This window comes from Streptomyces sp. NPDC048612 (genome assembly GCF_043199295.1).
Classification (GTDB): Bacteria; Actinomycetota; Actinomycetes; order Streptomycetales; family Streptomycetaceae; genus Streptomyces.
In genome coordinates, this window is the sequence record NZ_JBICVV010000001.1 from 556,513 (window position 1) to 671,855 (window position 115,343).

Below are 115,343 nucleotides of genomic sequence, written 5' to 3' on the forward strand. Positions count from 1 at the left end.
CGCCGCACGCTCCACGGCCGCGTTCCAGCCGGGCACGTCCTGCGCGAGCCGGCGCACCACCTGGAGGGAACCGTTGTCCAGCCACCGGGGAGCCTCGGGCGGCTCCCCGCTCTCACTCCGGTGACCGAAGACGAACTCGCCGGGCTCGACCAGGGCGGCCCCCGGGCGGTTGTCCCGGAAACCGGGGTTCTCCCGGTCCTCGCGGTGGAAGTCCTTGACCCCCGGCTGCGAAATGGCGTCCTTGTAGCCGAAGTGCTCATGTCCGCGCAGATCGCCGGTCAGGGTGCGGCCGTCGTCCTGGTGGACCAGGGTCACCCCGTGCGCCGAATCCGCGGCGGCGATGTTCCGCAGCTTCTCGTTCAGTGCCTCCTCGGTGTCCGCGGCGACGGTCAGTACGGCATGCACATCGGTCCGGTCCGAGCCGAAGAGCCAGTGCTCGGGCGCGCTCGTTCCGTCGTCGCCGAGGTCCGCCGCCCGTCCGGCCGCGCCCTTCACGAACGACTCGAAGGGGGCAAGGTCCCGCTGCACCTGCTCGGGTTCCCGGGCGACCTTCAGCAGGCCCGGGAACGTCAGGGACACCCCGACCCAGGTCACGGTGAGGGAGGGGTCCTGTCCGTAGGCCCGGCGGGACAGGGAGAACTCCTCATTGAAGTCCTCGACCGTGGCGGTCACGGCGACGGTGTTCAGCATGACGGACAGCCAGCCACGGCCGCTCGCGCCGTCGGGGAAGCGTACGTAGCGGAACGCCGTATAGTCCTTGTTGAAACCGGAAAGAATGTTTCCCTGGATTTCCATGGACCGGCGCAGTGGCGGTTCCGGAAGCTGCTCGATTTCCGGAGCGCCGGTCGGGCGCAACGAGGTAGTGGTCACGTCTCTCCTTAGAGAAGCTGCGCTGTCGCGGGGACACCGGCACCTTCGCGCGCAGGCGAAACCGGCTCCCGGCACGCAGCGGGGAGGTCGATACGGAAGAAGTACAAGGGCACACCAAAACCAGGCCGGTGTACGGCTTGTGCCGCCAGCCCAGCACCGAACCTGCCACCCCGCAGAAGCGCCGACGCCAAACGGAGCACAGGCTCACCCGAACCGGTGAGCCCCGCCCGTTATCCGCTCGGGAGAGAAATTCCCGCCCTGTCGTGCTCCCGGGCCGCACGCGAAATCCGAGTACCTACCCGTTGGAACGGCGCCCTGCACACCCGCAGCGGGTATATACGGAAGCGCCGGTCCGCGGAGGCAGCCGAAGGGGGCCGTATGTGCCCGGACAATGGGACACCGAAAGCCCCGGGAGACCGTGAATGCGCCCCTTGTGCGCCCCCGCATTCACAACATTTGCGCGGTTCGCGACCCGTGCAGCGAGGCAGTACAGCCAGTGGTTCGGGCGCGGGTACGGGCTTTCACACCTTCTGTTGAAGGCCGTTGTGCGCGGCGCGGAAAGGCGGAATTCGGCAGATCCTTCTTCGTGGTCGGGCGCGCTGCGCGCCCACAACGGAAGGACATGGCTATGCGACGCACCCTCGTCGGCCTCTGCGCCGCTCTCGCGGCACTGGGCATCGGACTGGCCGGCCCGGCGACCGCCGCACCGGTTCCGGTGACGGCGCTCAACTGCGATGGCGACACCCATCAGTGCACGGCCAACCTCCGCTTCGGTGACGACAACTGGAAGGCCAGCTGGGGCGCGAACATCTTCCACCAGGGACCGCGGTCCGCCTCCCGCGCGCCGGTTCCGGTGACCGCCCTCAACTGTGACGGCGACACCGGAAAGTGCGTCGCCAATTTGCACTTCGGTGACGGCTACTGGCGGGCGAGCTGGTCCGCCACCATCTTCCACCAGGCATTCCGGTCCGCCGACAACGCACGGCTGGCGGCTCCCGTCCCGGCGCACAGCCTGAACTGTGACGGCAACACCGGCCGGTGTTCCGTCAACCTCCAATTCGGCGACGGAAACTGGAAGGCGAACTGGGCGGCCACCATCTACCACCTGTAACCGGTCGTCCCCCGCCAGCCGGGGGACGAGGAGCGGAACGGGCCCGGGGGCGAGGGATATTCGCCCCCGGGCCCATACACGTCAGCCCTGCGCGCGCGGCGACAGTGGCGCCACTTTCTCCCCGTACGCCCGGAGCCCACTCCCACGGCGCGGAAATCGGGGCCGTGGAATAACGGCGCACGCCGGTCCATGACGCGGGGGTAACGCTCATCTACGTATTGTCATTTTGAGGGCCGAACGCACCATTGCTGTCACGTACAAGCCTTCTTCCGGCCGGTCGGGAACCATACCGTCGCAGGCACCCGACATTCGACGCGGCAACCTCCGTTCCACGAGGGCCCGTTCACGAATGGACTCGTGAACGGGCGGTGGAGCGGCGGCGGCCCAGGGAGAAGTCATGTCCGACGTCATACAGCAGTACGTAAGTCCGCAGGCCCCGGGCGACTGGCCGGGCGGGGACGGAGGCGGTGGAGGCTGGCCCAGATATCCGAGAATCTACGATGCCATTCCGGCCTCGGGTCCGACCACCGGAGGAAACACGGTCCTGCTCACCGGATCGGGACTGCTGGGCACGAACCAGGTCACCTTCGGCGGCGTCCCCGCGACCCTCGTCAGCCAGGACCCCTCCGGCAACTCGGTCACCGTCCTCGCACCGCCGCACGCCGCGGGCACCGTCCAGGTCATCGCCACCACACCGCGGGGCAACAGCAACGCGGTGAGCTACACGTACACCGTGACGACACCGACCGGCCCGACGGTCACCACGCTCGTCCCCAGTAGCGGGCCCACCACCGGCGGCACCGCCTTCGCCATCGTCGGCACCAACCTCACCGGCGGCACGGTCACCTTCAACGGCGCCCCGGCCCTCGGGGTGTCCATCAACGCCTCGGGCACGGTGCTCACCGGCACCACGCCGCCCGGCCCCGCCGGCAACGTCCCGGTCGTGGTCACCACCCCGGCCGGCAGCACCACCGTCGCCGGCGGCTTCACCTACACGGCGCCACCGCCCGTGGTCCTCTCGCTGGTGCCGTCGTCGGGCAGCGCCACGGGTGGTACGGCGTTCGTGCTCATCGGCAGCAGCCTGACCGGGGCGTCGGTGACGTTCAACGGGGTTGCGGCGACCGGGGTTTCGGTCAATGCGTCGGGTACGGCGCTGGTCGGCTTCACCCCGGCCGGACCGGTCGGCACCGTCCCGGTCGTGGTCACCACGCCGACGGGCACCGCCACCGTCGCCGGCGGGTTCACCTACACGGCGCCGCCGCTGCCGGTGGTGTCCTCGCTGGTGCCGTCGTCGGGCGGCACCGCGGGGGGTACGGCGTTCGTGCTCACGGGCAGCAATCTGAGTGGGGCGTCGGTGACGTTCAACGGGGTTGCGGCGACGGGGATTTCGGTCAATGCGTCGGGTACGGCGCTGGTCGGCTTCACCCCGGCCGGACCGCTGGGCAACGTCCCCGTCGTCGTCACCACTCTGGCCGGCAGCGTCACTGTCGCCGGCGGATACACCTACGTGTGAGCGGCCGCTCCGCCGCCGGCGCCCACGGCGCGGCGGCGGCCCGGGGGAGTCCGCTTCCACGGTGACCCGGCGTGCAGTGTCACCGCGCTGTGCCTCGGCAGGGACCGCCCCCTTCCGGTCCCGGCGAACACGGCCCGGGCGTGTCGTTCCGGATGTGGGTGACGGGTGACCCGCCCAGTGGCACTCCGACGAGGTGAGGGCCTTCCGGCCCGGTGGGGATGGTGACATCCGTGCCGGTGCCGGGAGGCTCTTGCGTTTGTTGACGCCATGTCAGTCCGTCGAGGTCCGGCTCCGTGGCTCCTTTTGCTCGCACAGCAGTGTGATCCGCGCCACTATCACCTCGCTCCATTTCTCAACGTCGCAGGTCAGAAGCTCAACGTGAGCACGCGACTGCGGATCGTCATTTTTGGCCCAGGAATCCGATTAACAATCGCGGCCTCCCGAGCGGTCTACGGGCAAGAGAGCGGTCTTCTCCGGCGTCATCCGGACGCTGGGCAGTTCACCGCGGACATCGAGAGGAGAGGCAGTGGATCACCAGTGGCCCTGGGGCACGCCAGCCATGGGCGGCGCGGCCAGGACGACCCCGGCTGTGCACCGCGCCCGTGCGCGCGAGTGCACCCACACCGCCTCGCGGACCTGCGGCCCGTCGGCCCGCAGCACTGTGCACGACCCGGACCGTGGAAAGGGGTGCGGTGCCGGACGGGCGCCTGCCCCGCGGGTCCACCCCGGCGCCGTCCGCCCGCCGGTGGCGGGCCGAGGGACGGCCGCCCGGTGAGCGACTACGGAGACGGACAGCAGTTGCGCCCCGACCCGATGGACGGACTGCGCGGCGACTTCACCCCCTTCTTCAAGGAGGTGCAGTACGGCTACATCGGCTATGCGATGCAGCTGCTGCGCAATCGTCAGGACGCCGAGGACGCGGTCCAGATAGCCGGGATGAAGATCCATGCGAAGTGGGACGAGTTCCAGTCGCACCCCAACCTCCGGGCCCTGTGCCTGCGCGTGCTGCGTGACGCCATCACGGACTACATCCGCTCGCGCAGCCGGGTGACCCGCCACGAACGGCCCGCGGCCACCGAAGCCGGGCTCCACCAGTCCTGCGTCGACCAGATCGCGCACCTGGGCACCTTCGACGCCCTGGACCGCGCCATGGACGAACTGGCCCGCCGGGAGCCGGTACAGGCGGACTGCGTCCGGCTCCGCGTCGCGCAGCTGAGCTACGAGGAGATCGCCGAGACGCTCGGCATCACCCCGGGCACGGCGCGCACCTACTACTCCCGCGGCCGCAAGCTCGCCAAGGAACTCGCGGCCTTCTACCTCCGGAACGATCAGGAAGGAGAACCGTCGTGACCATCGAAGACATTCTGCAGGCCGAAGCCGACGAGGTGGGTGGCGTACTGGCCGACCACGACCCCGAAGCCTTCACCCGCCGGCTGGCGGAGCGGATCGCCGAGGCCGAGCGCGGCGCCGAGGCGGAGCGACCGGCCCCCGCGGCGCGGCCGGCGCCCGACGGCCGGCACGACCGCGGCCCGTCCCCGGCGCGCCCCGGACGCGCCCGGCCGCTGCCCAGACGCCCACGGCCCCGGCGCGTTCCCAGCGCCACGGCGAGCCCGGAGGAACTGCGCCGCCACCTGCACACGCTGTGCGAGTCGGTGCTGCGCGGGGGGCACCGGGGGCGGCTGGAGAAGTTCGCCCGGGACTACGACGCGGCCGGGGCCCGTACGTTCGCGTGCCTGCTCTACTCCATCGACCGGCCCGAGGCGGCGGTCTTCTGGTGGCGGTTCGCGGCCGGCGCGGAGGACCAGCTCTCCGCCCACTGCCTGGCGATCCACCACGCGGCCGCCGACAACCTCATCGACGCGCGGCTGTGGCGCACCGTCGCCGCCGCCCTGGGCTACTCACCGCGCCGGCATCTGCCCAACCCGGCCCCCGGGGCGCCGCTCCCGGACCCCGGGTGGCTGCTGGAGCGTTCCGGGCCCGAGCTGCAGCAGTTCGCCGAACGGCAGGCCCCGTTGCCCGTGGGGTGCGCGGGGCGCTGACGCGGCGGGCCCGTACGCACCACCCACCACCGATCGAGGAGACGCTCCCATGAAGGACCCCGCGGAGGGCCGGCAGCCCCCGCCGCGTGTTCCCGGCACGCCACGGCGCCGGTGGCTCAGGAAGTACGCCCGCTTCACCGCCGCCCATGTCATCGAGGGGATGGCCGGGGCAGCCATCTCCGGTCTGCTGCTGTACCTGACCCAGCGGTAGCCGGGCCCGGCCCGGAAGCCGTGCGCTGCCGTCGGCCCGAGGGGGCCGGCGGCAGCGTCCGTTCCACCCGCCCGCCCGCATCACCGGATCTTTCCAACACGCTTGCCCCGTACGCCATTTCGGCACGGGCGGCGGTTAGCGGCCCCGCAGCCGGGGAGGGTTCCCCCGTACCAGTCGTCCCGGGGCAACGTCGCGATGCACAGGAGGCCGGATGACCACGGAACCGGTGGGGACAGTCGATCTGGCGGCATGGGGGGAGGACTTCGTCCGCGATCCCTACGCGGGCTACGCCCGGCTGCGCGAGCGCGGCCCGGTGCACCGGGTGCGCCTCCCCGAGGGCACCGTCGTCTGGCTGGTCGTCGGCTACGACGAGGTACGCGCGACGCTCAGCGACTCCCGGCTGTCGAAGGAGTGGCGGCACGCCTCGTCCGCACAGCCGATGCAGCCGGTGTCCAGCGGCGTGTCGATGCTCCGCGCCGACGCGCCGCAGCACACCCGGCTGCGTGGCCTGGTGGCCCGCGCCTTCACCGCGCGCCGGGTGGCGTCCCTCGCGCCGCGCGTCCAGGAGCTGACCGAGGGGCTGCTGGACACGATGCTCGCCGCCCCCGACGGGCGCGCGGATCTCGTCGACGCGCTGGCCTTCCCGCTCCCCATCACCGTCATCTGCGAGCTGCTGGGAGTGCCCTTCCTGGAGCGGGACACCTTCCGCACCTGGACCGACATCCTGATGGTGGGCGCCCCCACCCCGCGGACGAGAGCAGCCCTGACGGCCATGACCGGCTATCTCGACGGGCTGGTGGAGACCAAGCGCGCCCGCCCCGGCGACGACCTGCTGAGCGATCTGATCGCGGTGAGCGACGAGGGTGGCGACCGGCTCAGCCACGAGGAACTCCTCGGCATGGCCCAGCTGTTGCTGATCGCCGGCTACGAGACCACCGGCAACCTCATCGCCAACGGCGTCCTGGCGCTGCTCACCCACCCGGACCAGCTCGCCGCACTGCGCGCCGATCTGTCGCTCATCGACGGCGCGGTCGAGGAGATGCTGCGCTACGACGGGCCGCTGGAGACCTCCACCTTCCGCTTCACCCGCGAGCCGACCGACATCGCGGGCACGGTGATCCCCGGCGGGGGCGAGGTCGTGCTCCCCGTGATCGCCGACTCGGGACGCGACCCGCTCCGCTTCGCCGACCCCGACCGCTTCGACATCACCCGTGACGCCCGCGGCCATGTGGCCTTCGGACACGGCATCCACTTCTGCCTCGGTGCCCCGCTCGCCCGCCTGGAGGCACGGATCGCCCTCCGCACCCTCCTGGAGCGCTGCCCGAAGCTGGAGCTGGACGCCCACCCGGCCGACCTGCGCTGGCGGCTGGGCGCCCTGCTCCGCGGCCCGCGGCACCTCCCGGTCCGCTGGTCGTGACCGGCCGGGCCCGGCCCCGTCACCCTCCGGGGCGAGCCTGATCGGCGCCGTACCGGGGGAAACGCACTAGGTGATCGCGGAGAATCCGGTACCGCGCGCTGCCCGCCGCCATCCGATCTTCTCCCCGTTCCGTATCACTCACCCGCGTGCGAGGGAGAAACGTATGACCAAGGCTCAGCCCGCAAGGGACGGGGCGAATCCGGCCGGGCCGGACGATGGCCCGGAACAGCTGCGTGCCTTTCGTCCCGGAGTGGCGGCGGACCTTCGGCGTACGGGCATCAACCCGAATTTCTGGTATCCGGTCGCGGTTTCCACAAGCGTGCCGAAGAGCAAGACCTTCGCCGCCGTGTTCGCGGGGGAGCGGATCGTCCTCTACCGCGGCGCGAGCGGCACGGTCTTCGCGCTGGAGGACCGGTGCGCCCACCGCCAGGTGCCGCTGAGCATGGGGGTCGTGGAGGGCGAGACGCTGCGCTGCTGCTACCACGCCTGGGCCTACCGCGGGAACGGCCGGATCTCGCAGATCCCGTATCTGCCCAAGGGCACCGAGCGGCCGCCGCGCGGGGTGCGCTGCTATCCGGTCCGCGAAATGTACGGCCTGGTGTTCGTCTTTCCGGGTGATCCGGCGAAGGCGGAGAAGACCCCACTGCCCGAGCTGCCGGAATTCTCCTCGGGCAAGCACAAGACCATGATGTTCTCGCGCACGGTGCGCTGCCATTACTCGTTCATGCACGAAAACCTGCTGGACATGAACCACCAGTTCCTGCACCGCGGCGTTCTCGGCAAGATCCACCCCAAGCTGCTCGGATACGAATCCGGTCCGGAATTCGTGGAGGCCCGCTATCTCTTCGTCTCCGGCGGGGGAAAGCGCGACCGCGGCGCCGGCCTGCTGTCCGGTGACGGCTTCGGCGGAGGGGACGCACCCGATGTCATCACGGTCCGCACGGAGTACCCCTACCAGACCCTCCAGGCGGTCCCCGAGAACTCCGAACTCCCGTCCTTCTCCCTCTGGGCCGCGTACGTGCCGGAGGACGCGGAGCAGCGCGTCAACCACGCCTACGGCCTGCTCATGATCGCGAAACCGCCGGTCCCCGGGGCGCTCCATCTCGCCTGGCCGTTCATCCGCCGCTTCACCGAGCGGGTGTTCGCCGAGGACCGGATGGCGGTCGAGGCCGAGCAGCGCGCCTGGGACGAGCAGGGTGAGGACTGGAACCAGGAGGTGTTCCCGCTGATCCTCGACGTCCGTGACGTGCTGCGCACCAACGGCGTCCCGGTCCGCCCGGAATCCGCCCTGTGCGGGGCCGCCGCGCTCTGCGACGGCACACCGCGGACCGGCTCGACGGCGGACACCATCACCTCGAACCGGCCGGTCTGATCCGGCCGCCTCACCCGCACGCGCCGGCTCTCGCGGAAGGCGCCCGGTCTGACATCACCGCAGCTCAGGCGCCTTCCGGTCGCGGCTGCACGGGCCCGGCTGCACGGACAGGGCCGGACGTGGCAGCCATGCGGCAGCCATGCGGAGCCCGCGCCCCGGTGACCTGTAGTGGAGGCGCGGGTGCAGCCGGTGGCGGGCCGACGGTGGGCGGGGGATCGTGGCAAGGTGGTGAGTGAGGTTGCCTCCCTCGCTCACCCCTCGATCCCGATGTGGAGGCTCGCATGGACGACAAGGAGTTCTTCCAGGCGGTGGCGGTTCGCGCGGGGCTCTCACGGCAGGAAGCGGCCGATCTCACCCGCGCCACCCTGGAGACGCTCGCGCACCGTCTGAGCGACGGCGAAGCCCGCGATCTGTCCCTCGAACTTCCCGAGCCGCTGCGTGTCTCGCTCCAGCGGGGGCGGGGTGAGATGGAGATCTTCGGGCCGGCGGAGTCGGTCCGCAGGGTGCGCCGGCGCACCGGCCTGTCCGGGCCGGAGGCCGACCGCGGTGTCCGGGCGGTCCTCGGCACGCTGCAAGAGGCCATCTCCCGCAAGGAGTTCGAGCACGCCATGTCGCAGCTGGGCAAGGAGTACGCGCAGCTGGTGGAGAGCCGGCCCTGACGCGACCGCCTGTGCCCTGGGGCTGCCGGGGTGCTGGCGAGGCTTCCTCCGCCGGTGTGCCGACGGAGGGAACTACCTCTCCTGATGCAGCGTCAACAAGCCTGCCTATCCGGCCAATTGGACTCCGAGTCGGCCGACGGGTGGCCCTGGGCAGGAGCCTGTGCCGGATCAATCACGGCCCCACAGTGCCCGCCCCTCTCGGCCGACGCGATGAGCTGAGGGCGCCGGAGTGCTGGTCGACGGGGTGCCGGCCCGTTCGGACGGGCCGCGCGAAGGTCTTCGGCGCATACACCTTGTGGCCCACGTCACTGTCTGGCTAAGCTCCGGCACGATTCGGGCACATTTCCTCCGCAAGTTGACCTATTGGTGCGGTTGATCTTCACGATCTGCCCACATACGTGAGGTGGCTTCGCATGGAACGGTCAGCGGCATCCCCGGCAGGCGGCGCACCCCACGACTTACCGGAGGGCTCCTCGCGAGCCACGGTGGCCGAACTCCCTCCGCGCTGCGGTGCGTACGGCAGCGCCTCCGGCCGCGCGGACCGCCCGGCACGGGCCGCGCGTGACGGGGCCCGCCGCGGCACCGCGAGACCCGCCCCGGGCCGTCCCTGATGACCGCGTCCGTCCCGGCGGTGGCACCGGCCGTTGCGCTGCCGCAGGCCCGCCGCGACCTCCGGCTGTTCTGGTGGGCGGGCACCTGCGACGCCCTCGGCAGCCAGACGTCCGGGCTGGTCCTGCCGTTGCTGCTGCTGACCCTCGGCCGTTCGCCCGCCGAGGTCGGGGCCCTCGCCGGGCTCTCCGCGGCCGCGACGCTGCTGCTCGGCCCGTTCGCCGCCGTCCCCGCCGACCGCGGTGCGCGCAAGCGGCTGATGGTGGGCTCCGCGCTGGTCTCCGCCGCCGCCATGGGCGGGGTCACCGTCGCCGTCGCGGCGGGCCCGGTCCCGCTGGCCGCGCTCATCGCCGCCGTGCTCGTCGAACGGTGCGCGACCTCCTGCTACGAGGCGGCGGCGCTGGGCACCGTCGCGCTGGTGTGCCCGCCCGCCGAGCACCGGCGGGTGCTGTCCCGATTACAGGCGGGGGAACGGGCGGCCCTCGTGGCCGGGCCGGCGCTGGGCGGGCTGCTCTTCCAGGCCGAACGCTGGCTGCCGTTCCTGGCGGACGCCCTCTCGTACGCCGTCGCGGCGGGATGCATCTGCGCGCTGCGCTCCCCGCTCGCCCCGCGCCGTGAGCAGCGTCCGCCGGCCGGTCGCGAGCACCGCGGGTGGCGGGCCCGGGTCGCCGAAGCCGGGGCCGGCCTGGCGCTGATCCGCCGGGTGCCCTTCCTGCGGCTGGCGCTGCTGTGGATCTCGGGCGTCAACGCCCTGCTCGTCGCGCTGTATTACACAACGGTCTTCGCCCTCCAGGACCACGGCCGGGGCGCCGCGCCGCTGGGCCTGGTCCTCGCCCTCGCCGGGGCGGCCGGACTGGCCGGAGCGCTCGCCGCACCCCGGATCGCCGGCCGCCGCTCCGCCGGCCGGCTGCTGGTGACGGTGTCCTGGCTGATGGTGCCGCCCGCCGCGGCCCTGGCGACGGCCCGGGAGGCCTGGCACTTCGGGCTGCTCTTCGGGCTGCTGTGCCTGCTGACGCCGGTGGCTACCGTGGCGCTGCAGGCCCGGATCATCCAGGTCGTCCCGCTCGGACTCCAGGCCCGTACCGGCACCGTACTGGCCACCGTGTCGGGCGCGGCCGCCGCCGTGGCGCCCGCCCTCGCCGGGCTGTCGGCCGACCGGGCCGGGGCCGCCGCCACCCTCCTGGGCTGCGCCGTCCTGCTGGCCGGGCTCGCGCTCCACACCACCTGCGTGGCACCGTCCCGCACCCGCCGCACCGGTCCGGAGCCGCTATGAACACGACCGCGGCGCACCCCGCCGCCCCGCCGCCCTCCGGCACCGGCTTCCGCGTCTACCAGCCGGCGCTCCCCGAGGTCTGCCCGCGCGACCCGGCACGGATGGCGCTGGCCGCGGACGCCGACGGCCGCTGCGAGATCTTCACCTGGAACGCCGCCACCGGCACCGCACGGCAGGTCACCGACAGCCCGCACGGCACCCTGCACTGCGCCCTCGACGCCGACGCGCGGGTGTGGTGGTTCGCGGAGGACCGCGGCGGCCGCGGGCGCTGGTACTTCCAGGACTTCGAGGGCGGCGCGCGGCGGCCCGGCCTGACCGGACTGCCGCCGGGGCTCCCGCACGGCCTCGCCGTCAGCGACGCCGGGACCGTGGCCCTCGGCCTGGGGGACGGCCGCGGCATGACCGTCCATGTCGGGAGACCCGGGGGGCCGGCCCGGCAGGTGAGCACGGTCGAAGGGCAGGCGCAGCTGGTGGGCATGTCGCCCTCGGGCGGGCTGCTGGCGCTGTCCGGGGCGGCCGGCTCCGACCGGGCGGTCACGCTGCTGACCTGCTCCGGGGCGGTGCTCGACCGGCTCTCCGGACAGCACGGCCGGCTCTGGGCACTCGGCTTCGCGCCGTCCCCGGCCGGCACCGAACTGCTGCTGGTCCAGGAGCACCACGACCGCTACCGGCTCGCGACCTGGCGGCCCGGCAGCGGGCTGCTGCCCCAGGACTGGTGCCGCTTCGACACCGAGATCACCGCGCACTGGTACCCCGGGGGACGCCGTGTCCTCATCCGCCAGGACCGCCACGGCCGTTCCACTCTCACCACGGCCGACCTCGACCGGCGCACCCTGGCCCCGGTGGCGACCCCGCCCGGCACCCTGCTCGACGCCGTCCCGCACCCGGGCGACGACGTGCACTACCTCTGGACCGACACCGCCACCCCGCCCCGGATGCGCTCCACCGCCGGCACCCGGCTCCCGGAAATCGCCACCCTCCCCGCGCCCGCTCCCGGCCGTCACCGCGAACTGTGGACCCCCGGCCCCGACGGGCCCGTGCACACCCTGCTCAGCGAACCGGACCTGGTCACCGGGCGGCGGCCCCCACTGGTGTTCCTGGTGCACGGTGGCCCCGCCGACCACGACCGGGACGCCTACGACCCCGAGGTGCACTCCCTGGTCGCCTCCGGGTTCGCGGTCGCCCGGGTCAACTACCGCGGCTCCACCGGATACGGCCCCCGCTGGCGCGCCGCCTACGGCGCGGGCGTCGGGCTCACCCAGGTCGCCGACCTCGTCGCGGTCCGCACCGACCTGCTCCGCCGCGGCCTGGCCCGCCCGGACGCGACCGGCCTGTGGGGCACCTCCTGGGGCGGCTATCTGACGCTGCTGGCGCTCGGCACCCGACCGGACCTCTGGCGGGCGGGCGTCGCCGTCAAGCCGGTCGCCGACTGCGCGGCCGCGTACCGCACCGGCACCCCGGCCCTGCGGGCCCTGGACGAGCGGCTGTTCGGCGGCACACCCGACACCGTGCCCGAGCGCTACACCCGCAGCTCGCCCCTCCACTACGCCGCCGACGTCCGTGCCCCGCTGCTGGTGATCGCCGCCACCCTCGACGCCAAGTGCCCGCCCGGCCAGGTGCGGAGCTACCTCGGCGCGCTGCGGAGGGCCGGCGCGGCACATGAGTCGATGTGGCTGGAGACCGGCCACGACGGCTACACCGGCGCCCACCACGTGGCCGTACTGCACCGCGCCATGGGCTTTCTGGACCAGCATCTGCGCCGCGCCCCCGCGGCCCACCGAACCCCCCGTCCCCCGGTGGACGGGGTCACCGGAGGCACCGGCCCGTCCGGCGCCCCCGGATCGTGAGAACCGTTCGCAACCGCCAGAAGAGGAGCAACAGCCATGCAGAAGGACATCATCCACAACGACCCGCTCGCGGGTGACGAGGAGAACCGCAGACCGGGCATCGGCATCACGGTGACCGTCCCGTTCCGTAACGCCGAGGACACCGAGGAGGACTGACCCTCCCCGGCCGGCCCGGAGCACTCCCGGGCCGGCCGGACCCGCATACGTCACCGGCCGGCCGTCGGCCGCCTCCCACCCACCGCCGCACGAGGAGCCGCCATGCGCGTCCTGCTGGTCAACATGCCCTGGTCCCCGATCGACCTGCCGTCCCTCGCACTCGGCATCCTGCGACGGAGCGTCGACGAGCGCACCTCCGGCCGGGCCGACGTCCTGCACGCGAACCTGGAGTTCACCGACTGGATCACCCGGCGGACCGGGTTCACCGCGGACGACTACCAGTTCTACGCGCTCTCCTCGTACTTCATGGGCTGTGGCGACTGGGTGTTCTCCTCCGCCCTGTACGACGACCCCGAGTGGCGCGTGAAGGAGTTCAGCGTCTCGATGCGCGGCAAGCTGCGCGACGAACGGCTGCAGATGTCCAAGGAACTGCACCGCGTGGTACCGGAGTTCGTGCAGGAGATCGCCGAGCGGATCGTCGCGGCCGGCCCCGACGTCGTCGGCTTCACCTCCACCTTCCAGCAGAACACCGCCGCGCTCGCCGCCGTCAAACACGTCAAACGCCTCGCCCCGCACATCAGAACCGTCATGGGCGGCGCCAACTGCGACGCCGAACAGGGCCACGCCACCCACCGCAACTTCCCGTTCCTGGACTTCGTGGTCCGCGGCGAGGGCGAGGCCGCCTTCCCCCAGCTGCTCACCGCCCTCGACGAGGGCAGCGACCTGTCCGCCGTCCCCGGGCTGTGCCACCGCGACGCCTCCGGCGCCGCGATCGCGAACCCGATGAGCACCCGTCCGCTGCCGCCCGCGACCATCCTGCCGCCCGACTACGGCGGGTACTTCGAGCGCCTGGCGTCCTCCGTCGCCCGCAACTGGGTGGAGCCCAAGCTCGTCGTCGAGGGCGCCCGCGGCTGCTGGTGGGGGGAGAAGCACCACTGCACCTTCTGCGGACTCAACGGCTCCTTCATGCAGTTCCGCAGCAAGAGCCCCGACACCTTCTACGACGAGATCACGGAACTGGCCCGCCGGCACCGGGTCCTGGACATGTACCTCGTCGACAACATCCTCGACATGGGCTACCTCACCACCGTGCTGCCCCGCATCATCGACAGCGGCCACGACCTGCGGATGCACATCGAGATCAAGGCCAACATGCGCCGCCCGCAGCTGCGGCTGCTCGCCGAGGCCGGCATGATCTACGTCCAGCCGGGCATCGAGAGCCTCAACAGCCGGGTGCTCGACCTGATGGACAAGGGCGTGAGCGGCTGCCAGAACGTCCGGATGCTCCGCGACGGAGCCGAGACCGGCCTCTCCGTCTCCTGGAACTACCTGCACGGCTTCCCCGGCGAGACCGCAGCGGACTACGAACCCGTCATCGCCCAGATACCGGCCCTGGAACACCTCGACCCGCCCGTCGACCTGTCCGCCCGTATCGCCATCGAACGCTTCAGCCCGTACTTCAACCGCCCCGAACTCGGCTTCACCGGGCTGCGCCCCGAGGAGCACTACCGCTTCACCTACGACCTGCCCGAGTCCGAACTCCTCGACATGGCCTACGTCTTCGAGGCACCCGAACGCGGCATCGCCGAGCCCACCGTCACCGCGCTCAACGACGCGCTCGGCGCCTGGAAGAAGCACCACACGGACAGCAGGCTCACCCATGCGGACCTCGGCGACCGCATCGTGCTCGTCAGCCGCCGGCACGCCTTCGACTGGGGCGCCATGGAACTCACCGACCCCACCGAGATCGCCGCCTTCCGGCTCCTCGACCAGCCGCACGCCCCCGCGGCGCTGACCCGCAAGCTCGCCGCCCGCCTGCCCGAGCACACTGTCGACGCCGCCGCCGTCCACACCCTGCTCCAGCACTGGGTGACGCTCGGGCTGGTCTTCACCGACGGCGGCCAGTACGTCCACCTGGCACCGGCCGCCGTCAACGAGGACCTGCTGCGGCTCGACTTCATGCGTCACACCCACGCCGCGAAGGCCCCGCAGGGGCACCCGGACGACGACCCCCGGTCCCTCGTCGCCCACGTCTGACCCCCGACCGGCCCGCCGCAGCACCTCCACGCGCCGCAGGAGAACGCCATGACCAGCACTGCCACCCCCGCCCCCCGAACACTGACCCTCCGCGCCTGGCGGGACTACGACGAGGACGCCTGCGCCCTCCCCGGCATGAGCCTGGGCGCCGTCGACCTCACCGGCCCGCCGGACGAACAGGCCACCATGCTGTGGGAACTCGGGGCCCGCCGGGTGGAGTTCACCGGCACGGTCGACCTGACCGCGGTCGACGACCCCGCCGACGCCGCGCACGCCGTCCGGCGGCTCTGCCTGATCCGCGATCTCACGGCCCGCGCCATCCTGGTGCAGTGGCAGCTGCGGCTCCCCCCGGAACCCGACGACGGCTGGCGCGACCTCAGCCACCTCCAGCCGCCCCGCACCCTCACCGGCCCCGCCGACCCCGTGGCCGCGCTCGCCCAGTGGCGCGACGGGCACTACCTCTGCAAGTGCCTCTGGCGCCAGGGCCCCGGCTTCGTCCAGATCCGCGACCGCCGCTGGGGCGAACTCCGCCGCTTCACCGCCGAGGAACCCGAGTACCGGGAAGCGATCACCCAGCTCTCCTACGGGGCACCCCTGCGGACCGTGCCGAAGGCCATCGCCACCGACTTCCTGACGGAGCGCCTGGTCGGCCGCACCGGCCCCCTGCTGTGGTGGCTGCCGTACCGGGTGAACCGCTGGATTCAGGAAGCGATGGCCGTCTGACGTCCGGAGGGGCGGACGGCGACGGGACTCAGGTCCGGGTGTTCCCGGACGCAGACACCTCGGGCCGTGCCTCCGTCCCGCTCCCGGGCCCGCCCGCCGGGGCCTGGGCCCGTGCCGTCCCCCGCATCCGCGACACCGCCACCCCGGACAGACAGAGCAGGCCCCCCAGGAGCGTCAGCCAGCCGGGCACCTCGCCGAGGAACAGCCACGACATGACGACCACGAGCACCGGCACCGCGTAGGTCGTGGTGCCCATCTTCCCGACGGTCGTACGGGACACCGCATAGGCCCAGGTGGTGAACGCCAGGGCCGTCGGGAACACCCCCAGGTACACCATCTGCAGCGTCGCCGGCAGCGGCGCCCGGCTCACCTGCGACACCAGCTGACCGGCGAACGGCAGGCAGGCGACGGCGCCGGCGAGCGCGCCGAACGTCGTCACCTGCATCGGGGTGGCGTGCTTCAGCGTCGGCTTCTGCAACACCACACCCACCGCGTACGCCAGCGCCGCGAACAGACACAGCACCACGCCGAGCAGCGACGACTGCCCGCCGCCTGACATGGACAGCCCGACCACCACGGCACCCGCGAACGACACCGTCATGCCCGCCATCAGCCGGGGCGGGAAACCCTCCTTCAGCAGCCATCCGCCGAGCAGCGCCATCAGGATCGGCCCGACATTGACGACCAGGGAGGCCGTTCCGGCGTCGACGAGCTGCTCACCCCAGTTCAACGCGACCATGTACGCGCCGAACCACAGGACCCCCGAGGCGATGATGCCGGGCCAGGCCTCCCGGGGCGGAAAACCACCGCGCCGCACCAGCAGGACCGCGCCCAGTACGACGGACGCCACCACCAGGCGGCCCAGGGCGAGGGCACCCGGCCCGAAGTGCGCGGCGGAGCTGCGGATCGCGATGAACGACGAGGCCCACAGCACCACGGTGACGGACGCCGCGGCGAGCGCGCGGCCGTCCGGTGTGCTCGCGGACCCGGTATCGCCCTCTGCCGGTTTACCCATCCGTCGGCTCACTCCGCGTCCCTCCCGGTGCTCTTCGCGCACGTCCGTGCGCACATGAGCTGCCAGCTTGTAAGAGCGGGTGCTGCCATGACAAACGATTAGCGGGGCCGGTCAAACGGTGCGACGAGCCGTGACGGCCGGGAGGGCGGGCGCGCTCGCTCCCCTCCCGGCCGTGACGGGTCAGGAGCCGGACAGCTCCGCGCGCACGGTGCGGGCGGCAGTGACCAGATTCACCAGCGAGGCGCGGGTCTCGGGCCAGCCGCGGGTCTTCAGACCGCAGTCCGGATTGACCCAGAGCCGCTCGGCGGGAAGGGCCGCAAGTCCCTTGCGCAGGAGGGCCGCCGCCTCCTCGGCGTCCGGGACACGAGGGGAGTGGATGTCGTAGACACCGGGCCCGGCCTCGCGCGGATAGCCGTGCTCGGCCAGCTCCCCGGCGACCTGCATATGGGAGCGGGCGGCCTCCAGGCTGATGACGTCCGCGTCCAGGTCGTCGATGGCCTGCACGATGTCGCCGAACTCCGCGTAGCACATGTGCGTGTGGATCTGGGTGCGGTCCTGCACCCCGCCGGTGGAGAGGCGGAACGCCTCGGTGGCCCAGGCCAGGTACGCGGCGTGGCCGGTGGCCCGCAGCGGCAGCGTCTCGCGCAGCGCGGGCTCGTCGACCTGGATGACCGAAGTGCCCGCCGCCTCCAGGGCGTTGACCTCGTCGCGCAGGGCGAGCGCCACCTGGCGGGCGGTGTCCCCGAGCGGCTGGTCGTCGCGGACGAAGGACCAGGCGAGCATGGTGACCGGCCCGGTGAGCATGCCCTTGACGGGGCGCCCGGTCTGCGACTGGGCGAAGGAGGTCCAGCGCACCGTCATCGGCTCGGGCCGGGAGATGTCACCCGCCAGGACCGGCGGGCGGACGTAGCGGGTGCCGTAGGACTGCACCCAGCCGTGCCGGGTGGCGAGGTAGCCGGTGAGCTGCTCGGCGAAGTACTGGACCATGTCGTTGCGCTCGGGCTCACCGTGCACCAGGACGTCCAGACCGGCCTCCTCCTGGAAGGCGAGGACCTCACGGATCTCGGCCTTGATGCGCTCCTCGTAGCCCGCGGTGTCCAGGCGTCCGGCCCGCAGGTCGGCGCGGGCGGCGCGCAGTTCGGCGGTCTGCGGGAAGGAGCCGATGGTGGTGGTCGGCAGCAGCGGCAGGCCGAGGTGCGCACGCTGGGCCGTGGCGCGCTCGGCGTACGGCTGCGCACGGCGGCCGTCGGCGTCGGTGACGGCGGCGGCCCGCGCACGGACGGCCGGGTCATGGGTGAGGGCGGAGCCGGCCCGGGAGGCCAGGTCGGCGCGGTTCGCGGCGAGTTCGGCGGCGATGGCGCCGGTGCCCCGCGTCAGGCCCCGGGCCAGGGTCACCAGCTCCGCGGTCTTCTGCTTGGCGAAGGCCAGCCAGCGCACGATCTGCGGGTCGATGTCGCGCTCGGCGGCGGCGTCCAGCGGCACGTGCAGCAGCGAGCAGGAAGCGGCCACATCGACCCGTTCGGCCAGGCCGAGCAGGGTGCCGAGGGTGGCCAGCGACTTCTCCAGGTCGTTGATCCAGATGTTGCGGCCGTTGACCACGCCCGCCACCAGGCGCTTGCCGGGCAGCCCGCCGACCGCCGCCAGCGCGTCGAGGTTGGCCGCTGCCGCGTCGGTGAAGTCGAGCGCCAGACCCTCCACCGGGGCCTTGGCCAGGACGGGCAGCGCGTCGCCGAGCCGGTCGAAGTACGAGGCGACCAGGAGCTGCGGGCGGTCGGTGAGGGCGCCCAGATCGCGGTAGGCGCGCGCGGCGGCGTTGAGTTCGGCCGGGCTGCGGTCCTGGACGAGGGCGGGCTCGTCGAGCTGCACCCACCCGGCTCCGGCGGCGCGCAGATCGGCGAGCACCTCTGCGTAGACCGGCAGCAGCCGGTCCAGGAGCGTCAGCGGCTCGAAGTCGGCGGCCACGCCGGGGGCGGGCTTCGACAACAGGAGGTAGGTGACCGGTCCGACGAGCACCGGCCGGGCGGTGAGACCGAGGGCGAGGGCCTCCCCGAGCTCGGCGACCTGCTTGCCGGAGTCGGCGGTGAAGACGGTGTCCGGCCCCAGCTCGGGCACCAGGTAGTGGTAGTTGGTGTCGAACCACTTGGTCATCTCCAGCGGCGCCACGTCCTGGGTGCCGCGCGCCATCGCGAAGTAGCCGTCGAGGGCGTCGGCCGCGACGGCGGCGCGGTGGCGGTCCGGGACCGCACCGACCATGACGCTGGTGTCCAGCACATGGTCGTAGTACGAGAAGTCACCGGTGGGCACTTCGTGGAGGCCGGCGCCGGCCAGCTGCTGCCAGTGGGAACGGCGGAGGGTGCGGGCGGTCTCCTGGAGCGCGTCGGCGCCGACCGTGCCCTTCCAGTAGCCCTCGACGGCCTTCTTCAGTTCGCGGTGCTGTCCCTGGCGGGGGTAGCCGTACACGGTGGCCCGTGCTGCCGCGGCTGCGGGCTTCGCTGTCACGGAATTCTCCTTCGCGAATACGTGTCATGGTCCCGGGGACGGAACGAGGTACGCGAAGGGGTGACGGACACCCGGCGGAAGCACGGTGCGTCTGCCACGCACGGGACCGCCTGGTGAGAACGCCGACCTGCCCTCGAGGTCACCGGGATGTCCGTGCACGCGGGGGCGCACACGGGCAACGGGCAGGTCTTCGGACTCGCGGGCGCGCCTGCCGGAGACCTCCGGCGGGCACCTACTGGCCGTCGCTTCCCGGACGCGTGATCCAGTGCGTATGACGGCGTTCGTTCCCACTCACCGCTGCGGGGCAGTCCCGGATTCCCACCGGGTTCCCTCTTACGACGCGGCCCGTCTGGCGGACGGGGCGAACCTGTTGCCCGGCCAGCGTAGAACGCCGCCCCCGTATCGGACACCTCTGACCACATACCGGAATGTGACATGAGACACCGGGGAGTGAAGGCCGGCAACTCCCTCGCCAGGGCGACCCGTTCGGCCCTCACCTGGAAACGGGGCGGCCGGCACCTGCGCGCCGGGCCGCGGGGCAGGCGGGAGTTTGACGACAGGTCCTAGTGGAACTGCTCCTCCTCGGTGGAGCCGGTTCGTGCCGTATCCGGTGGCGGGGCGGGAGGTCTGAGGGCCCGATGCCCGTACGGCGAGGTGAAATACGGCTCCTAATCCGCCACCCCGCCGCCGGACCGGCTGTTCGGATCGGGGGCCCCGAAGTGCCGGAAGCGCCATCGGACTTCGTCCAGTTCGTACCGGGCCGTGCGCAGGGCGAGGATGCCGCGTCCGAACAGATCGACGTCATCCTTCTCCAGCGCCTGGCGGCACTGTGAGCCGCCCTGCACGGCGAGTGTGGCGGCCCTGCGCCAGTGCTTCCGGGCGGTCGGTTCCGGGACGGGCGCGACGGCGAGGGCCCGGCGGCCGTGGGCGATCCAGCGGTCGCACAAGGGGCGGAAGAGCGCCGGGTCGAGCCCTCCCGTTCCCTGACCGGCCTTTGCCAGCGCGGAGCCCGTGGCGTTGACGTCTCCCGCGAAGTCCCGTTGCATGGCCAGGCCTCCGCTCAGCTGCCAGATGACCAGGCGCTGTCGAGTCGTCATGCGGGAACCCTTCTCGCCGGAGGGCGGCCCGGGGTCCGGCTCGTGTGAGCGGGGGAAAGCGGCCGACAGCATCTCGTTCGAGCGCGCCGTCTGCTGCCACCAGCCGGAGCACAGGGTGAGTGCGAACGCACAGGTCAGGGCCAGGTAGGCGCGTCGCCACCAGATGCGGTTCGTCGTCGCAGGCGGCCGGTGGGGCGCGGATGTCCCTGGCTCACCTCCTCGCCTCCAGTGCCAGGCGGCGGCCACCACGGTGAGCGCGCTCACCGCACAGATGCCGAGGGCGATGAGGCTCGGTACGACGAGGACGTGGAGGATCTGCCAGCTCTTCTCGGGCCGCCAGCCGCAGGTTTCGGCCAGGACGCCGAGTGGCGGTACGCAGCCGTCCGCGCCGGTGAGGGCGAACGCTGTCACGAGCCCGGTCAGCGAGGTGACTCCCGCGGCGCTCATGGTGATCAGCGCACGGTTGCGCACGGGGTGCCCGCGCCGCCCCACGATGACGTATGCCACCGCTGCGGCTGTGGCCACGGCGAGGACCAGCGCGCAGGCGATCGAGAGCTGGGAGTCCTGAAACCACTGGAACCACAGCCGGGATGAGGAGTGCCGGTCGGCTGGTTGCCGGGCATGGAGCCATGCCCGTGCGAGCGCCACGGCCAGGACGCCCCATGCCCCGCAGCCCGCCACCAGGGCCAGGACCGGGCCGTTGCGCGTGGGCCGGGATGCGGGTACGTCCGTGTGCGATACCGGCGAGCGGGGCCTGACCGCCTGCTCGCTGCCACGTCCACGGAGCGCTGCCCGGACCACGATCCCGGCCGGGGCGACGATCGTCACCGCAAAGAAGCCCACGGCCAGCGAGAACGACCCCACAAAGCGCATCTGCGCCCACGCCGTGGCGGGCCGCCAGCCACATGCGGACTCCATGACCGACAGCTGCGGGGCGCAGCCCTCGGTGGCGCCCAGGGCGAAGGCACCGACCAGCCCCAGCAGCAGCGCGCCGGCTGCCGCGACGAGGGCCGCCGGCAGCCGGCACCTGGGCGCCTGGACACAGACCACGATGGCGGTCACCGCCGCGCCGGCGCACAACGCCACGGCGAGCCAGAGCCAGACGAACATGTTCCAGGCGGGTGTTGCCCGTTCGTCCCAGGAGACGGGATAAAGATGCAGCCACACCCGAGTCGCCGCCACGATGCAGACCCCCAGCGCACCACCGACCGCGGCGCGCTTCAGCACCCATCCGAGCGGCGGCGGTCCGGACGGCACTGCCGGTGGCCGGACTGCCTCCGGCAGTGCTCGGCGCACCCATGCCGGCGTCTCAGTGACCGGACGGCGCATCCAGGACGCCAGGGGATACAGCCACAACAGCACTCCGCCGACCATGAGGGCCGGCTCCATCATGAGCACGAGTGCGAAGAGCGGGGAGATGCCACGCAAGGCCTGTTGCTGCTCGGGGGTGCCGGAGTACGGGAAGTGGTCCTGAAGGCGGGTGAACAGTCCGGAGAGGTCCACATCCATCAGGTACAGGTAGCCGTGGGTGTCCCACCAGACGAACCAGGCACCGAAGACGGCCAGCGTGCCGGTCAGACCACCGAGCTGTACCCACCGGAGGGACCGGCCGCGGCAGGTCCTGATCCACACCTCGGCGCACTGTGCCGCCCACCAGGTCAGCCCCGCACACGCGGCGATGAGAAGCAGCAGCACATGGGGGTACGGCGGGAGCCAGCTTCTCCCCGAGGAGCGGAAGGTCATCAGCTCTCCCGCAGCGAGCCCGAGGCCCAGCAACGTGCCTGCCCGGAGTCCCGACGGTGTGGGCCGGCCGGCCAGCACGGCGTGGGTGACAGCTCGCCACAGCGCCGTCCCGACGATCCCGGTGACCAGCGCGGCCGCCAGCCAGGCGGCCACGGTAGGGGCGGAGACCAGGTCGGGGAGGTCGCGACCCAGAAGGACGACCTGGCCCGACTCGACGACTGCCGCCGCCGTGAGAAACATGGTGGTCGCCCGGATGCCGAACAGCGCCGCCGGATCGAGCAGCGACTCCTGGCGCTCCTCCCACGCCGGGTGGGTCCGCCACAGTGCGAGGAAACGCCGCCCGGCGTGGCGCACTCCGAAGCCCGTGCTCAACGGGACGGCGGCGCCCACCGCGAGCGCCTTCGGGCTGCCACCCCACCGCACCGCGTCCAGGTCCGCATACAGCTCGCGGGTGCGCAGCACATCGGCGCGCGCCAGCATCACCAGAGCCGCCAGGATGAGCGGGAACGCCAGGCCGCGCAGACCGAACGCCCAACGCTCTCCCCATTGTTCGAGGACTTCCGACGGGCTCGCCCCCGGGGGATAGACGCTCATGACCACGTACGGGAGCAGGGCCACGAGGGCGAAGGCCCGCCAGAGCGCCTCCGTGGCGTAGGCGATGTCCACGTCCCGGTTGCGGATGTGCGCGAGTTCGTGGAGGACGACCGTACGGAAACCGTCGGGGTCAGCCGCGCGCCGCGCGATGAGGCCCCCGTGCAGGCTGACCGTGTGGCTGCGCCACCGCCCGAAGACCACCGCGCTGGGAGTGGCCGCCACCGGGTCCATCACGAACGACGGGGCCCTGCTCAGCCCGGCCTGCCGCGTCAGTGCCGCCAGTTCGTCGAGGAGCGCGGCATCTCGGACCGGCACCAGCCTGCCGCTGCGCACCTTCCAGCGCGGCAGCCAGACATAGACGATCAGCGCGAGGACGAAGACCAGCAGGGTGCCGCCCACGCTCCAGGCCCAGGAGGAAGGGTAGGAGGCCGATTCCAGGCAGGCTTGGTCCACCGACCGGTCAGGGGCGCCACCCTCAGGGGGACAGGCGCTCGGAACCGTGGCGCGTAAGGCCCTGGCCATGATCCACATCAGCTGGAGGCAGCTCGTGGTCACCAGGACGACCAGCAGGACGAAGCGGAGCGTGGTGCCCGCTCCCAGAACCCTGCGGTCGAGTCGGGAAAGATCCGTTGCGGTATCGGTCATCAGCGGCGAGGTCATCGGTCCTGCCCGTGCTGAGGACGGTCTGGGGCCTCCTCCGCTTCCGCGTCTCCACCGGAGTCACCACCCGGCAGCGCGTCGAGGGCCAAGCGGGCCGCGACACCGTCCGCGACGGCGAGCGCCCGCGCTCCTTCGACCCCAGCCGCGGTACACCGCTCCAGCACCGCTTCCCGCACGTGCACGATCTGCTCCTGGGACAGGGGCGGCAAGTGCAGGGGCGTGGTGTCGCGGGTCCGCCGGAACAGACCCCGCACCCGGCCCCGCAGCCGCGGGGCCGCCCCCTCGGAGACCTTGGCGAGCGTCTGTTTCGCCAGTTCGGCCAGCACCGCCCACAGCACGGGCGTGACCAGAGCGACCGTCATCTCCAGCCCGAATCCCAACGCCTCCCGGCTGCGGCCACGCCTCATCAGGGTGTGGTCCACCGCCGCGTCATCCAGGTCCTGCATCCCTTCGATCAGCGGCAGTTCCTCATCTGCCGCTTCGGCGACCACGTCGCACACCACCTGGCGTACTGCCAGCCCCATGGATTGCTCCCTCTGCTCCCGTACCTGACTCCGTAATCTGTTTCCCACCCGCACGGTGAACAACGGAGCGCGGGGCCAGCTTTTCGCATGAGAAGCTCCCCCTCGTGATCAGCCCCTCCGAAAACCCCCAACTTCGCTCATTCCTCGCATCGTTGACGTACGGCGCGGTCCTCTCCGGCACCGTCGCCGCGATCGAGCGGTTCGGTGTCTTCGTGGCGCTCGACGACGGGCCCGCCCATCCGGTCTTTCCCGGCGTCGGGTTCATCACGGTGCCCGAACTGTCGTGGCGGCGCCTCAGCGCGGCATCGGAGGTCGTGCAGGTCGGGCAGCACGTCTCCTGTCAGTTCCTGCAGTTCGACGACTGGAACATGGAGGCCCGGCTGTCCTTGCGGGCGACGCGGCCGGACCCCTTCCAGGCGTTCGCCGACCGCACCGTCGTGGGGCAGCGACTGCGCGGGCGGGTCAGCATGGTGGTCCCGTTCGGGGTCTTGGTGCGCGTCGACCAGGGGATCGAGGGGCTGGTCCACCGTCGTGACCTCACTCAGGCGCCCGTGGGGGAGCTGTCGGAGATCGTCCGGGTCGGTGACGACATGGATGTTGTCGTCACCGGAATCGACCGGGAGCTACGGAGGCTTGGCCTCTCCCTCCGGCACGGTCCGGCCGGACCGCAGTAGGCACCTCGGCGGCCGCACCTGCCGCCGCCGGTTCAGCTGCGCCGCGGCGACACCGTGTTCTCGTCCGGTTCCCATGCGTCGTCGAGGAGTCGGCTGCCGTGGGAGCAGCGGCGGGCGGTGGTGAGCAACGCCTGTAGCTGGACGCCGAATTGGTCGGGTTCATCGAGTGTTTTGTGGAAGGGCAGCCGTACGTCGTGGTGGCCGAACGGGTACTCCAGGCGGAGGTCGATCCCGTAGCGGTCGATGGCCAGCGGCACCACACGTTCCATGAGTTGGAGGTACCGGGGCTCCACCAGGCGCAGCAGGAGGGGGACGCAGTGGCTGTGCTCCTCGACCAGGTGGGTGAGGATGTCGGCTTCGTAGCGGGCCACGGGATCGGCGGGAGCGGCCATCAGGTCGTCAAGGCCGACGCTGACCTCGGATGTGCCCCTCTCCAGCACCGCCGTGGCGAACTCCATGCAGTCGCCGGCGGGCGAGGCCCCCTTGTCCCGGGAGGTCAGCCACCCCATGACGGTGACGCGTGAGCGGACCCGGTCGCGCACGGGGAGCGGCGAGACATCCGTGAATTCCAGTGTGGCGGGCACCCGCTCACCCACCCTTGCCGCGCCGGTGAGGCCGGCGTCCATCGGGGACGGGTGGAGGTGGATGTGCTGCGTCGCTCCTGGACCGTTTCCGCGCGACACCTCGGCGCGGTGGCCGTCGGCCACCATGGTCATCGAGTGTGCCGTGGCCAGGATCGTCCGGACTCGTTCGGCGCTGGTCGGCTGCTGGTCCGCACCACCGAGGATACGCATACAGTCTCCTGAAGGTTAGGTAAGGCTTACCTTAGCAGGGTTGTGTTGCCTCGCCATGGGGGGACGCTCGACGATCGCGAACCGGCTTGGCGGGCGCGTGGGATCGCGGTCGGCGCGCCCTCTCCGGGGGCGTCCATCGCGTCGGGCGGCGAAGTGCGGCTGGGCGGGGGCGTCGGCCGGAGGGGCAGGCTGGCCCTATGACGTCCTTAGCGCAGCGGGCCCTCCGCGCCCTCGACCGGTTCAACACGGCCCATCCCTGGGACCACAACGCCCACTACCACCGCTGGCTCCTGCGGCAGCTTCCCCAACGTCTCGGCAGTGCCCTGGACGTCGGCTGTGGCAGCGGCGATCTGGCCCGCCTCCTGGCCACCCGTGCCGACGAGGTCCAGGGAATCGACGCCGACCCGGTGATCATCCGCCGGGCGCAGCAACTGACCCCTCCGGCGGCCCCGGTGACCTTTACGGCCGCCGACGCGCTGACCGGCCTCCCCCGTGACTCCTATGACGTCATCACCTGCGTCGCCACCCTCCACCATCTGCCCTTCACCGAAGCGCTCGGCGTCTTCCGCCGGCACCTGGCCCCTGGGGGAACGCTGGTGGTCGTCGGCCTCTTCAGGGCGCAGGACCCCGTCGACCACCTGCTCGGCGCCGTCGCCAGCCCGCTGAACGCCGCCACCGGCTGGCTCAGGAACAAGGGCCGCCGGGCACCCCGCCCCGCGTCGATGACCGCCCGGACCCGACCGGCGGAGATGCTCTTCGCCGACATCGCCGACGGTGCCCGTGACGTCCTGCCGGGCGCCCGGCTCCGCCGTCGGCTCTTCTGGCGCTACACGCTCGTATGGCGTCGCCCTTTCGCCTCCTGAGCCCGAGGGCTCCGGTTCCGCACCCTGGCCGTGGGATCAGGTGTGGGGGCTGACCCTGGTCTCGACCGGTCGCGGTTCGCGGTCCTGTGCGACGCACTCCAGGGCTTCTCGGGCCGCCAGGGCCCCGAGACGTACGAAGGCCGTCTCGCAGCTGTCGACCCAGTGCCACGACAGGGCACGCACGATGACCCGGGCGCGGACCGGAGGGCGCGGATGGGCGGCGGGGTCCTCGGTGTCCGCGGCGGCCAGTGCGCGCAACACGCCCCGGGCGAGGGACTCTTCGTACTCCGGCGACGGTTCGGGTTCGGCCGTGCAGGCGAACTCGATGGACGAGGCGACCCCCGTCGGCACCGGCTCGAAGTCCAGCTCCACTCGTCCGTAGGTCGGCGCGCACGCCCCGACCGTCTGCCGCGAGTGCACCCTGACCCCGCGTACGGGGCGGGGGAGGGGCGCGGTCGGGGTGGCGGTCATGGCCGGTACGGTACGCGCGGAGGGCAGGTGCTCAACTCCGTTGCTTCCGCGCCCGGGAGGGCCCTGAGGTCTCAGATGTCCCGGACTCTCCAGAGTCCCCGGACTCTCCGGGCGCCGCGGAGGAGCGTGGTCCCTTCCCCTCGTGCCAGGCGATCACCGCGTCGACGAAGGCGAGGAGCCGTTCGCCGATGTGATCCACGCTGCCGTTCTGCGCGCTCACCTGGGCTCCTTCCAGGGCGAAGGTGAGCTCTGCCGCGGCCCCCTCAGGATCGGTGAGACCGGCCGCGGTGCACATGGCGGTGAGGCGGCGGAGTTGCTGCGCCTTGTGCGCCTCGATCACCTGGCGCGCCGGATGGGACTGATCGGGCAGCTCGGCGAGGGAGTTGACGAAGGGGCAGCCGCGGTGCGACAGCGTCGACAGTGTGTCGGCGACGAATGCGGCCACGCCCCTGATCTGGGCCCGGGGATCGTCCGGCCACCGTTCCTCGACCGTGTCGAACGCGGAGACGTAGTCGGCCGCGACGATCAGCAGCCACTGCGCCACCAGGGCGTCCTTGGTGCCGAAGTGGCGATAGAGCGCGGCCTTGGTGGTCCCGGCCTTCTCCGCGATGGCCTGGACGCCGACACCCCTGATCCCCTCGGAGTGGAACAACTCCTCGGCCGCATCGAGGAGGCGCTCGCGCGGCGGCAGCTTGGCCACCCGCTCCGCCCGCCCCGGCCGCACCGTGTCCGCCATGTCCGATCCTCCTGTGCCACTCCGCCCTTCCGGCTGCGCTCCGCTCACGCTACGGTACCGGATGGTCCCGCACGATACCGATCGGTATCGCATGGGTCTGATCGGTATCGCATGCCAGAGGAGTTCTCGTGAAGCTGGACCTGGGTGTGTTCATGGCCGGCAAGCGGACGGAGCTGGGCAGCCGGCTGACCGAAGGTCATGTCGCGTCGGCGGACTCGTATCTGATGCGGCGCTTCCGGCAGAGCGGTCTGGCGACCGTCGGCCGCACCGCGACCCCGGAGTTCGCCTACAGCATCACCACCGAGGCCGTCCTGTACGGGCCGACCCGCAACCCCTGGGACCTCGGCCGCACGGCGGGCGGCTCCAGCGGTGGTTCGGCCGCCGCGGTCGCCGCCGGCATCGTCCCGCTCGCGCACGCCACGGACGCGGCCGGCTCGATCCGCATACCGGCCGCCAGTACCGGCCTGTTCGGGCTGAAACCCACCCGTGGCCGGGTGTCCATGGGCCCCGACACCGACGAGATCTTCAGCGGGCTGGCCGTTCAGGGCGGCGTCAGCCGCACGGTGCGCGACAGTGCGGCGCTGCTCGACCACATCCACGGCCCGGAGAGCGGTGACCCGTACTTCGCCGCACCACCGCACCGCCCCTACAGCGAGGAGATCGCCCGCGACCCGGGCCGTCTTCGGATCGGCGTCATCGCCGAGGGCGGTGGCCGACGCCGCACCGAGCGAGCGGTGGGCGACGCCGTGTCCCGCACCGCGGAACTCCTCGCCTCGCTGGGGCACCAGGTGGCCGAGGCCACGCTCGACCTCGGGCTGAGCTGGGAGCGGTTCGTCCTGGCCAACGCGCGGCTCTGGACGGCCAACCTGGTCCCCTGGCTCGACGCCCTGGCCGCGGCCACCGGCCGTCCCATCGACCTGTCCACCGTCCAGCACGAGACGCTCGCCGGCTACGCCTGGGGCCGTCAGGTCACCGGCGCCGACTTCGTCAGCGCGCTCGGCGTACGCAACACCGTTGCCCGCAGCATCGGCCGCCACTTCGACCGCTACGACGTGCTGCTCACCCCCACCCTTCCCGAACTGCCGCCGCGGCTGGGCACCTACGCCGAAGGCGTCGAGGACCTCGACGGCCTCGGCTGGCTCGACCAGATCCTCGACCGCTCACCCTTCACCGCCGGCTTCAACCTCGCCGGAACCCCCGCCATGTCCGTACCGCTGGCGACCGACCCCACCACCGGACTGCCCATCGGCCTCCAGTTCGCCGCCGCCTACGGCCGCGAGGACACCCTCTTCCGCCTCGCCGCCCAGCTCGAACAGGCCGCGCCCTGGTCCCACCGCACCCCTGCTGTGTGGGCCGGCTCCGAGTGACATGCGCCCGGCCGTCGTCCGCCTGATGAGCCATCAGCCTGCCCGCTTCACCGCGGAGAAGTAGACGCGGGAGGCGGGGAGGAGCAGGGCGGGGGCGATCGCGGACGTGAACAGGTCGGGTCCGTAACGCGAGAGGACCGTCCAGTCGGTCGGGAGACCGTTCGTGCTCAGGTCGGTGAGCACGAACAGCAGGTGGAGACCGGCCACCGTCACCAGCACCAGCCGGGCCCAGTTGCGCCCGCGGCGCATCCGGACGGCGCACAGCAGCCATCCGCCGGCGAGTACGACGAGCCCGCCGGCGGAGAGGGTGAGCTGGATCAGCGCACCTGACAGCCCCACCTGGTCACGCAACTGCCGGAATCCCGTAGGGGGAAGGACGAACGCCTCCAGTGCCCAGCCACCCACCTGAAGGAAGACCGTCACCAGGGCTGCCCTGAAAGCGAGTTGCACCTCATGCGGAGGCTGGAGGCGACCTGTCGAAGCCCGGTTCACGCTTTCCCCTTCGTCGCGCCGTTGGAGGACGGTCGCGCGGGGCGAGGGGACGCAGCCCGAAGGCCCGAGTGTGGCGACCGGCTTCTTTCCCGGGCGTCGAGGCCCACCGAAGACCGGCCTCGACGCTCAAGGGGCAAGACCGCGGCCGGGACGCCTGGGTTCCGTCCGTCGCCCGGTGCGGAACAGCAACGGCAGCCGTGCGACGCGGCGGACGCGGGCGCTCCCGGTGTGGCTGTCTCCTGGCCGGAGTCTCAGCTGTCGCCCAGGGTGCGGTCGAGGAGGGGGAGCAGGCGGTCCCAGTGGCGCTGCAGCGCGGAGGGGCTGAAGGCGTCGGTGTCGGCCATGGTGAAGCCGTGGACGGTGCCGGGGTAGATCTCGGAGGTGTACTCGACACCAGCGGCATCCAGCGCCTGGTTGAGTTCGCCGAGGGTCTCGGGCGTCATATCGGTCTCGGCGTGGCCGAAGTGGGTCTGGGCGGTGAGACGGTGCAGGCTCTCGGGCCCGTCGGCGCCCACGGGGCCGTGGAATCCGGCGACGGCTGCCACCTGGCCCGGGTGGGCCACGGCGGTACGCACCGCCAGGAGGCCGCCGATGCAGTAGCCGGTCACCGCGACCGGTCCGGCGGAGACCTCGGGCCGGCTGGTGAGGAACCTGAGGTAGGCATCGGCGTCGCTCAGGACGCGGTCGGCGGTGTGCGCCTCGATCAGGGGCATCAGCTGGGCGACGACCGCGGGCCGGACGTCTTCTCCGATGTGCTCGGGAAGTTCGGTCACCGGAGCCGGGCCGTGCCGGTAGAAGAAGTTGGGGACGAGTACGTAGAACCCGTGCCCGGCCAGTTCGCGGGCCAGCTCCCGCAGCACGGGCCGGATGCCGAAGGCGTCCCCGTACATCAGCACCCCCGGGTGCCGGTCGCCGTGGTCGGGAAAGGCGGCGAAGGCATCGGCCTCGCCGTCCGAGGTGGGAATCAGCAGGTTCTGAGTGGGCACGTTCGTCCTTCCTTGGAGTTCACTCCGCAAACGTTCGCTCCATCAACGTTCAACTCTCTAACGTTCGTTGAGCTAACGTTTTCGGCGCGAGTGAACGTATATCGTTAGTCTGACTAACGCAATGAGGAGGAGGGGCGCCATGACCAGAGGCGAAGCCGCGGACCCGCCCGACAGTGGCGCGCTCAGGACGCCCGACAGGCTGCGCCGACGGGCGAGCCGGCTGTTGTCGCAGCTGACCGCGCGATCGGACCGGCTGATCAACGTGGGGCTGGCCGAGGTCGACGCCCGCAAGTGGCACTACGCCGTGCTCGCCTCACTGGCGGACTACGGGCCGGGCAGCCAGGCGGAGCTGAGCGGGCGCACCGGCATCTACCGCAGCGACATGGTCGGTGTGCTCAACGAACTGGGCGAGCGTGACCTCGTCGAGCGGGCGCCGGACCCCCATGACCGGCGCCGCAACATCATCACCATCTCCACCCGGGGGCGCCGTCAGCTGCGCCGCCTCGACAAGGTGCTGGACACCCTCCACGACGACCTGCTCGCACCGCTGAACCCGGCCGAACGCGACCAGCTCGTGCAGCTGCTCACCCGCCTGCTGGACCACCACACCCGGACTTCCTGAACCGGACTTCCTGGCCCGGACTTCCGGGCCTGGGCAGCGGCGTCATCCGGCTCCGGCGCTGCCCGGGCGCTGTTCCTGGACGTCATGTTCTCCGGGTGTCAGCCGCGCCCGCCGAACTGCCAGTTGTGCACTGCGGTCTCGGCGTACCGGCCCGGGGTCAGGACGGCGCACGCCGTGTCCGCGTCCGGCGCCCGGACCAGCGCCGCCGTGCCAAGCCAGACAGCACCGTCGTCCGACAGCAGTGGCCCATAGGCGATCAACTCGTCCTTGTCGGGCGGCACCGTGAGATCGGCGGCCTGCCCTTCGCCGAGGCCCAGTACCAGGTAGCGGTTGCCGCCCTCCTCGCCGCCGGGGAAGTCCCACATCGTGCGTCCCAGCAGGTTGCGCCACCGTCGCAGCAGTACGTCCCGGTACACGCCGGCCTGGTAGTTCGGCTCGTCGAAGGCGAACGCGCGGGCGGCGGCCGGATCGGGCAGGTCGACGATGTGCACGCTGCCGGAAGGGGTGTCGCCGGCCATCGTCGGGCCCCGGGCGATCAACTCCTCGGAGTACCGGTCCATATAGGACCAGTGCCTCTCCAGCAGCTCCTCGCGCAGCGCCGCGGAGCCGGACCGATCGCGGTGATAACAGAAGAACTCCATGCCCACAGGATTTCTTGAGGGGACAGCCAGGTCGAGCGGGTTTCCCTGCGAAGCCGGGTGTGCACTTCCTGGCGGAGGCAGACGCCCTCTTCCTGGCGGAGCCAGGCGACCCCTTTCCAGCGGGGCGAGGTGACCTTTTCGTCGTCATCGCGTGCTTCCCGACACTCCGGCCACCGCCGTCCCCTCTCCCCCCCCGGAGAGCCGCTCACCTGCGGAATTCGGCCAGGAGATCGCATTATTGCCAAGCCCCGGCAACTCGCCACAGCGGCCTCCTGGCTCGCGCTATACAAGAGAGCCGGGGGAGGCCGGACGACGGCTGTCCTCGGTGCGTGGACGGTCGTGGTCGGGCAGGGGGCTGGCTTAATTGCTGACGATCAATGTTGCGGTATTGCTCGCTGTCATCGTCGTCCTGCGGCTACGCCGCCGTACGCAGGCCAGAAGCCGGTTCGACGAGAAGCTGACCGTCGTCATCGTGCTGGCGCTCGGGGTGCTGATCGCCCCGACAGCGGTGGGGCACGGCATTCTCGACTTCCTGACCCAACTCGTGAACGGCTTCTCACGAGCCGGTCAGTGAGTGTCACCACGGGGTGCCCGGTCCCTTCTCGCCCTTCTCGGCGAACGCGCCGTGGAGGCAAGGGCTCTGTGGCGAAGAGGCGACGGGGGTCCGCGTTCGCCGGGCGGCCACCGGACACAACCCGGCGCCGCGGCATGGCGTGGCGTGGCGTGGCACGACAGCCCACGCCACATCACCGCACCGCACCGCACCGCACTGCACCCGCCCAACCCATCACCGCACCCGGGGGACGCATGGCCGCACCAGCACGACGACGCCGTTCCACCCGTCCGCGCTCGCGCCCCCGTCGCCCCGCGACGAAGCCTCGACGCCGCACCGCCCGACGCCGTACAGGCCAGGACGCCACCAGCCGCCTCGTCGCCCTCGCCCTCGTCCTGGCGACCGTCGTCGCAGCGATCCGCACCTACCCGGTCGCCACCGGTGTGCTGGCCGCCCTCGCCTTGACCGCGACCGTTCTTCTCTTCCTCGTCCGCACCGGTCGCCTCCACCTTCCCGAACTGCACACCGCCGCCCGGACGGACTTCACGCACAGCATCGCCGCCTACCAGCACATGACCGGCACACAGTTCGAGCACGCCATCGCCGACCTCGCCCGCCGCGATCCCTCGGTCCGCACCGCCACCGTCACCGGCGGTGCCGATGACCGGGCCCTCGACGTCCTCCTCCAACTCGCCGACGGCCGCCGCATCGCCGTCCAGTGCAAGCGCCACGCGCCGACGAACCGCGTCGGCGCACCCGTCATCTACGCCGTCAACGGCACCTACCGCGCCTACCACCGCTGCGACCAGGCCCTCATCGTCACCACCAGCGCCTTCACCCCCAACGCGCAACGTGCCAACGCCGAACTCGACCACCCCCTAAGCCTCGTTGACGGCCGTGCCCTCGCCCGCTGGGTCTCCGGCGGCCGCCCACCGTGGGGTGCCTGAGCCCTGAGGGTCGTGCTCAGCCCGCTGCCGGGGGCGAGCGGCCGGCTAGGGCGAATGATCAACGGGATCGCTCACTGGTGGCCGCCGGTCCGCCGCGTCCCTTGGGGGCATGTCAAGGCCGGGTCGGCCCTGCCCCCTGTCCTGGATCGGGCGGCGGCCGGGGGCCGCACACCCTCCCGGATATTGGGGGAAAATCCCCCTTGTTCCGAATTGGGTGGTTGCGTGTATCGTCCTCAGAGGCAGTTCCCGCACGCGATGGGACGAGGAAGACATGATGAAGAAGATCATCGCGATAGCGTTCGTTACCGCGCTGTTCAGCGCCGGGGGTGCCGGCATCGCCTCCGCGGCAGCCGCGCCGTCCGCGGCCGCGCCGGACCGTGACGTCGTCACCACCACGTTCCACTGTCCCGCCCCGCGCGGCACCTTCACGATCACGGCGGACCCGTGGGTCACGGGTCAGTACGAGTGGTACTACGGCAAGCAAGGCTGCACGTACAGCTCGTAATCGCCAGGCTCTAAGGTCACGCCCCCTTCCCTTGGCGTTTCTCGACGCGGGCACCGGTCGGCCGCCGCACGGGCCGCCCGGCGCCACGGGCCCCGTGACCGCCTGGCACGGATTTAGTCGAATGCCCCCCAAGTGGCAACGAATTCCTTTGCCCCCTATTCACCTCGCGACGGAATCTGTACTCTGGGCGGCGGGTGAATCGATGGCGCCTGCCTCGTTGATCACCTTCACGGGGTGAGGGGGAGGAGTCCGCGCTCCTGCCCAGGCCGGACGTTCCCCGTGCCGCCGCCGGACCGAGGCGATCGCTAGGCAGGGACGAAAGTGCTTGCTGGGCAGGGGCCTTCGTCGTCGATGCACGTCCGGTCCGAGGTCCGTTCCGGCCGCCGCGCAGAACGTCACGATCGAGACCGACGTAAGGCCCCGACATGAGCCATCCCGTGCCCGGTCTGCCCCTGTCGCAGACGGACCGTACGCGTCACCGCCGACTGCGAGAGCAGGGCAGCCCCGACCGGAGCGACCTCGACGCCATCCTGGCGGCCGGCTTCGTCTGCCACCTCGGGGTGGCCGTCGACGGCGACGCGCTGGTCATACCCACCGTCTACGGCGCCGACAGCACCACGCTGTACTTCCACGGCTCGGTGGCCAGCCGCAGTCTGGTCGCCTCGCCCGACGCGGAGGTGTGTGTCACCGTGACGCACATCGACGGCCTGGTCCTGGCCCGGTCCGTCTTCGAGCACGGCGTGAACTACCGCAGCGCCATGATCTTCGGCATTCCGCGACTGGTCGCGGACCCCGAGGAGAAGTGGGCGGGCCTCCGCTGTCTCACTGAACAGGCGACTCCCGGCCAGTGGGACTACGCGCGGCAGCCGAGTCGCAAGGAACTCGCCGCCACCTCGCTACTGGCTCTCTCCCTCGACGAGGCATCGGTGAAGATCCGCACCGGCGCTCCGGACGACGCCGACTCCCCGGACGCCGAACGCGGACTCTGGGCCGGCGTCCTCCCCCTCCACACCCGCTGGGGCGACCTGGAGCCCGACCCGGCCCTCCCCGCCCACATCCCGGCACCACCCCACCTCTCGCACCGGCAGGGCGCTTCGGCGTTTCGGTAACTGGTGCTCCGGGGGCTGTTCTTGCATGCCACCGCGCCGGCCGGCGTCACGCACCCATCCGGCGCGACCGGCAGCCCGATGGCGATCAGCGCGTATTCGTAGAAGCGCTGTTTCCAGGGACCCTCCTGGCGGGCGCACGGGGCAGCCCCTGGGCAAGTACGCCTTACCGTCCCAAGCCCGCAGCCTTGGCCGCACGCCGTGCGAAGACGTCCTCTCGGCAGTCTTCCATCTGCCGCAGGGCGTCCTTGCGGTCCCGCTGGGAGAGCCGGTCGAGGTAGGTGTGGCCGATGAGGTGATCGGTCTCGTGCTGCAGGCACCGGGCGAAGTATCCCGTCCCCTCGATGGTGAGAGGGGCGCCGCCCTTGTCGAAGCCGCGGACGACGGCGCGATCGGTGCGGGAGACCGCCATGGTGGCTCCGGGGACCGACAGGCAGCCCTCGAATTCGTCAACGAGCTGGCGGTTGCCGGGGGGTGGCAGCTCCAGGACGGGGTTGATGAGGTGCCCGACATGCCGGATTCCCTGGTCGTCCGGGCAGTCGTACACGAACAGCCGGAGATCGACACCTACCTGGTTGGCAGCCAGGCCGGCGCCGTCGGCCACGTGCATCGTCAGGAACATGTCGTCGATCAACGCCGACAGCTCCGGAGTTCCGAACTCGGTCACCTGCCGGCACGGCCGGCTCAGGACTTCCTCACCCAGCACGGTGACCCGGCGCACCGAACCCCGCTCCGCCTCCGGTGACAGGGCGGGATAGGCGTCGACGGGTCGGCCCTGCACGCGCACTCGCCGGTCCACGTGCACTCGCCGGTCGACGCGTCCGGAACGGTCGTGATGAACGGCCATCGCTGTCTCTCCTTCTGCGCACACGACGTACGCCCACGTATGCGGCAGGCGTTCCGCGGCCTGATGCCGGCGAACAGATGAGCCGCTTGCCAAGTGCTTTGCAAAGTAGCAGACTTTGCAAAGTGACTGAAGATGACCTCAACTCCCGGCCCGGCCAGGCGCGTGACACCGGCGACGAACTGCGTGAGCACGAGGTCCGTACGGCCCTGCTGGACCTGCTGGGCGAAGTCGGAACCGTCACGGCGACCGAAGCGGCCGCCAAACTGGGCTACAGCTCCGGACTTTGCTCCTTTCACCTTCGGCAGCTCGCACGCCACGGGCACATCGAGGAAGCCCCGCACCGCGGCGGTCGCGCACGCCCCTGGCGCCTGAGGCAGCCCAACCCCACTGCCGACGCGCCTGCGGAGGGGCAGTTCGGCGACCTGGCCCGCGGGCTTGAGGACGAGAGCTGGCAGCGATGGCTGGCCCGGCGCGACCAGGCGCCGGCCGAGTGGTGCCACGACGAAGCCTTCAGTGCCGTCGCCTACTTGACGCCCGAAGAGATGAGCCGGGTCGCGGACACCATCCGCAGGGCGCTCGCCCCCTATCAGGACCGCGAACAGCGCCCCCTGGCCCGCCCCGACGGAGCCCAACCGGTGGCCCTCATCACCCGGCTGTTCCCGCTGCTTCCCCACCCGGCAGACGAGGCAGAGCAGTCCTGAGAGGCTGAGTCGGGAAGCGGTGCCCGTCTGACGGCCGGCGGCTCCCTCCACCCGGACCCGTAGGAGGGGTCCGGGTGGACTCGTTGGCTGCCATCCCTCGGGTCGGGACCATCACCGCTATTCCGAGGAGGAAGCGGCCCCCTGTTCAGAGGGGGACTCGGGTTCGCTCACCGTCTGCTCCTCCGTGCCGAAACCGCGGAGGCGAGGGACCGGGGAGAGCAGGATCGGTACCGATGCGGAGAGGAAGACCAGGCCGGCCACCCAGAGGATCGCGCGGGGGCCGGCGAAGGTGCCGAGCCAGGCGGTGACCAGGCCGCCGAGGGAAATGCCGCCGAACACCAGAGCCCGGTAGCCGGCCACGACCCGGCCCATGAGCCGGTCGGGGGTGACGGTCTGCCGCAGCGTCGCGGTGAGGACGCTGAAGATGGCGAGGCCGCCGTTCATGACCACCAGAAGAGCGGTGTCGACGAGGGCGAGGAAGGTCTGCTGTCCCGAGACGGCCGGGATGAGCAGGGCGGGAACGGCGGTGGCGGCACCGGCCGCGAGGTAGGTGACGCCGACGGGGAGGCGTCGGGAGAGCCAGGGGGCGCAGGCGGCTCCGGCCAGGCCACCGGCCGCGCCCGCCGCGAGGACGACACCGACGTTGAACCCGAGAATGCGGTTCATGTACACGAGGAACGCGGTCTGGAAGATGGCCCACGCCAGGTTGTGGAGGCTCCCGGCCAGCGTCACCGCCCGCAGCAGGGGCGCACGGGCGAGGAAGCGCAGACCGTCGTAGAAGTCCTGCCAGGGGGTACCGGCGACGCGGGCCGGGGCGGGCTCCGGTCGCTTGACGAGCAGGAGGGAGACGACCGAGACGAGGTAGGAAGCGGCGTTGAGTGCCAGGCAGAGCGGTGCGGAGAGCCAGTGGACGAGCAGTCCGAACAGGCCCGGCCCGGCGACCTCCGCCCCGGCCTGGCTCACGGACACCCGGCCGTTGGCCGACAACAGGTCCTCGGGGGCGACGAACTTCGGCAGGTAGGCCACCAGACACAGGTCGAACAGCACGGTGAACGTCCCGATGCCGGTGGCGAGGACCACCAGCCAGGGCATCGTCAGCCAGCCGAGTGCCGCGAGCACGGGGATGGCACCGACGAGCACCGCGCGCGCGGAGTTGGCGATCACCAGCAGGGGGTGGCGCCTTCTCCGGTCGACGAGGACGCCCAGGGGCAGGGCCAGGGCGAGGAAGGGGAGGTATTCGGCGAAGCGCAGCAGGCCCAGATCGGAGGCGTCGGCACCGAGTACGACGAGGGCGGTGAGCGGCAGGGCCAGGAGACTGACCTCGGCGCCGAACAGAGAGATCGTCTCGCCGACCCAGAAGATGTGGAAGTCGCGGTTGCGTCGCAGCCCTTGGGGCGGGGCCTGCATCGTCGACGTCATCAGTGCGCCACCTGCCGTGGCCACGTTCGTGACCACGTCCGAGACCGTGACCAAGTCCGGGACCGTGCCCACGCCCGTGACCGAGCCGGGCGTCGCCGACCGGCCGCTGTGGTGAGTGGGACGGCACCGCCAACCCCAACCCCAACCCCGAGTCCGGACCCGGCCCGGAGTGGCCTGGCTCCGGGTGTGTGCGCGTTCATGAATCCACCCATCAGTGACACTTTTGACGCCACGTCATTCTCCACTTGCTGAGCCCGGTGAGGGGCCGCCGGCCCGTATGAGAGCCGGCCGTCGTACGGTCGTCGGCGCGCCGGGCGGGGGCCCGGGTGCTCTCACGCGCTGCCCGAGGTCGTCGTGAGGTGGCCGGCCCCGGACCGGTGGCGCGGTACCGACAGCCGGCGGAGGCGGTCGAAGGCCGCGTCGAGATACTCGGGGGCCGCGCCGAACGAGAGGCGGACCCGGTCGTCCGTGCCCTGCCAGAAGCCGGGGCCGGGCATCAGCCGTACGCCCGTCTCCGCCAGCGCGCGATCGCAGAACTGCTGGGCGCCGGCGTTCGGGCCGGCCAGCTTCAGCCAGAGGAAGAGGCCGCCGGCCGGTGGCGGGGCGGTCTCGAAGAGGTCGAGGGTGGACAGTGCCTCCAGGGCGATGGCCCGGCGCTCGGCCAGCAACGTCAGGTTTCCGTCCACGGGTTGTGCCAGCAGGCCGGCCGCCGCCTGCTGGGCCACCAGTGACGGGCCCATGCGCAGGCGCTCGGCCACACCGGTGAGCACTTCGGCGACGGCCGGTGCCGTGGCGATCCACCCGATGCGGATGCCGGGGCAACCGAAGGCCTTGGACACCGAGTTGACCTTCACCACATGGCCGGCGTCGAGCAGGGCCTGGTCCTCGCGGGGGCGGGTGCCGCCCACGATCAGTTCGTCGTAGACCTGGTCCACGACGAGCAGTGCGCCGTCGGCGGCGGCCGCCTCGGCGTGGAAGGACAGGGCGCCGTCGGCGAGGACGCGGCCGTCGGGGTTCGACGGGCTGTGCAGCAACCGCATCCGGGTCGTACGGGTGCTGTCGGGCTCCGCGTTGAGAGGGACGAGTCCGGCGCCGAGGTTTTCCAGGATCTCCCGGTAGAAGAGGAAGCTCGGAGCCTGTACGGCGACCCGGTCGCCGGGGTCCAGGAAGGTGTGGGCGAGCAGGAAGAGCGCCTCGGTCGCACCGTGTGTCACCACGATGTGGTCCTCGGTCAGCGACAGGCCGTACTTCGCGTTCTCCCGGGCCGCGATCCGGCGACGGAGTTCCCGCTCCCCTTGGGGGTCGGGATAGGACTCGGCACGGAACGCGACCTGGCCGGCCGAGGCCGGGAGGCCGCGCAGCAGGGCCTCCGAGAGGTCCCATGTGGGCCGTGCGTCATGCTGCGCCGCACGGGCCTGACGCTCTATCAAGGACAGGTCGTGCCACGGGCGACACGGCGAAATCATGGGCCCTCCTCGGGGTAGTGGATCTCCGGCTCGTGAGGAGCCGCCTGGGGTCCGCGCCGGTGTCCGCGACGGGAGCCGCGGACACCGGCGGTGATGCGGTTCTGAGTGTCTAGAGCCGCAGTTCGATCGGCAGCGCGGCCGGGGTCGTGTCGGGCTCCGCGGGCGGGGCGTCGAACAGTGCGGTGAGGCTCGTGTAGGCCCGGTCGGGGGAGCGCGGCGGCGTGGTGGGCTTGAAGAGTCCGTCGGTCTGCCACCGCTCGGGGTCCAGGCCGATCGCCCAGGCGTTGAGCCAGGGGTGCTCGTCGAGGTGTGCCCGCCGCTCGGGCATGGTGTCCTCCACGGCGATGCGGAAGATGGCCTGGGCCACCTCTTCGAGCACCTCCATGGAGTGGCGGTGGTCGGCGACGAGTTCGTCGACGGACTTGCCCTCCACGAGGTTGCGTTCGTACGCCTCACGGAGGAACGGGATCTTGTAGTAGTCGATGAAGCGGAAGTCCCGGCCCCGGCCCGCCTTCCGTTCCCACTGCTTGAACAACCGCTTGACCTGCACGGTCAGCGCGTACAGACCGGGGGTCGCACTGCGGACCGCGGCGGCCTTCTCCTCGTCGAGGAAGATGCCGTTGTAGATCTGCGGGGTCGCCGTGGTCCAGGAGAGCAGGGTGTCCCAGAGGAACGACAGCGCCATGATCAGTGGCTCGCCGAAGTACGAGTACGAACTGTGGATGTTGTACTCCAGCCAGTCGTTCTGGCCGAGCACGAAACGGCTCAGCTCGTCGACGCGCTCCGGGCGCAGCTCGTTTCGGGCGTCCTCGCCGATCAGCTCGATCAGTGCCGAGTTCTCGAAGGCGATCATGTTGGAGCCGGGGGAGTAGAACGGGTCGGCGAAGGCCGCGGCCTCCCCCACACAGCCCCAGCGGTCGGCCGAGAACACCTGCGAGGAGGTGTAGCTGTAGTCGCGGACCGCGAGGAAGTCGAGGACCTCGTGGTGGACCAGCGCGGACGCGACCGCCGGCTCGTGGCGCTCCAGCCACTCGACGGCACCGGGCAGGGTGCTCATCCCGTCGATGTCGTGGAGCTCACCGGACGTCACGATGCCGACGCTGGTGTTGCCGGAGCCGAGCGGAATCAGCCAGACCCAGTAGCCGGGGCCCATCAGATGGACCGTGGAGAGCCGGCGCCGGCGGCCCGGCACCCGCTCGTGCCACTCGGCGTTGTCGTCGGACACGAAATCCTCGACGTCGAGCCGACCCTCGACGCGGAACCACGCGGCGTTGAACTGGCCCTCGGTGGGGCGTTGCAGCCCCAGCTTGCGCTGGAGGTACCGGGCCCGGCCCATGGCATCGACCACCCAGCGGCAGCGTGCGCTGCGCGGCGTCCCGTCCCCGTCGACGTAGTGCACCAGGTGCGAGGCGCTGCCGGGGCCCAGGTCGACCTCGCGGACCATGCTGCCGGTGCCGATCTCGACACCGGCCTCGCAGTTCATCTCGTACAGGTCGTTCTCCAGGACCCCGCGGTCGATCTGGTAGGTGCTGCGCCCCGGCAGGGCGGAGAGCCCGATCTCCGGTGCGTCCGCGAACGGTTCGCCGGCCCGGCCGAAGAAGTAGCGCAGGCCCAGCTTGGGCAGGTGCTTGTCCGCCATGTAGTCGGCGAGCCCGAGGACGGAGGAGAAGTAGAACCCCGCGATGTCCACGGTCGATTCGCCGACCTTGTGGGCCGCCAGCGGCACCGGGTAGGTCTGCCCGTCGATCACCAGGACCGAGGCGTCGGGCTGCTTGCGGCGCAGATGGCGGGCGAACGTGGCGCCCGCGAGTCCGCCGCCGCAGACCACGACGTCGTACCAGGGGGTGTCCTCGGGCGTCTCGGTGGGCTCAGGGCCGAACAGTGTCACGGGATTCCTCCGGATTGCCGGGTACGGGGCCGTGGCCCGGGATGTCGGTGGCCGGCTGGGACAGCGCCTCCGACCAGAGGGCCATCAGCCGCTCGGCCGCGGTCTCGTCGAGCCGGTCGAGGTCGTGCTCCAGGGTGGCGACGAGCTGGGGCGCGCCGCCAGGAGTCGCCGGTTCGAGCGACACCGCGAGCACCACCGGGTGGTGGAGCTGGCCGAGGGCGACGCACTCCTCGACCAGGGTCAGCCGCTCGACGGCGTCGCGGGCGTGATGGAAGTGCACGAAGTTGAACCAGCCCGCGACCGCCCGGTCGTCCGCCACCTGGCCCGCCAGCGGATATCCCGCGTAGGGCTCCATGGCGTCGAGCCCGGCCTGGACCGCCGTCGCCGAGGGGGGCTGCGCACCGGCGTCCCACCGGGAGCTGAAGGGCAGGATGTTCCAGAACAGTCCGGTGGTGCCGAGCGGGTCGGTGAGCCGCTCCGAGCGGCCGTTGGCGACGACGCCGACCGTCAGCGCCGGTGCACCGCCGTGCCGGTGGAGGGCGGAGAGGAACGCGGAGAGACAGCGGGCCTTGGGGGAGAGCCGCTCGTTGCCGGCGCTCGTGAGGATCTCCTCGACCCGCTCCGGGGGCACGACGACCTCTGTGTAGCCCACCCGCCGGAACTCCCGGCGCGGGGCGGCCGGCCCGTCCGGGAGCGTGGCGAGGGCCTTCGCCCAGAAGTCCTGTGCCTGCGGGTCGTTGGCGAGCGTCTTCTCCAGGGCGACGAACTCCCGGTAGGAGTCCACCGCGGGTGCGGCGGTGTCCGGGCGGCCACCGGCGCGGAGCGTCCCGTAGTCCGCCAGCAGCTCGTTCCGCAGCTGGACCCCGCTCCAGCCGTCCGTCAGCGCGTGGTGCGCGGACATCAGGACATCGGCCTCGGTCGCGGAGCGTACGACGATCCGGAAGCGGGTCCACGGTGCGGTGCCGTCGGTGGCGAACGGTTCGGCGAGGTCCGCCTCGACGACGGCGTTCAGCACCGCGTCGGCCTCCTCCCCCGGGCCCGCTTCGACGGTGTCGACGAGGGTGCTGTCCGGAGGGAGGACGCACTGCAGCAGACGTCCCGAGCCGGGCGCGCGGACCACGGTGGTGCGCAGCGACCGGTGCCGCTCGACCAGGCCGCGCAGCGCCCGCCGCAGCGCCTCGACGTCCAGGTCCCCGGCGCGCAGCCGCCACCCCGCGACGCAGCGGTAGGTGTGCAGCGCCCGCAGGTCCGGCTCGGCGGACCACTCGACCATCCGCTCCTGAAGGTGCGTCAGCGGATAGGCGTCCTCGTACCCCGCCGGCAACTGCCGCGCCTCCTCGTCGGTGAGGTTCACCGACGCGCTCACGGCCGGCGCCGCGGGCTCGGCGGCGTCGCCGCGACCGGTCACCATGCGTGCGAGCGCCCGGACCGTGCGGTGCTCGATGATGTCGCTGGTGCGCAGGGCGACCCCCACCTGCTCCGCGGCCTGTACGGCCTGGATCAGCCGGATCGAGTCGCCGCCGAGCTGGAAGAAGTCGTCCTCGGCGTCGATCGCGGACCTGCCGAGGACCTTCGCCCACACCTCGACCAGGCTCGATTCGAGCGGGGTCGCCGGTGTGCCGACCGGACGCTCCGCCATCCGCCGCTCGTGCAGGGCGATGAGGGCGCGGCGGTCCACCTTGCCGTGCTCGGTGGTGGGGAAGGCGTCGACGAGGTGCACGGCGCCGGGGACCATGTAGGCCGGGAGCGTCCGGGCGAGGTGGTCGGCGAGCGCGCCCGTCAGCCCCTCGTCGTGCTCCGTACCGCGGCCGCCCGGCTCGCGGACGAAGGCCAGCAGGACCCCGTGCACGGCGTCCACGGCCACGACGGCGTCCTCCACGCGGTCGTGCCCGCGCAGCGCGGCCTCGACCTCGGTGGGGTCCACCCGGAAGCCGCGGATCTTCACCTGCTGGTCCCGGCGGCCCGCGAAGACCAGCTCGCCGTTCTCGTCCCAGCCGCCGAGGTCGCCGGAGAGGTGCAGCACATCGTCCGGACGGAACGGGTGCGGGACGAACCGGCGGGCGCTCTGCTCCGGGTCCCCGACGTACCCGGACGCCACACCGCGCCCGGAGATGGCGATTTCGCCGATGACGTGGCGGGGGAGCAGATTCCGGTCCTGGTCCAGGATGTAGACCTGCATGTTCGCGCGCGGCCGGCCGAGCGGCACACTCTGGTAGTCGCGCCGCGGGTCCACCCGGTGCAGCGTCGTGTTCACGCACGCCTCGGTCGGGCCGTAGCCGTTGTACACCGCGACGCCGCGGGCCGCCCACGCCGTCAGGTCCGCGGTGTTTGCGGGCTCCGCCGCCGAGATGAGCACCCGGAGGTCCGGCAGCCGCCGCGGGTCCAGGGCGCTCAGGTAGGAGGGCGTGAGGGTGGTCGCCGTGACGGCGTGCTCCGCCATCAGGTCCTCCAGGCGGCGCGGGTCGGCGAGTTCCTGCTCATCGGGCAGGACCAGCGCCGCACCGGCGAGATGGGTCATCACGATGTCGAGCAGCGCGCCGTCGAACGACAGCGCCATGAACGCGAGATAGCGGTCGCCGGGGCCGAGGGCCAGCTCGGTCACGTGGTCGAGCGCGACGTTCACCACGCCGGCGTGGTCGAGGACGATCGTGCGCGGGGTCCCGCCCGAGCCCGAGGTCGTGATCACCGCGGCCGCGTCACCGCCCCGCGGGGCCGGCCAGGTCGGTTCGGCCGTCGGTCCCGCCGCGGTGCCCGCGGGGAACTGGAGGTCGGGACAGCACACGGCGAGCGAGGGCAGATCGGTGAGACGGTGCAGCAGACCGGAGTGCACCGCCAGGGTCTTGGCCTTCGAGGCCTCGGCGATCTGCGCGATACGGGCGGCCGGGGCGTGCGGGTCGACCGGGACGTACGCGGTCCCGGCGATCATGCACCCCCACAGCGCCACGAGGGTGTCCTCGGCCCGCGAGACGAGGACGGCCACCGCCTCTCCGTCGGCCAGGCCCAGGTCGTTCCGCAGATGGTGGGCGAACTGCTCGGCGCGGGCCAGCAGTTCGCCGTAGCTCACGGTCCGGCCGCCGGTGAGGAGGGCGGGGGCGTCGCCGGCCGCGGCGGCCACCGCCCGGAACCGTGCCGCCAGCGAGTCGTCCGGGGTGTGGGCGGGGACGCCGGTGGCGGTGAGGGTGTCGAGCTGGTGGAGGATCTCGTCGTCGTCGAGCAGATCCAGGTCGGCCACCGCGGCCTCGGGGGCGTCGAGATGTGCCAGCACCTTCTCGACCAGCCCGACGACATGGCCGGCGAACCACGCCGGGTACCGGCCGTGCCGGTCCTCGAAGTCGAAGCTGCCCTCGGCCGCATCGATCCGGATCACCAGGTCGGTGCCGTCGTCGGCGGGCACCTCCTCGTGCAGATGTGTCTCGGCGACCATCAGCCCGGTGTCCGTGGGTCCGTCCGCCTGTGCCCACAGGTCGCGGACCGGGAAGCCCTGGACCGCGTAGCAGGTGGCGGCCTGGTGGCGCACCTGCTCCAGCAGTGACTTGAAGCTGTCCCGCCGCTCCGCGCGGAAGACCAGCGGTACCCGGTCGTCGTGCCCGTAGGGGCTCTCGACGCCGCGGAGCAGGGGCGTGGACAGCCAGACCACGTCATGTGCCGAGGTGCGCCGGACGACGGCCGCGAGGGCGGAGAGCAGGACCACGAAGCCGCCCAGCGCCTGGCCACCGCTCACGGCGGTGACCCGGCGGCGGCTCTCCGGCCCGAGCACGGCGCGCTGCCGCGTCCCCGGGGCGGCCGTCTTCGTGGTGACGACGGTGTCGGCCCAGTGCAGGGCGTCCTCGGCGGACGGCATGGCCGCCAGCCAGGCGGCGCGCTGCTGCTGATGGGCCGGGCCCTGAAGGGCCTCGATACGGGAGATGCTCACGATGCCCTCCAGCGCTTCGCCCCGTAGAGCCGCTCGGAGTGGCGGCCCTGGGTGTGGCAGGTCTCGACCAGGAGGTTGGCTTCCCGGATGGCGAGGGAGTCGTCGGTGTAGGGGATGCCCAGCAGGGGATAGAGCCAGGGCTCCTCGCCCATCGCGTACACATAGACCGCCGAGCCGCTGAACCGCTCGACGACGTCGAGGGCCTCCTGGCAGGTGGACGCGCGCCCCCGCCGGCTCTGGTCGTGGTCCCGGTCGAGCGGATGGGCGAAGTACGGGGCGTAGACCCAACTCGCCGGTGCGCCCTCGCACTCCATGCCGAGGAACAGCATGTCCACATCGCCGACCAGGTCGTGCACGCGGTCGTAGAGCGCCGGGTTGACGTTGGCGGTGTCGGCCCCGAACAGCGCCGTCCGGCCGCCGAGCCGGACGTGGTAGGTGGACTTCGACCGGATCGCCAGGTCGTGGTGCTCGCCGACGAACGGGATGGCGGTGATCGCCCCGTCGGGAAGCGGCACGACGTCGAGCTCCCGCACCTCACGGACGTCGGGGAAGCCCAGGTGCTCGACGACCAGGCGCAGCGACGGGTCCATCAGCCCGCCGCCGTCGTTGCCGGGCACGATGACCGTCCCCACCTTGTGCCGGATCTGCAGCAGCGTCTCGGGCAGCACATGGTCGTGGTGGGCGTGGGTGATCAGTACGTAATCGATCCGGTCGGGCAGGTCGGCGAACGAGAGGCGCGGCACGTCGGAATCGTGGTCGTAGGGGAGCACCGGGTCGACGAGGATGCTGACGCCCTCGTGCTCCACCAGCACACAGGCGTGCCCGAAGTAGGTCACCCGGACCTCCCCCGGACCGGCCTGCGCCTCCTCGCGCGCGCCCGGCGCCCGCGGGGGCGTGGTGGTGAACAGCTCACGGAAACGGGTCCTGGCCCCGGCGTCCAGGCCCAGTTCGTCGGCGAGCGCGTCCGGGTCGACGGGTTCGGTGCGGGCGCGGAACAGGGTGTCGAGCGCCGGAGTGGCGAAGGGCATATCGAGCTCCACGGCGCCTTCCCAGGCCGCGCCGTCGGCGGCGTCCGGGTCCTCCACCACGGGCAGTCGGGGCGTGGAGAACGCGAACGGACGGTCACCGTCCCGGTCCGTGCGCACCAGCCGCAGACACTGCCCCGACGGGTCGGCCAGCGCATCGGCGTACAGCAGCCGTTCGTAGAGCCGGCAGCGTGCCCGGTTGTGGCGGTCGTACTCCAGCTCCACCAGGCCCTTCAGCGCGGCCGGGACGGACGGGTAGAGCGGTTCCAGCGCCCCGCCGGTCATGCTCTCCAGCAGTTCGTCGAGTTCACCGAACGCCGACACGAAGTCCTGCTGGCGCTTCGCCTTGGTGCGCGTCGCGTCCAGCAGCGCCTGGACCTCGGCGACCTTGGCGCCGCCGAGGTCGAGGAACGGGCCGCTGCGCGTCGCCGGGTTCGCCGCGGCGGCGGCGTGCATCGCGGGGGAGCGGACATAGGACTCCATCATCCGCAGATGACGCTCGATGGTGACGAAGGCGGCCGTGGCCGGCGAGACCAGGTGCACCCACGCATACCAGCGGTCGACCAGCGGCTCGACCTCGACATCACCGCGGAGGAAGTGACCGGGGGTCTTCTGCGGGCTCGTCATGAGCGGTCTCCCTCGGCGACCAGGGTGTCCAGCGCGGCCAGCGCCGACTCGATCTCCGCTAGGTCCTCGACCACGAAGTACCGGTTCTGGAGCTGGAGGATGTCGAAGGTCTCGCGCCGCACCACCTCCGGGTCGAAGGTCTCGACCGGGCAGGCCGGGTCCAGGCACTGCTGGATCTCGTCGGCCGACGACAGGATGGCGCCACCCAGCGCCCGGAGCCCGTCGGGCGTCCGTATCAGACCGGCCTCCAGCGTGGTCCACATGATGCTCTGGAGCAGCGCGAGTTCGTCCGGGCGCTCGGCGCACCGGACCCCGATACGGCCGAACTCCTGGTACAGAAGCGCCGTGCGCGGATGGGCCAGGAACGGGCCGTGCCCGAACAAGTCGTGGAAGAGGTCGGGCAGTTCGGCGAAGCGGATCTCCTCCGGATTGCGCATCTGGTTGGTCACCGGGAACCGCCGGTTCAGGAGCATGTCGAAGAAGTCGGCCCCCTTCACCAGTCCGTCCACCGCGACGAAGGTCCAGCCGGTGATCGCGCGGACGCGCTCGTTCACCCGGTCGAGATCGGGCACGTGATCGGCCGGGAGGCCGAGCAGGTCGAGCCCCTCCAGGTAGAGGGCCGGCGCGGCCAACGGCACGAGATCCCGCTGCTGGCGGTAGAGCCGCTGCCAGACCTCGTGGTCGACCGGCTCATGGTGTGCCTGAACCGGCGGTACTTCCTGAGTGTCCACCTCTGCTCCTTTCGGCGGGGACGGCTTCACACCAGTCCCGGGATCAGCGCTCAGTAGCGCAGCTCGATGGTCAGGGGGGCCGGGGACTGCGCCGGCCGGGCGTCCACGGCCCGGTCCAGCGGGTCGTCGGCGTGATCGAGGAGGGTCTCCACGATCCGGAGGAAGGCCCGCCCGAGTCCGGCGAGCGTGTCGTCGTCGATGCGGGCGCGCGGCGCCACGATCTCCACCTGCAGGGTGTCCGCCCGCTCGGTGATGTCGAACCACAGCGCGGTGTGGGCGCCGAAGACCACATCCGTCCGGGGGACTTCGGCGGTGCCGGCCCGGGGCTGGAGCGTCAGGCCGACGTCGGCGAGCGGTGCGTCCGGCTCCAGGCCCAGCGCCCGGCCGATGTCCCCCGGCGGGGTCCGCCGGTGGGCGAGCGCGTCGAGAACCGAGTGGCGGACGGAGTCCAGCAGAGCACAGAACGGTTCACCGGGCCGGATGTGGTCGCGGAGGGCGACGGTGTTCAGCAACGGGCCGAGCTGCTCCTCCAGGACCCGCCCGTCCCGCAGCGACACCGGCGACATCACGACCAGGTCGGTCTGCCGGGTCATGGCGAACAGGAACGCCTTGACGACGGCGTGCAGCCCCGCGAACAGCGTCGTGCCGCCGTCCGCGCAGAGGGCCCGCAGGGCACGGGTACGGCGGGCGTCCACGGTCACCCAGTGGCGGCGCCCGAGGAAGTCCCGTGGCCCGGAGGGGCGGCCGATGCCCAGCGGCGTGAGATCGGGCCGGATGCGGTCGGCCCCGGACAACCGCCCGGTCCACCACGCGAGTTCGGCACGCCCCTCGGGGCCCCTGAGGTAGGCGAGGTGGTCGGCGGTGACGTCGCGGAACTGACGCTCCGGACGCCGCGGGGCGCCCCGGCCCGCCTGCTGCGCCTGCCGGTCCCGCTGCCACCACTGGGCGAGGACGTCGAAGGACATGCCGTCCCACACGATGTGGTGGGCGGTGACCACGGCGAGCGTCGACGCGTCGGGCCGCCGGACCAGATGGAGCCGGAACAGCGGGCCCTCGGCGAGGTCCAGCGGCCGGGCCGCCTCCTCGTCGAGGAGGGTGCGCAGGTCCTCCGCCGTGGGGGAGCGGGACAGGTCGGTCAGCCGGAGCGCGTCCTCGGGGCCGTGTGGATGGACCCGCTGCCGCGGGCGGCCGTCGGCCAGGGGGAAGTCGGTGCGCAGGATCTCGAAGGACTCGACGAGCCGGGCGAACGTGGCCCGGTCGGCCGCCGGGTCCCACGCGGTCCCGAGATCCACGATCTCGGGCAGCGCCGCGGGCGTCTCCGGGCTCCGGAACTGGTCGAGCAGCCAGAACTCCGACTGCGCGGGCGACAACGGGGAGTCGTCGCCGTCCGGGGCCGCCGGGAGCGGGTCCGGCACGGTGGCGGGCCGCTCCTCCTCCGCCGGAGTGCGGCGGGCGTCGATCAGCTCCGCCTGGCGGCCGAGCGTGGCGTACGTCAGCACGTCCTCCAGACCGAGGACGACGCCCAGTTCCTCCTCCACCCTGGTCACCAGCGCCACGGCCAGCAGGGAATGGCCGCCGACGGTGAAGAAGTTGTCGTCGGGACCGGGTTCGGGGTGGCCGAGCAGCTCGCTCCACAGGGCCGCCAGCGAGGCCAGTGTGCCGGGCGGACCGTCCGTGGCACCGTGGTCCGTCTCCGCCGGTTCCGCCGGGCCCTCGGCAGGGTTCTCCGGAGCCGCGGAGTACCGCGCGCGGAGCGCGTCCAGGTCCGCCTTCCCGTTGTCCGTGGTCGGCCAGTCGGCGACGGTGACGAACGAGGCGGGGACCATGGGCGCGGGCAGCAGCTCGCGCAGCCGCCGGCGCAGGGCGGGGATCTGTTCCCGGTCTCGGTCGTCGACGTAGGCCACCACCGAGGGGGCGTCAGCCGGGCCCGTCCGGACGTCGGTCACGGCGTCGCCGACCAGGAGTCCCGTGCCCAGGATCGCGGAGCGGACCTCCTCCAGCTCCACCCGGTAGCCGCGGATCTTGACCTGGCGGTCGCGCCGTCCGACGAACACCAGATCACCGGAGGGGAGGCGCCGGGCGAGGTCTCCGGAGCGGTACCACCTCCGGGACGGGGCGCCGTCGTGTCCGCCGCCCGCGCCCTCCCGGACCCCGGGAACGGGCGGGTGCACCCCGAAGGCGCGGGCCGTCTCCCCGGGGCGGCCGAGGTAACCACGGGCCACCGCAGGCCCGCTGATGACGATCTCCCCGACGCCGCCGTCAGGTACCGGCTGCCCGTCCGGGTCCAGCAGTTCCACGCTCATCGTGCCCATCGGGCGGCCGATGTTCTGCACGTCGGACGGCGCCCCGGAGTCCCCGTCGGGGTCGAGCCGCTTGAACGTCGTGAAGACGGTGGTCTCGGTGATGCCGTAGCCGTTGACCACGTCCACGCCGGGCACATGGCCGGCGAGGCGCCGGACGGCACCGGGGTGGATCGGCTCTCCGCCGAGTACCACGTAGCGCAGCGAGGCCGGCGCCAGTTCCGGGCGGCGGTCGAGTGCGTCCACCGCGCGCTCGAAGGTGCTGGGGACCTGGGACAGCACGGTCACCCCCTCCCGCACGAGGACCGGGAGCAGCTGCCGCGGGTCCCGGCGGGCGGCCTCGGTGATGATCACGACCCGGGCGCCGCGGGAGAGCGGCAGATGGAGTTCCCATACGGAGAAGTCGAAGGCGAACGAGTGCGTCGACGTCCAGACGTCGTCGTCCCGGAAGTCGAACGGCCAGCCGCCGGCCCACAGGAGCGCGAGGGCGTTCCGGTGCTCCACCACGACACCCTTGGGCGTGCCGGTGCTGCCGGAGGTGTAGATGACGTACGCGGGGTCGTCAGCGCCGGCGGCCGGAGGCAGGTCGGTCAACTCCACGCCGTCGTCGCACGGTTCGGGTTCGTCGTCGAGGGCCAGCACGGGGAGCCATGGCACACCCTCCGGGCGGCCGCGCTCGTGACCGTCGACGACCAGCAGGACCGGCCGGGCGTCCTCCAGGACGGCGCGGCCGCGCGCCTCGGGCTGGGTGGGGTCGATCCCGAGGAAGGCACCGCCCGCCTTGAGGACCGCGAGCTGGACGACGGGCACGCGCTCGGAGCGCTCGACCGCGTAGCCGACGATCTGCCCCGGCGTCACGCCGAAGTCGTCGCGCAGCCGGCGGGCGAGCCGGTTCGCCCTGCGGTTGAGTTCCCCGTAGGTCAGCACCCGGTCCTCGCACACCACGGCGGGGCGCTCGGGCGTGCGGCGGGCGTGCCGCTCGACCCCCGTGTGCAGCAGGTCAGGGACCACCGGGGCCTCCAGCGCCGACCGGGCCACGGCCGCGGCGGTCGCACCGGCGGAGTCCGGGAGCGCGGTGAGCACGTGCGACAGCCCGGAGAGCCAGCGTTCGACGGTCCTGCTCGCGAAGAGGTGGGAGTCGTACTCGATCTCACCGCGCAGCCCGTCCTCGTCCTCGACGAACGTGACGATCATGTCGAGCTTGCCGACGCCGCGGTCGACGTCGACCCGGCGGGCGCGGGGCTCCCCCCACACGGACTCGGTACGGGCCCCGGGCGCGTTCTGCAGGACCAGCATCACGTCGAACAGGGCCGAGCGCCGGGGGTCGCGCGCCAGGCCCAGGTCCCGTACGACGAGGTCGAGGGGGTACTCCTCGTGGGCGAACGCGTCCAGGGCGGTGGACCGGACGCGGGCGAGCAGATCCTCCGGCGAGGCCTCCGGGTCCACGGCCACGCGGAGCGCCACGCTGTTGACGAAGGAGCCGAGGACGTCTTCGAGATCGACGTGCGGGCGGCCGGCCACCGGGGTACCGACCACCAGGTCGCGCTGACCGGTCAGCTGGTGCAGCCAGGCGGAGGTCGCGGTGAGCAGGGCCATGAACAGCGTGGCGCGCTGCCGCCCGGCCCACGACCGCAGCGCGCCGGTGGCCTCGGGGCTCAGTGCGAAGCGCCGGACATCGGCCCCGGGCACCTTCGCGGAGCCTCGTGGGGCGTCCAGCGGGAGACCGAGGGCCGGCAGCGGCCCGGCCAGCCGGTCGGCCCAGAAGCGGCGCATCCGGTCGCCGGCCGGTCCGGCGAGCCGTGCGCGTTCCCAGGCGGCGTAGTCGCGGTACTGGAGGCGGGCGGGCGGCAGTTCCGCCGGACCGCCATCGGCAGCCAACTCCCGGCACCGTGCGGCCAGTTCGGTGAGCAGTAGCGTCAACGACCAGGTGTCGCTGATCAGATGGTGGATCACGAGGTACAGCACGGTTCCCCGGTCGGGTGTCCGCTCCGGAGCGGCCGGGGTGATCAGGCCGAGCCGCAGCAGGGGCCCGGCCTCGGTGTCGAACGGCCGCTCGCTCACCGCGCGCAGATGGCGCGCCGGGTCGGCCGCCGCACCCGTCTCCACGGGCACCCGGCCCGGCTGCGGCGGCAGGATGCGCTGGATCAGCTCCCCGTCCTCCAGCGCGAAGGTGGTGCGGAGGATTTCGTGACGGGCGGTCAGTTCGTTCAGTGCGGTGCGCAGGACGGCGGGCCCGGGGACCTCGGCCAGCTCGATGCCGACCGCGATGTTGTACGCCGAGGACGTGGCGTCGGAGCGACTGGTGATCCAGTGGCGGAGCTGGCTGTGGGACGCCGGGGCCCGCTCGGCCGGCGGCGTGGGTTCGAGGCGGGCGACCCGGCACGAGGAGTGGTCGCAGTCCCGGATGACCGCGGCCTGGGCCCGGATCGTGGGGTGCGCGAAGACCGTGAGCACGTCCAGCCGGCCGCACAGCCCCGCCGCCGCCCGGGTGGCCACCCGCGCGGCGTCCAGCGAGGTGGCGCCCCGGGCGATCAGATCGTCCTCCGGGCCGACCGCCGCCCCGTTCAGCACCTCGCGCCACAGGGCGGCGAGGGTGTCCTCGACCGAGGCGCCGGCCGGGACCGGCAGCTCCGCCGCGCCCTCCGGACGCGCCGTGTACGCCGCCACCAGGGCCTTGACGTCGACCTTGTCGTGCACGGTCCGGGGGAAGGCGGCCAGCACCCGGACCGCCTCGGGGACCATGGTGGACGGCAGGAACGCGCCCAGGTGCGCGCGGACTTCGGCCGGATCGGGCGGGGCGGCCGAGGCCTCGTGGGTCACCCAGGCGACCAGCCGTTCACCGCCCGCCTCCGCCGACGGGCCACCGCCCACGGTGCGGACCAGGGCCTCGTCCACGGCGGGATGGCGGCGCAGCACGGCCTCGATCTCCGCGGGGGCGATCCGCTGCCCGCGGACCGACAGCTCGTCGTCGAGCCGCCCCAGGAACTCCAGGTTCCCGTCCGCGCGCCACCGGGCCCGGTCCCCGGTGCGGTAGAGCAGCTCCGGCCCCACCACCGCGCGCCGTACGAAGCGTTCGCCGGTCAGGCCGGGGTCGTTGAGGTAGCCGGCGGCCAGGCAGCGGCCTGACACGAAGAGCTCACCCGGCACCCCGAGCGGCGTGAACCGTCCGTGGCGGTCGAGCACGGCGACACCAGTCCCCGGCATCGGACGGCCGACCGGCACCGGCTCGCCGACCGGTCCGGCCGAGCAGTCGAACGAGGTGACGTCGACACAGACCTCGGTCGCACCCCACCCGTTGAGCAGATGGGCGCCCCCGTGGCGGCCGACGGCCTTCTCGAACAGCTCCACCAGCCAGGGGTGCAGGGTCTCGGCGCCGGCCAGCACCCACCGCAGCGAGGTGACCGACGAGGAGAGGCCCAGTGCGACCACATGCTCCAGCAGGCTGCGCAGCGGGGAGGGCACCAGGTCCACGACAGTGACCCGCTCACGCTCGATGGCGTCCAGCACCCGCGCCGGATCACGCTCGTGACCGGTGGGCAGGAACCAGACCCGTCCTCCGACCGGCAGCAGACGGAACATCTCGCATACGGCGGGGTCGAACGACAGCGCCGTCCGCCCCAGCGACACATCCTCCGGCCCGAGGCCGAGCCGGTCGATGAGCCACCGCTGACGGTTGACGAAGGACCGGTGGCGTACGAGGACGCCCTTCGGCTCGCCCTGGGAGCCGGAGGTGAACATGAGGTATGCGAGATCGTCGCCGTGCAGCTGCGGGCGGTCCTGCTGCGGGCCGGCCGGTCCCAGGTCGTCGAGGACGACGGTGGGGCGGTCCGCCGTGAGCGCGGTGCGCCCGGCCCGGGTGGTGACGACCAGCCGCGCCCCGGACGCCGCCAGGAGCTGTTCCCGGCGGGCCTCCGGCAGGGTGGGGTCGAGCAGGAAGAACGCGCCGCCCGCGGTGAGCACACCGAGCGCCGCGGTGAGCACCGCGCACGACCGCTCGGCGACGACGGCCACGACCTCCCCGCGCGCGACCCCGTGGGCCAGTAGGGCGGCGGCCACCCGGTCGGCGCGTTCCACGAGCTCCTCGTAGGTGAGGCGTTCCGCGGCACAGGCCGCCGCGATCCGCTCCGGGTGGCGGCCGGCCGCGGCCCGGACGAGCTCATGGATCGTCGTCTCCGCCGGTACCGGGGACGGCTCGCCGGTGAGCCACTGCCGCTGGAGACCGGCCTCCGCGGGCGAGAGTACGGGGAGTTCGGCCAGCTCCTGCCGCGGGCGGGCGGTACCGGCGGCGAGCACACGGGCGACCGCCTCGTGCGGGCCGGCCGCGTACGGGTGCTCCAGGGTGAGCGTGGGCTCGGCGCCGTCGCGCACGGTGAGTTCGCAGGGCGCCACGGGCCCGGTGCCCGCGCCGGATTCAGGGGTGTCGGCATCGGCGACCCGGACCGTCCAGCGACCCGGGACGCGGGGCTTCGGCAGCCGGCCGGCGAGCGCGGCGCGCACCTGGGCGAAGGTGGCCGAGGGGGAGCAGTCCACGACGACGCCGGGTGCCGCCACCGCTCCGGGTGCCCCGTCCGCCGGTTCGGCCGTGACGTCCACGACGAGCTGATACCGGTCCTCGTACCGCGCGAGCACGATCACGGCGGCCGCGAGCGCGTCATCGGCGGAGGGACGGGCACCGTCACCGTCTCGGGCCGGGAGCGCGGGCCCGGAGTGCACCGGGCTCATACCTCGAAACCCTCCGCCTCGCCGTCCGGCGCCGAGGTGCCGGACAGTCGCTCGGACACGGTGGGCACCTCGGTGTGCGCACGGGCCGGCTTCGGCCCCCGCAGCGGCGGAGTCGTGCCCGACCGGTACCCCGACGGTCCGTGGTACTCGGAGACCTCGCCCGCCCAGTTGCGCAGGACCGCCCGCTCCGGCGACAGGCTGAGCAGGTAGTTCGGTCCGACCGGGATCTTCCCGCCGCCACCGGGGCTGTCGACCACATAGGTCGGGACCGCGAAGCCGCTGATGTGCCCCCGCAGACCCTCGATGATCTCGATGCCCTTGGTGACGCTGGTCCGGAAGTGCCCCGCGCCGCGCACCGAGTCGCACTGGTACAGGTAATAGGGGCGTACCCGCATGCGGACGAGTTCGGTGCACAGCCTGCGCTGTACCTCGACGCTGTCGTTGATCCCCGCGAGCAGGACCGTCTGCGCGCCGAGGGGCACGCCGGCACGGGAGAGGCGCGAGCAGGCCCGCGCGAGTTCGGGGGTGAGCTCGTACGGGTGGTTGACGTGGATGTTCAGCCACACCGGGTGATTCGCCGCGAGGAGCTCACAGAACTCGTCGTCCACGACGAAGGGGTTGAAGACCGGGGCCCTCGTGCCCACCCGGATGATTTCGACGTGCGGAATCTTCCGGAGTTCGGTGATGATTTCGGCGAGCCGGTTCCGCGCCATCGACAGCGGATCTCCACCGGTGATGAGGACATCCCGCACCTGTGGCGAATCCCGGATATAGCGCAGTTGCTCCGCCCAGTCCGAGTGGCTGTAGTTCTGCTTTCCGTCACCGACGAACCGGCTCCGTGTGCAGTACCGGCAGTAGGAGGTGCAGGAGCTCGTGACGAGCATGACCAGACGGTCGGGATATTTGTGGATGATGCCGCGCACCGGCTCGTGCTCGATCTCCGAGTTGGCATCGGGCAGCCGGCCGTCGAAGGCCTCCATTTCCCGGGAGCTGGGCACGACCTGGCGGCGCAGCGGGCAGTTCGGGTCGTCCCCGTCGATGAGGCTGAGGAAGTACGGGGTGATGTCCACGCGGAACAGGTCGTCCCCGCCGAGCGCCGCCTCCTCGTCCTCGGTCAGCTTGATGACCTCGCGCAACTGCGAGGGGCGCCGCAGCCGGTGGGTCATCTGCCATCGCGGATCGCTCCACTCGGCCTGGGGCACGTCCGCCCATCGCGGGTGACGGGCACTCTCTCCACTTTCTACGCCGATTGACACCTGAAACCTCCGGCTGCATCCAAGCGAGATTGCTGGAAAAGGAGACCGACGGATGATCGTCGCTGTCCTGAGTTCCACCAGAACACAGTCGTGACGGTGATTCAAGAGTGGCAGAATTAGCCTTCAGATGACCCGTCAGGCGCCTTTAAGGAAGTGTTTGGACCGCGTTTAGGGTGGGCTTTAGATGCCCCTTGGAACTCTGGTGTGCGGCTGCGCTGATCTGGTAGACCGTTCCTGCCCGTTGCTTTTCTCTTCGGCCGGACCGGTGCGCGGCCCGGCTGTCTGGCCGGTCTCGATCAGAGGTGGAGTGATGTCTGGGAGTACCGAGGAATTGTTCACCTGGAATCCGCGCTCAGGCGGCCTTGGCCATGTCGGGATCGAAGACGACAGCCTGCGGGACGGATTACAGGGTGCTTTTGTGCACCACCCGCCCGTCGATGTGAAGAAAACGCTCGTCGAGTCCTCCGCGGCGATCGGGGTCGAGGCGGCCATGCTCGGATTTCCGTCGAGTTCGCCGGACGCCCGTGCGGAGGCCGCCGAGCTCGTCGAGCACCTCGACCGCCGCGGTATCCCGATGGTTCCGCGCTTCCTGGCGCTGGCCGACCCGGCGAGCATCGCCGCGGTCACCGCGGTCAACCGCGGCACCGACCGGGATGTGTGGGCCGACTTCTTCGTCGGGTGCAGCCCGCTGCGGCGGCGCATCGAGGGCTGGACGCTGGAGAGCGTGCTCGACCGCATCGCGGACGCCGGGTCGGCGGCCCGTGCGGAGGGCACCAGGTTCGGCGTCAGCCTGGAGGACGCCACCCGCACCCCGCCCGGGGAACTTGAGCAGATGGTGCACACGGCGGTCGGTGTCGGGGCGGAGGTGCTCACCGTCTGCGACACCGTCGGGGAGTCGACACCCGGGGGCGCCGCACACATCGTGCGGACGGTGCGGGCCGCCGCACAGCAGGCGGCGGCCGCGCTGCCGCCCGCCGACCGCGCAGAGGTGAAGATCTGGTGGCACGGCCACGACGACCGGGGGCTCGCGGTGGCGAACGCCCTCGCGGCCGCCGAGGCCGGGGCCGACACCCTCAGCGGCGCCTTCCTCGGCCTGGGGGAGCGGGCGGGTAACACCGCGCTCGAATCGGTCCTGATGTACCTCTACCAGGCAGGACATCAGGGCTACCGGATGGACCGGGTGGTCGCGCACTGCCGTCGGCTCGCCGAGGCGACCGGCACCCCGGTGCGGCCCAACGCCCCCCTCATCGGCGACCAGGCCTTCGCCACCTGCACCGGGACCCATGTCGCGGCCCTGGTGAAGGCCCGGCGCTGGGGACGGGACGCCGAGGACCTGGTGTTCTCCAGCGTGCCCGCCGCGGCGCTCGGACGCAGCCAGTCGATCATGGTCGGGCCGACGAGCGGCCGCGCCGCCGCCCGCGAGGCGCTCGCCTCGGTCGGGGCGCTGATCGACGACCGGAACGTCGACGCGGTACTGGCCCGCGCGCGCTCAGGCGACCGCTGGCTGGAACCGTCGGAAATCCGTGAACTGCTCGACGTCGGAGGTACGCCGGCATGACCCCGCAGACCATGACCGCCAAGATCCTCGCGCGGGCCGCGGGCCGGGACCATGTGGTCGCCGGGGAGATCGTCGAGGTCGGCATCGACATGGCCTTCACCCACGACCCGGTGTGCGAGGGCCTCCGCCGCGAGTTCCGCGCCGCGTTCGGCCCGGACGCGACCGTGTGGGACCCCGGCCGGATCGCCCTCTTCGAGGACCACCTCGTGCCGGCCAAGGACGCCGAGTCACGCCGGCTCGCCGCGGGCATGACGCAATTCGCCACCGAGCAGGGCATCACCCACCACTACCCCTACGGCGAGAACTACGGCATCTGCCACGTGATGATGTGCGAGGAGGGACTCGTCCAGCCCGGGACCGTGGTGCTCGGCACCGACTCGCACTCGGTGACCTACGGGGCGTTCAACGCCTTCGGCACCGGCGTCGGCATGATCGACATGGTGAACGCCTTCTACACCGGCGATCTGTGGTTCCGGGTCCCGGAGACCATCGAGGTCCGTATCGAGGGCGAACTCCCGCCGGGCGTCCTGGCGAAGGACGTGATCCTCACCCTGATCGGCGACCTCGGCATGGGCGGTGCCTCGGGCCGCTCGATCGAGTTCACCGGCTCCACGATCGACACGATGTCGGTCGAGGAGCGGATGACGCTGTGCAACATGGTCGTGGAGGCCGGCGCGGTCAACGGGATCATGTCCCTGTCGCCCGCCGCCGCCGACTACCTCGCCGCCCGGCCGCGTACCGTCGCCTACGAGCCGGTGACCAGCGACCCCGGTGCCCCGGTCGCCCGGCGCCTGGAGTACCGCGCCGAGAAGCTGCGCCCCGCCGTCGCCTACCCGCACCGGCCGGACAACGTGCACTCGATCGACGAGGCGATGGCCGACCGCATCGCGGTGGACCAGGTCTACATCGGGTCCTGCACCGGAGCGAAGTACGACGACATCGAGATAGCCGCGGCCGAACTCGCCGGCGGGCACGTGGCGCCCGGAGTACGGCTCATGATCGTGCCGGCCACCATGGGGATCTACCGCCGGCTGGCCCTGTCCGGCACGATGGCCACGCTCCTCGCCGCCGGCGCCGTCGTCGAGTCGCCCGGCTGCAAGGCGTGTTACGGCGCACACGGCGGGGTCGTCGGGGACGGCGAGGTCTGCCTGTCCACCACCAACCGCAACTTCCGCGGGCGGATGGGCAACCCCAAGTCCTCCGTCTACCTGGCCTCCCCGATCGTGGCCGCGCGCAGCGCGCTCGCCGGCCGGATCACGGAGTAGCCGATGACACCGACAACGGAACCGACGGTACTCATCCTCCCCGGCGAAGGCATCGGACCGGAGGTCGTGGGCGCCGCCCGCCAGATCCTTGAGCACGTCCTCGACCGCGCCGGACTGCCCGCCACGATCCGCGAGCACGCCGTGGGCCTCCCGGCGTACGAGCGCACCGGGCAGTGGCTGCCCGACGCGGTACGCGACGAACTCGACCAGGTCGCGGCGTCACCGCACGGCGCGGTCCTGTTCGGCGCGACCGCGGACGAGCCGATCGGCGAACTGCGCAGCCGCTACGACCTGTTCGCCAACCTCCGCCCGGCCCGCCCGCTGCGGGCGCTGGGCGAGGTCTCGCCGCTCCGGCCGGAGCGGCTCGCCGGTGTCGACCTGCTGCTCGTGCGCGAACTCGTCTCGGACGTCTACTACGGGCGACGCCGGACGGGGTCCGACGCCGGACAGCGGTGGGCCGGACAGGAGATGTACTACCGGGAGGACGAGATCCGCCGCATCGTGCGGTGCGCCCTCCAGCACGCCGAGACACGGCGCCGCCGCCTGACCCTGGTGCACAAGGCGAACGCCATCCCCGATGTCTTCGGGCTGTGGCTGGACGTCCTCGCCGAGGAGGCGCCGGCCTACCCGAAGGTCGAGATCCGGGACATGTTCGCCGACACGATGGCGATGCAACTCGTCCTGCGGCCCGCCGACTTCGACGTCCTCGTGACCAGCAACCTGTTCGGCGACGTGCTCTCCGAGATCACCGGCGCGGTGTGCGGATCGCTCGGGCTGCTCCCGTCGGCGACGCTGAGCCCCACCGGGTTCGCGCTGTACGAGCCGGTCGGCGGCACGGCCCCCGACATCGCCGGCACCGGACGTGCCAACCCGCTCGGCACGATCGGCTCCGTGGAGCTGATGCTGCGCCACACCTTCGGCGCACCGCGCTGGGCGGACTTCCTGGCCACCGCCGTCGAGCGGGCCGTCGAGACCCACCGCACCCCCGACATCGCCGGGCCGGGGAACCCGCCCTGCACCACCGACGAGATGGCCGCCGCGGTGCGCGACGCGTTCGACGCCGTGGTGGCGGAGGAGGCGACTGCGCGATGACCCCACCCACGCCCGGCGGACCGGGCGCACCCGACGGCGACGCACCACAGGACTACGACGACGCGGTGCGCCGCGCCGACTACCGCGGGGTGTTCGGCCCGGAGACCACCTTCCTCGGACTGCCGCGATGCGAGCAGAGCCCCGCGGGCTACGCCGGCGCCGATGTCGTGATCCTCGGCGCGCCCTTCGACGGAACCACCTCCCACCGGCCGGGAACCCGGTTCGGCCCCCAGGCCATCCGCCGCACCGACTACCTGCCGCACGTCCCCTACCGCCCCCATATGAGCCTCGGCATCGACCCGTTCAGCGAACTCAGGATCGTGGACGCCGGGGACGTGCCGACCCCGCCGGGGGAGACCGAGCGGGCCCACCAGCTCCTCGAACGCGCGGTGAGCGAGGTCGTCGCCGCCGGGGCCATCCCCTTCACCCTCGGCGGGGACCACAGCATCGCCTGGCCGACGATGCGCGGGATCGCCGGCCGGCGCGGCGCCGGAAGCTTCTCGGTGCTGCACTTCGACGCCCACGCCGACATCGGGGACACCAGCGACTTCGGAGCGAAGTACGGACACGGCACCGTCATGCGCCGCCTCCTGGAGTCCGGCACCGTGCCGGGGGACCGGTTCGTCCAGATGGGACTGCGCGGGTACTGGCCCGGACCGCGCACGCTCCAATGGGCCGCCGGGCTCGGGGTGCGCTCGGTCACCATGTCCGAGCTGCGCTCCCGCGGCCTAGACGCCTGCCTGGACGAGGTCCTCGGACAACTCGGGGACACCCCGCTGTACCTGACGATCGACATCGACGTCGTCGACCCGGGCATGGCCCCGGCGACGGGGACGCCCGAACCGGGCGGGCTGACCAGCCGTGAACTGCTCGACGCCGTAAGGATCTGCGCCCAGCGCACCGACCTCGTCGGCGCGGAGATCGTCGAGCTCTCGCCGCCCTACGACGGGCCGGGGGAGATCACGGCCTATCTCGCGAACCGGGTGGTGCTGGAAGTGCTGGCGGGGATGGCGTGGAAACGCCGCGCCACGTCAGCCGACAAGGGAGGGATGCCGTCGTGATCATCAGTGGCCTCGCCTACGGGGTGGGGGACTTCGTGGACACCGACGTGATGAGTCCGGGCCGTTTCGAGCCCTACGAGGGGCCGGAGCAGCTCGCACGGATCGCCTTGGTCGACTACCCGGCCGAGACGCCGTTCGTCGATCCGGAGACGGGCAGTTCGCCGTACACGGTGATCTTCGCCGGGACGGAGTTCGGCTGTGGCTCCAGCCGCGAGACCGCCCCGCAGGCGCTGCACCACGCCGGGGCCCGCGTGGTCATCGCCAAGTCCTTCGGCAACATCTTCTTCCGCAACTGCGTCAACATGGGCCTGCTGCTTCCCGTCGTCGTCGACCACGGCTTCGACGAGTCGATCACCGGTGCACCGGTCCGTGTCGATGTCTCCCGCCGGGTCGTGACCTGTGCGGACCGTCAGATGGAGTTCGCCGACCTCGGGGCCCTCCAGGGCATCGTCGACCGCGGCGGCCTCACCCCCTACACCCTCGACCGAGTCCGGGCCGGACAGGGAAGGCGCGTCCGATGACAGCAACTCCGCACAGCAGCCGCCCCGTTGCGCTGCGCCCCGACGTCGTGGCCGAGCCACTGATCGACCACTGGTACGCCTGGTCGCACCTGCTCTCGCCGGGCACGGCGGCGCGCAACATCGCCCGCCGCCAGCTGCCGATCATGACCTCGTACCTGGCATCCCCGGCGGTCCACCAGCGATCGTCCCGGACACCGGCGCTGGCCGGCGGTCCCTTCATGGACCTCGGCGACGGAGACCGCTCGGCGGACGTCGAGGCCCTGATCGAGACGACCCGGCGGCGCGCCGCGCGGCTGCTGGAATTCGACGGCGCGGTGGACGAGCTCCAGGAACTGCTCGCGAAGGCCGGCCCCGGCGTACCGCTCGAAGGGCTCTACCCCCTCGTGCCGGAGCCCCTCAAGGGCTATGTGGAGCTGGTCTACGACCTCCAGGACAACGCCTCGTTCCGGCTGATCGAGGCGCTGCTGTACCGAAGTGACTACGCGTCGACCGACGGGCAGGCCCTCGCGCTGGAACCCCTCCGGGCCGACCGCCGCCCCTTCGCCCTCTCCACACCCCGTCTCGACACCGACGAGCGGACCGTGCTGCCGGTGCCCTTCCACCACCCCGGCGTCGACGTCATGTTCTCGACACTGCGCACCCCGAGGCCGTTCGGCGAGGTCGCCGAGGCCCTGGAACTCACCCCCGACGCGGCGGCGCGGCTGGCGCGCTACTTCACCGAGGCCGAGGCCGAGACCCCCGCGACGGCCGCGCGCAGGGAACCCGTACGGGAGCCGCGCATCCGCTACCTCGGACACGCCTGCGTCCTGGCCGAGAACGACCGGGGCGCGGTCCTGGTGGACCCGCTGCTCCCACCCGCGTTCCCCGGCGCCGGCCCCCGCCTGACCGACAGCGATCTGCCCGACTACATCGACCACGTCCTCATCACGCACGGCCACCAGGACCACCTGGTACTGGAGTCGCTGCTGCGCCTGCGCACCCGGATCGGGACGATCGTCGTGCCCCGGTCGGACGCGGGGTCGCTCCAGGACCCGTCGCTGCGGCTGGCGCTGGAGGCCGCGGGCTTCCCCCGGGTCATCGAACTCGGCGAGCTGCAGCAGACCGACACGGCGATGGGCCGGATCACCGCCGTGCCCTTCTTCGGCGAGCACGGCGACCTCGCCATCGCCAAGTCCGCCTGGCTGCTGGAGTCCGACGGCAGGTCCGTGCTCTTCGCCGCCGACACCGCCACCGTGGACCCCGACGCCTATGCGCATGTGCGGCGGGCCATCGGCGAGGTGGATGTGCTCTTCCTGGGCATGGAATGCGAAGGGGCCCCGCTGACCTGGCTCTACGGTCCGCTGTTCACCCAGGAGCCGGCGCGTGAGATGGCCGTGCGCCGGCGCCTGAACGGCAATGACGACCTCGGCGCCATGGCCCTCGCCGAGGCACTGGGGTGCGGCCGGGCCTATGTGTACGCCATGGGACACGAGCCCTGGGTCTGGTACCTGACGACGACCACCTTTGACGAGAACGCGGTGCCGGTGCAGGCGGCCGAGCGGTTCGTGGCGGCCTGTCGCGCCCGGGGGATCGAGGCGCAGCGCCTGCACGGCTCCTGCGACCTGCCGTGGTGACGGGGCACATCCGCACCGCCCCGCCGGTGTGACCCGCAGGTGAAACGGACCGTGCCCGGCGCGGATCACCGTCGCAGCCGACCGGTGCGACGCATCCACAGAAAGGAGTGGTCGTGACTTCTCTCGAAACCTCTCTGGAGCCGCAGGTGGCCGAACGGCTCATCCGTGGCCGGCGCGCGGTCCGTGCCTACCGACCCGACCCGGTCCCGGACGCGGTGATCACCTCGGTGTTCGACCTGGCGGCCTCGGCCCCGTCACACTCCAACACCCAGCCCTGGTCCGTCGACGTCCTCAGCTCCGGCGCCCGCCAACGGCTCGGCGAGGCCCTGGTCCGGGCCGCCGAAGCGGGGAAACCGAGCCCCGATTTCCCGCTGCACCCGTACACCGGGACGGCCGCGGAGCGCAGTTACGCGGCCGGCGCCCTCACCTACGAAGCGCTGGGCGTCGCCCGTGACGACCGTGCCGCGCGGCGCCGGGCGTTCCTCGCGGGGCTCCGCTTCTACGGGGCGCCGCATGTCGCGCTGCTCTCGGTCCCCGCCGACGCCGACGAACGCATGGCGGCCGACCTCGGCATCTACGCACAGACCCTGATGCTCGCCATGACGGCCCACGGCATCGCCAGCTGCCCGCAGGGCGTGCTCGGCTTCTACGCCGACGCCGTCCGCTCCGTCCTCGGCCCCTCCACCGACAAGCTGCTGTTCGGCGTCTCCTTCGGCTACCCCGAGCCGGAGGCCGTGGCCACCATGCCGGCCGTCCCCCGCGCACCGCTCACCGAGACCACCCGGTTCCACGAGTGAACGGAGCCGGGTGACCGAGCGGCCCCCGGGCGCCCTGCGCCGATGAAAGAATCGGTACATGACAGCCGCAACCGGTGACTTCGAGTTGACCACGGACGAGCTGCGCGCCGTGGCGCGCTACGCCGCGGAGAGCGCTCAGGACGTCCTTCCGGTGTTCGAGGCGGCCCTTCCCGGCGATCCACGGCCGCGCGCGGCCGTGGACGCGGCCTGGGAGTTCGTGAACGGCGCACGAAGGACCACGCTGCAGCGCGTCACCTCGCTGGACGCCCACCGCGCCGCGAAGGAGGCGGACACCGAGGCCGCCTGTCTCGCGGCCCGCGCCGCCGGCGACGCCGCGGCCGCCGCCTACCTGCACCCGCTCGCCAAGGCCACCCAGGTCGGCCACATCCTGCGCGCGGCCGCCTGCGCGGCGCGCGTCGCCGAGCTGACCGCCGACGTCCCCGACGCCGCAGAAAAGGCCATCGAACAGGCCCGCCAACGCGCCACCCCGCTCCTGAAGGACATCCTGAGCCGCTATCCCGCCGCCCCACACGGCAAGAGCCGCGTGGCCCACCTCATGAGCACCCTGGACGCCGCCCTGCGCACGTCCGGCTGAGGGAGGGTGAGCGGCCGGCGCCCTTCGACGGTGCGGGGCGTGGTGCGGTGTCCCGCGTGGCGAGAACGAGCAGCACGGCCGCCGCGCTGAAGACGAGACCGACGACGCCACGACAACGGGGGTGCACCGCACGGAAGTTCACCGAGCAGGCCGACGGCCACCGGGCACCGGGCCGACCCGACCGTTCCCCGGCAGCGGCCACCTCTGCCTCGGGGCCGGGGAAGGCCTGGCCGAGACCGGGGCCCGGCCGTTCGCACTACGGCTGCCGTGTCGGAGGATGCCCGCTGTCCTCCGTACGCGGCCTCGACGCCGGGACCCGTGCGCCGAGGGTGTCCTCGCCCTCCGCCGGCGCGCCGATGCTCGCGCGCAGGAGCGGTCCCGACACGATGGTGGTCACGACCGCCATCACGACCATCAGCGAGTAGAGGCCGGAATCCAGGAGCCCTAGGGAGAGGCCGACCGTCAGCAGTACCAGTTCGGTCAGGCCCCGCACGTTCATCAGTGTGGCGAGCCCCATGGACGACCGGTGGTCGAGGCGGGCGGCCCGTGCCGCGCCGTAGACGCCGAGGAGCTTCCCGCCGCTCGCCACCAGCAGGATCAGCACCAGCTCGCCGAGCGCGGCGGCATCGAGGTACGAGAGATCCACCCGGAACCCGGCGACCACGAAGTAGATCGGCATGAGGAAGGACGCCAGCGGCTCGACGGAGGTCCCCAGTCCCTCCCGGAACCCCCCGGGCAGCCCGGTGCGGGGGACGACGAGACCGAACAGGAAGGCTCCGAAGATCAGGTGCAGTCCCATCCACTCCGTCGCGGCACCGGAGGCGAGCACGCCCGCCAGCACGAGCAGCACGACCGCCCGCTGCGGCAGCCGGCACACCGCCCGGCTGCGCAGCAGCCGCGGGACCAGGAACACCATGGTCGCGGCATAGGGGAGGAGCAGGAGGAGACGCCAGGAGTGCCCGTCCGTCCCGACGACGGCGACGACGACGGCGAGCACCGTCCAGGCGATCACATCGCCCACGGCCGCCAGCGCCAGCGCCAGCCCGCCGATCCGGCTGTTGAGCAGGCCGCGGTCGACGATGATCCGGGCGAGGACGGGGAAGGCGGTGACGGCCATGGCCGTGCCGAGGAAGACGACGAACACCGCGGGCTGCCGGCTCGGGTGAGCGTCGAGCAGCCAGAACGCGAACAGCGCCCCGAGCCCGAACGGCACCACGAACGCCCCGATGCCCAGCCAGCCCATCGCACCTGCCTGCCGGCGTACGACGCGCCGGTCGAACTCAAGCCCCACCAGGAACATGAACAGCGCGACCCCGATGTTCGCGAAGGCGCCGAGCAGCGGGCGGATGTCGGCCGGGAAGAGCGTGTCGGTGAGTCTGCCCCCGAACAACGTCGGTCCGAGGAGCACACCGCCGATGATCTCCCCGACCACGGAGGGCTGGCCCAGGCGACGGGCGAGCCCCGCCATCGCCTGGCAGACGAGGACGAGCACGGCGAGCGCGAGCAGCAGCGAGCTGGCGTCCGGGGCGCTCATCGCGCCGCCGCAACGGTGCGGAGGGAAAAGAACATCACGGTCTCCCTTTCCTTTCTCGGCAATTCCTGGTGGCTGGTGGGCCGGTGACCGGTGGCTGGTGCCGGTGGCCCCGGAAATGTCGCCCGCGCCGTACTAATCGACCGAACTGGGCTCACGGCGCAGCTCTCCCGACGACCGCAGGCTGCTCACGCGCGAGGCCACGGCGCTCGCGATGACGCGCTTGGCCCGGCCGAGGTCATCGGACAGGACGATGTCCTGAACCGTCCGCAGATCTCCGCCCGGACTGATACCGACCTCGTCGGAAAGGACCTGACAGGCTCGGTGGAAAACCCTGAGGGACTGGGCGCGATGGCGTGACAGGAAGAACGCCAGCATCAATTGCTGATACAGGATCTCGTTCAGCGGATACCGCGTCAGATGGAGCGAGAGAAAGTCGATCACCTCGTGGCACAGACCGGCGCTGAGCTGTGACCAGGCGGTCAGCTCGACACAGTCCGCGCGGGACTGCTGCACCCACGAGTCGAAGCTGCCGAGGATCGGCCCCGAGTAGGCCCCGCCGAGCAGCGTGCCACGGCAGAGCGAGAGCCCGGCTTTCCAGTCGCGTGCCGCCGATTTGTAGTCGCCGTTCACCATGCTGCGGTGGCCGTCGATCCGGTGACGGTGGAACGACTGGAGATCCAGCTGCTCGCCGTGGAGACGCATGAGATACCCCGGGAATTGGCTCCATATCACGTCGCTCTGTGAGGTGTCGCCGAGTTGTTGGCGCAGCTTGGAGATGTGTACGTAAATCGCGTCGCGTGCCCGCTGCGGCGGCTGGGCCCATACCTCACCGATGAGATCGTCGACGGTGACGATGTGTCCCGCCTTCACGAGAAGAGTGGCCAGAATGATCGCCAGGTTCCGGGAGCGCATGGAGCGCGGTTCGCCGTCGACGACCAGGTGGAGCGGCCCGAGAATTGCATAGTGCACGGAACTGGACCCTTCGCATGGCATGCCTCATGGGCATGCGAATTCGGCATCGAAGAGGTGTGTGGGGGAGTGGCGTCGCGTCAGTGACGAAGGGCCGGTCTGGGCCATGCCGTGAGGGGTGCCGAGGGATGCGGACAGCGGCGGCGGCCGCCGACTCCGCCCCGCGAGGCAAGTGCGGCCTTCGGGGCGTCGAGTAGGTCCAGCCAACTCGCCATGCCCGTAAGGAAGTTACGGACCGACGCCGTAACTTTGTCTCGAACAGCCGCCCAGAAAATGGAAGTTGAAGGTGGTGCGCACCATCCGGGGCCTCTTGGAGCTGTCGCGGAGGCGGAGTTCGGGAGGGCGCTCACCCCGGAGTGCTTCCCGCCCGGCACCGTCCCCGCAGAGGTCCCCCCGAGTGCTCCGTCGCGCATCGGACCGCTACTCCTTCCCGTCGCCAGGCTGCCTTGGTGAAGGTCGGCCCGGCGGTCACCGTGAAGGCGCCACCGCGGGCCCGACCTCGCCCTCCCCGTTCAGGTGGTTTCCGATGACGGGCATCCTGCGGCATGCCCCTTGCGGCGGTCTGGCCGGGACGCTGCCTGATTCCTGCCGTTCGCTGCGGCGTTTTCTGGCCATCCTTGCCGAAACCCCTGCGGACTCCTTGCCGTTCGCTTGCCGCCGGTGAGGATGATCTTGGAACGCTTCGTCCTCTATGCAAGGCTCCGCTTCGGTAGGGCACCGGCCGCCCGGCGCCACCCCACCTGCCGGCACGATTGCGCGTGCGAGAAAGATTGGGAGCGATATGCCTTCATCCCTGACGCCGAATTCGCCCCCGACCACTCCGGCCCCCGAGTCCGGGCCGCACGGGACATCCCTCCTGCTGAGTGTTCTGGGTCCCATGTCGGCGCACCACGACGGCAGCGACCTCCCACTCGGTCCGCCACGCCGCAGGGCCCTGCTCGCGTTGCTTCTCATACGCCTGGGGCGTGTGGTGCCCACGGAACTGCTCATCGAGGAGCTGTGGGGCGCGGAACCCCCGCGTCAGGCCGTCGCCACGCTCCAGAGCCACGTCTCCCACCTGCGCCGCGCGCTCCAGCCCGTCTCCGGACCCGGCCGCCCCACCGTGCTGCGCCACCGCGCGCCCGGCTACGTCCTGGAACTCGCCCCCGAACAGATCGACACCTGCCGCTTCGAGCGCCTGATCGCCGACGGGCGGCGGCTGCTGGAGCGCCGCGAACCACGCGCCGCGCGCGACCGGTTCACGGCGGCCCTCTCCCTGTGGCGGGGCTCGCCCTACGCGGAGTTCGACAACCATCCCCCGCTCAGCGACGAGAGTTCACGGCTCGAAGACGTCCGGCTCACCGCCGTGGAGTCCTGCGCCGAGGCCCGGCTCACCCTCGGCGAGGCCCAGGAGGTCGCCGCCGACCTCGACCGCGAGGCCCGCCTCCACCCCGCGCGCGAGCGCCTGGTCGGCCACCTGATGACGGCGCTGTCCCGGCTCGGGCGGCAGGCCGAGGCGCTCGAAGCGTACGAACGCACCCGCGCCCACCTGGACGAGGAGTTCGGCGTGGGCACCGCCGCCGAACTCCGCAGGGTCAGGACCGCGATCCTGCGCCAGGAACCAGGGGCGGGCGGGCCCACCGCGGGCCCACGCCCCGGTCTCCCCGAACCCGCAGGGCCCGCCCAGGGAGCCACGGCGACCGGAGCCGCCCCGGCGGACGAGGGCGTATGGGCACGAGGGACGGAAGCACGCCCGCCGCACACGGCGCAGGTGTCCCAGCCGCCCGCAGCGGCCGAGGCGTCCGGCCGGACCGGCAGGGCACCGGCGGCTCCGGCCGGGCCCTTCGCCCCGCACGGTGACGACGTCGTACTCCAGGACGGCGCGCCGCCCGCGAGGCCGGGGAGAGCCGGACACACGGCCATGGACCGAGCGGGAGCGGACGGCGCCCCGCCCGGACCGGGACCCGCGCACCCGCCGGTGCCGACGGCCACGGACCCGTGGCCGGCTCCCGCGAACTCCCGCTCGGCCAGCGCGGATTCGGGGTACGGCGGTCGACCCGGTCAGGAAGCGAAGGCCCGGGAGCACGGAACGGGCACCGAGACCATACGGCCGGTGTGCGGCGGGCCGGGCACCCAGTCACCGTTCACCGGCCGCAGCGCGGAGTTACAGCGCCTGACCGCCGCGGCGGCGGGCGCGCTCGCCGGTCTCGGTCATGTGGCGGGCGTCCTCGGCCCCGCCGGCGTCGGCAAGACCCGTCTGCTGCTCGAACTCGCCCCCCGGCTCGGAGCCGCCCGCGCCGGCCAGAACGGTGCCGGTCACAACGGTCCGGCCGATGCCGGCCTGGAGGTGATCTGGAGCCACTGCTTCCTGGGCGAGGGCGTACCGCCCTACTGGCTCTGGACCCAGATCCTCAGACGGCTGTCCACCACCCGCCCGGAGGACTTCCGCGAGGTGGCGGAGCCGTTCGGCACCCTGCTCGCCCCACTGCTGCCCGAGCGCGCGGCCCGGCCCAGCGCACCGGCCCCGGAATCCGACTGGGGCCGCGCCCGGTTCCTCACCCACGACGCGGTCTGCGAGGTCCTGCTCGCCCTCGCCGCCCGGCGCCCGCTGGTCCTGCTCATGGAGGACCTGCACTGGGCCGACACCGCCTCCCTGGACCTCCTCAGACTGCTGAGCACCCGCAGCCAGGGGCACCCGCTCTGCATCGTGCTGACCGCCCGCGAGTACGAGGCCGAGTCCGACGCGACACTGCGCCGCATGCTCTCCGAGATCCTGCGCGGCCCCAGGACCGAGACCCTGCGGCTCGGCGGCCTCTCCCGGCACGCCGTCGCCGCCCTCGTCGTCGCCCAGGCCGGCCCCGGCGTCGACGCGAGAGTCGTCGAGGTGCTGCACCGCCGCAGCGAGGGCAACCCGTACTTCGTCATGCAGCTGCTCTCCCTCCTGGGCGATGCGCGCAGCCTGCGCCGGCCCGACGCGGTGGACGTGCTCCTGACCCGCGTCCCGACGGGCGTCCGCGAGGCCCTGCACCAGCGGTTCGCCACACTGCCCGAGCCGGTGCTGCGCGTGCTGCGGCTGTGCGCCGTCATCGGCACCGAGGTCGACACCGATCTGCTGCAGCGCACCGCCACCGAGGACGAACCGGTCGCCACGGCACTGGAGTCGGCGATCCGGGCCGGGCTGCTCGGCGAGGACCCGCACCACCCGGAGCGGCTCCACTTCACCCACGCCCTGGTCCAGGAGACCCTGATCGACGACCTTCCCCGCGAGGACCGCCAGCGGCTGCACGCGAGGGTCGCCGAGGGGATATCCGCCCGCAGGCTCGGGCAGGTGGACGACGCGGAGATCGAGCGGGTCGCCCACCACGCCTGGCACGCCAAGACGGCACTGCCGACCGCCGAGACACTGCCCCTGCTGCTGCGCGCCGCCGAGCAGGCGGAGCAGCAACTCGCCTACGAACAAGTGGAGACCTGGCTGCGCCGCGCGGTGCACCTGATCGGCCTGCTGCCGCCCGGCGACCCCTCGGCCGCCTCCCTGAACCAGCGGCTGCACGTCCAGCTCGGCCAGGTGCTGGCCACCACCCGGGGCTACGGCCATGCCGAGGCCGAGACGGCACTCGCCCGCGGATGGGCCCTCAGCGCGGCCACCGGTTCCCCCGAGGACCCGTCGGTGCTCTGGGCCCTGTGCGCGGCGTACATCGTCACCGGCCGCTACGACGCCTCACGCCAGTTCTCGGGCCTGCTCCGCGACCTCGCCGACCGGTCCGGCCAGCCGGTGGCGGTGCTCGGCGCCGCCTACGGCGAGGGCATCGTCCTGCACGTACGCGGCCAGTTGCGGCAGGCGCTCGCCGAGCTGGAACACGGCGTCGCGATGGCGGACGGGTACGCCAGCGAGGGCCACTCCCTGGCCCGCACCTTCCAGCACGACCCGCGCGTCTCCTGCCGCTCCTACGACACCTTCACCCACTGGCTCATGGGCGACCGCACCGCCGCCGCGGCACGCCGCCGCGAGTTGCTGCGCCTGACCGAGTACGACAGCAGGCCCTCCGACCGTTCCTTCGCCCTCTACGTGGACGCGGTCGTGGCGGCCTGGGAGGGCGATGCCCGCCGGGCCCGCTCCTCCGGCGCCGAGGGGGTCCGCCTGGCGGACGAACACGGACTGCTCTACTGGAAGGCGATGCTCGGCGTCCTGGAGGGCTGGGGTCTCACCCACACCGGCCAGGAGGAGGGCCTCACCCTGATGTACGCCTCCCTCGCCGAACTCCGCGCCTCCAGAACCCACTTGCGCCGCCCCCTCCACCTGGGCCTCCTCGGCCAGGCCCAGCACCGCGCCGGACGGACCGAGGACGCGAGGACCACCTTCCGTTCCCTCCTCGCAGCCGTCGGCCAGAGCGACGAACATGTCTACCTCCACCCGGAACTCCCCGCCACCCGCCTCCTCCACGACCTCCTGGGCCGTGGCGCCACGGAGGCGGTGGAGGCCGGCTGAGGGAGACGAGCCCCTAGGTGCCCACGGCCCCGGGGGCGCTGACACGGCCGGCCGCCCCGCCGCCCGCCGCCGTGGCGCCCCCGCCTCCCACTGCCCCGTCCCCCTCCCTCCCCTACGTCAACTGCGTAATACAGCTATCCACGCATGAACGCACGGCTCCTTGTCCGCAGGCCCCCACCGGTGCGCCCGGCCTTGCCCCTCATGCCGAGTGGCGGGCGTGAGTGCCGGGCATGAGTGCCGGGCGGGAGTGTCGGGCGTGGCACCCACACTCCCGGGCGGGAAGGCGGGACGATCACCGCGGCGGGCGGGGTGCGTGCCGCGCCCGTCGGCCGGCTCTCTCACCGGCCGGTGTTCCCGTGCCGCCGGCCGGAGCGCACGGTGCCGGCCCGAACGAAGAGGCCACCGCTTCCACAGGGAGGCCCGGGAGATCCGGGAGATCCAGAGATCCGCACCCGGTTCACGTGGCTCACGACCTGGCCCAAGGGCATCGCTCCCCGTGTGCCGGTCACGGCTGACGGAAGCGAAGGAGACCACGTATGGCAGGTCAGTGGAGCCGGCGCCGGGACGCCGTCGTCATCGGGGGCGGGCTTGCCGGCCTGGCCTGTGCGCTCGACCTCAGTCGTGCGGGCCTGCTCGTGGAACTGTATGAAGCGGGTGACGAGGTCGGTGGCCGTATGCGGACGGACCGCCGGGACGGCTTCGTTCTGGATCGTGGCTTCCAGGTGTTCAACACCGCCTATCCGCAGGTGAAGCGCCGCCTGCCGCTGCGGGAACTGCGGCTGCGGCCGTTCACCCCCGGCGTGCTGGCCCACACCCCGTCGGGCGTCGCGCGGATCACGGACCCCACCCGGCGGCCACGCGAGGCGGGCAGCCTCCTGCCCGGTCGCGTCCTGGGCGCACGTGACCTCGCGGCCCTGGCCGCCCTGACCGCCCGGGACATGCTGGCCCCTCCAGCCCTTCTCAAGCGTGGCGGGGACCGCAGCACCGCCGACGCACTCGCCGGAAGCGGCCTGTCGGCAAAAGCGGTGGACGAACTGCTGCGGCCCTTCCTCGCCGGCGTGTTCCTGGAGAAGGAACTGGAGACATCGGCCCGGTTCTTCCATCTGGTGTGGCGCAGTATGGCCCGCGGCACGCTCTGCCTGCCCGCGCAGGGCATCGGCAGCGTGCCACGCCTCCTGGCCGGCCGGCTGCCCGCGGGCACCGTACGGCTTGAGTCCCCTGTCGCGGCCGTCACTGATGACGGAGTACTGCTGCGGGACGGCACCGAACGCCCGGCCGAGGTGGTGGTCGTCGCCACGGACGCCGTCACGGCCTCCGGGTTGCTTCCCGGCCTGCCCGTGCCACCCGGGCGGACCGTCACCACCTACTACCACGCGGCCGAGACCCCGCCCCTGCGGGAACCGACCCTCATGGTCGACAGCACCCTGGCCGTGCTCAACACCTGCGTGCTCACCGAGGTCACCACGACCTACGCACCTCCCGGCACCGCCCTGGTGTCGACCTCCGTCCTCGGCGGTGATCCGCCGGGCGCCGAGACCGCGGTGCGTCGGCGTCTGGCGGAGCTGTACGGCACGGACACCGCGCCCTGGCAGCTCGTGGCGACGTACACCGTCGAGCAAGCGCTGCCCGCGATGCGCCCGCCGTGGCCGACCAGCCGCAGCACCCGCTTCACCAAGGGACGGTACGTCTGCGGTGACCACCGGGCGACCGGCTCGGTGCAGGGCGCTCTGGCCTCGGGCAGCCGGGCCGCCCGGGAGGTGCTGGCAGACCTCCGCGGCAGCTGAGACCGTCGCCCGTGCCCGGCACGGACAGCCTGGGAGACGCACGTTGCCCGCCCCGCCCCGCCCTGCCCCGCAACGAGACGAGACGAGACGAGACGAGACGAGACGACGGGACAACGGGGGCAACCGCCGCAGAGGTCCACCCGCGGCGATCCCGCCCACCGCCGCCGCGACAGCCCGGACGGAACGGAGGAACCCCGCATGCACTGGCTCTTCGGCGACCAGCTCGGACCGCACTTCCTGCGGCCCTCGCAGGACAGCGGTCCCACACGCGAGGAACCGTTGCTGATGATCGAGGCCCGGTCGGTGTTCCGGCGCCGGCGTTTCCACCGTGCCAAGGCCCACTTGGTGCTCTCCGCCATGCGTCACCGGGCGGCCGAACTCGGTGACCGGGTCACCTACGTCCGCGCGGACACCTACCGGGAGGCGCTGGAACGGGTGGTGGGCGGCGGCGAGCGGCTGACCGTGCACCATCCGACCTCCTACGCCGCAGTGAAGCTCGTGCGCTCCCTGCCACAGGTCACCATGGGCCCCGCGCGTGGATTCCTGGTGCCCATGGACGACTTCGCCGCATGGGCGGACGAGCGCGGCGGCGAGCGGCTGCGCCAGGAGGATTTCTACCGGTGGGTGCGACGCTGCCATGACCTGCTGATGGACGGTGACGCGCCGGCCGGCGGCCGGTGGAACTACGACCACGACAACCGGGAGCCCCCGCCGCGCACACCTTCCCTGCCGGTTCCCGCCCCCTACCGGCCGCGTGAGGACGAGATCGACGAAGAGGTCCGCCGCGACCTCGACCGCTGGGAGAGGGACGGTGAGGTGTCCTTCGTCGGACGGGACGGGCCGCGCCTCTTCCCGGCAACCCGAGCCGAGGCACGACGAGCCCTGCGACGCTTCCTCGCCCACCGGCTCGCCACGTTCGGCCCGTACGAGGACGCGATGCTCGCCGCCGACCCCGTCATGAGCCACAGCCTGCTGTCCGCCGCGCTCAACCTCGGCCTGCTCGATCCCGCCGAGTGCGTCGAACAGGCCGAAGCGGCGTGGCGCGCGGGCCGGGCACCCCTGAACAGCGTCGAGGGCTTCGTCCGGCAGATCGCCGGCTGGCGCGAGTACGTATGGCAGCTCTACTGGTACTTCGGCGAGGAGTACCGGCACTCGAACGCGCTCCGGCACACCGCCCCGCTGCCCGCCTGGTGGAACGACCTCGACGCGGACGACGTCCGCGCACGCTGCCTCCGGACCGTGCTGGCCCAGGTACGCGACTCCGGATGGACCCACCACATCCCCCGGCTGATGATCCTCGGCAGCTACGCCCTCCAGCACGGCTGGGAGCCGGCCGCCGTCACGGACTGGTTCCACCGCTGCTTCGTCGACGGCTACGACTGGGTGATGGTCCCCAACGTCATCGGCATGTCCCAATACGCCGACGGCGGCCGCATGACCACCAAGCCCTACACCTCCGGCGGCGCCTACGTGAACCGCATGAGCGACCTGTGCCGCCCCTGCCCCTACCGCCCAGGCGACCGCACCGGCCCACACGCCTGCCCCTACACCGCGGCCTACTGGACCTTCCTCGACCGCCACCGCCCCAGACTCGAACACAACCACCGCACCGCCCGCGCCGTACACGGCCTGGACCGCCTCACCGACCTCTCCGAACTCCGCCGCCAGGAACGAGCACGCGGCGACGGGCCGCCGTGAGGGGTGCGTCCGACGGGCCGTGACATACGGGGTTCATGCCGGCACCGGGCCTTGGTCCGACCAGGACGACAGGACGGCCTGCCCGGGCCCCAAGTCAGATGCCTCCCCCCCCCGGGGGGATGTGACTGAGGTCACTTGCATTGGTGGCGAGTGGCTCCTGTGTGACCTGTGAGGCGCAATTGGGCAGGTCGCGGCAGTCGCCGACCGGATGCGCAAGCCTCCATGTAGTGCACACGAACTCACCACAAAGACCGCACGAGCACGCTAACCCCGCCCTTCGAGGCCAAGCCTGCTAACGTCAACCTGGTTGACGATTACGGGGGATAACTCAACATGTCTGTTTCCATTGGGGATCAGTCTCGAAAAAGCGGTTCGTTATCGGACATCGGGAGCATGGCAGGCGCCTCTGCAGTGTGGACGGCCGCCGACGTCACAAACTGGATTGTTGAGTACCTGGACGAGGAACTGAGGTTGTCGGCGGCCGAAGTTGACCGCGACGCGACCTTCTCCTCCCTCGGCCTCGGCTCGCAGGCCGCTGCTGCCATGGTCAGCCACCTAGGTCGTCAGCTCGGCCGAGATCTCCCGGTCGCCACACTGTGGGCCTTTCCGACGGTGAACGGGCTTGCCGCAGCTGTGGTGTCCGACAGCCGCGACTACCGCGACAACCACGTTTCACCTCTTCAGCCCGTCGGCGAGGGTATGGGCGAGCCACTTGCGGTCGTGTCCATGGCCACGCGGCTGAGCGCGACCGGAGTCTCCGTCGGAAGCATCTGGAACGAATACGGCGCGGCATCGCGCCCTGGGCGGCACACCCCTGCACACGGCGACCGAATCGAGTTCAGACCCCCGGTCGGCAACTCCTCCGACCGGATGAGGCAGTTCGGAAAGGTAACCATCATGACCTCGTTCACCAGCCATGACCTCTCGTCGGCACCGGAGGGTTCGCGGCCCATCATGGAGAACACCAACAAGGGATTTGGCTTCCTGCCGTCGCCGATCAAGCTGATGGCAGAGTCTCCGGAGCTGCTTGCGGGATTCATGAGTGGCAACGCGCTGTTCAACAAGACCACCCTGAGCCCGCTCGAGCGTGAGGTCTTCATTCTCACCATGGCCACCAAGGTGGAGTGCCACTACTGCGTGGCCATGCACTCCTCCATCCTGACGCGCCAGGGCGCCGACGCGGACCTCGTCGAGACCCTGCGGGCCCGCAAGCCACTGTCGGACTCAAAGCTGGAGGCCATGCGGGAGTTCACCCTTGCGGTGATGGAGGGACACGGACACGTCGAGCCGCAGAAGATGGAGGCGTTCCTCGGCGCCGGCTACACGCAGAGGAACGCACTCGAGGTGGTGCTCGGGCTGGGCGTCTACACCATCTCGACGTACGCGAACCGCATGACCGAGGCCCCCGTGGACGAGCCCTTCAAGTTCTTCGAGTGGCACGGCGAGCACTGAATGACGACGGCACAGTGGCCCTCAAGCCGTTCAACAAAGTCGCGCTCGGCAACGGCTTTGTCGAAACCTTGTACGCCACAGACGCCGCGAACCATCCCAAGACTCTGGCCGTTCGGGTCGACGGCGCTGCCATGAAGTCGCTGCCGACAGCGCCGATGCACGACGGCCAGACATGTTTTGACAAGGATGGCGACGGCATCAGCCTGGAGACGGACTGCGCCAGCGGTCATGAGCGTGACCTGTGGTTCCCCAAGCTCGACGGTCTGCCTTTCAAGTGGCTGATGTTCAACTGGCAGATGCACGGGCACGGTCCCACGCATGTCTTCGACAAGCCGCACTTCGACATGCACTTCTTCATCCAGGATTTCTCGGCGCGGAATCAGATAAGGACCGGGCCGTGCAACCTCGTGATCAATTGCGATGACGATGCGAAGGCGAAGAAGGCGGTTCCGGCGCCTTACGGGCCCGAGGGCTGGGGACTGCCCGGAGCTGCCGGCCGCATGGGCAATCACCTGATCGACCCCAACGCGGCTCCGGCCAACGGAGACCCGTTCACCCAGGCGTTCGCCTACGGCACCTGGGATGGGCACGTCAGCTTCTGGGAGCCGGTAGTGAACAAGGACTGGATCGTCGAGACGAAGCCGTCAGCGGCGTGCCGGTCGATACCCCAGACGCCCGCGGTCGAAGTGTCCGGGTACTACCCGACCCAGATGTGCTCTCGCTACGGTTCGACCGGTGACCTGACGTTCACGTTGGAGAAGTTCGTGAAACGTACGGCGCCGAGTGGGGCCACAGCTCCTGCCTGGGCCAACTGAAGTCCGGCCTGCCATCTGCCGGTGTGGTTCACGATCCGTGAGCCACACCGGCAGCGCATACCGCGGCCGGTCCCCGGAGCGGCCCACAGGCTTCTTCCGCCCCGTCCGACGGGTGGTGGTCAGCCCCCCAGCCACCCGACGATCCGCTCAAAGCCGTCTGGACGGCCAAGCTGAGCCAGCGTGTCCTCCATCGAGCCCATCTCGCGCTCACCCACTGTCGTGGCCCACTCATCGCGTAGTTGGTTCAGGAGCTGGCCGGACAGGCTGAGCGCCTCCACGCCGCGCTCCGTCAGAGCGACCTGGATCTGACGCTGATCCGTGGCGTTCCGACAACGCTGCGCGTAGCCGAGGCGCTCCAGGCTCGCCACCGTCTTGCTGGCAGCCTGTTTGGACACTCCCAGCCTCCTCCCGAGGTCAGAGATGCTGCCGCCCCGGCTGATCATTTGCATGGCGATGCCGTGGGCCGGGCGCAGATCGGGGTGGCCCAGATCGGCAAGGCGCACGTGCAGCTCCTCGATCAGGGTGCGAAACGTGGTCAGCAGAAGGAAAGGAAGCGCGTTCCCGGGGCGTTGGGGCGGCATGGTGGGACCCGATACTCCAGCCGTTCATCGTGATCGTTCTGGGAGCGCCCCGGAGACGGCCGGGGCCCGATGGCCATCGATCGGGGTGCAGCCACACGATGACCAGGCGATGATTTCGGAGACAGCCTAGACCCCGCAGGCCGTTGGCTTTCCCCGCTCCGCAGAGGGACGCCCGAAGTCTCCCCTTCCCGTGTCACCAACCACCGAAGACATCGACGTCGTGGCGGGCTGCCCGCCTGATTCGGTACCAACGGAGAGCTTTCGGGCCGCCAACGCGTAGGTTCTCGCTCCGAGTCTCGACGGTAGCCCGGCGGGAGATGAACTCGGCCCGGTCGGTGGCGGTGTCCGCTGGAGCCGTTGCACGCTCCCCGGCTGCCCCTGTGGATACTGATCACCATGGATACCGACTTCGATCCAGAAGCCCTGCGCCCGAACGAAGCGCCCGCGCCGCACGCACTGCTCGCCCCGCTGACCGGGTTCCTGGGCACCTGGGTCGGCCGGGGCAGCGGCGGATACCCGACGCTTCCCGAGGAGTTCACGTACGCGCAGGAGGTCACCTTCAGTCACGACGGGCGTCCCTTTCTCCACTACGAGTCGCGCGCCTGGCTGCTCGATGCGGACGGCACCCCACTGCGGCCGTCGGCCCGGGAGAGCGGCTGGTGGCGGCTGCAGCCCGACGGTCGCGTGGAAGCCTTGATCACCCAGCCCACGGGCATTGCCGAGATCCTGGTCGGCCGTGCCGCCGACGGTGTGGCCGACCTCAGCACCCATGAGGTGGCGCTCACCCCCACCGCCAAGGAAGTCAACGCCACCCGCCGCCGCTACACCCTGACCGATGAAGGCACGCTCAGCTTCGTCCACGACCTCGCGGCGGTCGGCCAGCCGCTGCAACACCACCTGTCGGTACAGCTTCGACGCACGGACCGAAGCTAGGCGTGTTGTGAACGCGCCTAGCGCTACACCCAGCCAGTGATGTTCGGGTCGCGCTCGATCAGCTCAGTGATGCCGGCCTGCTGTGCCCGTGCGATCCGGGCGGCGTCGGCTTGCGCGCGCTCCTGGGCGGACTTCTCCCAGTTCGCGGGCTGCATGAACATCATGGCGTTGCTGCCAGGGACGACCATGACGCCGCCGAAGAGCGGATCACCGGCGAACCAAACGCCGCCGTCCTCGGCACCCTTGGGCCAGCGCCGCACCGTCGTGGCGTTGATGGCTCGCATGCGAGGGGCGCCGTGCCGGCCGCGGCTGGAGATTTTGATCGTGTGAAGAGTGCCGAGGTACTTCCACTCGTCCCCGTTCCTGTCTCCCGCCTTCCTGTCCACTCGCGTTCGGTATTCGAGCGGATAGGTGTGCAGCACCTTCCTGCACACGTTCAAGCGTCGCCCATGGCCGACCCTGAGTGCCAGAAAGACGAGCACCCACATGCCGAACGGGATGGGCAGCACCAGGAAGAGGGTGTTCGGCGCCCCCAGCGAGGTCAGCACCAACGGCAGCGCCATCAGAGAGAGCGCGACGGCGAGGCGTCCGGCGACATGCCGCTTCAGCAGTTCGGCATTGCGCTTCAGGACCTGCTCAACATCAGGTGCCTTTGGTTCAGTCATAGGCTCCATGAAACCCTCATCCGAAGGCGCTCCTGGCCGCCGCAACCATGGATGAGTCCGGCGCCGGCTTTCCGGCCCTGCCCGCATCGGCCTCGTCGCCGGACGGGGATGGACCAGTGAAGCTCAGTGCATGGGTGGCGTCGAGATTCAACGCTCGGGAAGTCCTCCGCCATCTCGTCCGCGGATATCACTAGTTGAGTCACCATGCTCTCGGACCCGCCGAAGCCCGTGACCGCCACCGTGCCCTGTCGGACATCTCCCATGGCGGTCGCCGTTTCGTGGCCCCGCCTGCCTGCTGTTGAGCGCCCACGATGCCCTGTTCCGCCACAACACCAAGCCCCTCGAAAGAGAGGCGCCTGACAGCCGAATACCCAGCTCAGACGCCTCTCTTCGGGTCCTCAGCATACAAAGCTCAGAAGAACCCCAGCTTCTTCGCCGAGTAGCTCACCAGCAGGTTCTTCGTCTGCTGGTAGTGATCCAGCATCATCTTGTGCGTCTCCCTGCCGATGCCGGACTGCTTGTAGCCGCCGAAGGCGGCGTGGGCCGGGTAGGCGTGGTAGCAGTTGGTCCAGACGCGGCCGGCCTGGATGGCGCGGCCCGCGCGGTAGGCGGTGGAGCCGTCACGGGTCCAGACGCCGGCGCCGAGGCCGTAGAGGGTGTCGTTGGCGATGCCGATGGCGTCGTCGAAGTCGCTGAAGGGGGCCACGGCCACCACGGGGCCGAAGATCTCCTCCTGGAAGACCCGCATCTCGTTGTTGCCCTCGAAGATGGTCGGGCGGACGTAGTAGCCGCCCTCCAACTCGCCGCCCAGTTCGGCGCGGGAGCCGCCGGTCAGGATGCGGGCGCCCTCCTTCTGGCCGATGTCCAGGTAGGAGAGGATCTTCTCCAGCTGGTCGTTGGAGGCCTGGGCGCCGATCATGGTGTCGGTGTCCAGCGGGTGCCCCTGGAGGATCTTCTCCGTGCGGGCCACCCCGGCCTCCAGGAAGTCCTGGTAGTGCCCGCGCTGGATCAGCGCCCGGGACGGACAGGTGCACACCTCGCCCTGGTTGAGGGCGAACATGGTGAAGCCCTCCAGCGCCTTGTCGTGGAAGTCGTCCGCGGCGGAGGATACGTCGTCGAAGAAGATGTTGGGGCTCTTGCCGCCCAGTTCGAGGGTCACCGGGCGCAGGTGCTCGGAGGCGTACTGCATGATCAGGCGGCCGGTGGTGGTCTCGCCGGTGAAGGCGACCTTGGCGACCCGGGGGCTGGAGGCCAGCGGTTTGCCGGCCTCGGCGCCGAAGCCGTTGACGATGTTGACCACGCCGGGCGGCAGCAGGTCCGCGATCAGGCTCATCCAGAAGTGCACCGAGGCAGGTGTCTGTTCGGCCGGCTTCAGGACCACCGCGTTGCCGGCGGCCAGGGCCGGGGCCAGCTTCCAGGTCGCCATCAGGATGGGGAAGTTCCAGGGGATGATCTGGGCGACGACGCCGAGCGGCTCGTGGAAGTGGTAGGCGACGGTGTCCTCGTCGATCTCCGACAGGGAGCCCTCCTGCGCCCGGATGGCGCCCGCGAAGTAGCGGAAGTGGTCGATGGCGAGCGGGATATCGGCCGCCAGGGCCTCCCGTACGGGCTTGCCGTTCTCCCAGCTCTCCGCGACCGCCAGGGCCTCCAGGTTCTGTTCCATCCGGTCGGCGATCTTGTTGAGCACGGCGGCGCGTTCGGCGGCGGCCGTGCGGGCCCAGCCCGGGGCGGCCGCGTGCGCCGCGTCCAGGGCGCGCTCGACGTCCTCGGCGGTGCCGCGGGCGACCTCCGTGAACGGCGTGCCGTTGACCGGGGTCGGGTTCTCGAAGTACCGGCCCTGCGCGGGCGCCACGTACTCGCCGCCGATCCAGTGGTCGTAGCGGGGCTGATAGCTCATCACGGCCTCGGCGGAACCCGGGCTGGCGTAACGGGCCATGGTGCGGCCTCCCAATCGCTCTCGGCGCGGTGCCCGCCACTCCCGTGTGACGGGCGTTGAGCGCAGGCTAGAGCCGGGGAGGTTGCCGGAACGTTGCGACGCGGGTGGCGACCGGCGCGTCCACCGCACCGGCAGGGCCGCCGGCCAGGCCGTACGCCGCGCGCAGCCGGTGCGTGGTGGCCAGCGGGGCGCTGCGGGCGGGGGAGCGCTCCGGGAGGGCGTCCACCAGGGCCTCCCAGATCTCCAGGTCGTCCTCGCCCCAGGAGGTGCGCGACCACTCGCGCAGCAGACCGGGATCGCGGGCACCGAGCAGCGCCGACCGCAGCCGGTCCGCCAGCGCGCCGCGCAGCCGCTGCACACCGGGCGCCTCCGACGACGGGAGCAGCGGACCGCGGTAGACGTTCAGCGCTGCGCGCGCGTCGCCGGCCGTCAGCGCCTCCTCGACCGCGCCCAGATCGGTCTCGACGGGCCTGCTCAGCCGGTACGGACGGGAGTGCAGCAGGGTGCCGACCAGCTGCCGCAGCCGGGACAGCTCGGCCCGCAGCGTCACCGGGCGCATCTCGCGCTCGCCGTACAGCAGCACCGAGAGCTGATCACCCGTCAGCCCCTCTGGGTGCCGGGCCAGCAGCATCATGATCTCGCTGTGCCGGCGGCCGAGCCGCAGTCGCTCGCCGTCCCGCACCAGCAGCGCCTCGTCCCGGCCGAGCGCCGTCAGGCACACCCCCGACTCCGGTACGCCCGAGGCGAGATGGGCCTCCGCGGCACGGGCCGTGGCCTGCACCAGCGCCAGGCTGTGCGGACTGGCCACATGATCGCCGCCGGTGAGGTCCACCGCGCCCAGCAGTCGGCCGGTCCGTGGGTCGTGCAGCGGGGCGGCGGCACAACTCCAGCGCTGCACCTGCCGGTTGTAGTGCTCGGCGGCGAAGATCTGTACGGCGTGGTCGGCGGCGAGGGCGGTGCCCGGGGCGTTGGTGCCGGCGTGCCGTTCGTCCCAGCGGGCCCCGACGACGAAGTTCATCCGCTCGGCGTCGCGCCGCACCCCGCGGTGCCCCTCCACCCACAGCAGCCGGCCCTGCGGATCGCAGACGGCCAGCAGATGCGCGCCGTCCTGCGCGAAGCTGCCCAGCAGCTCCCGGAAGACCGGCATGGCGCGGGCCAGCGGATGCCCGTCCCGGTAGGCGCCCAGCGCGGCCTCGTCCAGCTCGATGGGCGCGGCGCCGTCCGCGGCCGCGTGCGCGTCGGCGGAACGGCGCCAGGAGTCGGCGACCACCTGGCGGACCGGCGGCAAGACGGTCCCGTCGGCCAGGAACGCGGCATGGGCTCTGCGCACCGTGCGGGTGCGCTCCACCGGATCGGCTCCGGTCTCCATCGCCAGCCAGGGGTTGACCACGTGTCACCTCTTCGAAGCGGCTCCTGCCCTCTTAGGGCCGATGGTGCTCGTACGGGACGGAGCCGTAAACCCCGCGTGACACGGCGGGGTGGCGCCGAGGGGTGCCGACCGTCCGCCCGGTACCGCTCCCGACGGCGAACGGGCGGGCGGCCGCCGCCACCCGCCCGCCCGCTTCCCGGCTCTCCGGCCGGGGACCGCTACCTGATGGCCTTGATCAGCTCACCGTTGGCGGTGTCGCCGCTCAGCTCCCAGAAGAACGTGCCGCCCAGCCCCTGGGCGTCCTTGAAGGCCATCTTCGTGCCGATGGTCTCCGGGGTGTCATAGCTCCACCACTGGTCGCCGCACCGGGCGTAGGCGGTGCCGGCCACCTTGCCGGTGGCCGGGCAGCGGCTCTTGAGCACCTTGTAGTCGTCGATTCCGGCCTCGTACTTGCCCGGTGCCGCGCCGGTCGCCGTACCGCCCGGTGCGTCCTGGGTGACGCCCGACCAGCCGCGCCCGTAGAAGCCGATGCCCAGCAGCAGCTTGTTCGCCGGAATGCCCAGGCCCTTGAGCTTGGCGAGGGTGTCGGTGCTGTTGAAGCCGGCCTTCGGGATGCCGCTGTACGACGTGAGCGGGGAGTGCGGGGCGGTCGGGCCCTTGGCGTCCCAGGCGCCGAAGTAGTCGTAGGTCATGGGGTTGTACCAGTCGACGTACTGGGCTGCGCCCGCGTAGTCGGCGGCGTCGATCTTGCCGCCGGCCGAGGCGTCCGCGGTGATCGCGGCGGTCACCAGGTTGCTCCCGCCGAACTTCGAGCGCAGCGCCTTCAGCACGTTGGTGAAGGCGTCCCGGCCGCTGGTGTCGCAGGTCAGACCGCAGGCGTTGGGGTACTCCCAGTCGATGTCGATGCCGTCGAAGACATCCGCCCAGCGTTTGTCCTCGACCAGGTCGTAGCAGGACTGCGCGAAGGCCGCCGGGTTCCTGGCGGCCTCGCCGAAGCCGCCCGACCAGGTCCAGCCGCCGAACGACCAGATCACCTTGAGGCCCGGGTGCAGCTTCTTGAGCTTTCTCAGCTGGTTGAAGTTGCCGCGCAGCGCCCCGTTGTCCCAGGTGTCCGCCTTGCCGTCGACGCTCTGGCCGGCGGTGTACGCCTTGTCGTAGTCGGCGTACGAGTCGCCGATGGCGCACTTGCCGCCCTGGACGTTGCCGAAGGCGTAGTTGATGTGGGTCAGCTTGGCCGCCGAGCCCGAGGTCTCGATGTTCTTGACGTGGTAATTGCGGTCGTAGACACCCCAGTTGGTGAAGTATCCGACGACCTTGCCGCCCGCCGCGGCGGGCGCCGTCCGGGCCGTGCCGTGCGGTGCGGTGGGGGCGTTCGCGGGGTCGGCGGCGGCCGGTCCGGCGAGCAGGGTGCCGGCCAGCGCCGCCGTACACAGCGCGGTGGCGGCGGCGATCACTCTGCGCGGTGAGCGCATCCGATGGGGTCTGAGCATGTCGTCTCCTCGGAGGGGGGTGGGGGTGCCCGCACACTCCCGAACGCCCGCCCGCCAGGCGGATGACGGGGGTTTCCGCGGACATCCCCTGGAGGGGGAGCCTGACCTGCGTCCGAATTGGCATGAACGCGTGAAACGTTGGGGGAGAAGGTAGAAGGACTAGACCAGTGAGTCAATGGTTCGGACCAATTTCCCCGCCGGGCCGGTGCCGAGCCGGTGCCGGGCCGGATCTTCCTGTTCCGTGATGATCAACCCGTGACGCGGGGCCGCCGATCGGGCATACTCCTAGCGCCACAGCCGCAGGTCATCGCCTTCCGAGACCCGGAACGCGATCATCGGCCTGGCACCACGGAAAACGGCGCCGCCGCCCACCCTGCGCGTGTCGCCGCAGCGCCCGACAGGGAGGAGAGCGCCGCCATGACCGAGTACGGCCCCCGGCCGGTGGACCGCAGGCTGCCCACCGAAGAAGCCCGTGACCTGCTGACGCTCGTACGCGAGCTCGCCGACCGCGAGATCCGGCCGACGGCCGCCGAGGAGGAGGACGCCGGACACTTCCCGCGCGCGACCTTCACCCTGCTGTCGGAAGCCGGACTGCTGTCGCTGCCGTACGACGAGGAGTTCGGCGGTGGCGGCCAGCCCTACGAGGTGTACCTCCAGGTGCTGGAGGAGCTCGCCGCCGCCCGGCTCACCGTCGGCCTCGGCGTCAGCGTGCACACCCTCGCCTGCCACGCGCTCGCCGGATACGGCAGCAAGGAACAGCGCGCCGAACACCTTCCGGACATGCTCGGCGGCGGTCTCCTCGGCGCGTACTGCCTCTCCGAGCCCTCCTCGGGCTCCGACGCCGCCTCCCTCACCACCCGGGCCACCCGGGACGGCGACACCTGGACGCTGGAGGGCACCAAGGCCTGGACCACCCACGGCGGCGTGGCCGACTTCTACACCGTGCTGGCCCGCACCGGCGGCAGCGGCGCCCATGGCATCACCGCCTTCCTGGTGCCGGGCGACGCGGACGGGCTGAGCGCCGCGGTGCCCGAGCGCAAGATGGGCATGAAAGGCTCCCCGACCGCCCAGCTGCACTTCGACGCGGTGCGCCTCCCCGACTCCCGCCGCCTCGGGGAGGAGGGCCAGGGCTTCGCCATCGCGCTGTCCGCCCTGGACTCCGGGCGCCTGGGCATCGCCGCCTGCGCCATCGGGGTCGCCCAGGCGGCGCTGGACGAGGCGCTCGCCTACACCGCCGAACGGCAGCAGTTCGGCCGCCCGATCGCCGACTTCCAGGGCCTGCGCTTCATGCTCGCCGACATGGCCACCCAGATCGAGGCGGGCCGCGCGCTCTACCTCACCGCCGCCCGGCTGCGGGACGCCGGTCTGCCGTTCTCCAAGGAGGCGGCGATGGCCAAGCTGTTCTGCACCGACACCGCGATGCGGGTGACCACCGACGCCGTCCAGCTCCTCGGCGGCTACGGCTACACCCTCGACTTCCCGGCCGAGCGCTATATGCGTGAGGCCAAGGTGCTGCAGATCGTCGAGGGCACCAACCAGATCCAGCGGATGGTCATCGCCCGCCATCTCGCGGGCCCCGAGAAGCGCTGAGCCGGCCGGGGTGGGCGGGGGAGTCCCGTCGCGGCCTCCCGGCCCACCCCGCGTCGAGCCCCTGCCGGCAGGCCCGCTCCTCGCCGAGCGAGAACGCCACCGCCGGCCCGGCCGCGACCCGCGTACGCTCCTGGTCCGCGGGCTCCGGGTCCCACCGCCCTCGCCCGGTCCTCGTGCGAACCGGTCGGGTTGCCGCCCTCGTGTTCCTCGCCGTCCGGGTCTGGTCGTTCACCCATAGCTGACGTACCGTCAACTCCCGCCCGCGGGCGTCGATCCCGGGGTGTCGCCTGCCGACCGCGCGCCCAGGAGGAGACCGTGCCCGACCGCCCGATCGCGCTCGACGAGTACCCGATCCATCAGGTCCCGCTCTCCATGCGGCATGTCGCCACCGGCGACCGCAACGCCTACGACCGCTGCATCTTCCACGTCATGGACCACTCCGGCCGCGCCCTGCTGATCGCCGGCCTCGGCGTCTATCCCAACACCGGTGTCATCGACGCCTACGCCACCCTCCGCCTCGGCGACCGGCTGTATGCCGTACGGGCCTCCGACGCGCTCACCGACGACCGTCTCGCACTCACCGTCGGCCCGCTCACCATCACCGTCGACGAGCCGCTCGCCCGCCTGCGGCTGACCTGTGCCGCGGACCCCGGCGATCCGGACGGCCTGTCCTACGACCTGACCTGGAACGCGGCGTTCCCCGCCACCTGGGAGCCGCACCACACCCAGTACCGCGGCGACCGGCTGATGCTGGAAGGGCGGCGGTTCGTCCAGGCGGGCACCTGCACCGGCAGCATCCGCGTCGCCGGTCAGCGGCTCGCCGTCACGGCGGGGGAGTGGACCGGTACCCGCGACCGCAGTTGGGGCGTCCGCCCGATCCCCGGGGAGGACGGCGGACGGGCCGCGGAGGAGCTGCGGCCCGAGGGATTCCACTGGCTCTGGTGCCCGGTGCGCTTCGAGGACCGGTTCGTGATGGTCATCGTCCAGGAGGACGCCGACGGTCACCGCAGCCTCAACGAGGCCCTCATGGTCCACGACGACGGCCGCCAGGCCCAACTGGGCTGGCCGCACACGGACATCGGCTACCGCCCCGGCACCCGTCACCCCGAACGCGCCGTCATCCACCTCAGCGGACCCGGCCGCAAGCCCCTGGAACTCACCGCCGAGATCCTCACGTCGTCGCCGCTCGCCGTGGGCGCCGGCTACCCTCCCCCGAGCTCTCAACTCCGTTCGAGCAGGGGGGACCCCCATGCCAACGACTGGCAGCACGGCACCTGGCGGGGCCGCGGCTGGACGGACCGCCGCAGCTACGACCTCACCGACCCGGCGGCACACCCGCTCGCCGCGTACGGCGTCACCGACCACGCCGCCCGCTTCACCCTCGACGGCCGGACCGGCCACGGCATCTTCGAGCACGGCAGCTTCGGCCGCCACGACCCCAGCGGCTTCACCGGCCATGACTCCGTCGCGGGGGAGGCCGGCCGATGACGGCGCATCCGCCGCCCGCCGCCGGGGGAGCGCCCGCCGGCCGTCGCCCCCGCACCACCACCCGCGACCCCGAAGCCCTCACCCGCCGGCTCACCGCCTGGCTCGGCACCCGGTTGCCCGGCGCCCGAGCGGTCGCCGCGACCGTCCCGGACTCCAACGGCATGTCCAGCGAGACACTGCTCTTCGACATCGACCGGTCCCGGTGCCCGTCGCCCGAGCCCCCGCCCACCGGACTCGCGTCGTCCGGGCAGGGCGGAATCCCCGCCTCCTGCGCACTGCGGCTCGCCGCCGACCCCGCCGCGTACACCGTCTTCCCGCGCTACGACATGGCCCGGCAGTACCGCACCATGCGCCTGGTCGCCGCCCACACCGACCTCCCGGTGCCCCGCACCCTGTGGCTGGAGGAGGACCCGGCGCACCTCGGAGCGCCGTTCTTCGTCATGGCCCGCGCCGACGGCCGCGTCCCACCGGACGTCATGCCCTATACGTACGAGGGGAATTGGCTGCACGACGCCACCGATGCCCAGCGCGACCACTTGGAGGCCACCAGCGTCTCGGTGCTCGCCCGGCTGCACGACCAAGTACCGCCCACCGCCGCAGAGTTCCTCGCCACCCCTGGCACCGGAAGCGCACTGCACCGGCACGTCGCGGCCCAACGTGCTTACTACTCCTGGGTCGTTGATGGTCGCCCGCGCTCAGCGCTCATCGAGCGCGGCTTCGCCCGGCTGGCCGGCCTCTGGCCGTCGGACCCCGGCGATACCGTTCTCACCTGGGGCGACGCCCGGATCGGCAATATCGTCTACGACGGCTTCGAACCGGCCGCCGTGCTCGACTGGGAGATGGCCGCCCTCGGCCCCCGCGAACTCGACCTGGGCTGGATGATCTCGCTCCACCGCTTCTTCCAGGACCTCACCGAGGCGAGCGGAAAGCCGGGACTGCCCGGCCTGCTGAGCCGCGACCGCATCGAGAGCCGCTATGCCGCGCTCACCGGGCACCCGCCCCGCGCGATGGACTTCCACACCCTCTACGCGGCCCTGCGGCACGCCATCGTCATGCTGCGGGTGGCCTACCGCCAGGTCCACTTCGGCGAGGTGCCGGTACCGGACGACGCCGATGCACTGATCCTCCACCGGGACTCGCTGGAGGCGATGATCGAGGGCCGCTACTGGTGAGTGCGGCCCCTCGGAAGGACCTCCCGGTCGCTCAGGCGCCCGGCCGCATCCGCGGTACCCGGGCCGGCCGGGTGCCGGGCCCGCCGATGTGCGAGAACGGCTGACGGCGCCAGTCCAGGCTCTCCGGGAGCGTCAGCAGCATCGCCGCGTCCTGCTCCTGGGCGTCCAGGGTGTCCTCGGACTCCGGGGCCTCGGACGCGGCCCGGCCGGAGCCCTGGCACACCGTCAGCCCGAACGGGTTCCACGGCGAGGCGCACAGGGCGTGCTCCGGGAGCGTGTCCTCGTCCGCCAGCAGCGCGATCGGCTGCAGGCAGTCCGGGCAGGTCACCCGGTAGATCTCATAGGTGTCGAAAGAGTCGTACGCGGAGTCGTCGCCGGAACTGTCGCCCTCCTGGGCGCCGATGTCCGCGGCAGCGGAGTCCTGCTTAAGGCGTCGCATGATGTCCATCCCCCTCGGGTGGGCCGAGTCGTACCGCTGGCTTCCTGATGACGGGCGGTCCCGGCCACCACCAGCAATTCCCTTCATGCCGCACGCATAATCTCCGGCCCTTCACCGACACCGGATCACATGTGTGGCATTGGTCACATGACCCGGCGCAAGGGGGTCCACGAGCCGGCGCGCGGTGCGCACACGCGCCCGCGCGCAGTAGGTTGAGTGGGTGGAGGAGTTGGACCGACAAATCGTGGATCTGCTCGTCAAGGACGGGCGGATGAGCTACACCGACCTGGGCAAGGCCACCGGCCTGTCCACCTCGGCGGTGCACCAGCGCGTGCGCCGCCTGGAGCAGCGCGGTGTCATCCGGGGCTATGCGGCCATAGTGGACCCCGAAGCCGTGGGCCTGCCGCTCACCGCCTTCATCTCGGTCAAACCCTTCGACCCCAGTGCGCCCGACGACATCGCCGACCGCCTGGCCGAGGTCCCCGAGCTGGAGGCCTGCCACAGCGTCGCGGGCGACGAGAACTACATCCTCAAGGTGCGGGTCGCCACCCCCCTGGAGCTGGAGCACCTGCTCACCCGCATACGCACCCTCGCCGGAGTCTCGACCCGCACCACGGTCGTGCTCTCCACGCCCTACGAGGCCCGTCCGCCGCGCATCTGACCGGTGATCGCCCCCCGCGCGCGGCCGGTCCGCACGCAGGGGTCAAACTGTCCGGTATGAGCGAGCGCATCCCCGATCCGGCCCGGCCGCACCCCTCCGGCCCGGCCCGCCCCCGTACGGTCCTGCTGCGTGGCGGCGAGGTGCACAGCCCCGCTGACCCCTTCGCCACCGCCATGGTCGTCGAGGGCGACCGCATCGCCTGGGTCGGCGAGGAGGGCGCGGCGGACTCCTTCGCCGACGGCGTGGACGAGGTCGTCCGGCTCGACGGCGCGCTCGTCACTCCGGCATTCACGGACGCACATGTGCACACCACAGCGACCGGGCTCGCGCTCACCGGGCTCGACCTGTCCGGCGCCGCCACCCTGGCCGACGCGCTGGCCCGCGTACGCGGCTACGCGGCCGCGCGGCGGACGGACCGGATTCTGCTCGGCCACGGCTGGGACGCCAGCGCCTGGCCCGAGGACCGCCCGCCGTCGCGCGCGGAACTGGACGAGGCCACCGGCGGCCGGCCCCTCTACCTCACCCGAGTCGACGTGCACTCCGCGGTCGTGACGACGGCACTGCTCGACCTGGTGCCCGCCGTGCGCGAGCTGGCCGGTTTCCGGTCCGACGCCCCGCTGACCGGCGACGCCCACCACGCGGTGCGCCAGGCCGCGTACGCCACCGTCACCCCCGCCCAGCGCGCCGAGGCCCAGGCCGCCGCGCTCGCCCGCGCCGCCGCGCTCGGCATCGGCAGCGTCCACGAGTGCGCCGGCCCGGACATCTCCGGTGCGGACGACTTCACCTCGCTGCTCGCCCTGGCCCGGCAGGGGAACGGCCCGCGCGTCGTCGGCTACTGGGCCGAGTTCGTCGCGTCCGCAAAGGATGCCGAGCGCATCCGTGACCTCGGGGCCATCGGCGCCGCCGGCGACCTCTTCGCCGACGGCTCGCTCGGCTCGCACACCGCCCATCTGCACGCCCCGTACGCGGATTCCCCCGGCCACACCGGCACCGCGCAGCTCGACGCCGAGGCCGTCGCCGCCCATGTAGCCGCCTGCACCGAGGCCGGACTCCAGGCCGGCTTCCACGCCATCGGTGACGCGGCCCTGACCGGCGTCGTCGACGGCGTACGGGCCGCCGCCGAGCGCGTCGGCCTCGACCGAATCCGGGCCGCCCGGCACCGCGTCGAGCACGCCGAGATGCTCACCGAGCAGACCGTCACCGGCTTCGCCGACCTCGCCCTGACCGCCTCCGTCCAGCCCGCCTTCGACGCGGCGTGGGGCGGCGAGGACGGCATGTACGCCGCCCGTCTCGGCGTCGACCGGGCCCGCACCCTCAACCCGTACGCCGCGCTGCTCAAGGCCGGGGTCCCGCTCGCCCTCGGGTCCGACAGCCCGGTCACCCCGCTCGACCCCTGGGGCACCGTCCGCGCCGCGGTCTTCCACCGCACCCGCGCCCACGGCATCTCCGCCCGCGCCGCGTTCACCGCCCACACCCGCGGCGGCTGGCGCGCCGTCGGCCGGGACGACGCCGGCGTCCTGGTGCCCGGCGCGCCCGCCGACTACGCGGTCTGGCGCACCGGCGAGCTGCTCGTCCAGGCGCCCGACGAGCGGGTGGAGCGCTGGTCCACCGACCCCCGCTCCGGCACCCCCGGCCTGCCCGATCTCACCCCCGGCAACGACCTCCCGGTGTGCCTGCGCACGGTCGTCGGCGGGCGAACGGTCTTCGGCCCGCCGAACGAGTGACATCACGCGAGCACGTGCCACAGCGGACCGTGCTTGCTGCTCCTTGGCCCACCTGCGGGCGCTCGCGGCTGACCTGGGGCGACGCGAAACGACGCAGGCGGAGCACCTGTTGACAGCAGGCGGTCGGCGGCCGGTAGGTTCGGCCGAGTCCACCACAGGACGTCCGACCGGCAGATCTCCGCGCAGTCGTCGAACGCAACTGGGCCATGGGGCGGTGCGCCACTGGGGCACCCCGCCACTGGGAGCCAGGTCCAGGATTCGCGGCACGGGGCGACGGAAGGTTTCGGCCGGTCGGCGGGTGCGACCCGGGTGGGGCCCGGAAGCTCAGTAGACAACGGCTCTCGGTCGATCCGCAGCCAGCGGGTCCCAGGTCGGCCCGAAGGGCGCCGGGCCCCTATCCGCACCGTGGCGCAGCACTCCCGCCGCCACCTGCGGTGCCTCTTTGCCATTTGTGCACCCCGCATCCGCAATCCCGCCTTCCCGATGTACGGTCAGCTCACCACCCACGACCTGCAGGAAGGCTCGCGACCGTGCCATCGGGCTCCGACACCACCGAAGAAGCCGTCAGCGGCACCACGCCCGACGGCCCGGTGCCCCCCGCCGTGACGGCCTCCCCTGCCGAGCCCGTACGCCCCGGACGCGCCCGGAGGTTCGCCGCACTGGCCCGCCGGGAGGCGCCGCGCTCCGGCCTCGCGGCCGCCGCCGGCCTCGGTCTCGGTCTCGCCTTCCCGCCGTACGACCTGTGGCCGCTGTCGCTGGTGTCCGTCGCCGCGCTGTCGCTGCTGACCCGCGGCCGGACCGCCCGCCAGGGAGCCTGGACAGGCTTCGCCTTCGGGCTGCCGTTCTTCCTGATCCTGCTGAAGTGGCTGCATGTCATCGGCTGGGACGCGGTGGTGGGCCTGTCGATCGTCGAGGCGCTCTTCCTGGCGCTGCTGGGCGCGGGGCTCGCCGTCACCTCCCGGCTGCCGGTCTGGCCGCTGTGGACCGCCTGCCTGTGGGTCGCCGAGGAGTGGGCCCGCGACCGGCTGCCGCTCGGCGGCTTCCCGTGGGGGCGGCTGGCGTTCGCCCACACCGGCTCGCCGTTCACCCCGCTCGCCGCGCTCGGCGGCGCCCCGCTGGTGACCTTCGCGGTCGCGCTGGCCGCGGCGCTGCTCGCCGCCTGCGCCGCCACCCTCTGGGGGCTGCGCGCGAACGGGACGCTGCGGCGGGCCGTCCCGGCCCTGGAGGCGTTCGGGCTGGCCGCCGCGGTCACCCTGGCCGGGGTGCTGGTGCCCGTCCCCACGAAGGCCGACGACACCGTCGACATCGCTGTCATCCAGGGCAATGTCCAGTCACCCGGCATGGACTTCCTGGGCCGCCCCATGATGATCACCGACAACCACGCCACCGCCACCGAGAAGCTCGCCGCCGACGTCAAGGCCGGCCGGGCCAGGAAGCCGGACCTGGTGATCTGGCCGGAGAACTCCTCCGACCTCGACCCGTACCAGTACCCGCAGGCGTACGACCGGATCGACGAGGCCGTGAAGGCCATCGGGGTGCCCGTCCTCGTCGGCGCCCTCGTCGACCACCCCTCCAAGCCGGGCTACGTCTACAACGAGGGCATCGTCTGGGACCCGAAGAAGGGGCCGGGCGCCTCCTACACCAAGCAGCACCCGGTGCCGTTCGGCGAGTACGTGCCGTTCAAGGAGCAGCTCAGCAAGATCATCACGCGCTTCCAGCGGGTGACCCGCAACTTCTACCCCGGTGACCACACCGGCCTGCTCAAGGTCGGCCCCGCCCGGCTCGGCGACGTGATCTGCTTCGAGGTCGCCTACGACGAGATCGTCCACGACACCGTCAACGCCGGCGCCCGCGCCCTGGTCGTCCAGACGAACAACGCCACCTACGGCCGCACCGGCCAGCCCGAGCAGCAGCTGGCGATGTCCAAGCTGCGCGCCGTCGAGCACGGCCGCGCCGTCGTCACCGCCGCCACCAGCGGGATCAGCGCGGTGGTCGCCCCGGACGGCAAGATCACCCACCGCATCCCCGAGTTCACCCAGGGCGTGGTCTCCGCGCGGATTCCGCTGCGGGACGAAACGACGCTCGCCGACCGCGTCGGGGCCGCACCTGAGTGGGCGCTCGCTATCGTGGGCCTCCTGTCCTGCGCCGCCGCGGCAGCCATCGGCCGGCGCGGGCGTACGAAGGACGAGAAGGGGCAGCAGTGACAGACGGGCAGCGGCAGTACGGTCCGCTCGGCACCACGTTGGTGATCATTCCGACGTACAACGAGGCGGAGAACATCAAGCCGGTCGTCTCGCGGGTGCGGTCCGCCGTCCCCGCGGCGCATGTCCTGGTCGCGGACGACAACAGCCCGGACGGCACCGGCAAGCTGGCCGACGAGCTGGCCGCCGACGACGAGCAGGTCCACGTCCTGCACCGCAAGGGCAAGGAAGGCCTCGGCGCCGCCTATCTCGCCGGCTTCCGGTGGGGCATCGACAACGGCTACGGCGTGCTGGTCGAGATGGACGCCGACGGCTCGCACCAGCCGGAGGAGCTGCCCCGGCTGCTCACCGCCCTCAAGGGCGCCGACCTCGTCCTCGGCTCCCGGTGGGTGCCCGGCGGCCGTACCGTCAACTGGCCGACGTACCGCCGGCTCATCTCCCGCGGCGGCAGCACCTACTCCCGGCTGGCGTTGGACCTGCCGCTGCGCGACCTCACCGGCGGCTTCCGGGCCTTCCGCGCGGAGGCCCTCGAAGGGCTGGGCCTGGACGATGTCGCCTCCCAGGGCTACTGCTTCCAGGTCGACCTGGCCCGCCGCGCCGTGCAGGCCGGCTACCACGTCGTCGAGGTCCCCATCACCTTCGTCGAGCGCGAGCACGGCGACAGCAAGATGAGCCGTGACATCGTCGTGGAGGCGCTGTGGCGCGTCACGGCGTGGGGCGTCGGCTCACGGGTCGGCAAGATCCGCGGCCGCTGACCCCGGTCCGCCGCCCGGCCGCCGGGAGTTGATCCGTCCGGCGACCCTTGGGAAGGGCGGCCGGACGGGCCAGGCACACTTGAGGCATGACGTTCGGAGCCACGCCCTCGCCCGATTCCCGCCCGCCCCAGCGCTCGCGCGCCCGAAGGTTCGTCCCCTTGGGCGTCGCCGCCTGGATGGTGCTGGAGATCTGGCTGCTCACCGTCGTGGCCGGTGCCACCAACGGGCTGACAGTGCTGCTTCTGCTGCTCGCCGGAGTGATCGTCGGCGGCTATGTGACCAAGCGGGCCGGGCGTCGCGCCTGGCGGAACCTCACCGAGAGCCTGCAGAGCGCGGGCGACCCGTCGGCATCCGGCAACTCCCGGTCCGGCGACGGCAGATCCGGGGACGGCAAGACGGGCGGCGGCAATACGCTCCCGATGGCGGGCGGACTGCTGCTGATACTGCCGGGGCTGGTGTCCGACGCGCTGGGGCTGCTCTGCCTCTTCCCGCCGACCGGGAAGCTGATCCAGCGCCGCGCCGAGAAGCTGCTGTCCCGGCGGGCGGGCTACGCCCCGGGGTCGTTCGGTGACGCGTTCCAGCAGGCCCGGATGCACCGGCCGGACGGCAAGGTCGTCCAGGGCGAGGTCATCCGCGACGACGAACCCCCGGCCGCACGCCGCCAGGACCCGCCGCTGACCGGCTGACCGCGCCGGCGGCCGGCCGAGCGGACGCGACAAGGGCCGGGGTCACTGCGTGGTGCAGTGGCCCCGGCCCTTGCGTGCTGCTCTGTGCAGGTCCGTCGTCAGGCGGACTTGCGGTTGCTGTCGCGCGGATGCACGGCGATGTTCATGGTGCCGGAGCGCAGGACGGCCAGCCGTTCGGCCAGCACCTCCTCCAGCTCCTCGCGGGTGCGCCGCTCCATGAGCATGTCCCAGTGCGTACGCGCGGGCTTACCCTTCTTCTCCTCGGGGCCGTCCCCATCCACCAGAAGAGAGGGTGCACCGCATACCTTGCACTCCCACTCCGGCGGAATCTCGGCCTCAACCGAGAACGGCATCTCGAATCGATGTCCGTTCTCGCATGCGTACTCCACCGCCTGGCGCGGGGCCAGGTCGATGCCGCGGTCGGTCTCGTAGCTGGTCACCACGAGTCGCGTGCCGCGGAGAGCTCGCTCACTCATGAATCGTGCCTCCCGGGCTTGTCGCCCACAGGACAGGTGTCGCTGTCGTCGTCATCCGGTCAACGTCCGGTCGGCGGTGAAGATTCCCGAATCCGGGATTTGAGCCCACCCGTCGCCCACCACCGCCCTTGACGGAGGCGCTGTGCGCCGCTGCCTACCTTCGTGCCGCCCCTTGTTGTACCCACCGGCGCCCGGTTTGTCACATCTGGCAGCAGATGTCACCCAGCGCCTTCCATGCTTGAGCGCGCAGTAACGGTCCGCCTGGTGAGCCAAAGGCGTACACTACCGCCCCGCACGCCCGGAGACTAAATCCGGTCAGGTACAGGATTTCCGGCCGCCGCGATCGCCCGGCCCACCGGGACCCGCGCCAGCAGGACGAATCCGGTCACGAAGAACGCCACCAGGGACACGATCGCGTCCCGGTAGCTCCCGGTGAGCTGATAGGCGACCCCGAACACCAACGGCCCCAGCCAGCTCACGCCCCGGTCGCTGATCTCGTACGCGGAGAAGTACTCCGCCTCCTCGCCGCGCGGCACCAGATGGGAGAACAGCGAACGCGAGAGCGCCTGGCTGCCGCCCAGGACCAGGCCGATGCCGGCGGCGAGCGCGAAGAACCACAGCGGCTCCCGGGCGGGCAGGAAGTAGCCGGCCGTGAGGGTCAGTGTCCAGGCCACCAGCGAGCCCAGGATGGTCCGCTGTGCGCCGTACCGCCGGGCGAGGCGGCCCATCAGCAGGGCGCCCGCCGCGGCCAGCACCTGCACCAGAAGGACCGCGATGATCAGCGTCGTCTGGTCCAGCCGCAACTCCTCGGAGCCGTACACGGACGCCTGGGTGATCACCGTCTGCACCCCGTCGTTGTAGACGAGATAGGCCAGCAGGAAGGCGAGGGTCAGGGGGCGGCGCCGCATCCCGCGGAGCGTCCTGCGCAGCTGCCGCCACCCCTGGCGGGGCGAGGCGCCGCCCGCCTCTCCGGGCGCTCCGGTGGCGGCCGTCCGGCGGTCGCGCAGCCGGCGCAGCGGGATCAGCGAGAACGTCCCCCACCACAGTCCCGCCGACGCCAGGCAGATGCGTACCGCGGTGCCCTCGGATATCCCGAAGGAGTCGTGTGCGCCGTAGAGCACCAGGTTGGCCACCAGGACCAGTGCCCCGGCCGCGTAGCCGAAGGCCCAGCCCCGGGAGGAGACCGCGTCCCGTTCGCCGGGGCCGGCGATCTGCGGCAGGAAGGAGTTGTAGAGCATCATCGACACCACGAACGCCACGTTCGCGAGGATCAGCAGCGCCCCGCCGAGCAGATAGCGCTCGCCGTTCAGGAAGAACATCCCGGTCGTCGCCGCCGCGCCCACGTAGGCGCAGCAGCCCAGCAGCGGCTTCTTCCGGCCGGTCCGGTCGGCCACCGCCCCGGCGAGCGGCATGGCCAGTACGGACAGCAGCAGTGAGGCGGACACCGTGTACGCGTAGAAGGAACCCGCGCGCACCGGAACACCCAGCGGGTGGACAAAGCCGTGCGCGTCCGCCGCCGCCCTCGCCACCGATGTCAGATACGGCCCGAGGAAGACCGTCAGCACGGTGGTCGAGTAGACGCTGTTGGCCCAGTCGTACCAGTACCAGCCGCGCTGTTCGCGGCGCCGCTCAGCCGTCTCGTCCACGGCCCCGGCCGATGCGTCGCGCACTCCCGCCCCCGTTTTCCCGTCCCCGTTCACGGCGGCGGACGGCCGACGGCCCCCGGGCGGCTCAGACCCAGCAACCCCGCTCGGTCAGCACCGTCCGCAGCGTCTCGATGTGGTCCGTCATGATGCCATCCACGCCGAGGTCCAGCAGGGCGGTCATCCGGTCCGGGTCGTTGACCGTCCAGACGTGGACCTGCATGCCCAGCGCATGCGCGGCGCGCAGGAACAGCGGATCGACGACCGGGAGACCGGACTGCCGCTCGGGGACCTGCACGCAGACCGCGCTGCGCCGTACCGCCGCGCCCAGCAGCCGGTCGAGCGGCAGCACACCCCGGCCGTACGAGCGCAGCCGCAGCCCGGCCACGCCGCGGGTGCCGAGCGAGCTCGCCATCCGCCGGCCGGCCAGCCGCTGGGCCCGCGCCACCCGGGCCTCCGAGAACGAGCCGACGCACACCCGGTCCCAGGCGTGCGTACGGCGCAGCAGGTCCAGCAGCGGCGGCAGCGCGGCCTCGGCCTTGAGGTCGACGTTCCAGCGCGCCTCCGGGAACTCCTCCAGCAGCTCCTCGAACAGCGGCAGCGGTTCCTGCCCGCCGACCCGGGCCCGGCGCACCGCCCGCCAGGGGAGCTGTCCGATGGCGCCCCGGGTGTCCGTGACGCGGTCGAGGGTCGCGTCGTGGAAGGCGACGAGCCTGCCGTCCGAGGTGGCGTGCACATCGGTCTCCAGGTAGCGGTAGCCGAGGCCGACCGCCCGGCGGAAGGCGGCCGCGGTGTTCTCCAGACCTTCCGCGTCCCCGCCCCGGTGGGCGAAGGGGAGCGGGGTGGGGTGGTCGAGATAGGCGTGGCGGATGCGTATCGCTGAGGTCACTCCGGCAGTATGGCGCGCTCAGGTGACGGCTCCCCGCGGGCCACCACCGGGGACGGCTGCACGGCTGCGTCCCGGAGCGCGAAGCGGCGGAGGAAGAACTGCGCCAGCGGGCCGATGGCCAGTGCGTAGACGACCGTGCCGACGCCGACGGACCCGCCGAGCAGAAAGCCCGCCGCGAGCACCGTCACCTCGATGCAGGTCCGCACCAGCCGCACCGGGCGGCCGGTCCGCCGCTGCAGCCCGGTCATCAGCCCGTCCCGCGGCCCCGGGCCGAAGTCGGCGGAGATGTACAGCCCGGTCGCGGCGCCGTTCAGGAGGACGGCACCGGCCAGCAGCGGGATACGGGCGCCCAGCGAGTGCAGCTCCGGAACCCAGGCGAGCGTCGCGTCCATCACCAGCCCGAGGATCACCACATTGGACACCGTGCCCAGGCCGGGCCGCTGGCGCAGCGGAATCCACAGCAGCAGGATCAGTGCGCCGGAGACGATGGTGACGGTGCCGATCGACAGCCCCGTATGACGGGATATGCCCTGGTTGAGCACGCTCCAGGGTTCCAGTCCCAGCTCGGCCCGCAGCATCAGGCCCATGCTCACGCCGTACAGCGTCAGTCCCGTGTAGAGCTGGACCAGGCGCCGCGCCCGTAGGCCCCTCCCCGGGCCGGGCCTACTGATCATGGACACGAAATTTCCCCCTCCTGGCAGGATTGGACCGACGCATGACACCATGTGGCGTGTCCGGGCTCGGGAAGTAGAGCCAATTCGGGGAAGGTGGACTGATCTTCATGGCTCAGTGGACTTCAGCGGTTGGCGCACCCCAACTCGCCCGGCTGCTCCGGTCGCAGGACCCGCGCGACGCCCAACTCGCGGTCGGTGGCCGCCGGTTGCCCGCCTATCGCAGCCTCGCCGACGGAGTGCGCCTGCTCGTACTGGAAGGCCGGATACCGGTCGCCGCCCGGCTGCCGGCCGAACGCGAACTGGCCGCCGCCTTCGGCGTCAGCCGCACCACCGTCGCCGCCGCCTATGAAGCGCTGCGCGCCGAGGGGTTCTTGGAGTCCCGGCGCGGCTCGGGCAGTTGGACCGCCGTCCCGGCCGGGAATCCGCTGCCCACCCGCGGTCTGGAACCGCTGCCCCCGGAGGCGGCCGGTTCCATGATCGACCTCGGCTGCGCCGCCCTCCCGGCCCCCGAGCCCTGGCTGACCCGTGCCGTCCAGGGCGCCATGGCCGACCTTCCGCTCTACTCCCACACCCACGGCGACTACCCGGCCGGCCTGCCCGTCCTGCGTCAGGCCCTCGCGGACCGCTACACCGCCCGCGGCATCCCCACCATGCCGGAACAGATCATGGTGACCACCGGCGCGATGGGCGCGGTCGCCGCGATCTGCCGGCTCTGTACCGGTCCCGGCGAACGCGTGGCCGTCGACTCGCCCTCGTACGCCAACATCCTGCAGCTGATGCGGGATGCCGGTGCCCGGCTCGTCCCGGTCGCGCTCGGGGACAAGCTGGCCGGCTGGGACATCCCCGTCTGGCGCCAGGTGATGCGCGACGCCGCCCCGCGCATGGCCTATGTGGTCGCCGACTTCCACAACCCCACCGGCACCCTCGCCACCGAGGACCAGCGCCGCCGTCTCGTCGACGCCGCCCGCTCGGCCGGCACCCTGCTCGTGGTCGACGAGACGATGACCGAGCTGCGGCTGGACGAGGACGCCGAACCACCCCGTCCGGTCTGCGCGTTCGACCCGGCCGGCAGCGCGGTGATCACGGTCGGTTCGGCGAGCAAGGCGTTCTGGGCCGGGATGCGGATCGGCTGGGTGCGCGCCGCCCCCGACATCATCCGCAGTCTGGTCGCCGCCCGCGCCTACTCCGACCTGGGCTCACCCGTCCTCGAACAGCTCGCCATCGCCTCGCTCCTGGAGTCCGGCGGCTGGGAGCAGGCCATCGGCATCCGCCGCGAGCAGGCCCGCGAGAACCGCGACGCGATCGTCGGGGCGCTGCACCGGCACCTTCCCGACTGGGAGTTCAGCGTGCCCCGCGGCGGCCTCACGCTCTGGGCGCGCACCGGCGGACTCTCCGGCTCCCGGATCGCCGAGGCGGGGGAGCGGCTCGGGGTGCGGGTGCCCTCCGGCCCGCGGTTCGGCGTCGACGGCGCCTTCGAGGGCTTCGTACGGCTGCCGTTCACGGTCAGCGGTGCGGTCGCCGACGAGGCCGCGGTCCGGCTGGCCGGTGCCGCGCGGCTCGTGGCGACGGGCGCGCCCGTGGAGGCGGAGCTGCGGCACCCGTTCGTGGCCTGACGGGGCGTTTCCTCCGCTCCGGCCGGGCCTCCGGGGCCGCCGTGGGGCGGAGGAGTCTCACCCTTCTGCCCGGACGGCCTCCACCGTGCCCTTGATCACGCGGGGCTCGCCGCCCTTGGTGAGCACACGGCTTTCGCCGCCCTTGTCGGTCCGCACCCGCGCGCTCGCGCCCACCGGCTCGGCCGTGGACGGGTCGGCGGCTGCGCCGGACTCCTCCGCGTCCGGTGCCGCACCGGCCGCCGTGGGCCCGTCGTCCGCTTCGCTCACCGGGGCACGCCCGGACGCACCGGCCTCCACCGCCCCGGCACCCGCCCGCTTGCCGACGTCCACCGCCGTGCCGCCGGTCACCGGCTCGGTGGGGGCCGCCCCGTCCGCCGGGACCGTACGCTCCGGCAGCAGCGCCAGCACGGCCTCCCGGTGCGCCTGGCCGGTGGCGTCGTCGAGCGGATCGGGGGTGGCCGGCACCTGGAGCCGCAGCACGGGCGCGCCGCCCAGCCGCGCATAGCCGCGCCCCGGCGGGACCTGCGCCGGCGGCGTGGTGTGCGGCGGTGCGCCGAGCACCGCCCGTACCTCCTCCGCTGTGGCCGGACCGAGCACCACCCGCGCCTTGGTGTGCGCCCGTACCGGATCGCTCAGCAGCTCGGCGGTCTCGAACTGGTCGGCCACCACCACCGTGACCGCCGCGGCCCGCCCGTGCCGCAGCGGCATCTGGAGCCACTGCTGCGGATCGTCCAGGCCCTCGGCGACCGCGATGTGGGACAGCGCCGTCGGACGGTCCGCGATGATCCACAACGGGCGCCGGGTGTCGTCCGGTGCCGCCGTGCCGGCCTGCCGCGCCCGATTGCCCGCGATCAGCCGCCGCTCGGTCTCGTGCGACGCCCACTCCAGCGTCGCCAGCGCCCCCGCCAGCCCGCTCTCCACCCCGAGCACGCCGCCGCGCCCGGCGAGACACCCGTACTCACCGGTGCCGCCGCCGTCGATGACCAGCACATCGCCGTGCTGCAGCGCCTGCAGCGCGATCGAGCGCAGCAGGGTCGTGGTGCCGGTCCCCGGCTGCCCCAGGACGAGCAGATGCGGTTCGGTGGAGCGCTGCCCGGTGCGCCAGACCGCCGGCGGGGCGTCCCGGGTCTCCTCCCCGCCGGTGACCGGCAGGGTCCGCTGTACGGAGTCCGGGTCGGTGAAGCCGAGCACCGTCTCGCCGGGCGCGGTGACGAAGCGCTGTGCGGCGATGTCCGTGGGCAGCGGGTCCAGCACCGTCAGGGTGAGCTGATTGGCCAGCTCGTCCCAGGTGAACCGGTACTCCCGGCCGCGGCCGGCCTTGGCGTACAGCACCTGCTCGATGCGGACCCGGGACCGGTCCTCACCGTCGGTGAAGTACGCCGGGTACTTCAGCTGCAGCCGCTCCAGGCGCCCGTCGTCGTCGAAGGCGTACTCGGCGAAGGCCGCCGCCCAGTCACCGCCGTGCGCGTACAGGGGGCTGGGGTCCCCCTCGGCGGAGAGGTAGGGGACCAGCGCCTCGTAGAGCGCCCGCAGCCGCTCGGTCTCGGCCTCGCTGGGGCCGGTCACCACCGGCGTACGCTCCCGCCCCGCCCAGGCCCCCGCGCCCATGACCGCGATCAGGGCGAGCAGCGGTCCGTACGGCACCAGCCACACCACCAGGCCGCACGCGCCCACGAAGAAGGCCAGCGGGCCGCGCTGGTCCTTGGGCGTCTCGGCCCAGCGTCCCCGGCCGGCCGCGCCCAGCCGGCGCAGCCCGCGGCCGATGGTGATCAGCGGATGGAACACGTCGGAGGCGCTGTCGGCGGCGGTGCGCGCGAGTTCGCGGCCGCGGGCGAGCGGGGCGCTGTGTGCCATACGGGCGAGCGGTGCGCTGTGGGTCAGGATGCGGGGCAGGGGGCGCCGGGCCACGTCTTCTCCTGTTGCTCGTGCGGTGGGCGGGCGGGAACCGGCGTGGGCCGCGGGCGGGGGAGCGGGCCGCATACGGAGCCGCCCGGACGGGAAACGGTGCGGCCCGTTCGGGCGGGACCCGTGGTGGTGCGCCGGAAGCGGACGGGGCTGTCCGCTAGATCTTGATCCCCCCGAGGAGGCTGGCCAGGCTCGCACCGCCGGCCTTGATGCTGGGCGCGATGGCGGAGCTGGCGAGGTAGAACCCGAAGAGCGCGGAGACCAGAGCGTGGGACAACTTCAGGCCGTCTTTCCGGAAGAAGAGGAAGACGATGATGCCGAGCAGGACGACGCCGGAAATGGACAGAATCATGGGGGGTTCTCTCCTGGGTGGTGGGGACGGTCACCATGAGTTCTTCCAGCCTCACAGCACGTATCAAGCCAGGAAAAGCTACAAATGGGTGATTTGTCGGGGAAATTCCCTAAATGGGGGTATCTCCAAGGCGTGCCGGGTCCGGCTGTGCTCTCGGCGTGTCGCGGTCCGCCCCCGCCGACCCGGCACAATCGTGGGGTGTCGAAGCAGAAGAACAAGCCCCGCCCCGCCGCCGTCACCCCCGCCTCGCCGTGCCCCTGCGGACGCGACGCGACCTACCGCGACTGCTGTGCCGCCTTTCATGAGGGGCGCGCCACGGCCCCGACGGCGGAGCGCCTGATGCGCTCGCGCTACAGCGCCTTCGTGGTCGGTGACACCGGCTATCTGCTGCGCACCTGGCACCCGACGACCCGCCCGGCCGCCCTCGACCTCGAACCGGCGCAGCGGTGGACCGGCCTGGACATCCTCGGCACGACCGGCGGCAGCGCCTTCCACACCGAAGGCACCGTCGAATTCCGCGCTCACTACAGCCGACACGGGCACGCCGACAGCCAGTACGAGCACAGCCGCTTCGTCCGCGAGGGCGGCCAGTGGGTCTATCTCGACGCACTGGCGTCCTCGTAGCGGTCACCTTTCGGGGCCGGCCCGTGGTGTGCGGGCCGGCCCGGGTCACAGGCCGCGCAGCTGGTCGATCTCGCGGCGGTCGCGCTTGGTGGGGCGTCCGGTGCCGCGGTCACGCAGCCCGGTCACCGGAACCTCCGCCCGCGGCGGGACCGGCGGGCTGTTGTCGATGAAGCACTCCGCCGCGACGGCCGCGCCGACCCGCTTGCGCACCAGCCGCGAGACGACCACGATCCGCTCCCGGCCCGCGTGCCGCAGTCGCACCTCGTCGCCGTTGCGCACGCCGTGGGCCGGCTTCACCCGCTCACCGTTGACCCGTACGTGCCCCGCGCGACAGGCCGCGGCGGCCAGCGAGCGCGTCTTGGTGAGCCGTACCGACCAGATCCAGCTGTCGATGCGGGTGGTCCCTTCGTCTGAAGCCATACCAAGACTCTAGAACGGCCGCCGCCGTCCGGGTGGCGCGACGGCCCTCACGCGGACGACCTCTTCGTCGTCTTCTTGGCCGCGGCCTTCTTGGCGGTGCTCTTCGACGTGGTCTTCCCGGACGCGGCCTTGCGGGAAGTACCGGCGGCTGTGGCCCTCTTGGCCGCCGCGGTGTCCTTCGCCCGCCCGCCGGTGGACTTCGCGGCGGCCGCGGTCTTCGTCGCCGGAGCCTTCTTGGCTGGAGCCTTCTTCGCGGTGGCTGCCGAGGTCTTCTTGGCCGCCGCGGTCTTCGCCGTCCTCGCCGATTTCTCCGCCGCGCCGCTCTTCCCGGCGGTGCCCTGCCCGGCGTCCTTCTTCGCCGCCTTCCGTCCCCGCAGGGGTGTCACGGATGCCGGCCCGGACTCCGTGCCGGTCTCCGGGGTGCCCCGGGCCGCCCGCACGCTCTTCTCCAGTGCCGCCGTGAGGTCGATGACCTGTGCGCCGGACGTGCCCGAAGCGGCGGCGGCGACCGGCTCGCCCTCCAGCTTGGCGGCGACCAGCTCCTCGACGGCCTCGCGATAGTCGTCGTGGAGTTCGGCGGGGTCCAGCTCGCCCAGGGAGTCCATCAGGGTCTCGGCGAGCCTCAGCTCGTTCTCGCGGAGTTCGACGTCCTCGGGTGCCACACCGGTGACGGGCCGGATCTGATCAGGCCACAGCAGGGTGTGCATCACGATCGCCCCGTCGTGCGCCCGCAGCATCGCCAGCGACTCCCGCCCCCGCATCGCCACCTTGCCGACCGCGACCTTCCGGTGGTCCTCCAGCGCCTCCCGCAGCAGCGCGTACGGCTTCGCGGCGGCCGCCCCGTTGGGCCCCAGGTAGTAGGCCTTGTCCATCTGCAGCGGGTCGATCTCGTCGGGGTCGACGAACGACAGGATGGACAGCGTCTTGGCGGTGGGCATCGGGAGGCGGGACAGATCCTCGTCGGTGATCGGCACGATGGTGTCGTCGCCGGGCGCCTGGTAGCCCTTGCCGACTTCCTCGTTCGGGACTTCCTCACCGTCCAGCTCACAGATCTTCCGGTACTGGACCTGCGCGCCGTCCTTCTCGTGGATGCGCACGAAAGACACCGACGAGGTGCGGTCGGTGGCGCTGTAGGTCTTCACGGGGATGGTGACCAGACCGAACGATATGGACCCATTCCATATAGAACGCATATTTCATCCCTTGTGTGGGATTCTCATCGTATGTCGCCGATCACCGTTGTGGAGGGGCGGCGCCTCTCGCTGAGCAACCTGGACAAGGTCCTCTATCCCGAGACCGGCACCACCAAGGGCGAGGTGCTGCACTACTGCACCACCACAGCGGACCCGCTGCTCGCCCACCTCCGTGACCGGCCGCTCTCCTTCCTGCGCTACCCCGACGGGCCCGACGGCCAGCGCTTCTTCACCAAGAACGTGCCGCCCGGCACGCCCTCCTGGGTGAAGACGTGCGAAGTCCCCCATTCGACGTCAGGGCCCACCCGCCAGGTCCTCCTGCAGGACCTGCCCTCACTCGTCTGGGCCGCGAACCTGGTCGTCGAGCTGCACACCCCGCAGTGGACCCGCCAGGCGCCGGGCCTCGCCGACCGGCTGGTCTTCGACCTCGACCCCGGCGCCCCGGCCACCATCGTGGAATGCTGCACCGCCGCCCGGTGGCTGCACGGCCGGCTGGCCGCCGACGGCCTCGACGTGTACGCCAAGACCAGCGGCTCCAAGGGCCTGCACCTCATCGTGCCCGTCGAACCCACCCCGTCCGAGCGGACCACCGCCTACGCCAGGAGCCTCGCCGTCGAGGCCGCGGCGGCCCTCCCCGCCCTGGTCCTGCTCAAGATGACCAGGGCGCTGCGCCCCGGCAAGGTCTTCATCGACTTCTCCCAGAACGCCGCCGCCAAGACCACCGCGGTCGCCTACACCCTGCGCGCCCGTGCCACCCCCACCGTCTCGACCCCGGTCACCTGGGACGAGATCGCCGACTGCACCGATCCGCGGCAACTCACCTTCCTCTACAGCGATATCGCCCCCCGCTGCGAACGCCACGGCGACCTGCTCGCCCCCCTCCTCGACCCGCACCGGGCCCGCCCCCTGCCGGCCGTGGCGCCCTCCGGGCCGGGCTCTGCCTGAGGGCTGCCCTCAGACCACGCCCTCCCAGACGTCCACTCCGAAGACGCCCTTCACGTCGGAGGCGAGGGGGGTCACGGTGGCCTGGTGCCGTGTTCGGCGGAGGACGCATCCAGTACGGCGAGTTCCCTGACGAAGAGGTGCGCCGGGGAGACACCTCCGGGCGTAGGGGAAGCCCCGCACCGGCCGCGGGCGCACGGCGGGCGCGGTCCGGCGCCGGGCACGTGGTCACGTCCCGCCGCCGCACCCATCCGCCCGGACCCGCTCCCGGAATTCCGGCAGAGCCAGCGAGGGGGGCTGATCAACCACACGTTGATCACGCTCATCAAAGCTGGCCGCAAGCAGCGGAATCAAACAATCATTTCGACTCCATGAACAACGCCTGGTTGTTCCACTAGGGTCTTCGTCGTGGACCTCAACGCCGTACGCACCTTCGTCGCCGCCGTCGACACGGGACAGTTCCAGGAAGCCGCCGCCGAGCTGGCGATCACTCAGCAGGCGGTCTCCAAACGCATCTCCGCACTGGAGCGAGACCTCGGCGTGCCCCTGTTCGGCCGGCCGGTCCGGGGAGCCCGGCTCACCATCGACGGGCAGGCCTTCCTCCCGCACGCCAGGGCACTGCTGCAGGCCGAGGAGCGGGCCGCCGCATCCGTACGGCCAGGGTGCCGGGCACTGCGCGTCGACGTGATCGGCCGACGTCTCTCCGTGGCAGGGCTGCTCCGTGACTTCCATCGCGCGTACCCGGAGACCGACCTCGACGTGGTGACCCTGTTCACCGCCGACGAGGCCATCGCCGCCGTCCGGGCCGGCACCATCGACGCGACCTTCCGCGCCGTGCTCAGGCCGGGCCGGGAGTTGCCCGAGGGCATCGGTGCCACCGTGGTCCTCGACGAACCGCTCTGCCTGTTCACCGGCCCGGCCCACGAGTTCGCCGGCGCCCGCGCCATCGCTCCCGCACAGCTCGCCGGGCGCCGGATCTGGATGCCCAGCAATGCCGCCGACACCGAATGGGCCGCCTACTACGACGCACTCGCCGCCGCGTTCGGGCTCACCATCGACACGATCGGACCCGACTTCGGCATCGAGCACCTGCTCGACACGATCGCCGGCTCCTCGACGCTGGCCACCTTCGTCGGCGGGCAGACCCCGCTGGTCTGGCCCGCCGGGCACGACCTGCGGCGTATTCCCCTGCGGGACCCGGCCCCGGTGTACCCGCACTCACTGATCTGGCGCACCGACAACCCCCACCCCGGGCTCGCCGCACTCCGCCGGCACCTCACCTCCGCCTACCCCGGCCGTCCCGCCACCGGGATCTGGACACCGGAGTGGGCCCAGCCCGCGCGGCGGACGGCGGGGCCGGCCCGCTGATCCCGGGCGTCCGGGCAGTTCACCCGGCACGGCCCCGCGCGACGGACGCCGCGGAAGGCGTGCCGGGATCAGCGGCCGGCCGACGCCTCGTCACCCCGCGGTCCGGCGGCAGGCCGTGTCACACCGCGTGCGGGTGCGGCCAGGAGCCGCGCGCGGCGGTTCCCAGCCAGTTGATGACGGCGCCGGCCGTGGTGTCGCCCAGGGCCGCGATCTCCGCCAGGGCGGCCAGGTCGCCGTCCGTCGGTGCGACACCGGCCGCGGTCAGCGCGGCCTGAAGGTCCAGCCGCCGGCGATCCGGCATCGCCACCGGCCCCTGCCGCTGCTCCTCGGGGCGCGGGAGCGGCCGGTCCTGCGGGTACGGCGGGCCGAAGTGCAGCCGGTCCTCCGGGCGCGGTGGCGGCAGCGCATGGCCCGGGAGGGACGGGGACTGCGGCGCGGGCGCGCCGAGGCGGTCCTCGGGGCGCGGGGGAGCGAGCACATACTCCGGCGCCACGCCGTAGGGCGGGCGAGTGGAGCGGTCGTACGACATGGGGGCCTCCACAACTCACGGTCCGAAGGGTTCAAGGGATGCGGTGCATGCGGCTCTCGATGCTTCGGAAGCGAGGCGGTACCGGTTCGGTTGCGCAGCGGGCACGGGTTCACCCGATGAGCCCAAGGCACACCGCCGCTTCCTCACCGCCGTGGCGGTCGTCAGGCCGGCGCGACTTCTCGGTATTCACCCGTATTCATCCGCGTTCCTTGCTCAACACGCCGCCATTGCAGGACCCTTGGTGAACATCAGGCATTCTCCGCACCACTCACCGGCGGAGCCGGAATCCGCCGTATACGGAACATCCCTGGTGGGAAGCCTCAAACCGGCGAAGTCCACGACTGCCGAACCGAAAGTCCCGTGGGTGGTGGAGTTCTGACGGAGTGTCGATCACCGCGGCATTTTCGGGTGAATTCGGTGATTCACACGGGGTGGGCACATAACTCTTGCCCGGTGTTCACACTGTGGTGATTGCCGTGATGGAAAGCTTCCTGGCGGCCGCTCCCAACGGCCGGTGCCGGTCGTGCCCCACATTTCGCGGCTCGGCGCCACAATTCGGGGAGAGGACACTCTCGTGGACAACAACCGCGTGACCCGTCGCGCCCGTATCGCGCTGGCCATCGCCGCCGGCGCGGCGCTGACAGCGGTGGCCGCACAGATTCCGGCGAACGCGACGGCCGGCTCGGCCGCACCGCACCGCGCCGACGGCGCCTCCACCGCCCAGAAGCCGTCCGGCACGGCTGACGGCACGTCGTATGACGACACGTACTACAAGGACGCCGAAGGCAAGACCGGCCAGGCGCTCAAGGACGCGCTGCACAAGATCATCAGCAGCACCCAGACCGGAAAGCTGTCGTACGACGAGGTCTGGGACGCCCTCAAGGAAACCGACCAGGACCCGGACAACAGCGCGAACGTGATCCTGCTCTACACGGGCCGTTCGCAGAGCAAGGACGCCCACGGCGGCAACCCGGACGACTGGAACCGTGAGCACGTCTGGGCGAAGTCCCACGGTGATTTCGGCACCGACACCGGTCCCGGTACCGACATCCACCATCTGCGCCCGGAGGATGTGTCCGTCAACAGCATCCGCGGCAACAAGGACTTCGACAACGGTGGGTCGAAGGTCGACGAGGCGCCCGGAAGCCTCAGCGACGACGACTCCTTCGAGCCCCGTGACGCGGTCAAGGGCGATGTCGCCCGCATGATCCTGTACATGGCCGTCCGCTACGACGGCGGCGACGGATTCCCCGACCTGGAGCCCAACGACAAGGTCGACAACGGAACCCAGCCGCACATCGGCCGGCTCTCCGTCCTCAAGAAGTGGAGCGAGCAGGACGCGCCGGACGCCTTCGAAAAGCACCGCAACCAGGTGATATTCGACAAGTTCCAGCACAACAGGAACCCGTTCATCGACCACCCCGAGTGGGTCGACGAGATCTGGTAGCCCGTCAGGCCGGGCCCGGTGGTCCTTCCACCGGGCCCGGCCCGCCCCGTACGGCCGTCGGGGCCCGCCGCGCATCGGATGGAGTAGGCCAACCGGCGCCCGGCCGCGGTCGTTTTTAGCGTGGGCCACATGTCTAGCGTGAGTTGGGCCTCCGTCAGAGTCGTCACCGCCGCCACCGTTTGTGCCGCGGGCCTGTGGGCCGCGCCCGGTCAGGCAGTCGCCGATGGCCCCAATGGCATCGACGACCTGCGGCCCGGGGCGCACGCGGCCGAACCCGCCGACGTCGAGAACCGGCTCGACGGGCGCGGTGTGCGGTTCCTGGCCCGGCGGGACGTGCCCGAGCCACCGGAGGTCTCCGCCCTGTCCTGGATGGTGACGGACCTGCCGAGCGGCAAGGTCCTCGCGGCCAAGGACGCCCACCGGCCCCTGCCACCGGCCAGCACGCTCAAGACGCTCTTCGCCCTGGCCGTGCTGCCGAAGTTCGCCCAGTCGACCGTGCACACCGTCTCCCTTGCGGACCTGGCCGGGATCGAGGCGGGCAGTTCCCTCGCCGGCCTCCGGGAGGACATGCCCTACCAGGTCGCCGACCTGTGGCACGGCGTCTTCCTCAGCTCGGGCAGCGACGCGGTGCACACCCTGGCCAGCATGAACGGCGGCTGGGGCAAGACCATCGACGACATGCAGGAGACGGCCCGGCGCCTCGGCGCCCGCGACACCCGGGTGGCGTCCGCCGACGGATTCGACACGCCGGGGCAGGTCTCGTCCGCCTACGACCTGGCGCTCTTCGGGCAGGCCGGGCTGACCGACCGGGACTTCGCCCACTTCGCCTCGACGAAACAGGCCGAACTCCCCCAGGAGGGCGGCCCGGACGCCTTCACCATCCAGAACACCAACCGGCTGCTGGTCGGCTCACACGGCGTCAAGCCGTACGCCGGCCTGATCGGAGTGAAGAACGGCTACACGAGCCACGCCGGCAACACCCTGATCGCCGCCGCCCGGCGCGGCGGCCGGACCCTGCTGGTGACCCTCATGAACCCGCAGTCCGGCGGCCGGAACGCCGTCTACGAGGAGACCCGCGCCCTGCTGGACTGGGGCTTCGAGGCGGCTCCCCGGGCCGCGGCCGTCGGGGTGCTGCCCGCCCTGGAGCCCGACGAGCGCACCGGTGAACTGCGGCCGGTCACCCACCGGCCGCGGTCCGTGCCGCTGCACAAGGCCGGGGTCGGGGCGCAGACGGACGGCGCGCCGTTCACCCGGTACAGGTGGTTCCTGCCCGTGGCCGGAGCCGTCGGGGCCGTCGCCGCTGCCGGGCTCGGCACCGCGCTGTGGCGGCGCCGGCGCCTCGCCCGCCAGGGACCGGGCGAGGGGGCCGGGCCCGGGAGCGGGTCCGCCTGAGGCCGTCCGCCATGCCGTCGGCCATGCCGTCGGCCGTCGCACACCCATCCGATCGGTCAGGGATACGGAGGACAGCCGCTGGCCTTGCCCGGTGAAGGGCGACGCGTCCGTCACGGTTGTGCGGCCTGCCGGGGGTTGCTCGGTGTAGCGTCCTGATCAGCTGTCGTGGTTCCGAAGTGCCGGACGCCCGTGTCGCCTCCACGGGCGTCCTTGCTGTGTGGCGCGTCTCCGGGCCAGGGCGATCACCTCCGGGTTCCGCAGTACGCGGAAGCCGATTCGAGCCCAATGAACGAAGGAGACGGACATGGCTTCCGGCACGGTGAAGTGGTTCAACTCGGAGAAGGGCTTCGGCTTCATCGCCCAGGACGGCGGTGGCGCCGATGTTTTCGCGCACTACTCCAACATCGACGCCACGGGCTTCCGTGAGCTTCAGGAGGGCCAGAAGGTGACCTTCGAGGTCACCCAGGGCCACAAGGGCCCTCAGGCGGAGAAGATCCGGCTGGCCTAGGTCCGGCGTCGCACCCCTCGGTGCCCGCTCCCGGTCCCCGGGGGCGGGCACCGTCGTGTGGGGCGCGGCCCGCTCTCACCCGGTCGGTGGTATCCGGTCGCAGCGTCCCGCGGCCCGCGCGGGTGGCGGCCGCTGCGGAGTTTCCGGCATCGGGATATCTGGGGTGGGCGGGTGCGTCAGGCATCGTCCGCCGGTGCACGGCTCATCCGTGCGGCGCGGTGGCGGGCCGGCGGTGAGGTGCCGCCGGGTGGGCCGCCGGTTCAGGTCCGCGGCGGCTGATCCGGGCCCTGCCCGCCGCCGAACTGGTCCTTGAGCTTGTCCTGGCCGGTGTCGACCTGGCCCTGGTACTTGCCCTGGGTCTTCTCGTCGACCATGTCGCCGGCCTTGTCGACGCCCTTCTCCGTCTGGCTCTCGTGGCCCTTCAGCATGCTCTTGATCTTGTCCATCATGGACATGATGCGTCCTCCTCACGAGGGTCCCCCACGACTCCAGCATCACCCTCTCCCAGACGATCTGCATCCGCGCGCGACGGGGCACCGCCGGGCGCCCGGCCGCTGGTTCAGGAGCCGCTCGGGACCGGCGCTTTCATCCGGTCGCTGATGAACGTGATCGAACCGGCCGCCATGCCCTTCTGGTAGTCCCAGGCGTTGTGCCGGCCGCCGGGAATGACCTGGAGGGCGGTGTGGACCGGGCCCTTGCCGTAGGTCTGCCGGAAGCGGTGTATGGGGTCGGTGACCCGGGCGGGCTCCTGGGAGCCGGCCTGGAAGGCGAGGTAGACGTCCGGACCGCCCTTCTGCAGCAGGCGCCGGGCGAGCCGCGCGGGATCGTTGGCGGCCTGCTCCGCCTGGTGGCCCGCCCACAGCGGCGAATCCGGTGCCAGGTCCGGGCCGCTGGCTATCGCCGCCTTGAACTTGTCCGGGTGCTTCAGCACCGACTTCAGACCGGCGAAGCCGCCCGAGGACGATCCCATGAAGGCCCAGCCGTCGCGGGACTTGAAGGTGCGGAAGGTGGCCCGGGTCAGCTGGACGACGTCCTCGGTCAGCCAGGTCCCCATCTTCTGGCTGCCGGGAATGTCGCTGGCGTCGTGGTACCGGGTGTCCGGGTTGAGCATCGGCATCACCACGATGAACGGCAGGCTCTTGCCCTCCGCGGTCCACCGGGTGAGGTTCTCCTGCAGCTCGATGTCGCCGCCGACCCAGTAGTTCGTGACACCACCGGGCTCCTCGGGGCTGCCCAGGCCGCCCGGCAGGGCCATCAGCACCGGAAATCCGCTTTTGGCGTATCTGGGGTCCGTGTATTCCTTGGGAGCCCAGACCCAGACGCTTCCGGTGACACCGGATTTCCGGCCGTGCAGCGTCGTCCGCGCTATGTGGGTGCCGTCGTCCAGGGTGCGGGTGATCCGGAAGTCGCTCTTCGGGCCGGTCGGCATGAGGGTGCCGTCGTCGACGGGCCTGGCCCGCGCGGCGCCGTCGCCCTTCCCGCCGGCGGAGAAGTCGACCGGCTCACCGGCGTCCGAGCAGCCGGTGAGCAGCGAGGAGGCGAGCGCGAGCGCGGCGGCGAGCGCGACGGCGTAGGGGCGTTTCAAGGGGGCTCCGCGGCTGGGTGATCACGTGCAAGTGCTCATAAAGAGGGAAAAGGGCCGCCGGGGGTTCCCCGCCGTGAGCCGGGCCCGCGGGACGCTCCGGGGGCTCGTCCCACCCGTGTGGAGCAGCGCCGCCCGGCCGGTTCCCGCCGGGCGGTCCCCGGCCCGCTCGACGGGCACGGTCCGGTGGTCCGGCTGAGAATGCAGCGGTGAGCGATGAACACCGCAGTGCCGATGACTCCGCATCCCGCGCCGTGCCGTGCGACGAGGAACGACGGCTCGCCAGGAAGGCGCTGGCCGGCCATGCGCGGAGCGCGGACGATCTGACGTTGTTGATGGACATGCTGGGCCTGGACCCGAGCCGCGATCCGGACCACGAGGCGGCGCACAGCCATGAGACGGGCCGCGGCCGGGACTGTGGCGGCGGCCCGGGGAACGGGCGCGGCACCGGCCGTGAGCGCCGCCCCGCATCACGCCGGGACGCCCGGCCGCGGTGGGGCGGGCCCTGGACGTAGCCCCACGACCGGAGCCCACCCCCGACGCCCGCCACCGGCCGTCGTCCGCCCGGCTCAGCCGTACGGTCGCGCTCCGGGTACGGGCGCAGCCGCAGCCGCATCCGCAGCGTTTCGCCGCGCCGTTCGATGCCGCGCCGTTCGATCCGGCCCGGCGGGACGCCTCCTGCCCCGCCCCGGCAGGGGCCCGTTCCACCCGCCTCCACGGCGCTCGCCCCGGCCCCGTGCCGTGATGCCCCCGAGCGGAACCGGTGACAGACTTGCCGGGCAGGCTGATCATGCTGCCACCAGCCCCGAGGAGGCCGCGCCCATGGCCGGCACAGGCGAGACGCCGCAGCCCACGGCGCGCCCGCGGGCCCTGGTCACCGGCGCCACCGGCTACATCGGCGGCCGTCTGATCCCCGAGCTGCTGGCGGCCGGATACGCCGTACGGGCACTGGCCAGGACACCGGAGAAGCTGCGCGATCACCCCTGGGCCGGGCGGACGGAGGTGCTGCGCGGCGACGTCACGGACGAGGACTCGGTCCGTGCCGCGATGGCCGGCGTCGACGTTGCGTACTACCTGGTGCACGCCTTGGGCAGCGGCCGCCGCTTCGAGGACACCGACCGCCGGGCCGCGCACATCTTCGCCCGGCGGGCCCGTGCCGCCGGCGTCCGCCGGATCGTCTACCTCGGCGGTCTCACCCCCGCGGGCATCCCCGAGCGGGAGCTGTCGCCCCACCTCCGCTCCCGCGCCGAGGTCGCGGACATCCTGCTGGCGTCCGGCGTCCCCACCGCCGTTCTGCGCGCCGCCGTCATCATCGGCTCCGGCTCGGCCTCGTTCGAGATGCTGCGCTATCTCACCGAGCGGCTGCCGGTCATGGTCACCCCCAGCTGGGTGCGCACCCGCATCCAGCCGGTCGCCGTCCGCGATGTGCTGCGCTACCTGGTCGGCTGCGCCCGTCTCCCCGACGACGTCAGCCGGGCCTTCGACATCGGCGGGCCGGACATCCTCACCTACCGCGACATGATGCAGCGCTACGCCCGGGTCGCCGGACTGCCCGAGCGGCTGATCCTCCCCGTGCCGATGCTCACCCCGCGCCTCTCCAGCCTCTGGATCGGCCTGGTCACCCCTGTGCCGCCGGGTCTGGCCCGCCCGCTCGCCGAATCCCTTCGGTACGAGGTCGTCTGCCACGAGCACGACATCGCCCGCCATGTCCCCGACCCGGACCCGCCCGGTCACCCCATCGCCTTCGACGACGCGCTGGAACTGGCGCTGCGCCGGGTGCGGGACGCCGAGGTCGCCACCCACTGGTCCAACGCCGCGGTGCCCGGGGCGCCGAGCGATCCGCTGCCGACCGACCCCGACTGGGCGGGCGGCAGCCTCTACACCGACCGCCGGGAGCGGACGGTGGACGCCCCGCCCGAGGTGCTGTGGCGGGTGGTCGAGGGCATCGGCGGCGACAACGGCTGGTACTCCCTGCCGCTCGCCTGGGCGGTGCGCGGCTGGCTGGACCGGCTGATCGGCGGGGTGGGGCTGCGCCGCGGGCGACGGGACGCGGGCCGGCTGCGGGTCGGCGACTCACTCGACTTCTGGCGTGTCGAGGAGGTCGAGCCGGGCCGGCTGCTGCGGCTGCGCGCCGAGATGCGGCTGCCCGGCCTGGCCTGGCTGGAACTGACGGTCGGCCGCGACGCCCGGGGCCGGACGCTCTACGGCCAGCGGGCCCTGTTCCACCCGCACGGGCTGACCGGCCATGCCTACTGGTGGTCCATCTCGCCCTTCCACGCCGCGGTGTTCGGCGGGATGGCCCGCAACATCGCGGCCGCCGCGGCGACCGAGCACCGCAACCGTCCGGAGTGACCGGCGTCCGCCGCGCCCCGGTTCCCGTCAAGTCATCGGCCGGTCAAGGCAGTTGACGGTCAGGTTCCCCGGTGCGCAGACACGACGACGGCGGGTCCCCGGGTGCGCAGCCCGGGAACCCGCCGTCGCGGACGATCAGTGGTGGGTCACCACACCGGGCGCCATCCGGCCGCAGTTGGAGCCGGACACGCTGACGCTGACCGACTCGATCGAGCCGCCCCAGTCGACACAGATGCCCTTTCCGGGCAGATAGACGGGACCGGCGTAGGAGGTGTACTGACCGCTGTCGTAAACCCAGTCCGAACTGCCGTCCGTGGCCGTGAGATAGGCGTACATGTTCACCCGCTTGCCGGTGCTGTTCCGCACCGTCACGACACAGTTCTTTCCGGTCTTGGCGCTGTACGTCAGGTACACGGTCCCCTTTCCGGTGACCGGTACGGAATTCACTACGCTGTAGCCGCTTCCGCAGGCGCCGTTGTACGCGGCGGCGGCCGCCGGTGCGGCGGACGCGGTGGTGGCCGTCGCCATCGTGGCGATACCGGCCACGGCCAGCGCCGCCGATCCTGCGATGGCACGAGAACGCTTCATGGAAAACCCCCCGTTGGGTGAAGTGCGTCGCGTGGTTGTTTCGCAGTGTTGGACGACGGCCGGCCGCCGATGGTTGTACCGCCGCGGGAATTCACCGGCACACCGGAGGAGTTGTCCGAAAAGGACTTCCCGCCCGCGCCGCCGTCGTCCTCGTCGAAGCACGGGAAAGCGGCCGGCCCCCGGGCGCCGGAAGTCGCGCGCCGGGGGCCGGCTGTCGGGTGGGTGCGGTCAGCTGCCGTTGGCGAGGACCTTGAGGCGGGTGTACGAGCCGTTGAAGCGGTTGCGGTCGCCGACCGTGTGGCCCGAGGAGGTGTGC

General features: G+C 71.9%; 93 protein-coding genes and 1 riboswitch (2 of these 94 only partly in view). Of the genes, 52 read left to right on the plus strand and 41 right to left on the minus strand.

The window, feature by feature from the left end; all coding sequences use genetic code 11:
* On the minus strand, positions 1–870 hold the 5' portion of the coding sequence (locus ACGFN2_RS02330) for a Dyp-type peroxidase (protein WP_393356882.1). It extends 603 nt beyond the left edge of the window; the window shows 870 of its 1,473 coding nt (coding positions 1–870); it begins with the start codon at positions 868–870; its stop codon lies off the left edge, out of view.
* A 628-nt stretch (positions 871–1,498) separates the two neighbouring features.
* On the opposite strand from ACGFN2_RS02330, the gene ACGFN2_RS02335 reads away from it, so the two are divergent.
* The 12 genes from ACGFN2_RS02335 to ACGFN2_RS02390 all read left to right on the plus strand — a co-directional run bounded on the left by ACGFN2_RS02335 (position 1,499) and on the right by ACGFN2_RS02390 (position 15,837).
* The gene (locus ACGFN2_RS02335; protein WP_362601917.1) at positions 1,499–1,981 is read left to right on the plus strand and encodes a hypothetical protein; all 483 of its coding nucleotides are present in this window, start codon (positions 1,499–1,501) and stop codon (positions 1,979–1,981) included.
* Between the two features lie 397 nt (positions 1,982–2,378).
* Complete coding sequence (locus ACGFN2_RS02340) at positions 2,379–3,494, plus strand: IPT/TIG domain-containing protein (protein ID WP_393356884.1); 1,116 nt, start codon at positions 2,379–2,381, stop codon at positions 3,492–3,494.
* A gap of 771 nt (positions 3,495–4,265) precedes the next feature.
* Positions 4,266–4,844 carry a sigma-70 family RNA polymerase sigma factor gene (locus ACGFN2_RS02345; RefSeq protein WP_362601923.1) on the plus strand — a complete coding sequence of 193 codons (579 nt, stop codon included), beginning with the start codon at positions 4,266–4,268 and terminating at the stop codon, positions 4,842–4,844.
* On the plus strand, positions 4,841–5,533 hold the full coding sequence (locus tag ACGFN2_RS02350; RefSeq protein WP_362601926.1) for a hypothetical protein: 693 nt from the start codon (positions 4,841–4,843) through the stop codon (positions 5,531–5,533). Before ACGFN2_RS02345 ends, ACGFN2_RS02350 begins: the two co-directional genes overlap by 4 nt.
* A 49-nt stretch (positions 5,534–5,582) precedes the next feature.
* Complete coding sequence (locus ACGFN2_RS02355; protein ID WP_362601929.1) at positions 5,583–5,744, plus strand: hypothetical protein; 162 nt, start codon at positions 5,583–5,585, stop codon at positions 5,742–5,744.
* A 211-nt stretch (positions 5,745–5,955) separates the two neighbouring features.
* Positions 5,956–7,161 carry a cytochrome P450 gene (locus ACGFN2_RS02360; protein WP_393356888.1) on the plus strand — a complete coding sequence of 402 codons (1,206 nt, stop codon included), beginning with the start codon at positions 5,956–5,958 and terminating at the stop codon, positions 7,159–7,161.
* Positions 7,162–7,324: 163 nt separating this feature from the next.
* Entirely contained in the window at positions 7,325–8,533 is a 1,209-nt protein-coding gene (locus tag ACGFN2_RS02365) for a Rieske 2Fe-2S domain-containing protein (protein WP_393356890.1), read from the plus strand.
* A 281-nt stretch (positions 8,534–8,814) separates the two neighbouring features.
* A complete protein-coding gene (locus ACGFN2_RS02370; RefSeq protein ID WP_393356892.1) occupies positions 8,815–9,192 on the plus strand; it encodes a DUF2267 domain-containing protein in 378 nt (125 codons plus the stop codon).
* Between the two features lie 610 nt (positions 9,193–9,802).
* The gene (locus ACGFN2_RS02375) at positions 9,803–11,074 is read left to right on the plus strand and encodes an MFS transporter (RefSeq protein WP_393356894.1); all 1,272 of its coding nucleotides are present in this window, start codon (positions 9,803–9,805) and stop codon (positions 11,072–11,074) included.
* Entirely contained in the window at positions 11,071–12,921 is a 1,851-nt protein-coding gene (locus tag ACGFN2_RS02380; protein ID WP_393356896.1) for a S9 family peptidase, read from the plus strand. Before ACGFN2_RS02375 ends, ACGFN2_RS02380 begins: the two co-directional genes overlap by 4 nt.
* Before the next feature lie 258 nt (positions 12,922–13,179).
* A complete protein-coding gene (locus ACGFN2_RS02385; RefSeq protein WP_393356898.1) occupies positions 13,180–15,114 on the plus strand; it encodes a RiPP maturation radical SAM C-methyltransferase in 1,935 nt (644 codons plus the stop codon).
* 48 nt (positions 15,115–15,162) lie between these two features.
* Positions 15,163–15,837 carry a DUF5825 family protein gene (locus ACGFN2_RS02390; protein WP_362601953.1) on the plus strand — a complete coding sequence of 225 codons (675 nt, stop codon included), beginning with the start codon at positions 15,163–15,165 and terminating at the stop codon, positions 15,835–15,837.
* A 28-nt stretch (positions 15,838–15,865) separates the two neighbouring features.
* Here ACGFN2_RS02390 and ACGFN2_RS02395 read toward each other — a convergent pair whose 3' ends face one another.
* From ACGFN2_RS02395 to ACGFN2_RS02410, 4 genes are all read right to left on the minus strand, one after another.
* A complete protein-coding gene (locus ACGFN2_RS02395; RefSeq protein WP_362601955.1) occupies positions 15,866–16,852 on the minus strand; it encodes a DMT family transporter in 987 nt (328 codons plus the stop codon).
* A gap of 180 nt (positions 16,853–17,032) precedes the next feature.
* Positions 17,033–19,351, minus strand: coding sequence for a 5-methyltetrahydropteroyltriglutamate--homocysteine S-methyltransferase (gene metE / locus ACGFN2_RS02400; RefSeq protein WP_393356901.1), 2,319 nt, complete (start codon positions 19,349–19,351; stop codon positions 17,033–17,035).
* Between the two features lie 163 nt (positions 19,352–19,514).
* A riboswitch (cobalamin riboswitch) is annotated at positions 19,515–19,737 on the minus strand.
* A 282-nt stretch (positions 19,738–20,019) separates the two neighbouring features.
* Positions 20,020–23,430, minus strand: a complete 3,411-nt coding sequence (locus tag ACGFN2_RS02405) for a M48 family metallopeptidase (RefSeq protein ID WP_393356903.1) — start codon at positions 23,428–23,430, stop codon at positions 20,020–20,022.
* An 11-nt stretch (positions 23,431–23,441) separates the two neighbouring features.
* Positions 23,442–23,969 carry a hypothetical protein gene (locus ACGFN2_RS02410; RefSeq protein ID WP_393356905.1) on the minus strand — a complete coding sequence of 176 codons (528 nt, stop codon included), beginning with the start codon at positions 23,967–23,969 and terminating at the stop codon, positions 23,442–23,444.
* Positions 23,970–24,073: 104 nt separating this feature from the next.
* Between ACGFN2_RS02410 and ACGFN2_RS02415 the strand changes: the two genes are divergently transcribed.
* Positions 24,074–24,643, plus strand: a complete 570-nt coding sequence (locus ACGFN2_RS02415) for a S1 RNA-binding domain-containing protein (protein ID WP_393356907.1) — start codon at positions 24,074–24,076, stop codon at positions 24,641–24,643.
* Between the two features lie 32 nt (positions 24,644–24,675).
* Here the strand turns inward: ACGFN2_RS02415 and ACGFN2_RS02420 are convergent, their stop codons facing one another.
* Positions 24,676–25,437 carry a DUF2470 domain-containing protein gene (locus ACGFN2_RS02420; RefSeq protein WP_393356909.1) on the minus strand — a complete coding sequence of 254 codons (762 nt, stop codon included), beginning with the start codon at positions 25,435–25,437 and terminating at the stop codon, positions 24,676–24,678.
* Positions 25,438–25,634: 197 nt separating this feature from the next.
* Between ACGFN2_RS02420 and ACGFN2_RS02425 the strand changes: the two genes are divergently transcribed.
* Complete coding sequence (locus tag ACGFN2_RS02425) at positions 25,635–26,300, plus strand: class I SAM-dependent methyltransferase (RefSeq protein WP_393356911.1); 666 nt, start codon at positions 25,635–25,637, stop codon at positions 26,298–26,300.
* Between the two features lie 36 nt (positions 26,301–26,336).
* Here ACGFN2_RS02425 and ACGFN2_RS02430 read toward each other — a convergent pair whose 3' ends face one another.
* On the minus strand, positions 26,337–26,771 hold the full coding sequence (locus ACGFN2_RS02430; protein WP_393356913.1) for a hypothetical protein: 435 nt from the start codon (positions 26,769–26,771) through the stop codon (positions 26,337–26,339).
* Positions 26,772–26,802: 31 nt separating this feature from the next.
* Positions 26,803–27,507 carry a helix-turn-helix domain-containing protein gene (locus ACGFN2_RS02435; protein WP_362601975.1) on the minus strand — a complete coding sequence of 235 codons (705 nt, stop codon included), beginning with the start codon at positions 27,505–27,507 and terminating at the stop codon, positions 26,803–26,805.
* 152 nt (positions 27,508–27,659) lie between these two features.
* Between ACGFN2_RS02435 and ACGFN2_RS02440 the strand changes: the two genes are divergently transcribed.
* Positions 27,660–28,874: an amidase gene (locus ACGFN2_RS02440; RefSeq protein ID WP_393357172.1), complete on the plus strand. Its 1,215-nt coding sequence runs from the start codon at positions 27,660–27,662 to the stop codon at positions 28,872–28,874.
* 33 nt (positions 28,875–28,907) lie between these two features.
* On the opposite strand, the gene ACGFN2_RS02445 is transcribed toward ACGFN2_RS02440, so the two are convergent.
* Entirely contained in the window at positions 28,908–29,324 is a 417-nt protein-coding gene (locus ACGFN2_RS02445; RefSeq protein ID WP_393356915.1) for a hypothetical protein, read from the minus strand.
* Positions 29,325–29,617: 293 nt separating this feature from the next.
* On the minus strand, positions 29,618–30,352 hold the full coding sequence (locus ACGFN2_RS02450; protein WP_393356917.1) for a dienelactone hydrolase family protein: 735 nt from the start codon (positions 30,350–30,352) through the stop codon (positions 29,618–29,620).
* Positions 30,353–30,491: 139 nt separating this feature from the next.
* Between ACGFN2_RS02450 and ACGFN2_RS02455 the strand changes: the two genes are divergently transcribed.
* The gene (locus ACGFN2_RS02455; RefSeq protein ID WP_393356919.1) at positions 30,492–30,974 is read left to right on the plus strand and encodes a MarR family winged helix-turn-helix transcriptional regulator; all 483 of its coding nucleotides are present in this window, start codon (positions 30,492–30,494) and stop codon (positions 30,972–30,974) included.
* A 98-nt stretch (positions 30,975–31,072) separates the two neighbouring features.
* Here the strand turns inward: ACGFN2_RS02455 and ACGFN2_RS02460 are convergent, their stop codons facing one another.
* Positions 31,073–31,615: a YciI family protein gene (locus ACGFN2_RS02460; RefSeq protein WP_393356921.1), complete on the minus strand. Its 543-nt coding sequence runs from the start codon at positions 31,613–31,615 to the stop codon at positions 31,073–31,075.
* A gap of 364 nt (positions 31,616–31,979) precedes the next feature.
* On the opposite strand from ACGFN2_RS02460, the gene ACGFN2_RS02465 reads away from it, so the two are divergent.
* The 4 genes from ACGFN2_RS02465 (at position 31,980) to ACGFN2_RS02480 (ending at position 34,729) form a co-directional block, all read left to right on the plus strand.
* Entirely contained in the window at positions 31,980–32,189 is a 210-nt protein-coding gene (locus ACGFN2_RS02465) for a hypothetical protein (RefSeq protein ID WP_362601992.1), read from the plus strand.
* A 233-nt stretch (positions 32,190–32,422) separates the two neighbouring features.
* Entirely contained in the window at positions 32,423–33,115 is a 693-nt protein-coding gene (locus tag ACGFN2_RS02470) for a restriction endonuclease (protein WP_393356923.1), read from the plus strand.
* 274 nt (positions 33,116–33,389) lie between these two features.
* The gene (locus tag ACGFN2_RS02475) at positions 33,390–33,620 is read left to right on the plus strand and encodes a hypothetical protein (protein ID WP_362601998.1); all 231 of its coding nucleotides are present in this window, start codon (positions 33,390–33,392) and stop codon (positions 33,618–33,620) included.
* 425 nt (positions 33,621–34,045) lie between these two features.
* Positions 34,046–34,729: a pyridoxamine 5'-phosphate oxidase family protein gene (locus ACGFN2_RS02480; RefSeq protein WP_393356926.1), complete on the plus strand. Its 684-nt coding sequence runs from the start codon at positions 34,046–34,048 to the stop codon at positions 34,727–34,729.
* A gap of 163 nt (positions 34,730–34,892) precedes the next feature.
* On the opposite strand, the gene def is transcribed toward ACGFN2_RS02480, so the two are convergent.
* Positions 34,893–35,573, minus strand: coding sequence for a peptide deformylase (gene def, locus ACGFN2_RS02485; RefSeq protein ID WP_393356928.1), 681 nt, complete (start codon positions 35,571–35,573; stop codon positions 34,893–34,895).
* A 122-nt stretch (positions 35,574–35,695) separates the two neighbouring features.
* Here def and ACGFN2_RS02490 point away from each other — a divergent pair, with 122 nt between their 5' ends.
* Positions 35,696–36,274, plus strand: coding sequence for a winged helix-turn-helix domain-containing protein (locus tag ACGFN2_RS02490; RefSeq protein WP_393356930.1), 579 nt, complete (start codon positions 35,696–35,698; stop codon positions 36,272–36,274).
* A gap of 117 nt (positions 36,275–36,391) precedes the next feature.
* On the opposite strand, the gene ACGFN2_RS02495 is transcribed toward ACGFN2_RS02490, so the two are convergent.
* From ACGFN2_RS02495 to ACGFN2_RS02530, 8 genes are all read right to left on the minus strand, one after another.
* The gene (locus ACGFN2_RS02495) at positions 36,392–37,693 is read right to left on the minus strand and encodes an MFS transporter (protein ID WP_393356932.1); all 1,302 of its coding nucleotides are present in this window, start codon (positions 37,691–37,693) and stop codon (positions 36,392–36,394) included.
* Positions 37,694–38,025: 332 nt separating this feature from the next.
* A complete protein-coding gene (locus ACGFN2_RS02500; RefSeq protein WP_393356934.1) occupies positions 38,026–39,159 on the minus strand; it encodes a pyridoxal phosphate-dependent aminotransferase in 1,134 nt (377 codons plus the stop codon).
* A gap of 109 nt (positions 39,160–39,268) precedes the next feature.
* Entirely contained in the window at positions 39,269–41,047 is a 1,779-nt protein-coding gene (locus ACGFN2_RS02505; protein ID WP_393356936.1) for an NAD(P)/FAD-dependent oxidoreductase, read from the minus strand.
* Positions 41,028–44,960, minus strand: coding sequence for an amino acid adenylation domain-containing protein (locus ACGFN2_RS02510; protein WP_393356938.1), 3,933 nt, complete (start codon positions 44,958–44,960; stop codon positions 41,028–41,030). The genes ACGFN2_RS02505 and ACGFN2_RS02510 overlap by 20 nt, the downstream gene beginning before the upstream one ends.
* Positions 44,957–46,612: an MBL fold metallo-hydrolase gene (locus tag ACGFN2_RS02515; RefSeq protein ID WP_393356940.1), complete on the minus strand. Its 1,656-nt coding sequence runs from the start codon at positions 46,610–46,612 to the stop codon at positions 44,957–44,959. Before ACGFN2_RS02515 ends, ACGFN2_RS02510 begins: the two co-directional genes overlap by 4 nt.
* A complete protein-coding gene (locus ACGFN2_RS02520; protein ID WP_362602024.1) occupies positions 46,609–47,343 on the minus strand; it encodes a hypothetical protein in 735 nt (244 codons plus the stop codon). The genes ACGFN2_RS02515 and ACGFN2_RS02520 overlap by 4 nt, the downstream gene beginning before the upstream one ends.
* Before the next feature lie 50 nt (positions 47,344–47,393).
* Positions 47,394–54,365 (minus strand): amino acid adenylation domain-containing protein, encoded by a 6,972-nt coding sequence (locus ACGFN2_RS02525; RefSeq protein ID WP_393356942.1) that lies wholly within the window; start codon positions 54,363–54,365, stop codon positions 47,394–47,396.
* Positions 54,362–55,567 carry a KamA family radical SAM protein gene (locus tag ACGFN2_RS02530; RefSeq protein ID WP_362602030.1) on the minus strand — a complete coding sequence of 402 codons (1,206 nt, stop codon included), beginning with the start codon at positions 55,565–55,567 and terminating at the stop codon, positions 54,362–54,364. The genes ACGFN2_RS02525 and ACGFN2_RS02530 overlap by 4 nt, the downstream gene beginning before the upstream one ends.
* 364 nt (positions 55,568–55,931) lie before the next feature.
* Between ACGFN2_RS02530 and ACGFN2_RS02535 the strand changes: the two genes are divergently transcribed.
* The 8 genes from ACGFN2_RS02535 (at position 55,932) to ACGFN2_RS02570 (ending at position 64,123) form a co-directional block, all read left to right on the plus strand.
* Entirely contained in the window at positions 55,932–57,179 is a 1,248-nt protein-coding gene (locus ACGFN2_RS02535; RefSeq protein WP_393356944.1) for a hypothetical protein, read from the plus strand.
* Positions 57,176–58,444: an aconitase/3-isopropylmalate dehydratase large subunit family protein gene (locus ACGFN2_RS02540; RefSeq protein ID WP_362602035.1), complete on the plus strand. Its 1,269-nt coding sequence runs from the start codon at positions 57,176–57,178 to the stop codon at positions 58,442–58,444. The genes ACGFN2_RS02535 and ACGFN2_RS02540 overlap by 4 nt, the downstream gene beginning before the upstream one ends.
* A gap of 3 nt (positions 58,445–58,447) precedes the next feature.
* The gene (locus tag ACGFN2_RS02545; RefSeq protein WP_393356946.1) at positions 58,448–59,536 is read left to right on the plus strand and encodes an isocitrate/isopropylmalate dehydrogenase family protein; all 1,089 of its coding nucleotides are present in this window, start codon (positions 58,448–58,450) and stop codon (positions 59,534–59,536) included.
* On the plus strand, positions 59,533–60,597 hold the full coding sequence (gene speB / locus ACGFN2_RS02550; protein WP_362602040.1) for an agmatinase: 1,065 nt from the start codon (positions 59,533–59,535) through the stop codon (positions 60,595–60,597). The genes ACGFN2_RS02545 and speB overlap by 4 nt, the downstream gene beginning before the upstream one ends.
* Complete coding sequence (locus ACGFN2_RS02555; RefSeq protein WP_393356948.1) at positions 60,594–61,118, plus strand: hypothetical protein; 525 nt, start codon at positions 60,594–60,596, stop codon at positions 61,116–61,118. Before speB ends, ACGFN2_RS02555 begins: the two co-directional genes overlap by 4 nt.
* Entirely contained in the window at positions 61,115–62,731 is a 1,617-nt protein-coding gene (locus ACGFN2_RS02560) for an MBL fold metallo-hydrolase (RefSeq protein ID WP_393356950.1), read from the plus strand. Before ACGFN2_RS02555 ends, ACGFN2_RS02560 begins: the two co-directional genes overlap by 4 nt.
* A gap of 113 nt (positions 62,732–62,844) precedes the next feature.
* Positions 62,845–63,528: a nitroreductase gene (locus ACGFN2_RS02565; RefSeq protein WP_362602048.1), complete on the plus strand. Its 684-nt coding sequence runs from the start codon at positions 62,845–62,847 to the stop codon at positions 63,526–63,528.
* A 58-nt stretch (positions 63,529–63,586) separates the two neighbouring features.
* On the plus strand, positions 63,587–64,123 hold the full coding sequence (locus ACGFN2_RS02570) for a putative immunity protein (protein ID WP_393356953.1): 537 nt from the start codon (positions 63,587–63,589) through the stop codon (positions 64,121–64,123).
* Positions 64,124–64,379: 256 nt separating this feature from the next.
* Here ACGFN2_RS02570 and ACGFN2_RS02575 read toward each other — a convergent pair whose 3' ends face one another.
* The gene (locus ACGFN2_RS02575) at positions 64,380–65,657 is read right to left on the minus strand and encodes a cation:proton antiporter (protein ID WP_393356955.1); all 1,278 of its coding nucleotides are present in this window, start codon (positions 65,655–65,657) and stop codon (positions 64,380–64,382) included.
* Positions 65,658–65,789: 132 nt separating this feature from the next.
* Positions 65,790–66,626, minus strand: coding sequence for a BTAD domain-containing putative transcriptional regulator (locus ACGFN2_RS02580; RefSeq protein WP_393356957.1), 837 nt, complete (start codon positions 66,624–66,626; stop codon positions 65,790–65,792).
* An 877-nt stretch (positions 66,627–67,503) separates the two neighbouring features.
* On the opposite strand from ACGFN2_RS02580, the gene ACGFN2_RS02585 reads away from it, so the two are divergent.
* The 5 genes from ACGFN2_RS02585 (at position 67,504) to ACGFN2_RS02605 (ending at position 76,840) form a co-directional block, all read left to right on the plus strand.
* Positions 67,504–71,091 (plus strand): BTAD domain-containing putative transcriptional regulator, encoded by a 3,588-nt coding sequence (locus tag ACGFN2_RS02585; RefSeq protein ID WP_393356959.1) that lies wholly within the window; start codon positions 67,504–67,506, stop codon positions 71,089–71,091.
* A 536-nt stretch (positions 71,092–71,627) separates the two neighbouring features.
* Positions 71,628–72,875, plus strand: coding sequence for an NAD(P)/FAD-dependent oxidoreductase (locus tag ACGFN2_RS02590; RefSeq protein WP_393356961.1), 1,248 nt, complete (start codon positions 71,628–71,630; stop codon positions 72,873–72,875).
* A gap of 198 nt (positions 72,876–73,073) precedes the next feature.
* Complete coding sequence (locus tag ACGFN2_RS02595) at positions 73,074–74,573, plus strand: cryptochrome/photolyase family protein (protein WP_393356963.1); 1,500 nt, start codon at positions 73,074–73,076, stop codon at positions 74,571–74,573.
* 333 nt (positions 74,574–74,906) lie between these two features.
* Positions 74,907–76,025, plus strand: coding sequence for a phosphopantetheine-binding protein (locus ACGFN2_RS02600; protein ID WP_393356965.1), 1,119 nt, complete (start codon positions 74,907–74,909; stop codon positions 76,023–76,025).
* Positions 76,007–76,840: a hypothetical protein gene (locus tag ACGFN2_RS02605; protein WP_393356968.1), complete on the plus strand. Its 834-nt coding sequence runs from the start codon at positions 76,007–76,009 to the stop codon at positions 76,838–76,840. Before ACGFN2_RS02600 ends, ACGFN2_RS02605 begins: the two co-directional genes overlap by 19 nt.
* 119 nt (positions 76,841–76,959) lie before the next feature.
* On the opposite strand, the gene ACGFN2_RS02610 is transcribed toward ACGFN2_RS02605, so the two are convergent.
* The gene (locus tag ACGFN2_RS02610) at positions 76,960–77,421 is read right to left on the minus strand and encodes a MarR family transcriptional regulator (RefSeq protein ID WP_362609374.1); all 462 of its coding nucleotides are present in this window, start codon (positions 77,419–77,421) and stop codon (positions 76,960–76,962) included.
* A gap of 396 nt (positions 77,422–77,817) precedes the next feature.
* Between ACGFN2_RS02610 and ACGFN2_RS02615 the strand changes: the two genes are divergently transcribed.
* On the plus strand, positions 77,818–78,354 hold the full coding sequence (locus ACGFN2_RS02615; RefSeq protein WP_393356971.1) for an FABP family protein: 537 nt from the start codon (positions 77,818–77,820) through the stop codon (positions 78,352–78,354).
* A gap of 23 nt (positions 78,355–78,377) precedes the next feature.
* Here ACGFN2_RS02615 and ACGFN2_RS02620 read toward each other — a convergent pair whose 3' ends face one another.
* The 4 genes from ACGFN2_RS02620 to ACGFN2_RS02635 all read right to left on the minus strand — a co-directional run bounded on the left by ACGFN2_RS02620 (position 78,378) and on the right by ACGFN2_RS02635 (position 83,814).
* Positions 78,378–79,019, minus strand: a complete 642-nt coding sequence (locus tag ACGFN2_RS02620) for a hypothetical protein (protein WP_393356973.1) — start codon at positions 79,017–79,019, stop codon at positions 78,378–78,380.
* 412 nt (positions 79,020–79,431) lie between these two features.
* Positions 79,432–80,955, minus strand: coding sequence for an aldehyde dehydrogenase family protein (locus tag ACGFN2_RS02625; protein WP_393356975.1), 1,524 nt, complete (start codon positions 80,953–80,955; stop codon positions 79,432–79,434).
* 67 nt (positions 80,956–81,022) lie between these two features.
* Positions 81,023–82,345 carry a GAF domain-containing protein gene (locus ACGFN2_RS02630; RefSeq protein ID WP_393356977.1) on the minus strand — a complete coding sequence of 441 codons (1,323 nt, stop codon included), beginning with the start codon at positions 82,343–82,345 and terminating at the stop codon, positions 81,023–81,025.
* Between the two features lie 197 nt (positions 82,346–82,542).
* On the minus strand, positions 82,543–83,814 hold the full coding sequence (locus ACGFN2_RS02635; protein WP_393356979.1) for a glycoside hydrolase family 18 protein: 1,272 nt from the start codon (positions 83,812–83,814) through the stop codon (positions 82,543–82,545).
* Positions 83,815–84,231: 417 nt separating this feature from the next.
* On the opposite strand from ACGFN2_RS02635, the gene ACGFN2_RS02640 reads away from it, so the two are divergent.
* The 3 genes from ACGFN2_RS02640 (at position 84,232) to ACGFN2_RS02650 (ending at position 88,064) form a co-directional block, all read left to right on the plus strand.
* Positions 84,232–85,404, plus strand: coding sequence for an acyl-CoA dehydrogenase family protein (locus tag ACGFN2_RS02640; protein ID WP_393356981.1), 1,173 nt, complete (start codon positions 84,232–84,234; stop codon positions 85,402–85,404).
* A gap of 315 nt (positions 85,405–85,719) precedes the next feature.
* The gene (locus ACGFN2_RS02645) at positions 85,720–86,892 is read left to right on the plus strand and encodes a hypothetical protein (protein WP_393356983.1); all 1,173 of its coding nucleotides are present in this window, start codon (positions 85,720–85,722) and stop codon (positions 86,890–86,892) included.
* On the plus strand, positions 86,889–88,064 hold the full coding sequence (locus ACGFN2_RS02650) for a phosphotransferase family protein (RefSeq protein WP_393356985.1): 1,176 nt from the start codon (positions 86,889–86,891) through the stop codon (positions 88,062–88,064). The genes ACGFN2_RS02645 and ACGFN2_RS02650 overlap by 4 nt, the downstream gene beginning before the upstream one ends.
* 31 nt (positions 88,065–88,095) lie before the next feature.
* Here ACGFN2_RS02650 and ACGFN2_RS02655 read toward each other — a convergent pair whose 3' ends face one another.
* Positions 88,096–88,512, minus strand: a complete 417-nt coding sequence (locus ACGFN2_RS02655) for a hypothetical protein (protein ID WP_362609396.1) — start codon at positions 88,510–88,512, stop codon at positions 88,096–88,098.
* 211 nt (positions 88,513–88,723) lie between these two features.
* Here ACGFN2_RS02655 and ACGFN2_RS02660 point away from each other — a divergent pair, with 211 nt between their 5' ends.
* From ACGFN2_RS02660 to fxsA, 5 genes are all read left to right on the plus strand, one after another.
* Entirely contained in the window at positions 88,724–89,164 is a 441-nt protein-coding gene (locus ACGFN2_RS02660; protein ID WP_026170119.1) for an Lrp/AsnC family transcriptional regulator, read from the plus strand.
* A gap of 56 nt (positions 89,165–89,220) precedes the next feature.
* Positions 89,221–90,888: an amidohydrolase gene (locus ACGFN2_RS02665; protein ID WP_393356987.1), complete on the plus strand. Its 1,668-nt coding sequence runs from the start codon at positions 89,221–89,223 to the stop codon at positions 90,886–90,888.
* 530 nt (positions 90,889–91,418) lie between these two features.
* Positions 91,419–93,092 carry an apolipoprotein N-acyltransferase gene (gene lnt, locus ACGFN2_RS02670; protein ID WP_393356989.1) on the plus strand — a complete coding sequence of 558 codons (1,674 nt, stop codon included), beginning with the start codon at positions 91,419–91,421 and terminating at the stop codon, positions 93,090–93,092.
* Positions 93,089–93,844, plus strand: coding sequence for a polyprenol monophosphomannose synthase (locus ACGFN2_RS02675; RefSeq protein WP_362609402.1), 756 nt, complete (start codon positions 93,089–93,091; stop codon positions 93,842–93,844). The genes lnt and ACGFN2_RS02675 overlap by 4 nt, the downstream gene beginning before the upstream one ends.
* An 86-nt stretch (positions 93,845–93,930) precedes the next feature.
* Complete coding sequence (gene fxsA / locus ACGFN2_RS02680) at positions 93,931–94,530, plus strand: FxsA family membrane protein (protein ID WP_362609405.1); 600 nt, start codon at positions 93,931–93,933, stop codon at positions 94,528–94,530.
* Between the two features lie 98 nt (positions 94,531–94,628).
* Here fxsA and ACGFN2_RS02685 read toward each other — a convergent pair whose 3' ends face one another.
* The 4 genes from ACGFN2_RS02685 to ACGFN2_RS02700 form a co-directional block, all read right to left on the minus strand.
* Positions 94,629–95,006, minus strand: a complete 378-nt coding sequence (locus ACGFN2_RS02685) for an RNA polymerase-binding protein RbpA (RefSeq protein WP_030080286.1) — start codon at positions 95,004–95,006, stop codon at positions 94,629–94,631.
* A 305-nt stretch (positions 95,007–95,311) separates the two neighbouring features.
* On the minus strand, positions 95,312–96,676 hold the full coding sequence (locus ACGFN2_RS02690; protein WP_393356992.1) for an MFS transporter: 1,365 nt from the start codon (positions 96,674–96,676) through the stop codon (positions 95,312–95,314).
* Positions 96,677–96,737: 61 nt separating this feature from the next.
* On the minus strand, positions 96,738–97,538 hold the full coding sequence (locus ACGFN2_RS02695) for a glycerophosphodiester phosphodiesterase family protein (protein ID WP_362609409.1): 801 nt from the start codon (positions 97,536–97,538) through the stop codon (positions 96,738–96,740).
* The gene (locus ACGFN2_RS02700; protein WP_393356994.1) at positions 97,535–98,212 is read right to left on the minus strand and encodes a YitT family protein; all 678 of its coding nucleotides are present in this window, start codon (positions 98,210–98,212) and stop codon (positions 97,535–97,537) included. Before ACGFN2_RS02700 ends, ACGFN2_RS02695 begins: the two co-directional genes overlap by 4 nt.
* A gap of 107 nt (positions 98,213–98,319) precedes the next feature.
* Here ACGFN2_RS02700 and ACGFN2_RS02705 point away from each other — a divergent pair, with 107 nt between their 5' ends.
* A complete protein-coding gene (locus ACGFN2_RS02705) occupies positions 98,320–99,825 on the plus strand; it encodes a PLP-dependent aminotransferase family protein (protein ID WP_362609414.1) in 1,506 nt (501 codons plus the stop codon).
* A gap of 57 nt (positions 99,826–99,882) precedes the next feature.
* Here ACGFN2_RS02705 and ACGFN2_RS02710 read toward each other — a convergent pair whose 3' ends face one another.
* On the minus strand, positions 99,883–101,733 hold the full coding sequence (locus ACGFN2_RS02710) for a hypothetical protein (RefSeq protein ID WP_393356996.1): 1,851 nt from the start codon (positions 101,731–101,733) through the stop codon (positions 99,883–99,885).
* Positions 101,734–101,887: 154 nt separating this feature from the next.
* Positions 101,888–102,082 (minus strand): hypothetical protein, encoded by a 195-nt coding sequence (locus tag ACGFN2_RS02715; protein ID WP_208679784.1) that lies wholly within the window; start codon positions 102,080–102,082, stop codon positions 101,888–101,890.
* A gap of 198 nt (positions 102,083–102,280) precedes the next feature.
* On the opposite strand from ACGFN2_RS02715, the gene ACGFN2_RS02720 reads away from it, so the two are divergent.
* The gene (locus tag ACGFN2_RS02720) at positions 102,281–102,706 is read left to right on the plus strand and encodes a YchJ family metal-binding protein (protein WP_362609419.1); all 426 of its coding nucleotides are present in this window, start codon (positions 102,281–102,283) and stop codon (positions 102,704–102,706) included.
* Positions 102,707–102,751: 45 nt separating this feature from the next.
* Here ACGFN2_RS02720 and ACGFN2_RS02725 read toward each other — a convergent pair whose 3' ends face one another.
* Positions 102,752–103,126, minus strand: coding sequence for an RNA-binding S4 domain-containing protein (locus ACGFN2_RS02725; RefSeq protein WP_393356999.1), 375 nt, complete (start codon positions 103,124–103,126; stop codon positions 102,752–102,754).
* A 47-nt stretch (positions 103,127–103,173) separates the two neighbouring features.
* On the minus strand, positions 103,174–104,319 hold the full coding sequence (locus tag ACGFN2_RS02730; RefSeq protein ID WP_393357001.1) for a Ku protein: 1,146 nt from the start codon (positions 104,317–104,319) through the stop codon (positions 103,174–103,176).
* Positions 104,320–104,349: 30 nt separating this feature from the next.
* Here ACGFN2_RS02730 and ligD point away from each other — a divergent pair, with 30 nt between their 5' ends.
* Both ligD and ACGFN2_RS02740 read left to right on the plus strand, forming a co-directional pair.
* Positions 104,350–105,264 carry a non-homologous end-joining DNA ligase gene (gene ligD / locus ACGFN2_RS02735; RefSeq protein ID WP_393357003.1) on the plus strand — a complete coding sequence of 305 codons (915 nt, stop codon included), beginning with the start codon at positions 104,350–104,352 and terminating at the stop codon, positions 105,262–105,264.
* A gap of 405 nt (positions 105,265–105,669) precedes the next feature.
* The gene (locus tag ACGFN2_RS02740) at positions 105,670–106,629 is read left to right on the plus strand and encodes a LysR family transcriptional regulator (RefSeq protein WP_362609430.1); all 960 of its coding nucleotides are present in this window, start codon (positions 105,670–105,672) and stop codon (positions 106,627–106,629) included.
* Positions 106,630–106,747: 118 nt separating this feature from the next.
* Here ACGFN2_RS02740 and ACGFN2_RS02745 read toward each other — a convergent pair whose 3' ends face one another.
* The gene (locus ACGFN2_RS02745) at positions 106,748–107,158 is read right to left on the minus strand and encodes a hypothetical protein (RefSeq protein WP_362609432.1); all 411 of its coding nucleotides are present in this window, start codon (positions 107,156–107,158) and stop codon (positions 106,748–106,750) included.
* Between the two features lie 574 nt (positions 107,159–107,732).
* Here ACGFN2_RS02745 and ACGFN2_RS02750 point away from each other — a divergent pair.
* The 3 genes from ACGFN2_RS02750 to ACGFN2_RS02760 all read left to right on the plus strand — a co-directional run bounded on the left by ACGFN2_RS02750 (position 107,733) and on the right by ACGFN2_RS02760 (position 110,505).
* Positions 107,733–108,605 (plus strand): endonuclease I family protein, encoded by an 873-nt coding sequence (locus ACGFN2_RS02750; protein ID WP_393357006.1) that lies wholly within the window; start codon positions 107,733–107,735, stop codon positions 108,603–108,605.
* A gap of 129 nt (positions 108,606–108,734) precedes the next feature.
* Positions 108,735–109,997, plus strand: coding sequence for a D-alanyl-D-alanine carboxypeptidase family protein (locus tag ACGFN2_RS02755; RefSeq protein WP_393357008.1), 1,263 nt, complete (start codon positions 108,735–108,737; stop codon positions 109,995–109,997).
* A gap of 304 nt (positions 109,998–110,301) precedes the next feature.
* Positions 110,302–110,505 carry a cold-shock protein gene (locus ACGFN2_RS02760; RefSeq protein WP_006601696.1) on the plus strand — a complete coding sequence of 68 codons (204 nt, stop codon included), beginning with the start codon at positions 110,302–110,304 and terminating at the stop codon, positions 110,503–110,505.
* Between the two features lie 260 nt (positions 110,506–110,765).
* On the opposite strand, the gene ACGFN2_RS02765 is transcribed toward ACGFN2_RS02760, so the two are convergent.
* Complete coding sequence (locus ACGFN2_RS02765; RefSeq protein ID WP_362609440.1) at positions 110,766–110,960, minus strand: antitoxin; 195 nt, start codon at positions 110,958–110,960, stop codon at positions 110,766–110,768.
* Between the two features lie 104 nt (positions 110,961–111,064).
* Positions 111,065–112,090 carry an alpha/beta hydrolase gene (locus ACGFN2_RS02770; RefSeq protein ID WP_393357010.1) on the minus strand — a complete coding sequence of 342 codons (1,026 nt, stop codon included), beginning with the start codon at positions 112,088–112,090 and terminating at the stop codon, positions 111,065–111,067.
* A 206-nt stretch (positions 112,091–112,296) separates the two neighbouring features.
* Between ACGFN2_RS02770 and ACGFN2_RS02775 the strand changes: the two genes are divergently transcribed.
* Positions 112,297–112,602 carry a hypothetical protein gene (locus ACGFN2_RS02775; RefSeq protein WP_362609445.1) on the plus strand — a complete coding sequence of 102 codons (306 nt, stop codon included), beginning with the start codon at positions 112,297–112,299 and terminating at the stop codon, positions 112,600–112,602.
* Positions 112,603–112,909: 307 nt separating this feature from the next.
* Positions 112,910–114,439, plus strand: a complete 1,530-nt coding sequence (locus ACGFN2_RS02780) for an SDR family oxidoreductase (protein ID WP_393357012.1) — start codon at positions 112,910–112,912, stop codon at positions 114,437–114,439.
* Positions 114,440–114,574: 135 nt separating this feature from the next.
* On the opposite strand, the gene ACGFN2_RS02785 is transcribed toward ACGFN2_RS02780, so the two are convergent.
* Positions 114,575–115,027: a spore-associated protein A gene (locus ACGFN2_RS02785; RefSeq protein WP_362609450.1), complete on the minus strand. Its 453-nt coding sequence runs from the start codon at positions 115,025–115,027 to the stop codon at positions 114,575–114,577.
* 228 nt (positions 115,028–115,255) lie between these two features.
* Positions 115,256–115,343 carry the final stretch of a lysozyme gene (locus tag ACGFN2_RS02790; protein ID WP_362609453.1) on the minus strand. Its footprint extends 773 nt past the window's final position, so only the last 88 of its 861 coding nucleotides appear in the window; its start codon lies off the right edge, out of view — the gene reads right to left on this strand; it ends in the stop codon at positions 115,256–115,258.

Bases quoted from the DNA above. Each gene is read 5' to 3' on its own strand.
- ACGFN2_RS02480 (WP_393356926.1), top strand. From the start codon at position 34,046: ATGAGCCATCCCGTGCCCGGTCTGCCCCTGTCGCAGACGGACCGTACG.
- ACGFN2_RS02395 (WP_362601955.1), bottom strand. From the start codon at position 16,852: ATGGGTAAACCGGCAGAGGGCGATACCGGGTCCGCGAGCACACCGGAC.
- ACGFN2_RS02525 (WP_393356942.1), bottom strand. From the start codon at position 54,365: ATGAGCCCGGTGCACTCCGGGCCCGCGCTCCCGGCCCGAGACGGTGAC.
- ACGFN2_RS02365 (WP_393356890.1), top strand. From the start codon at position 7,325: ATGACCAAGGCTCAGCCCGCAAGGGACGGGGCGAATCCGGCCGGGCCG.
- fxsA (WP_362609405.1), top strand. From the start codon at position 93,931: ATGACGTTCGGAGCCACGCCCTCGCCCGATTCCCGCCCGCCCCAGCGC.
- ACGFN2_RS02730 (WP_393357001.1), bottom strand. From the start codon at position 104,319: ATGCGTTCTATATGGAATGGGTCCATATCGTTCGGTCTGGTCACCATC.
- ACGFN2_RS02780 (WP_393357012.1), top strand. From the start codon at position 112,910: ATGGCCGGCACAGGCGAGACGCCGCAGCCCACGGCGCGCCCGCGGGCC.
- ACGFN2_RS02390 (WP_362601953.1), top strand. From the start codon at position 15,163: ATGACCAGCACTGCCACCCCCGCCCCCCGAACACTGACCCTCCGCGCC.
- ACGFN2_RS02570 (WP_393356953.1), top strand. From the start codon at position 63,587: ATGACAGCCGCAACCGGTGACTTCGAGTTGACCACGGACGAGCTGCGC.
- ACGFN2_RS02360 (WP_393356888.1), top strand. From the start codon at position 5,956: ATGACCACGGAACCGGTGGGGACAGTCGATCTGGCGGCATGGGGGGAG.
- ACGFN2_RS02410 (WP_393356905.1), bottom strand. From the start codon at position 23,969: ATGGGGCTGGCAGTACGCCAGGTGGTGTGCGACGTGGTCGCCGAAGCG.
- ACGFN2_RS02785 (WP_362609450.1), bottom strand. From the start codon at position 115,027: ATGAAGCGTTCTCGTGCCATCGCAGGATCGGCGGCGCTGGCCGTGGCC.
- ACGFN2_RS02535 (WP_393356944.1), top strand. From the start codon at position 55,932: ATGTCTGGGAGTACCGAGGAATTGTTCACCTGGAATCCGCGCTCAGGC.
- ACGFN2_RS02560 (WP_393356950.1), top strand. From the start codon at position 61,115: ATGACAGCAACTCCGCACAGCAGCCGCCCCGTTGCGCTGCGCCCCGAC.
- ACGFN2_RS02470 (WP_393356923.1), top strand. From the start codon at position 32,423: ATGGCCGCACCAGCACGACGACGCCGTTCCACCCGTCCGCGCTCGCGC.
- ACGFN2_RS02495 (WP_393356932.1), bottom strand. From the start codon at position 37,693: ATGACGTCGACGATGCAGGCCCCGCCCCAAGGGCTGCGACGCAACCGC.
- ACGFN2_RS02440 (WP_393357172.1), top strand. From the start codon at position 27,660: ATGGCCGGCAAGCGGACGGAGCTGGGCAGCCGGCTGACCGAAGGTCAT.
- ACGFN2_RS02540 (WP_362602035.1), top strand. From the start codon at position 57,176: ATGACCCCGCAGACCATGACCGCCAAGATCCTCGCGCGGGCCGCGGGC.
- ACGFN2_RS02760 (WP_006601696.1), top strand. From the start codon at position 110,302: ATGGCTTCCGGCACGGTGAAGTGGTTCAACTCGGAGAAGGGCTTCGGC.
- ACGFN2_RS02375 (WP_393356894.1), top strand. From the start codon at position 9,803: ATGACCGCGTCCGTCCCGGCGGTGGCACCGGCCGTTGCGCTGCCGCAG.
- ACGFN2_RS02370 (WP_393356892.1), top strand. From the start codon at position 8,815: ATGGACGACAAGGAGTTCTTCCAGGCGGTGGCGGTTCGCGCGGGGCTC.
- ACGFN2_RS02335 (WP_362601917.1), top strand. From the start codon at position 1,499: ATGCGACGCACCCTCGTCGGCCTCTGCGCCGCTCTCGCGGCACTGGGC.
- ACGFN2_RS02515 (WP_393356940.1), bottom strand. From the start codon at position 46,612: ATGACGAGCCCGCAGAAGACCCCCGGTCACTTCCTCCGCGGTGATGTC.
- ACGFN2_RS02340 (WP_393356884.1), top strand. From the start codon at position 2,379: ATGTCCGACGTCATACAGCAGTACGTAAGTCCGCAGGCCCCGGGCGAC.
- ACGFN2_RS02650 (WP_393356985.1), top strand. From the start codon at position 86,889: ATGACGGCGCATCCGCCGCCCGCCGCCGGGGGAGCGCCCGCCGGCCGT.
- ACGFN2_RS02745 (WP_362609432.1), bottom strand. From the start codon at position 107,158: ATGTCGTACGACCGCTCCACTCGCCCGCCCTACGGCGTGGCGCCGGAG.
- ACGFN2_RS02590 (WP_393356961.1), top strand. From the start codon at position 71,628: ATGGCAGGTCAGTGGAGCCGGCGCCGGGACGCCGTCGTCATCGGGGGC.
- ACGFN2_RS02625 (WP_393356975.1), bottom strand. From the start codon at position 80,955: ATGGCCCGTTACGCCAGCCCGGGTTCCGCCGAGGCCGTGATGAGCTAT.
- ACGFN2_RS02420 (WP_393356909.1), bottom strand. From the start codon at position 25,437: ATGCGTATCCTCGGTGGTGCGGACCAGCAGCCGACCAGCGCCGAACGA.
- ACGFN2_RS02425 (WP_393356911.1), top strand. From the start codon at position 25,635: ATGACGTCCTTAGCGCAGCGGGCCCTCCGCGCCCTCGACCGGTTCAAC.
- ACGFN2_RS02595 (WP_393356963.1), top strand. From the start codon at position 73,074: ATGCACTGGCTCTTCGGCGACCAGCTCGGACCGCACTTCCTGCGGCCC.
- ACGFN2_RS02435 (WP_362601975.1), bottom strand. From the start codon at position 27,507: ATGGCGGACACGGTGCGGCCGGGGCGGGCGGAGCGGGTGGCCAAGCTG.
- ACGFN2_RS02405 (WP_393356903.1), bottom strand. From the start codon at position 23,430: ATGACCGATACCGCAACGGATCTTTCCCGACTCGACCGCAGGGTTCTG.
- speB (WP_362602040.1), top strand. From the start codon at position 59,533: ATGACCCCACCCACGCCCGGCGGACCGGGCGCACCCGACGGCGACGCA.
- ACGFN2_RS02380 (WP_393356896.1), top strand. From the start codon at position 11,071: ATGAACACGACCGCGGCGCACCCCGCCGCCCCGCCGCCCTCCGGCACC.
- ACGFN2_RS02700 (WP_393356994.1), bottom strand. From the start codon at position 98,212: ATGATCAGTAGGCCCGGCCCGGGGAGGGGCCTACGGGCGCGGCGCCTG.
- ACGFN2_RS02455 (WP_393356919.1), top strand. From the start codon at position 30,492: ATGACCAGAGGCGAAGCCGCGGACCCGCCCGACAGTGGCGCGCTCAGG.
- ACGFN2_RS02665 (WP_393356987.1), top strand. From the start codon at position 89,221: ATGAGCGAGCGCATCCCCGATCCGGCCCGGCCGCACCCCTCCGGCCCG.
- ACGFN2_RS02600 (WP_393356965.1), top strand. From the start codon at position 74,907: ATGTCTGTTTCCATTGGGGATCAGTCTCGAAAAAGCGGTTCGTTATCG.
- ACGFN2_RS02715 (WP_208679784.1), bottom strand. From the start codon at position 102,082: ATGATTCTGTCCATTTCCGGCGTCGTCCTGCTCGGCATCATCGTCTTC.
- ACGFN2_RS02460 (WP_393356921.1), bottom strand. From the start codon at position 31,615: ATGGAGTTCTTCTGTTATCACCGCGATCGGTCCGGCTCCGCGGCGCTG.
- ACGFN2_RS02765 (WP_362609440.1), bottom strand. From the start codon at position 110,960: ATGTCCATGATGGACAAGATCAAGAGCATGCTGAAGGGCCACGAGAGC.
- ACGFN2_RS02615 (WP_393356971.1), top strand. From the start codon at position 77,818: ATGGATACCGACTTCGATCCAGAAGCCCTGCGCCCGAACGAAGCGCCC.
- ACGFN2_RS02575 (WP_393356955.1), bottom strand. From the start codon at position 65,657: ATGAGCGCCCCGGACGCCAGCTCGCTGCTGCTCGCGCTCGCCGTGCTC.
- ACGFN2_RS02725 (WP_393356999.1), bottom strand. From the start codon at position 103,126: ATGGCTTCAGACGAAGGGACCACCCGCATCGACAGCTGGATCTGGTCG.
- ACGFN2_RS02585 (WP_393356959.1), top strand. From the start codon at position 67,504: ATGTCGGCGCACCACGACGGCAGCGACCTCCCACTCGGTCCGCCACGC.
- ACGFN2_RS02500 (WP_393356934.1), bottom strand. From the start codon at position 39,159: ATGATTTCGCCGTGTCGCCCGTGGCACGACCTGTCCTTGATAGAGCGT.
- ACGFN2_RS02755 (WP_393357008.1), top strand. From the start codon at position 108,735: ATGTCTAGCGTGAGTTGGGCCTCCGTCAGAGTCGTCACCGCCGCCACC.
- ACGFN2_RS02620 (WP_393356973.1), bottom strand. From the start codon at position 79,019: ATGACTGAACCAAAGGCACCTGATGTTGAGCAGGTCCTGAAGCGCAAT.
- ACGFN2_RS02640 (WP_393356981.1), top strand. From the start codon at position 84,232: ATGACCGAGTACGGCCCCCGGCCGGTGGACCGCAGGCTGCCCACCGAA.
- ligD (WP_393357003.1), top strand. From the start codon at position 104,350: ATGTCGCCGATCACCGTTGTGGAGGGGCGGCGCCTCTCGCTGAGCAAC.
- ACGFN2_RS02355 (WP_362601929.1), top strand. From the start codon at position 5,583: ATGAAGGACCCCGCGGAGGGCCGGCAGCCCCCGCCGCGTGTTCCCGGC.
- ACGFN2_RS02475 (WP_362601998.1), top strand. From the start codon at position 33,390: ATGAAGAAGATCATCGCGATAGCGTTCGTTACCGCGCTGTTCAGCGCC.
- def (WP_393356928.1), bottom strand. From the start codon at position 35,573: ATGGCCGTTCATCACGACCGTTCCGGACGCGTCGACCGGCGAGTGCAC.
- ACGFN2_RS02705 (WP_362609414.1), top strand. From the start codon at position 98,320: ATGGCTCAGTGGACTTCAGCGGTTGGCGCACCCCAACTCGCCCGGCTG.
- ACGFN2_RS02385 (WP_393356898.1), top strand. From the start codon at position 13,180: ATGCGCGTCCTGCTGGTCAACATGCCCTGGTCCCCGATCGACCTGCCG.
- ACGFN2_RS02545 (WP_393356946.1), top strand. From the start codon at position 58,448: ATGACACCGACAACGGAACCGACGGTACTCATCCTCCCCGGCGAAGGC.
- ACGFN2_RS02430 (WP_393356913.1), bottom strand. From the start codon at position 26,771: ATGACCGCCACCCCGACCGCGCCCCTCCCCCGCCCCGTACGCGGGGTC.
- ACGFN2_RS02635 (WP_393356979.1), bottom strand. From the start codon at position 83,814: ATGCTCAGACCCCATCGGATGCGCTCACCGCGCAGAGTGATCGCCGCC.
- ACGFN2_RS02610 (WP_362609374.1), bottom strand. From the start codon at position 77,421: ATGCCGCCCCAACGCCCCGGGAACGCGCTTCCTTTCCTTCTGCTGACC.
- ACGFN2_RS02685 (WP_030080286.1), bottom strand. From the start codon at position 95,006: ATGAGTGAGCGAGCTCTCCGCGGCACGCGACTCGTGGTGACCAGCTAC.
- ACGFN2_RS02655 (WP_362609396.1), bottom strand. From the start codon at position 88,512: ATGGACATCATGCGACGCCTTAAGCAGGACTCCGCTGCCGCGGACATC.